We start from the raw sequence: 113,907 nt of genomic DNA on the forward strand, positions 1-113,907 counted from the left end.
GTGCTGTCCTCGGCGGGCACTCGGGTTTTGTGAATGCTGTCGCGTGCACGGTGATCGACAGCAGGCCTCACGCAATCACCGGAGGCAGCGACGGGGCGGTCCGCGTGTGGGATCTGTCGGACGGAACGGTCCGTGACGTCCTCGGCGGGCACTCGGGTTTTGTGAATGCTGTCGCGTGCACGGTGATCGACAGCAGGCCTCACGCAATCACCGGAGGCAGCGACGAGGCGGTCCGTGTGTGGGACCTGTCCGACGGAACGGTCCGTGACGTCCTCGGCGGGCACTCGGGTTCCGTGAATGCTATCGCGTGCACGGTGATCGACAGCAGGCCTCACGCAATCACCGGAGGCTTCGACGGGGCACTCCGTGTGTGGGATCTGTCGGACGGAACGGTCCGTGACGTCCTCGACGGGCACTCCGACTCCGTGAAGGCTGTCGCGTGCACGGTGATCGACGGCAGGCCTCACGCGATCACCGGGGGCTTTTACGGAGCGGTCCGTGTGTGGGATCTGTCGGACGGAACGGTCCGTGACGTCCTCGACGGGCACTCGGGTTCCGTGAATGCTATCGCGTGCACGGTGATCGACAGCAGGCCTCACGCAATCACCGGAGGCAGCGACGGGGCACTCCGTGTGTGGGACCTGTCGGACGGAACGGTCCGTGCTGTCCTCGGCGGGCACTCAGGTTCCGTGAATGCTGTCGCGTGCACGGTGATCGACAGCAGGCCTCACGCAATCACCGGAGGCTTCGACGAGGCGGTCCGAGTGTGGGACCTTACGTTCGACCGTCTTGTGGACACGATCGCGACCCCTCTAAACAGCAATGCTCTGGCTGTGAGTGGCAACGACATCGTGATCGGTATGTGGAAAGAAGTGGCAGTTATCACTCGAATGGGTCAGGGAAACCTGTAGAAACGATTACGCGACTGGACTGCCTACAGAAAGAGCCAGATACGCGAACTCCGGTGTGCTCGACGTGGGGACCTATGGGACGGTGAGGTGACGTCAGGTATGAAAGGACGGATGAGGGCCCGATCGCTGCGCGGTCTGTAAATCTGCCGACTCGCGATCTGGCGCTGTCGCACAGGCGATGCCCATCGCGAAGTTGGGCCGTCTGTGGGCCGTCCGACAGGGACCAGCAACAGCTACCAACGACCAACAGCGACCCCAAACCTCCAGCTCACCGGCGAGGCGCGCGGTGACGTCGCACCTCGCCGGACCGGGCATCCAATACCGCGGGTACTGACACCCCCGAACCGGATTGTCGGTGCCCCCTGGCACCATGGCGATCATGGGGAACGCGGTACTGCACTCGATCCACGTCCATCCGGTCAAGGCTTTTCGGAGCACAACGCTCCAGGAGTCCGAGGTCGAGCCCTGGGGGCTGGCCGGAGACCGACGCTGGGTCCTGATCGACGACGGGGGAAAGGTCGTCACGCAACGCGAGCAGCCGCGTCTGGCGCCGGCCGCCGCCGAGACACTCTCCGGCGGCGGCCTTCGTCTCTCCGCGGACGGCCACGAGTCCGTGACGGTTCCCGTGCCCGAACCCGTCGGTACGACCACGGTCGAGATCTTCGGCGAGAAGGTGGAAGCCGTGCTCGCCGACACGGCCGCGCACGCCTGGGCCAGCGCCTATCTGGGCACCGATGTGCGCCTGGTCCACCTGGACGACCCGGCCGTCCGCCGGCCCCTCGACCCCGACTTCGCGCTGCCCGGCGAGACCGTCAGCTTCGCCGACGGCTTTCCGCTGCTCCTCACCACGCTCGGATCTCTGGACGCGCTCAACTCCTTGATCGCGCAGGGCGACCGGGCCGAGGAGGGACCGCTGCCGATGAACCGTTTCCGGCCGAACCTCGTCCTGTCCGGGACCGGCGCCTGGGCCGAGGACGCATGGTCGCGGATCGCGATCGGCGAGGTCACCTTCCGGGTCGCCGGACCGTGCGGCCGCTGTGTCGTCACCACGACCGACCAGGACACCGCGCGGCACGGCAAGGAACCCCTCCGCACGCTCGCCCGGCACCGGCGCTTCGGCGGAAAGCTGATGTTCGGACAGAACCTGGTGCCCGAGAACCGCGGCTCGCTGCGCGTCGGCGACCCGGTCACGGTCCTCGCGTAGGGTCCGGCCGGCCCGTATGACTCCTCCCTGTCCACGCTCCCTGTCCACCCCTCCCGTCAGCCTTCCCGTCCGTCCGAGGACACGCGTCGGCTGACGGGACCTGCCCCGCCGGCGACATTCCGCCGGAACCCGGATCGCCGGGAACCCTGCGGCCGGGCGGGATCGTTGAGTGTGTGTGAGATGTTCATGAAAGGCCCTGGGGGACGGTGACGTCGGCCGCTCTCCCCCGGTCCTGCGCGTGAACGGCTCCGCTGCTGGTAATGACGGAGGCGGAAGGGGGTGGGGGACGGTGCGCGCGATCACCGGTCTCTGGCGCTGGCGGCGCAATCCGCTGCGCCGTACGACGGACCTCGTGGAGGCCTGGCTGGCCCTGGCCGTGCTTCTGCTCGTCCTGCTGGCGGCCCCCCTCGCCGGAGCCGCTGCGGGCACCTCCGTGCACGGGACGCTCCAGAAGGCCGTGCGCGACCAGCGAAGGGACCGGCACCACGTGGTGGCCGTCGTCGTCAGGAAGCTGTCGCGGGGCCCGCTGGCCCCCGACCCCGAGACCCCGTCGGGACGGGACGCGCACAGTCGGGTCACGGCCGAGTGGACAGCGCCGGACGGCACCCCGCGGCGCGGCACGGCGGTCGCCGACCTCAAGTCCCCGCTCCCGGGAGACCGGTTCCCGATCTGGACCGACCGGCACGGGCGAATAACGAGCCGCCCCCTGGACGGTGGCACCGCGGACACGCAGGCCGCTCTGGCCGGTTTCGGCGCCGCGGTCCTGACGGCCGGACTCCTCGACAGCGGCAGACGGCTGATCCTCTGGCACATGATCCGCCGGCGTCACGCCCGCTGGGACCGGGCCTGGGCCGAGGCGGGGCCCGACTGGGGCAAGGCGGACACCGGCAGCTGACCGGCCTTTCCGTCCGGTCAACCGGGCACGCCCGCGCACGCTACGGTGGACCGGCCGAACTGTTCGGCACCGTCGTGAGAGGCTGTCCGGCAGGGACCGGGCACCCGACCGACGGGGCATCAGCACGGCCTCGCAGGACCCGCGTACGACGAGGTGGGGGCACAACAGCGCCATGGCACAGGGCACGGTCCAGGTGACACACACCGGAACCTCGCGGTGGCGGCGCCGCACGGGTGAGTACGCATCGCTGGCCGCCGCCCTGGAGGCCGCGGCCGAGGGCGATGTGCTGACCGTCGCCGCCGGAACGTACCGGGAGAACCTGGTGGTGGAACGCGCGGTGACCCTGCGCGGCCCCGAGGGCTCCCCCGGCTCCGTGCGCATCGCTCCGATCGACGGCGTGGCGCTGACGATACGCTCGGCGGCCGTGGTCCAGGACCTGCACCTCGAGGGACAGGACTCGGCCTCGCCGGCGCTGCTCGTCGAGGACGGCACGCCGGAACTGCTGGATCTGCGGATCGTCACGCGCTCCGCGGCCGGCATCGAGGTCCGCGGGGCCGCCCGACCGACCGTGCGCCGCTGCACCGTCGACAACCCCGCGGGGGTCGGCATCGCCGTACTGGACGGCGGGGGCGGGGTGTTCGAGGAGTGCGAGGTCCTGGCGGCCGGTCAGTCGGGGGTCGTGGTCCGCGGGGGCGCACGTCCCAGACTCGAGCGCTGCCGGGTGCACCACACCTCCGGTCCGGGGCTGTCCGCGACCGGCGACAACTCCTCGCTGGAAGCGGTGGGTTGCGAGGTGTACGAGGTCAAGGGCTCCGGGGTGCAGATCACCGCCCGGGCCACGGCCCACCTCACCGACTGCGACGTGCACCGCACGACCGCCGACGGCGTCACGCTCGACACGGACGCGGTGCTCACCCTCGCCGACTGCCGAATCCACGACATCCCGGAGAACGCGGTCGACCTGCGCTCCCGTTCGGTCCTGACCCTGACCCGCACGAGCGTGCGGCAGTTCGGGCGCAACGGCCTGTCCGTCTGGGATCCCGGCACCCGCGTGGACGCCAACCAGTGCGAGATCTTCGACAGCACGGGCGACTACCCGGCGGTGTGGGTGAGCGACGGCGCGACCGCCGTACTGGACTCTTGCCGCGTCCACGACGTGCCGGACGCGCTGTTCGTCCTCGACCGCGGTTCCCGCGCGGACGTCGTGGACTGCGACATCTCCCAGGTGCGCAACACCGGGGTGTCGGTGAGCGACGGCGCGACCGCTCAGCTCGACGACTGCCGTATCAAGGACGCCGCCACGGGAGCCTGGTTCCGCGACCACGGCAGCGGCGGCAATCTCTCCGGCTGCATCATCAGCGGCACCCAGACCGGAGTGATCGTCACCAAGGGCGCCGATCCGACCTTCGAGCGCTGCACGGTCTCCTCGCCCGCGGAGGCCGGCTTCTACGTGTCGGCGGACGGCCGGGGCAGCTTCCTGAACTGCCGGGTGTCGGACAGCGGGGGCTACGGCTTCCACGTGATCGACGGCTGCCGGGCGACCCTGCGCAAGTGCCGCACGGAGCGGTGCGCGCGCGGAGGCTACGAATTCGCCGACGCGGGCTCGGCCCCCGGCTCGGGTCCCGTGGTCGAGGACTGCGCGAGCGACGAGAGCGGCTCGCTGCGCACTCCCGCCCACGCGACGGCGACCGAGACCTCGGCCTCCACGGCCGGGCTGCTGGGGACGATCCCCGGTCAGCGCAGCACCGAGCGGGAACCGATCGTCACCGGCACCGAGCCCGCGCAGCCGGCCCGGGGGTCGCGGATCGTCCTCGGGGAACTCGACACCCTGGTGGGCCTCGACAACGTCAAGCGCGAGGTGCGCGCCCTCACCGACATGATCGAGGTGGGCCGCCGCCGTCAGGAGGCGGGCCTCAAGGCCGCGTCCGCGCGGCGCCATCTCGTCTTCACCGGTTCCCCCGGCACCGGCAAGACGACCGTGGCCCGGCTGTACGGCGAGATCCTCGCCTCGCTCGGCGTGCTGGAGAAGGGGCATCTCGTCGAGGTGTCCCGGGTGGACCTGGTCGGCGAGCACATCGGCTCGACCGCGATCCGCACGCAGGAGGCGTTCGACCGGGCGCGCGGCGGTGTGCTGTTCATCGACGAGGCGTACGCGCTGTCGCCGGAGGACTCGGGCCGCGACTTCGGGCGCGAGGCCATCGACACACTGGTGAAGCTGATGGAGGACCACCGGGAGGCGGTGGTCGTGATCGTCGCGGGGTACACCGCCGAGATGGAGCGGTTCCTGTCGGTCAACCCCGGGGTGGCGTCCCGCTTCTCACGGACGATCACCTTCAACGACTACCTCCCCACCGAGCTGCTGCGGATCGTGGAGCAGCAGGCCGAGGAGCACGAGTACCGGCTGGGTCCCGGCGCGCCCGAGGCGGTCCTCAAGTACTTCACCATGATCCCCAGAGGGCCCGCGTTCGGCAACGGCCGCACCGCGCGGCAGACCTTCGAGGCCATGGTGGAGCGGCACGCGGGCCGGGTCGCCAAGCTGGAGGAGCCGGACACGGACGACCTGACCCTGCTCTACCCGGAGGACCTGCCGGACGTTCCCTGAGCGTCCCCGCCGGGTCGCGGCCCCGGTACCCCGGGCAGGAGCCGCTCCAGCAGGAGCCGGCGCTCGTCGGCGAAGACCGGGTCAGCCTGGTAGTCGGAGTGGCCGAGAACCGGGGCGGGCAGCGGCTGCCGTTCGGTGCGCCCGTAGGCGAGCGGGTCCTTCAGGGGCTCGTGGTCGACCTCGGGACCGCAGTCGCCCGGAACCCTGACGGGGCCGCCGATCGGGTCGGTACGACGATACAGATTGCGCCAGCAGGCCACGTCGCGGTGCAGCGAGGCCAGGGCGGCGGGCCCGAAATGGGCCGGGAACCAGCGTCCGTACAGGCGCTCCAGCGGTGAACCGTAGGTGAGCAGCGCGACCCTCGCGCGGGCCGGGGGTTCGAGCTGCCAGGCCGCGGCGGCCGCCAGGACACTGCCCTGGGAGTGTCCGGAGAGCACGAGGCGTCCGCCGGTCGCGCGGGTCCAGGTGGCCATGCGCCAGGTGAGGTCCGGCACCGCGCGCTCGGCGTAGCAGGGCGGTGCGAAGGGGTGGGCGGCCCGCGGCCAGAAGGTGCCGACGTCCCACAGGATGCCGATCGTGCGGCGGGCGGCCGCGTCCTTGTAGGCGCGCCTGCCCCAGGTGACGAAGAGGATGAAGCCGAGGCCGATCAGCCAGGAGCCCAGGGCCTGCGAGGTCTCGGCGGCGCCGTGGACGAAGCCGTTCGTCCCGCGCGCCGCCTCGCTCGGGGTGTCACCGGTGGCGAGGGCGCCGGCCAGGGCGCAGGCGCCGAGCAGCAGGGTCGCGGAGGCGAGGACGCCCGTCATGAGGGGCGCCCGGTCGGTGAGCGCGGCCATCGCACGGGTGCTCGCGATGCGGCGAGTGCGGGCGGAGTCCCTGACCTCGCCCTGGTAGTCGCGTTCGACGGCGGTCATCTCGCGGCGGCGCAGCCGCCAGGTGCGCCGGGCGAGCCAGCCGATGAGGGCGAGCAGGACGACGAGGAGGGGCGGGATCACGGAGGCCTGCCAGGTCAGCAGGACGGGCGGGCCGGGGATCGAGTGGCGGGTGCCGTCGAGCCAGTCGGCGACCCGCTGGGACACTCCCCCGGACATCACGCCGCCGAGCGCGCAGGCCAGCATGGCGACGGCGGGCCCCGCGAACCCGCGCATCGCGGTGCGCCCACCGGGGCCGTCGTCCGCATCGGGGCCGGCGTCCACGGCCGGGCCGCCGTCCACCGCCCGGCGGCCGTCCGCAACCGACCGGCTGTCCACGGGGCCCACGGTCGGGTGGGTGTCCACGCTCGGGCCGCCGTCCGCGGTCTCGGGAGTCGCGCGGTACAGGGCGCGGGCGACCACGCACAGGGCGATCACGAGCAGTCCCTGGGCGAGGGTGAGACCGCCGAACACGGTGTCGCCGGGCAGGCGCCCCGACGCGTGCCAGTGGGGCCGCGACCAGCCCGCGTACACCAGGGTCAGGGCGAGTAGCGCGACCGAGCCGAGCGGCAGCCGGCGCACGAGCGTGCGGTCGCGCCCGTGGTCGATCCTGTTCTCGCTGCGCCCGCGGCGGCAGACCACCCACAGCACAACGGCTCCGCCCGCCAGCAGTGTTGCGCTCAGGAGATCACCCAGGATCTCCAGGAGGACCGGTCCGCCCGGGGCGCGGTCGTGGCGGGCCGCCGGGGCGCCGACGGCCGCGGCGACGGTCAGGTACCCCGCGGCGGTGTGCGCGGCGCGCAGCCGGGCCACCAGCCGGCGCCCGTACCAGAAGCCGGGGCGGCCGAGGCCGGTGCCCTCGGTCTCGTCGTCGTGCTCGGCGGCGCGCGCGATGGGCCGCTGCGACTCGTACGCGCTCCAGGTGCGGTGGGACAGGTACCACAGGAGTGTGGTGAGCGCCGCGGGCACCAGCGCGGCCAGGGCGAGACGGCGGCCCGGCAGACTCCACCAGCCGGCGTCGGGCCGGTCCGGGGAGAGGAAGCCGAGCCAGGAGTGGTTGCGTACACACAGGCGGGTGCCCGCGCACTGCCAGGCGGCCAGGTCGAGGGCGACCTCGCATGCGGCGGCGACCAGCAGCACGGTGAGGGTGAGGCCGGCGAGACGGACGAGCAGTCCGTACAGGCGCACCGTCCGTCCGTGACGCCGCGAGGCGGGGCGCATCCAGTGCGCGAGGTTGACGACCATGAAGGGCAGTAAGAGGAGCCACAGGGCGCGGGCGCCGTTGCCGGAGGTGAGGTTGCACCACACGTACGCCTCGCGCACCGGTCCGCCCCCGTGGTCACCGGGCCGTTCCTCCGCGTCGACGTCGTCGGCACGCCGGAAGACGGCCGCGGTCGCGTCGCCGGTGATCCGGACCGTCCGGGGATCGTTCAGCATCTCCTCGGGCGTGGTGCCGCCGACCCCGTGGACCAGGAGTTCCAGGGCGGTACCGGCCGCTTCGAGTGGTGTCACGGGGCTGCCGGGCGCCCCGTCGACGGTGTGTTCCCCTGCACGTTCCACTGTTCCGCACTTCCCCCGTGCCACGCGTGTCTCAGGTGTCATGTGCAGGCACAAGGTTCTCGCGTCGGGTCCTCGTGCGCACCCCACGGCACGGAATCTCCCCGATACGTGTGAATCCGGTTGCACAGCAGGGGCACAACGGGCGTACGGGCAGTGGCGCGTCCAAGGGTGTCCCGTGCGAGGATGGGTCGTCCTCCAGACCTCGGGCAAGGAGAATGTCCACGTGGGAGTGGGTTCGGGCGGAGTGTCGGGCAGGCAGCGACGAAAGGACCGGAGCGGTCGTGAGTGAGAATCAGAACCTCCTCGCGGAGCAGCGCCGCGCTCTGATCCTCGACGAGGTGCGCCGCCGGGGCGGCGTCCGCGTGAACGAGCTGACGCGAAGACTTGGTGTCTCCGACATGACGGTCCGCCGCGATCTCGACGCGCTGGCCCGGCAGGGTGTCGTCGAGAAGGTGCACGGCGGTGCGGTGCCGGTGGTCGAGGCGAGCACGCACGAACCGGGGTTCGAGGCCAAGTCGGGGCTGGAGCTGACCGCCAAGGAGGACATCGCGCGGGCCGCCGCCGAGTTGGTCGCGCCGGGTTCGGCGATCGCGCTGTCCGGAGGGACGACGACGTACGCGCTGGCCCATCATCTGGTGGACGTCCCCGACCTGACCGTGGTCACCAACTCGGTACGTGTGGCAGACGTTTTCCACTCGGCGCAGCGCACCTCCGGCCAGCGCCAGGGCGCCGCGACCGTCGTCCTGACCGGCGGGGTGCGCACGCCGTCCGACTCGCTCGTGGGACCGGTGGCCGACCAGGCCATCGCGGCCCTGCACTTCGACGTCCTCTTCCTGGGCGTGCACGGCATATCGGCCGAGGCGGGGCTGTCGACGCCGAACCTCGCGGAGGCGGAGACCAACCGGCGTCTCGTGCAGTCCGCGCGGCGCGTGATCGTGATCGCGGACCACACCAAGTGGGGCACGGTGGGCCTCAGTTCGTTCGCGGCGCTGGACCAGGTCGACACGCTCGTGACGGACGGCGGGATGCCCGCCGACGCCCGTGCCGAGATCTCGGAGCATCTGCGGCGCCTGGTGGTGGCCGGTGAGCCCGAGGACGATACAGACATCTGACGGTCCGCCAGCTAAGGTGACGCTGCCCGTGCCGCCGGTCGCGCCGTAGGCGCCGTCGCGGCGCGGGTGCGCCCGGCCGCCGCTCGCGGCCTACCGGCGAGGGGGTTGGCTCATGGCACGTCGACTGCGGCCGGTGGGGCCCGACTTCGTCGAGAGGGCTCCGCTGCGTCTGGTGTTCGCGCGGGAGGTCTCCGCGCCGCCCGAGGCCGTCTTCCGCGCGCTCGCCGAGGACGTGTCCGGCTGGAGCGAGTGGTTCTCCGCGGTGACGCTCGCCCGGCCCGCCGACGGCGGGGGCGGGCGCGAGGTGCGGCTGCGCGGCGGGACGCGTTTCGAGGAGACCGTCCTGGTCAGCGAGGCTCCCGAGGTGTACTCGTACCGGGCGGACGTCACGAACGCGCCGGGGCTCCGCGCCCTGGTCGAGGAGTGGCGGCTGACGCCCGCGGCCAAGGGGACGCGGGTGCAGTGGACCTTCGCCGCCGACGGAACGGCCGTGTTCCGGGCGGCGCTCACACTGGGGCGCAGCGGTCTGGGCCGCGCGTTCCGTGACGCGGTGAAGGCCCTGGACCGCCGACTCGCGTCCACGTCGACCTGATCACCAACAGGACTGCCGCGGACGGGGGTTGACCAACGGCCCCGGTACGGCGGTACGTGCGAGACACCGGCCCCGTACCCCCCGTACGGCCGCCCCCGGTCAGGCCGGCCAGACCCCCGTCTCCAGCATGGTGTCGATGGCCGTCGTGTACGGAGCGATGTCCAGGCCCTGTTCGGCCAGCCACCCGTCCGAGTAGTACTTGTCGAGATAGCGGTCCCCGGGGTCGCACAGCAGCGTCACCACGCTTCCCCTGCGGCCCTCGGACACCATCTCGGCGACGATCTTCAGGGCGCTCCACAGGCCGGTGCCGGTCGAGCCGCCCGCCTTGCGCCCCATGGCCCGCTCCAGGGCCCGCACGGCCGCCACGCTCGCCGCGTCCGGCACCTTCATCATGCGGTCGATGGCCCCGGGCACGAAGCTCGGCTCGACGCGCGGCCTGCCGATGCCCTCGATGCGCGAGCCGCGGTCACAGGTGACGTCCGCGTCCCCGGTGATCCACCCCTCGAAGAAACAGGAGTTGTCCGGGTCGGCGACACAGATGCGGGTGTCCGCCTGCATGTAGTGGACGTAGCGGGCGAGGGTCGCGGAGGTGCCGCCCGTGCCGGCCGTGGCGACGATCCACGTGGGTTCGGGGAAGCGCTCCAGGGCGAGTTGGCGGAAAATGGATTCGGCGATGTTGTTGTTCCCGCGCCAGTCCGTCGCCCTTTCCGCGTAGGTGAACTGATCCATGTAATGGCCGCCGGTTTCCGCCGCGAGGGCGACGGACTCCTCGTAGATCTTGCGCGAGTCGTCCACGAAATGGCACTGCCCGCCGTGGAATTCGATCAGCCGGCATTTCTCGGCGCTCGTGGTGCGGGGCATCACCGCGATGAACGGCACACCGACGAGCCCCGCGAAATAGGCCTCGGACACGGCCGTCGAGCCGCTGGACGCCTCGATCACCGGGCGGCCGGGCCGGATCCAGCCGTTGCACAGGCCGTACAGGAACAGCGAGCGGGCCAGGCGGTGTTTGAGGCTGCCCGTGGGATGGGTCGACTCGTCCTTCAGATACAGATCGACCCCCCACTCCTCGGGGAGCGGGAAGCGCAGCAGATGGGTGTCCGCGGAGCGGTTCGCGTCCGCCTGGACCTTGCGGACGGCCTCTTTGAGCCAGGTCCTGTACCGCGCGTCACTGCGGTCGACATCGAGGGTCTCACCGGTCCGGATCGGCTGGGTAGTGCTCACGGGAAGGCTCCTAACGCGTGGCGCCGACACCGCTTCGACTGGTCGGACCTCTCGATCATAAGCACCTTCCGCAAGCTTCTCACCTGCATAAATACACCTTTGGGCGGCCCAAAGGCGCTCCTGGGGGGACGCGCGGGATCCGGTTGCGCGGAGCGGCGGGCCCGCGTCCCGGGGGGCGCATCCCGGCCTTTGCTCCCGTCACCTCCACCACCTCGGCATACGTACTGGTGCTCGGCGTCACCTGCGGGCAGACTGCACCGCGCGGGGCGTTCGCCCCCGACGCGGATGCACACTGGGTCACGACGGAACACAGCCGGAGCGCACAAGGGGGCGGAGCATCATGGCGGAGCCGGAGTTCACTGCCACGGGCGTGCGGATCGGGAAGAGGCTGCGTTCGCTCACCCGGGCCGGTCAGGTCCGGATCAGCGACGGCAGGCTGGAACTGCTCACCAGCTACGGCAGCGAGATCGACAGCGCGCCGGTGCAGGCGGTGCGCGCCTCGAAACCCTGGTTCGCCCACGAGGACCGGGCGTTGGCGGACGTCAACGGCACGCGGTACTCGCTCACCCTCGGTGAGCACGATCCGGCGCCCGGCCGGCCAGGCCCCCCGTCGGCACGCCGCTTCATCGAGGCGGTCCGCAAGGCGGCAGGCCGCAGCGGCTGAACCGCACGGGCGGCACCCTCCGCACGTCCTCAAGCACCGCGAGTTGCGGGACCGTGCCCCCTGGGTCACTCTGATGTGACATCACTCTGGGTTTACCGGCGATAACGCTGCGAACCAGCCCGCCGGCCATCGCAGCAGGCGGCCGTTCCACGCAGCCGCCCTGCTGGATCCGATCTCCGTCTTCTTCCGGACCTCAATTCGGGGAGTCGCAGCCGTGATCAGCCAGCCAAGCAGGCATTGCACGGTGGAGCTCCAAGCCCTGCCGTCGCGGATCGGCCAGGTCCGCAGAATCGTCTCTGCGCAGTTGCGCTACTGGCATCTGGACCCCTTGATAGACCGGGCCGCGCTCGGGGTCACCGAGCTGCTGTCGAATGTCCACCGGCACGCCCAGCCGGACAAGATCTGCACCGTGGAGATCGAGCTGCTGCTCGACCGGCTCACCGTCTCGGTGCACGACCACGACCCCCGGCTTCCCGTGATACGCGAGGCCGGCCCCGGCTCCACCTGCGGACGCGGCCTCGCGATGGTCGCGGCGGTCAGCGAGAGCTGGGGCGTGCGGCCCGAAGGCGAGTCCGGGAAGGCCGTGTGGTTCACGCTTCCGGCGTCCACCCCCGTGGTGGCGGCCTCGCTGCGTCCGCCGTACGAGACCGCGACAGAGGTCACGCTGCGGCAGACCGTCGACGTCCTCAGGCCGGAACACGCTCCCGCCCGGTCGGCCGTTGCCGGCTGACCGGGCGGCGACACCCCTCTCGTACGCCGCTCGCACATGGAGGTCGTACGACACCGGGGCACTCACTCCTTGGCGACGGCCCGCGGCACGTCCGGGCGGCGGTCGACGGCCCGCGGCACGTCCGGGCGGCAGTCGCGCCGGGCCGCCCGGCCCGAGCGGGCAGTCGCGCCCGTCAGACCGGGCCGCCCTTGCCCACGCGTCCGAACTGCTCGTCGAGGACCGAGAGCCGGCGCCAGTACTCGTCCTCGTCGATCTCTCCTGAGGCGAAGCGCCGGCCGAGCACGGCGATCGGCGAGTCGCCGGCCGGCAGGGAGCCGCCGGGACCGAAGCCTCCCGTCGCCCGCCAGGGGCCACGGCGCCCTCGCCACGCGGTGCGCCGCAGCACGGTCACGACGCCGATCACGACGGCCGCCCAGATCAGCGGGAAGAACAGGATCCACGGGCCGGGGCCGCCGTCCCAGTTCGCCAGGGTCTGCATCTCGGGTCATCTCCTCGGTGGAACCGCGCGTCCGCGCGGGGTCCCGGCCATGCGTCGGCGCGGGATCAGTCGGTGCACTACGAGACTCGCCCCGAGAGGGGGTCCGAGTCGTCGTACGGCCAGCGGCCGTGCGCGTACCTCCCGGGGAGTACGTCGGAGACCCCGGACTGCTTCCCCGCCGCCCGCCCGGGCGATCGAACGGCCCCCTTCTGTACCTACTGGTATGTACAGTGACCGCATGAGCACATCAGACCGGTTGATCGAGTCCACCCGCGAGCTGCTGTGGGAGCGCGGGTACGGGGGAACCAGCCCCAAGGCGATCCTGGAGCACGCGGGCGCCGGGCAGGGCAGCATGTACCACCACTTCCGGGGCAAGCCCGGTCTGGCCCTCGCCGCGATCCGCCGCACCGCCGAGGAGATGCGGGCCACCACGGAGGACGTCCTCGGCCGGCCCGGATCCCCGTACGAGCGGGTGGAGGCCTATCTGCGCCGTGAGCGCGACGTCCTGCGCGGCTGCCCCGTCGGGCGGCTCACCATGGACGCGGACGTGATCGCGAGCGACGAACTGCGTGCGCCGGTCGACGAGTTCCTGACGTGGCTGCGCGGGCGGCTGGCCTCGGTCGTCGAAGAGGGCAGGGAGCAGGGCCAGTTCGCGCCCGGTGCCGACGCCGAGGAGATCGCGTCGGTGATCGTCGCGACCGTCCAGGGCGGCTACGTCCTGGCGCGGGCCTCGGGTTCGCCGGCCGCGTTCGACACGGCGGTACGGGGACTGCTCACGCTCCTGGCACCGGGCGACCGGCAGCTCCGGGGCGGGCGGCGATGAGCCCGGTGGCCCTGGTCCGTACGGTCCTCGGCGACGTGCCGCCCGAGGACCTCGGGGTGTGCGACGCGCACGACCACCTCTTCTTCGCCAGCCCCCAGCTCCCCGGTCAGGAACTGTGGGACACGTCCGCCGCGCGGGCCGAACTGGCCGCGTTCCGCGCTCAGGGCGGCGGCACCGTGGTCCAGTGGACTCCGTACGGGCTCGGCAGACGGGCGGCCGACCTGCCGCCGCTGTCCCGCGACGCCGGGGTCCATGTGGTCGCGGCGACGGGACTGCATCAAGCGGCCCACTACAAGGAGCGGTTGCCGGGCGAGCTGCGCGGGAGGCTGGCCGGGGTCTTCGTCGCCGAACTCACGACGGGCATCGGGACGACCGGGGTCCGGGCCGGGCTGATCAAGGTGGCCGGCGGCTTCCACGCCCTGGACGCGCACGCCCGCTGGACGATGGCCGCCGCGGCCGAGGCCCACCATGCCACGGGCGCGCCGATCGCCGTCCACCTGGAGCTGGGTACCGGGGCGCTGGACGTACTCGACCTGCTGTGCGGGGAGTTGGGTGTTCCGCCGCACCGGGTGGTCCTGGGACATCTCAACCGTTCCCCGGACCTCGTGGTCCAGCGCGAGGCGGCCGCCTCGGGCGCCTACCTCGCGTTCGACGGCCCCTCCCGCGCCCACCACGGCACCGACTGGCGCATGCCGGACGCCGTACGGGCCCTGGCCGACGCCGGGTTCGGCGACCGGCTGCTGCTCGGCGGCGACACGACGACCGCGGCGGCCCGCTCGGTCGACGGCGGGCCGGGGATGCCGTATCTCCTGCGCCGCGTCCGGCCCCGGCTCGAACTCGCCCTGGGGAAGGAGCTGGTGGACCGGATCCTCACCGAGAACGCGGGCCGCGCCTTCGCGGTCGCCTGGCCCTCCTGAGCACCGGATGGGCCGGGCCTCCGAGGCTCGGGACGTCGGACGCTCAGGGCGCCGGGCGGGCGGAGCCGCGGACGAGCGGACGCCGGGCGGGGCGCCACGCGGGCAGGGCGCCGGGCGGGACATCCGGCGGACAGGGCGTCACGCGGGCAGGGCTCCGGACGGGCGGGGTGTCAGACGGGCGAGTGTCAGTCGGGCGCGGCACCCGACTGGCGGAGCGTCAGACGGGCCGGGTGTCAGACGGGCAGCGCCTTCAGGGGGTCGTCGAGCACCGGCTGCCAGGCCAACTCGGCCGCCCCGACAAGACTGTTGTGGTCCAGGGTGCAGGCGAGGATCGGCACCCCGCCGCTGCGCCCCCACAGACTGCGGTCGGCGACGACGGCGCGCAGCCGGTCCGGGTCGGCGTCCAGCAGGGCCCGGTGCAGTCCGCCGAGGATGATGCGGTCCGGGTTGAGGATGTTGACGAGCCCGGCCAGACCGAGGCCGAGCCGGTCGATCAGCGCCTCGATGGCCGTGCGGACGGCCGGATCGGAACTCTCGTCGCGGATCAGCTCGTTGGACTGCTGCAGCAGTGAGACCTCGGGCCCCGGGGTCCGGCCGGCCGCGGTGAGGAAGGCCAGCGGGTCGGCCTCGACGTCGAGACAGCCCCGGCTTCCGCAGTGACAGGGTCGGCCCTCGGGGTTGACGGTGAGATGACCGACCTCCAGGGCGAGCCCCGAACTGCCGGTGTGCAGGCGCCCGTCGAGCACGAGGGCGCCGCCGACCCCACGGTGTCCGGTCGCCACGCAGAGCAGGTCCCGGGCGCCGCGCCCGGCTCCGTGCCGGTGCTCGGCGAGGGCCGCGAGGTTCACGTCGTTGGCGGCGAACGCGGGCCCCTCGATCCCGGCGGCGCGCACCCGTTCGGCGAAGATCTCCCGGACGGGCGAGCCGGCGGGCCAGGCCAGATGCAGCGGGTTGAGCGCGAGGCCCTCGGGTTCGGCGACGGCCGAGGGTACGGCGAGCCCGGCGCCCACGCACCGGCGCCCGGTGGCCCGCAGCAGTTCGGCGCCCGCGTCGACGACCGAGCCGAGCACCTTCGCCGGGTCGGCGTCGACGGTCTCGCAGCCGGGCGCGGTCGCGACGATCCGGCCGCCCAGCCCGACCAGCGCAGCACGGAAACCGTCGGCGTGGACCTGCGCGGCCAGCGCGACGGGCCCGTCGTCGGCGAGCTCCAGCCGGTGCGAGGGCCGGCCCTGCGAACCTGCGGCCGCACCTGGCCGCGCGTCGACCCGGATCAGGCCGAGGGCTTCGAGCTCCGCGGCCACCGCGCCCGCGGTCGCCCGGGTGACGCCCAGCTCGGCGGTCAGCACGGCACGCGTCGGCGCCCGCCCGGTGTGCACCAGTTCCAGCGCCGGTCCGAGCGCTCCGCGCCCCCGGTCGAGCCGTGTCCGTGTGCTGCCATCCCCCGCCGTCCGGGGGCCCGCCTTGCCGTTCATGAGGGCGAGTCTCCCATGATCCGCTCCCGCACGGCCCGCCCGGTCACGGCCGGCTGGACCCGGCCGGGGCAGTCCCCCGGGCTACCCGGCGGGTTCCGGCGGGAAGCCACTGGCGCGGAGCGTGAGGTTCAGCCGGCCCCTCAGCCCCAACTCCGGTGGCGCCGTGCCCGCGTACACCTTCGGCACCCCGTGGAACGCGAGCCGTGACGGGCCGCCGAACACGAAGAGGTCTCCGCTGCGCAGCTCGATGTCGGTGTACGGCCGTGCGCGGGACTCCGTGTTCCCGAACCGGAAGACGCAGGTGTCGCCCAGGCTCAGCGACACGACCGGGGCGCCGCACGATTCGTCGCTGTCACGGTGCATGCCCATACGGGCCTCGGCGTCGTAGAAGTTGATCAGCGCGACGTCGTAGGCGGCGGACGGATCCGCGTCGAGCACGTCGGCGCCGAGGGCGTCCGTGACCGCTTCACGGGCCAGCCTGCCGAGCCGCTCGGGGAAGGGTTTCACCGGCGCTCCGTCGCCGTCGACCACGGTCCGCGCGTAGCCGTACGGGTACCAGTGCCAGCCCAGACACACCTGCCGGGCGGTCATCGTGCCGCCGCCGGGGGTGCGGACGGTGCGCAGGCCCGCGGGCGGGCGGGCCCAGTCGCGGCACTCCTCCAGGAGCCGCCGCTGACCTGCCGCGTCGAGCCGGTCCGGGAGGTGCACGGCGCCGGGGGCGATCTCCGTCCTGCCGCGCGGGAACAGCTCCGCGTCCATCGACATGCCCCCATCCTCGCGCATCCAGGGCGTCCCGGTCCCTTAGCCTTGACCCACGATGAACGACCGGATGACGACACCCTGGGGCGAGTACGAACTCGCCCGCTTCCCCGAGGACCCCCGCGAGCGGCTGCGCGCCTGGGACGCCGCCGACACGTATCTGCTGCGGCACCTCGCGGAGAGCGGCACCCCGCTGACGGGCTCGGTCGTGATCGTCGGTGACCGGTGGGGCGCCCTGACGACGGCACTGTGGGAGCGGCGGCCCACGCAGATCACCGACTCCCACCTGGCGCGGGAGGCGACCCGGGCCAATCTGGCGCGGGCAGGCGCCGAGGAGTCCGGGGTGCGGCTCCTGACGACCCAGGACCCGCCGCCCGAGCGGGTCGACGTGCTGCTCGTGCGGGTGCCGAAGAGCCTCGCCCTGCTGGAGGACCAGCTGCACCGGCTGGCGCCCGGCGTCCACGAGGGGACCGTCGTCGTCGGCACGGGGATGGTCAAGGAGATCCACACCTCGACGCTGCACCTCTTCGAGCGGATCCTCGGTCCGACCCGCACCTCGCTCGCGGAGAAGAAGGCCCGGCTGATCTTCTGCACCCCGCTCCAGGGGATCGCCCGCAAGGCGAACCCCTGGCCGTACAGCTATCAGCTGCCCGAGGACGTGGGCCCGGTCTCCGGACGCACGGTCGTCAACCACGCGGGCGTCTTCTGCGCCGACCGCCTCGACATCGGCACCCGTTTCTTCCTGGCGCATCTGCCGCGCAGCCGGGGCGCCGAGCGGGTCGTGGACCTGGGCTGCGGCAACGGCGTGCTCGGTACGGCCATCGCGCTGGCCAATCCGGAGGCCGAGGTGCTGTTCGCCGACGAGTCGTTCCAGGCGGTGGCCTCGGCGGAGGCGACCTACGGGGCGAACGCCGGCGGAAGCGCGGAGTTCCGGGTCGCCGACGGGCTGGAGGGGGTCCCGTCCGGGAGCGTCGACCTGGTCCTGAACAATCCGCCGTTCCACTCCCACCAGGCGACGACGGACACGACCGCGTGGCGCATGTTCTCGGACGCCCGGCGCGCGCTGCGGCCGGGCGGCGAGCTGTGGGTGATCGGCAACCGGCACCTCGGCTACCACCTGAAACTGCGCCGTCTCTTCGGCAACAGCGAGGTGGTCGCGGGCGACGCCAAGTTCGTGATCCTGCGGGCCGTGAAGAAGGACGCGGGGCGCTAGTCCGGCTGTCGCAGAAGGGGCTGTCTCCTCACCGGGGACAGATTCCATACACTTTTTGATCACCCCTGGACACCTGCGTATACGTCCGTAGAGTGATGTCGATCACCAATGACAACTGGGGGACTCATGTCGCGCCGCGCTGTGGTCATCGGCGGGAGCGTGGCCGGCATGCTCGCCGCCGCTGCCCTGTTCCGCTCCATGGACGAGGTCATCGTCCTGGAGCGCGACGAACTGCCCGACAGACCGGCGCCGCGCAAGCGGCTCCCCCAGGCACGGCACGCCCACATCCTGCTGCCCAGCGGACGCGACGCGATCCGGGAGCTGCTCCCGGTGGCGAACGTGCACGGACGCCTGCTCGCCTCCGGGGCCCACGAGCAGTCCATGACCGACATGCTGGGTTTCGGGCCGCAGGGCTGGTACCGGCGCTGGCCAACCGTGACCGACGATCTGACGGTCACCTGCTGCACCCGTGACCTGTTCGACTGGACCCTGCGGGAGGCGGTGCTGGGCACCACCCCCGTGGTGGTCCGCCGCGCCGAGGCGCTGGGCCTGCTGGGCACCGACGCGCGCGTGACCGGTGTACGTGTCCTCGCCGAGGGCCTGGAGGAGGACCTGCGGGCCGATCTCGTCGTCGACGCGAGCGGACGCGGATCCCGGGTCGAGCACTGGCTCGAAGGGCTCGGCGTCACGGACGTCCCCACCGACGAGGTCGACTCGGGGCTCGTCTGCGCCAGCCGGATCTTCCAGGTCCCGCGGGGCGCGGAGGACTTCCCGCTGACCCAGATCGAGGCGGACCCGACGGCTTCCCGTCCGGGGCGTTCCGGGACCCTCGTCCCGATCGAGGGCGGCCGCTGGCTGGTCACGCTTGCGGGCACCCGCGGCGCCGAGCCCACGACCCACCCCGACGCGTTCACCGACTTCGCCTTCCGGCTGCGCCACCCGCTCATCGGCCAGCTCGTCTCGGCCGCCGAACCGCTCGGCGAGGTGTCCGTCTCCCACAGCACCCGCAACAGGCGCCGCGACTTCGAGAAGGCGGCGATGCCCGAGGGCCTGGTCGTGCTCGGTGACGCCGTCGCCGTCTTCAATCCCGTCCACGGCCAGGGCATGTCCGTCGCGGCCCTGGGCGCCCTGGCCCTCAGCCGGCAGCTGCGGCAGACCGACGTCACCGCCCCGGGATTCGCCCGCGCCGTACAGCGCGCGGCCGCCAGATCCGTGTCCGCCGCCTACGCGATCAGCACGTCCCAGGACCAGTGGTTCCCGGAGGTCGTCGGCAGGGCTCCGACGCTCGTGGACCGGGTTCTCAGCCACTACATGGGCCGACTGGCGCGCGTGGCCACGACCTCGTACTCCGTGTCCGCGGCCAGGTCGAAGGTCGCGACCCTCCAGGCCGAGCCGAGCCGCCTCCTGAACACCGAACTGCTGGTGGCGGCCCTGAAGGGGCCCGTCATGGAGCCACTGGCGGGGCCGCCGCTGACCTTCGAGGAGAGCGCGTTCGTCGACTCCATGGGGCCGCTCGCGGTGTGAGCCGAGGGCTGCCCTGCTCGCCGTGCGGGCGGCGAGCCCGACCCTGGTGGGACGCCGTGCGGTGGCCGGTCAGGACAGCTGTCGTACCGCGGTCCTCCTGGACTGGATCGCGGCATCGACGATCGGGGTGCGCACCGCCTTGGACAGGCTCAGCAACGACGGCTGGCCGGTGTCCAGCGACCGCGAACCGCCGGCCGGTCTGCGCGCGCGGGCGCTGACCGAGACGACCACGTCGACGTCCCCGACCGTGATGCCGATGGTGCCGGTCTCCGCCACGGGAGTGGGCGTCTCGGCGAGAGCGGCCACGGCGACCATCGCGGCCAGCCCGATCACCTCGGCGTCGGCGGCCGAGGACCCGGCCGCCAGCGCCTCCCGGTACGCGCGGCTGCGGACCTGGTCGTCCAGCTGCCCGGAGAGCCGCTTGAGACCGTCCCTGATGGCGGTCTCCCGTGTGGTGAGCCGCAGTTCGACGTCGCCGATCATCCGCCACGAGAGCGCCGTGACACAGCGCCGGCGGCTGGAGGGCCCGGCGAGCAGACGGAACAGCGGCCGCAGCCGCACGAACGTGACGGCCGAGTCGACGCGCGGGCCGACGAGCGGAAGGATGTACCCGGCCGAGGCCAGACACGAGCCGACGGCCACCAGCGGTGCGACGCTGGTGCTGAGGCTGTCCCAGCGATGTCCGAGCCAATGGGCGGTCAGCGCCACGCACTTGACGATGCCGTAGGCGCTGGTGAACAGCCAGCCCAGCACGAGCAGGGCAAGCGAGCCCCGGGTCCAGCTCCTGACCTTCGGGATCCAGCTCCAGCACAGCAGGGTCGTCGTCACCGCGGCCACCATGTGCGCCATCAGGTACAGCACGATCATCTCGCGGATGAACGGCGTCGAGGCGTAGTAGGTGTCGAAGTCGGCCCGGCGTTCGACCGGCGCGTGCCCCAGCGAGAACAGCACGCCCTCGGCGGCGATCACTCCGAGGTAGCTGAACAGCCAGGCCCGGGAGGTGCGCCGCACCTGGACGGGGTCGCTGCCCCGCCAGTGGACGATGAGGATGAGCGAGGCCGCGCCGAACGCGGTCACCGCTCCGTAGGTCAGCGGCGCCGCCATGTTGGGGATGCCCGTCAGTCTGTTGACGAGAATCACGGTGGGCGGGGCGCCGAGGACGAAGCAGAGTCCCGACAGCAGGATCACGGCGCAGAACGACCGCTTGAGCGGGTCCTTCCGGTTGCGGCGCAGGTCGGGCAGCTGCGCGGCGAGTCCCATCCAGAGGACCGCCGCGGCCAGATAGTAGATCAGCCCGTTCACATCGGGCCCAGGGGTGTACGGGGGCGCGGTGCCCGGTGCGCACCGGGGCGCGAACCGCTTCCGGACGCCGCCCCGTGCACCGGGGCGTACACGCCCTCGTCAGGCGCCGGCCTATGGATACCAGCCAGAAGTTGACCGCTCAAGGCCTTCTCCGTCTCGCGCCCGGTCCGGCGTCGGCCCTGCCCCGAAAACACCGCAAACCCCTGCTCCCCGCGTTCATGAGGCATCCGGACGCGTGCCCGAGTGGCCTCCGGGGCGGAAGGTTCGTCCGCGAGCCCGCCGTTCCCTTTCGGCCTCCTCATAGGTGTTCACCCTAGCCACCTTCGCGCCCGCTCGAACTGTCGTCGGTGCAAAAGCACATACGTGGAAAAGGAGTTCCGGACAGCGGCCGTGCTCTGCGCGCGGTCGCTTGGGGCGCATATCCGGCCGTAGCGGTATCTGGAAGGCGACGCGGAACGGACCGCCGTCACCCCCGCAGGACGCCGATGAGCCTCTCCACGGTCCGTGCCATCGCCTCCCGCCCCACGCCCAGATACTTCCGCGAGTCCACGGCTTCGGGGCTGGCGGTGAGGAACTCCCGGATGGCGCCGGTCATCGCGAGGTTGAGCGCGGTGCCGATGTTGACCTTGGCGATACCGCCCCGGACGGCGGCCCGCAGTTCTTCGTCGGGCACCCCGGAGGAGCCGTGCAGGACGAGGGGGACCCCGAGCGAGGCGGACAGGCGCTTGAGCAGGTCGTGGTCGAGGGCCGCGGTCCGGGTCGTCATCGCGTGCGAGCTGCCGATCGCCACGGCGAGCGCGTCCACACCGGAGTCGGCCACGAATCCGCGGGCCTCCATGGGGTCGGTACGGGCGCCGGGAGCGTGCGCGTCCCTCGGCGGCTCGCCGTTCTTGCCGCCGATCTCCCCCAACTCGGCCTCGATCCAGAGACCTTGGGCGTGGGCCCAGTCCGCGGCGGCGCGCGTCGCGGCGAGGTTCTCCTCGTACGGCAGGTGCGAGGCGTCGTACATGACGGAACTGAACCCGGCACCGGGCGCCTGGCGCAGCAGGCCGTCGCTCTGTACGTGGTCCAGGTGCAACGCGACGGGCACCGAGGCCCGTTCGGCGGCCGCCGTCGCCGCGCGGGCCAGCGGAAGCAGCCGGCCGTGGCGGAACTTGACCGCGTTCTCGCTGACTTGGAGCACGACGGGCGCCCCGGCGGACTCCGCCCCCGCTATGACGGCCTCGATGTGTTCCAGGGTGATGACGTTGAACGCGGCGACGGCGGTACGGGGGTGAGGGGGCCGGGCGTCCGTGGTCCCGGCCTGCGCGGTCCGGGCGACCAGCTCACCGGTTGCTGCGAGGGGCACAACTCCTCCTGCTCCATGAGGGATCGGGCCGGCTGTACGGCTCCGGCGGCTCGGCGACGGGCGGTCCGGCGGCTTCAGTGGCCGAGGATCACCGAGCGGGTGAGGTGGCGGGGCCGGTCGGGATCCAGGCCCCGGGCCGCGGCGACGGCGACGGCCAGGCGCTGGGCGCGGACGAGTTCGGCGAGCGGGTCGAGGCCGCCGTCCACCCACAGCCCGCCGGTCCCCCGGACCTGTTCGGCCAGCCCTTCGGGTGCCTCGCCGAGCATCCAGGTGGCGGTGCCGGCGGTCGTGATGCTGATGGGGCCGTGCCGGTACTCCATCGCCGGGTAGGCCTCGGTCCAGGCGAGGGACGCCTCCCGCATCTTGAGGCCGGCCTCGTTGGCGAGACCGACGGTCCAGCCGCGGCCCAGGAAGGTGAACTGCGAGCAGTCGACGAGCCCTTCGGGCAGCGGGGTGTCCAGCGCGGTGCGCGCGTCGGCGACCACGCCGTCGTCGTGCAGGCCGAGGTGGGCACGGAGCAGGGTGAGCGCGGTCGTCGCGAACCGGGTCTGCACGACGGAGCGTTCGTCGGCGAAGCCGAGCACGACGACCTCGTCCGCCGACTTCATGACGGGTGTGTCCGGATCGGCGGTGACGGCGGTCGTACGGGTGCGTCCGCGCAGCCGTCCCAGCAGCGCGAGCACCTCGGTGGTCGTCCCTGACCGCGTGAGGGCGACCACGCGATCGTAGGAACGGCCGGCGGGGAACTCCGATGCGGCGAAGGCGTCGGTCTCCCCCTGTCCGGACTCCTCGCGGAGCACGGCCGCGGCCTGGGCCATGAAGAACGAGGTGCCGCACCCCACGATCGCGACGCGCTCCCCGGCCGCCGGCAGCGCGGCCGCGTGGGCCGCCGCCTCGTCCGCGGCCCGGATCCAGCACTCGGGCTGGCTGCTCAGCTCTTCCTCGACATACGTCACGCCGTACCCCTCCCACGGATGCTCGTTTCTGCAAGATATAGCGAGCTTTCGAGCAGAATCAAGCATTCCAGCTGAGGCGGGGTGCGTTAAGGTCGCGGTGGGACGAGGAACGGAGGGCGCTGATGTCGCGGGACGCCCGATGGAAGGCGCTGCTGGAACTGCTCCTGGAGCAGGGCCGGCTCGACGTCGAGGAAGCCGCGGCGCGGCTGGAGGTCTCGGCGGCGACGATCCGGCGCGACTTCGACCAGCTCGCCGAGCAGCAGATGCTCGTACGCACCCGGGGCGGAGCCGTGGTGCACGGCGTCTCCTACGAACTCCCCCTGCGCTACAAGACCGCCCGGCACGCCACGGAGAAGCAGCGCGTCGCGAAGGCGGTGGCCGGCCTGATCACCCCCGGGGAGGCGGTGGGCCTCACCGGCGGCACCACGACGACCGAGGTCGCCCGCGCTCTCGCCGTGCGCCCCGACCTGACCTCGGGCTCCCCCGCGCTGACCGTGGTCACGAACGCGCTGAACATCGCGAACGAGCTCGCCGTGCGCCCCCAGTTCAAGATCGTGCTGACCGGCGGGGTCGCCCGGCCGCAGTCGTACGAGCTGATCGGACCGCTGGCCGACGGCGTGCTCAAGCAGGTCACCCTGGACGTCGCGGTGCTCGGCGTGGTCGCGTTCGACGCGGCGCACGGGGCCGCCGCCCACGACGAGGCCGAGGCGGCGGTCAACCGCCTGCTCTGCGAGCGGGCCGAGCGCGTGATCGTCGCGGCCGACTCCAGCAAACTGGGACAGCGCGCGTTCGCCCGCATCTGCGCGGCCGAGTCGGTGGACACGCTCGTCACGGACACGGCGGCGGCACCCGAGACGATCGAGCGGTTCGAGGAGGCGGGGGTCGCGGTCATCACCGTATGACCACGCCTACCGGCACCCCCACACCCCTGCCCGCCACCACACGCGACGCCCGCACCCCTCATCGACTCCGGCACCCCTCACCGAGTCACGCGGCCTCACCGAGTCGCGCCGTGTGGGACATCCGCACCCGCACCGACCTGCACCGCCCGCGCACGCCGCTCCGTCCGCGCCGGCGCACGACCGCACGCTCACGCGCGTACGCCGACGCTCGCACGCCCCCGTACGGGCGCCCGCGGAGACCCGCCCGCCGACGCGGCGAAGCCCCTCCCCGCGCACAAATGGACACCGCATGAACGATCAGAATCCGGGTCCGGTTACCATATGAGCGCCACCTAGCTCGAAAGATGGATTCTGTGACTGTCAACGACGACGCGTTCACCAACTGGAAGACCCGCGAAGAGATCGCGGAGTCGATGATCCCCATCATCGGGAGGCTGCACCGGGAGCAGGACGTCACCGTCCTCCTGCACAGCCGCTCCCTCGTGAACAAGTCGGTGGTGAGCATCCTCAAGACCCACCGCTTCGCCCGGCAGATCGCCGGCGAGGAGCTGTCGGTCACGGACACGCTGCCGTTCCTCCAGGCGCTCACCACGCTCGACCTCGGCCCGTCCCAGATCGACATCGGCATGCTCGCCGCGACCTACCAGGCCGACGACCGCGGACTGTCCGTCGAGGAGTTCACCGCCGAGGCCGTTTCCGGCGCCACCGGCGAGAACAAGATCGAGCGCCGCGAGGGCCGCGACGTCGTCCTCTACGGCTTCGGCCGCATCGGCCGCCTGCTGGCCCGGCTGCTCATCGAGAAGACCGGCTCCGGCAACGGCCTGCGCCTGCGCGCCATCGTCGTGCGCCAGGGCGGCGACCAGGACATCGTCAAGCGCGCCTCGCTGCTGCGCCGCGACTCCATCCACGGTCAGTTCCAGGGCACGATCACGGTCGACGAGGCGAACAGCACGATCGTCGCCAATGGCAACGAGATCAAGGTCATCTACGCCAACGACCCCTCCGAGATCGACTACACGGCGTACGGCATCAAGGACGCCATCCTCGTCGACAACACCGGCAAGTGGCGCGACCGCGAGGGCCTCTCGAAGCACCTGCGCCCCGGGATCGACAAGGTCGTCCTCACGGCGCCGGGCAAGGGCGACGTCCCGAACATCGTGCACGGCGTCAACCACGACACGATCAAGCCGGACGAGCAGATCCTGTCCTGCGCCTCCTGCACGACGAACGCGATCGTGCCGCCGCTCAAGGCGATGGCCGAGGAGTACGGCGTTCTGCGCGGCCACGTGGAGACCGTCCACTCGTTCACCAACGACCAGAACCTGCTGGACAACTACCACAGCTCCGACCGCCGCGGCCGCTCCGCGCCGCTCAACATGGTCATCACCGAGACGGGTGCCGCCTCCGCGGTCGCCAAGGCGCTGCCGGACCTCAAGGCTCCCATCACCGGCAGCTCGATCCGTGTCCCCGTGCCGGACGTCTCGATCGCGATCCTCAGCCTGCGTCTGGGCCGCGCGACCACCCGCGAGGAAGTCCTCGACTACCTCCGCAACGTCTCGCTGACCTCGCCGCTCAAGCGCCAGATCGACTTCATCAGCGCCCCCGACGCGGTGTCCAGCGACTTCATCGGCTCGCGCCACGCCTCGATCGTCGACGCCGGTGCCACCAAGGTCGAGGACGACAACGCGATCCTCTACCTCTGGTACGACAACGAGTTCGGCTACTCCTGCCAGGTCATCCGTGTCGTCCAGCACGTCTCCGGGGTGGAGTACCCGACCTACCCGGCTCCGGCGGTCTGAGCCGACCAGTACAGCCGCGGCCACCGCCGCACGCAGCCGTATCCGCTCACCGTTCGCCGCCCGGGCAGCCGGGACGGCGGGCGGTGACCGGCCGGGGGGCGACATGGGATCCCGCAGTACGGGGACTCCGGTCGCCCCTTGTCCGTGTGCCCTCCACCCGCTCCCACCAGCGCGTTCGTGCGGCCGCGCCTCGCGGATCCGGGCCCGCCGCCTCCCTTGCCCCGATCGTGGGAGCCGTCTAACGTGAGTTTGTGCCACTGATAAACAAAACGGCTCCGCACAACGTCGTGACGGACCGCTCCCTGACCCGACTCCGTATCGTCCTCACCGCCTTCTTCGCCCTCGACGGCTTCGTCTTCGCCGGCTGGGTCGTCCGGATCCCCGCCATCAAGCACCAGACCGGTGCCTCCTCCGGCGCCCTCGGCCTCGCGCTGCTCGGTGTCTCCGCCGGAGCCGTGATCACCATGATGCTGACGGGACGGCTGTGCCGCCGCTTCGGCAGTCACCCGGTGACCGTGGCCTGCGCCGTACTGATGTCCCTGAGCGTCGTCCTGCCCCCGCACGCCCACTCGGTGCCTGTCCTCGGACTGGTCCTGCTGCTCTTCGGGGCGGCGTACGGCGGCGCCAACGTCGCCATGAACAGCGCGGCCGTCGATCTGGTGGCCGCGCTGCGACGCCCGGTCATGCCGAGCTTCCACGCCGCCTACAGCCTCGGCGGCATGCTCGGTGCGGGTCTCGGTGGCCTGATCGCCGGACACCTGTCACCCGCGCGCCATCTGTTCGCGATCGCCGTCATCGGACTGCTCGTGGCCGGTGTCGCCGGACGCGCCCTGCTCCGCGAGGAGGTCCCCCCGTCGCCGGACCGGTCCCGGCGCGAAGGACCCGCCAGGAAGCCGGTCGTGGAGGCTCGCGCCGTCCGCGGCCTGGTGGTGGTCTTCGGGCTGATCGCGCTGTGCACCGCCTACGGCGAGGGCGCGCTCGCGGACTGGGGCGCGCTGCATCTGGAGCAGGACCTGTCCGCGCACCCGGGCACGGCGGCCGCCGGGTACTCCTGCTTCGCCCTCGCCATGACGATCGGCCGCCTGAGCGGGACGACACTGCTCGAACGGCTGGGCCGGACCCGCACGTTGGTCGTGGGCGGCACGACGGCCTCGCTCGGGATGCTCCTCGGTTCACTCGCGCCCTCCGTCTGGGCGGCGCTCCTCGGATTCGCCGTCACCGGACTCGGCCTCGCCAACATCTTCCCCGTGGCGATCGAGCGCGCCGGGGCGCTCGCCGGAGCGAGCGGGGTCGCCATCGCCTCCACCCTCGGGTACGGCGGCCTGCTCCTCGGGCCGCCCGCGATCGGGTTCATGGCCGACTGGTACTCCCTGCCGACAGCCCTCACCAGCGTGGCCGTACTGGCCGCCACGGCCGCCCTGATCGGCTTCGCGACGCGACGCGCCGCCGTGGGATGACAGGCCATCAGGCACACTCGGCGGCATGGAGATTCGGGAATTCGTGGAAGTGCTGGACAGAGAGGGCCGTTCGCTGGCCTCGGCCGCGGAGAAGGCGGGCGTGGACGCCGACGTCGCGACCTGCCCCGGCTGGCAGGTGAGGGACCTGGTCCGGCACACGGGCATGGTCCACCGCTGGGCCACGGCGTTCGTCGCCGAGGGACACACCTCGTACCACCCCGACGGCGGCCTGCCGGACCTGGACCACGACGCCTTGCTGACCTGGTTCCGCGACGGGCACCGGCGGCTCGTGGACACGCTGGCCGGGGCCTCGCCGGACGTCGCGTGCTGGAGTTTCCTGCCGGCGCCCTCTCCCCTCGCCTTCTGGGCGCGCAGGCAGGCGCACGAGACCACCGTGCACCGGGTGGACGCCGAGTCCGCGCTCGGCGGTGAACCCGGCGTCGTCCCGCCGGACTTCGCGGCCGACGGGATCGACGAGCTGCTGCTCGGATTCCACGGGCGCGACAGGAGCAGGGTCCGCACCGAGGAACCCCGGGTCCTGCGCGTGCGTGCCACGGACCGCCCGGACGCGGTGTGGACCGTACGACTGTCCTCGGCACCCCCGCTTGGCCGTCGCGGCGGGGACGCCCACGCGGACTCGACGGGTGAACCCGAGTCCATGGACTGCGAGTTGGCGGGATCCGCCGAGCAGCTGTACCTGGCCCTGTGGAACCGGGCGCCGTTCCCGGACGTGACGGGGGACACCTCGCTCGCCGCCCTGTGGCGGGAGAAGTCCGCGATCAGCTGGAGCTGAGCCTCGTTCGGACAGGGGGCCTCCGGGACGGCCGAACAGGCCCGACCGGAGGCCCGGTCAGCCCTCGGGCGTCCGCGGACCGCCCGACAGCATCCGGGCCAGGACCGCGCGCTGTAACGGCAGTACCTCACTGTGCAGTTCACGCCCCGCCGGCGTGACACACACACGAACACCCCGCCGGTCCTCGGTACACATCCCCCGCGTGACGAGGCCGTCCTTCTCCAGCCGTCCGATCAGCCGGGACAGGGCGCTCTGGCTGAGGTGGACCCGCTCGGAGATCTCCTGGACCCGGAAGCTCGGACCGCCGTCTCCCGCGCCGCCCGCCGCCAGCACGTCGAGGACCTCGAAGTCACTGGCCCCCAAACCATGCGGATGCAGCTCGCGGTCCAGCTCGCAGAGAGTGCGGGCATGCACGGTCAGAATGTCGCGCCACCGATCCACGAGCCCACGCTCGACATGCTCCCCCACCATCCCCGCACCGTAGCAAAGAGACAACTTCGCTGCATCGGCATGAAATGCGCCGGGATCGAAGGGGCCCCGCGACGCGCGCTCGCAGCGGGGTTCTTGCTCTGCAGGGAGGGCGACTGTTGACTCGGACCATGAACAACAACGGGGAAACCACGACGAGTTACCACAGCCCGGGGACGGGGGCATCAGACATGGGCCGCGCCCAGGCGCGGCGGGACGCCGTCACCGTCGAGATCGGATACGCACTGGCCAGCGCGGCGTTCGTCGCGGCGGTCGCCTTCGGTGTCGTCACCGGGCCCGCCCTCGTCCTGCACCTGCCCGCCGCAGTCGTGCACGCGCTCGTGGCCGTGGGGGCCGCCCTGGCCACCGCACTGTTCGCGCTCCGAGTGGCCACCGTCCTGTACCGCTTCCACCAGGGGCCCGTAGGGCCTCAGCCCAGCCAGCCCGGGCGGACCAGGCCCGACTCGTAGGCGAGCACGACCAGTTGGGCGCGGTCGCGGGCTCCGAGTTTCACCATGGTCCGGCTGACGTGGGTCTTGGCCGTGAGGGGGCTGACGACGAGACGGCGGGCGATCTCGTCGTTGGAGAGCCCGATGCCGACGAGTGCCATCACCTCCCTTTCCCGGTCGGTGAGTTCGCTCAGCGACGCCGCCGACTCGGGCACCTTGGAGCGGGCCGCGAACTCGGAGATGAGCCGGCGCGTCACTCCTGGCGACAGGAGGGCGTCGCCCTCGACCACCGCTCTCACCGCGCGCAGCAGTTCGTCGGGCTCGGTGTCCTTGACCAGGAAGCCCGAAGCGCCGGAGCGGATGGCCTCGAAGACGTACTCGTCCAGCTCGAACGTGGTCAGCATGACCACCTTCACGCCCCCGAGTTCCGTGTCGCCGGTGATCCGGCGGGTGGCGGCGAGTCCGTCCAGCACGGGCATCCGGATGTCCATCAGGACGACGTCCGGGCGCAGTTCACGGACCGCGCGCACCGCGTCCTCACCGTCGACGGCCTCCCCGGCCACCTCGATGTCCGGCTGCGCGTCGAGCAGTGCCTTGAATCCGGCCCGGACCAACGCCTGGTCGTCGGCGAGCAGTACGCGGATCACCGGTTGTCCTCCTTGGCCTTCCAGGGCAGTACGGCCAGCACCCGGAACCCTCCGTCCTCACGCGGACCCGCCTCGATCGTGCCACCCAGCGCGGCGGCCCGCTCCCGCATCCCGGCGAGCCCGTTGCCGCTTCCGCCGGCCTCGGCGCCGGTGGCCGGACCGTCGTCGTCGATCCGCAGCCTCAGTACGCCCCGCTCGTGCTCGAACCGCACCCGCGCCCGCCGCGAGCCCGAATGCCGTACGACGTTGGTGAGCGCCTCCTGGACGATCCGGAACGCGGCGAGGTCAGCGCCGGGGGCCGGCGCCGGAGCCTCGCCCTCGATCTCGACCGTGAGGCCGGCGCTCGCGGCCTGCTCGACCAGCTCGGGGAGCCGGTCGAGCCCGGGTGCGGGCGCGCGGGGCGCCTCCCCGGGTGCCCGCAGGGTGTCGAGGACCTGCCGGACCTCGCCGAGCGCCTCCTTGCTGGCCGCCTTGATGGTGGTGAGCGCCGTACGCGCCTGTTCGGGGTCGGAGTCCAGGAGCGCGAGACCCACACCGGCCTGGACGTTGATCACCGAGATGCTGTGCGCCAGTACGTCGTGCAGCTCGCGGGCGATCCGCAGCCGTTCCTCGTCGGCGCGCCGCCGGGCCGCCTGCGCGCGCTCGGCCCTCTCGCGCCCCCACTGCTCACGTCGAACGCGGATCAGCTCCGACAGGGCCACGACCGCCACGACCCATGCGGCGATGGCGATCTCCTGCGTCCAGGAAGGAGGGCGGTCGCCGGCCGGGGGCAGCCTGCGGTACAGCCAGTGGGCGACCAGGAGATGTCCCGCCCACAACAGCCCGACCGCCGTCCAGGCCGCCCGGCGGTGACCGGCGAGCACGGCGCTGATGCAGGCCACGGCCACGGGAAGGAAGACGGGCCCGTAGGGATATCCGGCGGCCACGTAGACCAGGGTCACGGCGGCCGTGCCGAACACGACGAACACGGGATACCGCTGCCGCCAGAGCAGCAGGCCGGAGCCCACCAGGAGCAGCGCCCGGGAGAAGGGGTCCAGGGCGAGCCGGTCACCGTGCTGGGCGTGGGCGGCGAAGCCGGAGCCGACGAGCACGAAGACGGTGAGCAGCAGCGTGGAACGCCACGGCCAGCGCGCGCGGTGCCCGTCCTCGTTCCAGCGGTCCCAGCCGGGCGGCCCGTGCCGCCACCGCGACGGACCGCCGTCCCACGCGGGCGCCGCGGGTCTGTGCTGCTCTTCCATGGCCGTCACGCTAGACGTCCGGCCGCGGCGGCGGCGTCCGCCGGGCGAGGTGATCACCCGTACTCCCCACGGAGTACGACACCGCGGACCGTGCATCGCGCAGCGCCGACGCCGATCACCGCCGGACCACTCCGGCCCCTGGCGTACTACGCGGAGGTAGACCCCGTGTCGGGTCCGGCGGCGGGGCGGGCAACGCGTCCGGCGGCGGACCTGGCCGCTGCTGAGGCTGGGGCTGGGGCTGGGGCTCCAGCGGACCTCTCGCCCGGCGCCGGATAGACCAGCCCCACATCGTGTGCCAGCCGCGCCGCCGCATGCCGGAAGAACGGCTCACGGTCCTCGACCACCCGGTTGAACTGGCCGAACAGCTCGAACCCGATCAGCCCGTAGAGCTGTGCCCACGCGGCCACCAGCCCCACGACCACCTCGGGCGGCAGATCGGGTGCGAGATCGGCGGCCATGCGCAGCGCCTCGGGCTTCAGCGCGTCGGGCAGCGGCGTACGGGCCAGGCCCTTGCCCCGGTGGGCGTCCCGGACGATCCCGACCAGGAGCAGGGCGACCCGGGACGCGGCCGGAACGGTCTCCTGCGGCGCGACGTACCCGGGGACGGGCGAGCCATAGATGAGCGCGTACTCGTGCGGATGGTCCAGCGCCCAGCGCCGCGCCGCAGCGCACACGGTGATCCAACGCTCCCGGGGTCCGGCGGCGGCCACTTCGGCGTGCGCCGACTCGGCAGCCTCGCCGAGGGAGTCGTAGGCGTCGATGATGAGCGCGGTCAGCAGGTCGTCCCGGCTGGGGAAGTAGCGGTAGAGGGCGGAGGAGACCATCCCCAGCTCACGCGCCACGGCCCGCAGCGACAGTTTGGCCGCGCCTTCCGCGGCGAGCTGTCTGCGCGCCTCGTCCTTGATGGCCGCGGTGACCTCGATCCTGGCTCGGGCACGTGCCCCTCGCGCGGTAGTCATACGCAGCAGTGTCCCACGTTTTCAGAGCAGTGCACACAAACGAGAGCGGTGATCCGAAAGCGGATCGACGATCTGGAAGCAGATCGGTGCTCTGAAGTGGGATCGGCGGCGCCCCGGAGGGGGATCAGCGCTCTGGAGCGAGAGCGGCGACCCTGAGGAGCGGGAACGGTGACCTGGAGCAGGAGCGGCGACCCTGAGGAGCGGGAACGGTGACCTGGAGCAGGAGCGGCGACCTGGAGCAGGAGCAGTGATCCGAAGCGGAAGCGGCGACCCGGAAGAAGATCGGCGCTCCGGAGCGGAATCGGTGCTCCAGACGACATCGGCGCTCCGACAAGCGCTCGGCCCGCTGCCCCGACAGACACCTGACGGACACCCGACGAGCACAAATGAGAGCAGCGCACAAATTCGAGAGCACTGCTCTTGCATTGGATCACCGATCCGGTGCAGACTCTTCTCAAGCGAGAGCAGTGCTCACGAAACGGATCGCCGCTCTCCCAGCAAGCTTCACGACTCGCACGCCCCACGCACCGAACGCACCACGCACCTCACCCATCGAACGCCCCGCGCGTCTCACGCATCCCGAGAGGTAACCGTGTCCACTCACGTCCAGAAGCCCGGCTGGTTCACCATCAACGTCTTCAACCGCGCCGTCGCCTGGATGACCAGGCGCGGTCTGAGCGTCTGGGGCTCGCGGGTCCTGGCCGTCCGCGGCCGCAAGAGCGGCGAATGGCGGACGACGCCGGTCAATCTGCTCACCGTGGACGGCGAGCAGTACCTGCTCGCGCCCCGTGGCCATGTCCAGTGGACGCACAACATGCGGGCGGCCGGCGGGGGCGAGCTGCGCCTCGGCAAGAAGGTCGACACCTTCACGGCCGTGGAGGTCGCCGACGACGACAAGGTCCCGCTGCTGCGTGCCTACCTCAAGCGCTGGAAGGCGGAGGTCGGCGTGTTCTTCGGCGGCGTCGGCCCCGACTCGCCCGACGAGGAACTGCGCCGCATCGCTCCCGACCACCCGGTCTTCCGGATCACGGTCGAGAGCTGACACCGGCGACACCCTCCCGGACCCCCGGACCGGCCAGTCCCCCGCCACGTCACACGCCTTGGCCCCCCAGCCCCAGCCCCAGCCCCAGCCCCAGCCCCCACGGGCGTCGGCCCGCAGGCTCAGTCCTCCGCCACCTCGGCAGCCTGGGGCCGGCGGTCGAGGGCGGTCAGGGCGCGTCCGACCGTCGGGTGGTTCCGGATGATCTCCCCGAGCGTGGTGGAACCGCGGGTGATCCCGGTGAAGGCCTTCCACACGGGGCGCAGGCCGGTGAGGCCGGCGTGGAACATGCCGGGACGCCGTTCGAAGGCCCCGAGCAGGCGCTTGCCGACGCTCATCTCGACGCCGAGCCCCGCCTTGATGGCGAAGGCGTAGTTCAGTGCCTGCCGCCGGGCGTCCACCGCGTCGTGCGCCTCGGCGATGCGGACCGCCCACTCGCCCGCGAGCCGACCGGAACGCAGCGCGAAGGAGATGCCCTCACGGGTCCAGGGTTCCAGCAGTCCCGCCGCGTCGCCGCAGACGAGGACCCGGCCACGGGACAGCGGCGAGTCGTCGGCGCGGCAGCGCGTCAAGTGGCCCGAGGAAATGGCCGGTTCGAAGCCCGCGAGGCCGAGCCGGGCGATGAAGTCCTCCAAGTACCGCTTGGTGGCCGCGCCTTCGCCGCGCGCGGAGATCACACCGACGGTGAGCGTGTCCCCCTTGGGGAACACCCATCCGTAACTGCCGGGCATGGGGCCCCAGTCGATGAGGACACGGCCGCGCCAGTCCTCGGCGACCGTCTCCGGCACCGGGATCTCGGCCTCCAGGCCGAGATCGACCTGGTCGAGCTTCACCCCGACGTGCGCTCCTATCCGGCTGGCGCTGCCGTCGGCGCCGACCACCGCCCGCGCCAGGACGGTCTCGCCGCCCTGGAGGACCACGGCGACCGTGCGCCGGTCCGGTACCGCCGAACCGTGCTGCTCGACGCGGGAGACCATGGCGCCCGTACGCAGTTCGGCGCCCGCCTTCTGCGCGAACTCGACCAGCTGCTGGTCGAACTCGGGACGGTTGATCAGCCCGAACAGCATGTGCCGGGACCGCCGCGTACGGGCGAACCTGCCGTCCATCGAGAAGGTGACCGCGTTCACCCGATCCTTGAACGGCAGTTCGAAGCCCGGAGGCAGGGCGTCGCGGGAGGGGCCGATGATGCCGCCGCCGCACGTTTTGTAGCGGGGCAGTTCGGCTTTCTCCAGCAGCAGGACGCTGCGTCCCGCGACCGCTGCCGCGTAGGCGGCCGAGGCGCCCGCCGGCCCCGCGCCGACGACCACGACGTCCCACACCTGCTGTTCGTCGTCCGCCGCACGTCGCTCGTCGTCCGCCGAAGAGTTCTCGCTGCTCACGTTGGTCTACTGCTCCCAGTCCAGCCGTCTGCCGCACCTGTCCCCAGCATCCTACGGCGGGCGTCACCGCAGGCCGCTGTGGGAGGATCTGCAACGGATGCGTCCTGTACACCAGTCCGCATCACTCGATCATCTGTACACAGAAGTACAACGTCGCACCTACAAGGAGCGTGCCCATGTCGTCGAATCCGGTCGCCGAGACCGTCGCCTCGCTCATGCCCCGCGCGAAGGCGGAACTCGCCGAGCTGGTGGCCTTCAAGTCGGTGGCGGACTTCGACCAGTATCCGAGGAGCGAGAGCGAGGGCGCCGCGAACTGGATCGCGGACGCGCTGCGCTCCGAGGGATTCCAGGACGTGGCACTGCTCGACACCCCGGACGGCACGCAGTCGGTGTACGGCTACCTGCCGGGCCCCGAGGGCGCGAAGACGGTCCTGCTGTACGCGCACTACGACGTGCAGCCGCCCCTGGACGAAGCCGCCTGGACGACACCGCCGTTCGAGCTGGTGGAGCGCGACGGGCGCTGGTACGGACGCGGCAGCGCCGACTGCAAGGGCGGTGTCGTCATGCATCTGCTCGCGCTGCGTGCCCTGAAGGCGAACGGCGGCGTCCCGGTGCACGTCAAGGTCATCGTCGAGGGCTCCGAGGAGCAGGGCACCGGCGGTCTGGAGCGGTACGCCGAGGCGCACCCCGAGCTGCTGACCGCCGACACCATCGTCATCGGCGACGCCGGCAACTTCCGCGCGGGTCTGCCGACGGTCACCGCGACCCTGCGCGGCATGACCCTCGTACGGGTGCAAGTGAACACCCTCGAAGGGAACCTGCACTCCGGGCAGTTCGGCGGTGCCGCGCCCGACGCGCTGGCCGCGCTGATCCGCGTCCTGGACTCGCTGCGGGCCAAGGACGGTTCGACGACCGTGGACGGTCTGTCGGGCGAGGCCGCTTGGGACGGGCTCCAGTACGAGGAGCAGGCGTTCCGTGAGGACGCCAAGGTGCTCGACGGGGTGGAGCTGATCGGTTCCGGCACGGTCGCCGACCGGGTCTGGGCGCGGCCGGCCGTCACGGTGCTCGGGATCGACTGTCCGCCGGTCGTCGGCGCCACGCCGTCGGTTCAGGCCGGCGCCCGTGCGCTGATCAGCCTGCGCGTGCCGCCGGGCGTCGACGCGGTCGAGGCGACGAAGCTGCTGGAGGCGCACATCGAGGCGCACACGCCGTGGGGTGCGCGGGTGAGCACCGAGCGCATCGGCCAGGGCCAGGCGTTCCGCGCGGACACCTCCAGCCCGGCGTACGCGTCGATGGCCGAGGCCATGGCGGTCGCCTACCCCGGCCAGGAGATGCAGTCGGCGGGCATGGGCGGCTCGATCCCGCTGTGCAACACGCTGGCCTCGCTGTACCCCGAGACGGAGATCCTGCTCATCGGCCTGAGCGAGCCGGAGGCGCAGATCCACGCGGTCAACGAGAGCGTCTCGCCGGACGAGCTGGAGCGGCTGTCGGTCGCGGAGGCACTGTTCCTGCGGAACTACGCCGCGAGCTGATCGCCCCCTGACGCGGCAAGGGCCCTCACCTGACAGGCGAGGGCCCTTGCCAGTTCCATGGGCGTGGCCAGTCGTTCCCCGGGCATGCCGGTCGTTCATGGGCATGGCCGGTGGTTGTCCCGTGGCCCGTGGTTCAGGGGCGGCGGGAATCCCCCGCCGTCATCGAGCCACGGGGGCCGTACAGAGCGGCCGACGGGGTCCCTACGGGCACGCGACGGGGTCCGTACGGGCACGGCGCGCGGGTCCGCACCGGGCAGCCGCCGCAGGTCCGTACCGGGCGGCCGAACAAAGTACGCGCAGGGGCGGTGTCAGCCGAGCGGCACTCCGGCCTCCAGGTACAGCGCCGCCCCGCGCTCGCGGGCCCGCAAGGCCCAGCGGAGCCGTTCGTAGCGCACGGGCGGGAGCAGGTCCGCCGCCTCCTGCTCGGTGACGAAGCGCCAGCCGCGCAGTTCCGGCCCCGGGAGCAGGAGCCCGCTGACGGCCTGTTCGTCGAGGCGGCCGCCGTCGAAGAGGAGCCGCAGTCCGCCGTATCCGGGCGGTGCGGGCGTCTCCCAGTCGACGACGAGGAGCGAGGGAACCTCGTCGAGGGTGATGCCGGTCTCCTCGGTGACCTCGCGCATCCCGGCGCGGGCGGGGGCCTCGCCGGCCTCCACGACCCCGCCGGGGAACTCCCAGCCCGCCTTGTACGTGGGGTCGACGAGCAGGACCCGGTCGTTCTCGTCGAAGAGGAGCACTCCGGAGGCGACGGTCTCCGCGGTGGGTTCGGGAGTCTGCACGATGTCGCACACGGGCGCCTCCCCCGTGCGTACGGCCTCGGCGACGCGCAGTGCGGCTTCGTACGGTGTGAGCGCGCCGGTGTCCACGGGGTGGGCGTCCGAGACCAGCCAGGGGAGCGCGGCGCGGTACGGCTCGATGTGGTCGTAGGACCACTGGCGCACCCGCATCTCGCCGTCGGGCAGGTCCGGGGGCACCTCCCGTCTGGCTATTCGCTCCCGCAGGATCGTTTCCGCCGGGGCGAGGAGGACATGGCGTACGGGGATCCGGCGCGCCGCGAGCCCGCCGAAGATCTCGTCGCGGTACTCCTGCCGCAGCAGGGTCATGGGGACGACGAGGACCCCGCCGAGCTCGGCGAGCATGGCGGCCGCGGTGTCGACCACGAGCCGGCGCCAGATCGGCAGATCCTGGAAGTCGCCGACCTCGGCGAGGTGCTTGGCCGGCAGCAGTTGCGTGAGTGTGCCCCCGATGATCTCGGGGTCGAAGAGCGTGCTGTTCGGGATCAGGTCGATCAGTTCCCGTGCGGTGGTGGTCTTCCCCGCACCGAACGCACCGTTGATCCAGAGGATCACGATTCCCCCTCTTCTGTTGGCCCCCTGAGGCTTGCCCGCTCCACCCTGCCACGGAAACCAGCCGCTGATGAGGGCGCGGTCCCGGCGGCCACGAGGGTCCGGACACGGCGGCGCCGGTGTCCCGGGGCGGGGACACCGGCGCGGCGCGGCGGTCCTTCAGCTGTTCTGGCCGCCGAGGGCGCCCTCGTCGACCGCCAGGTTGTCGGTGCCGACGGTGTGATCGACCTTGCTGAGCGTGTCGTTGACGTTCAGGTCGTTCAGGGTGTCCCCGCTCAGGGCGTGGGACGGGGTGATCGCCGCGACGACGAACCCGGTGGCGAGGGAGGCGATGGCGAGCATGCTGCGCTTCTTCATGCCCGGTTCAACTACGAAGCCCGGACGGGGTCACGGGTGCGGCGGACACGTTCATCCCGATATCGCCGCCCGGTGTCCCCGCTCCGTCAGACGTCTCCGTCCGACGCCCCCAACCGACATCTCCGACCGATGGCTCCGTCCGGCAAAGTGAAGGACGCCCCGCACCGGACGTCACGCGGCCGCGCAGGCGCCCCACGTTCGGCATCCGACACCAGGCGTCAGATCTCCGACCTCGAACGCCCAGCCGCCGACCCGCAGCCCCAGCCCTCAGCCCTCAACCCGCAGTCCTCAGCCTCAGCCCTCAGCCCCCAACACTTCACGCTCAGACCCGAGCCCCAGCCGCCTGCGACCTCCGGGTCAGTGCGGCCGCGGCCGCGCCCACCAGCCCGGCGTCGGTGCCCATCAGGGCCGGCGTCACGGTCAGCCGCTGGACGAAGGAGAGCGTGGCGTAGTCGGCCAGCGCCCGGCGCAGCGGCGCGAAGAGGACGTCGCCCGCCTTGGCCACTCCCCCGCCGATCACGGCGATGTCGATCTCGACCAGGGTCGCGGTCGCGGCGATGCCCGCCGCGAGGGCCTGCGCGGCTCGCTCGAAGGAGGCGACGGCGACCGGGTCACCGGCGCGGGCGGCCTCGGCGACCGCCGCGGCGGAGGTGTCGCCGTCGGGGCCGGGGAGCCAGCCCGCCTCCAGCGCGCGGCGGGCGATGTTCGGTCCGCTGGCGATGCGCTCGACACAGCCGCGGGAGCCGCAGGGGCAGAGGTCGCCGTCCAGGTCGACGCTGATGTGCCCGATGTGGCCGGCGTTTCCGGTGGGGCCCGCGTGCAGCTGTCCGTTCAGGACGAGTCCGCCGCCGACGCCGGTGGACACCACCATGCAGAGCGCGTTGTCGTGGCCGCGGGCGGCGCCCTGCCAGTGTTCGGCGGCGGTGATGGCCACGCCGTCGCCGATCAGCTCGACGGGCAGACCACCGGCGGCGGCGGAGACCCGCTCGACCAGCGGGTAGCCCCGCCAGCCGGGGACGTTCACCGGGCTCACCGTGCCGGCGGAGGCGTCCACCGGACCTGCGCTGCCGATCCCCAGGGCTCCGGCCCTGCTCCACAGCGGGGAGACAGTGAGCTCACCGATGACGTCCTCGACGGCGCGCATCACGGTGCCGCCGTCCTCCTGGGCGGGCGTCGGACGCTGCGCGCGCAGGAGAATCCGGCCGTGGCCGTCCACCAGCGCTCCGGCGATCTTGGTGCCGCCGATGTCGAGCGCGGCCACTAGGTCGGTGTGCATCAGAGTCAGGTCTCCCATGGGGTGTCGTGACGGGCCGGCAGCGCCGCGGGTCCGGCTCCTCCGGCCGGGAACGGGCAGGAGCGGGCCCCGTCGTACGCCGCGCGGAGTACGCCGACGGACCACCGGGACCGTGCGCCCTGGGGAAGGCGCAGGCCGGAGATTGCGGTGGACAGTGTCTCCCGCATCTGACAACGTTGTCCAGGCTCTATGCTCGACGCCACATCCTCATACAACCCCATGGACCTACGCATCACCGTGGACGACAGGACAGGACAGCACATCGTGGCCGAGACCGCCCGCCGATCCGACAACCGCTACGGAAACCGTCCGACCATGAAGGACGTCGCGGCGCGTGCGGGAGTCGGTCTCAAGACGGTCTCCCGTGTGGTCAACAGCGAGCCGGGGGTCACTCCCGACACCGAGCGGCGGGTCCAGGAGGCCATCGAGGCGCTGGGCTTCCGCCGCAACGACAGTGCCCGGGTGCTGCGCAAGGGCCGTACCGCGAGCATCGGGCTGGTCCTGGAGGATCTCGCGGACCCGTTCTACGGGCCGCTGAGCCGCGCGGTCGAGGAAGTGGCGCGGGCGCACGGGGCGCTGCTGATCAACGGTTCCAGCGCGGAGGACCCGGACCGCGAGCAGGAACTGGTCCTCGCTCTGTGCGCGCGCCGCGTGGACGGGCTGGTCGTGATCCCGGCGGGCGACGACCACCGCTATCTGGAGCCGGAGATCAAGGCGGGCGTCGCCACCGTGTTCGTGGACCGTCCGGCCGGGCGGATCGACGCCGACGTCGTCCTGTCGGACAGTTTCGGCGGCGCCCGGGACGGTGTGGCCCATCTGATCGCCCACGGCCACCGCCGGATCGGTTTCATCGGCGACATGCCGCGCATCCACACCTCGGCCGAGCGGCTGCGCGGTTACCGGGCCGCCATGGAGGACGCGGGGATACCGGTCGAGGACGGCTGGATGTCCCTCGGGGTCACCGATCCGCAGCGGGTGCGCAAGGCGGCCGAGGCGATGCTCTCCGGGCCCTCGCCCGTGACGGCGGTGTTCGCGGGCAACAACCGCGTCACCGTGACCGTCGTCCGCGTGATCGCCGAGTGCGGCCGCGCCGTCGCCCTGGTCGGCTTCGACGACTTCGAGCTGGCCGACCTGCTGGAGCCGGGAGTCACCGTGGTCGCCCAGGACGCCGCCGCCCTGGGCCGCACCGCCGCGGAACGCCTCTTCAACCAGCTCGACGGCAACCTCATCGCCCCCGAACGCATCGAACTCCCGACCCGCCTGATCACCCGGGGCTCCGGAGAACTGCCGCCGGCGGAGTGAGCCACGGCCGCACCGGCCCGCGTCGGCTCGGGACGCCCGGCCGCCCCGCCAGGGCCTCGGCGCCTCCGAGACCCCGAAGGCGCACAGGCGTCACCAGGATGTGAAGGGCCGCGGCCCGGACCGCGTGCTACCGCCCCGACCCCGTCAGATCCCCCCGGCGCGGTCTCGCGAAGGTTTCCAGTTCGTGGCGGGTCAGGCCCGAGGTGCGGGAGACCTCCGCGGTGTCCAGGGCGCCGCAGTCCAGGCCGCGCAGGAGGTAGCCGCTGAGGGCCTTGGCCGTGGCGGGTTCGTCCAGGACGTCGCCGGGGGCGTGGCCCGCGTAGCGGGAGAGGCGGGCCGCGGCCTGTTCGTAGCCCTCGCGGTAGAAGGCGAAGACGGCGGCGTAGCGGGTGGGGATGTGGGCGGGGTGCATGTCCCAGCCCTGGTAGTAGGCGCGGGCCAGGGCGCGGCGGGTGAGGCCGTAGTGCAGGCGCCAGGCGTCGTGGACCTTCTCGGTGGGGCCGACGGGGAGGACGTTGGTGGAGCCGTCGGACAGGCGGACGCCGGTGCCGGCGGCGGCGACCTGCATGACGGCCTTGGCGTGGTCGGCGGCCGGGTGGTCGCTGGACTGGTGGGCGGCGGAGACGCCGAGGCAGGCGCTGTAGTCGAAGGTGCCGTAGTGCAGTCCGGTGGCGCGGCCCTCGGCGGCCTGGATCATCCGGGCGACGGTGGCCGTGCCGTCGGCGGCGAGGACGGCCTGGCTGGTCTCGATCTGGATCTCGAAGCCGAGGCGGCCGGGCTCCAGGCCGCGGGCCTTCTCGAACTCCTCCAGGAGGCGGACCATCGCGGTGACCTGTTCGGCGTAGGTGACCTTGGGCAGGGTGAGGACGAGGCCGTCCGGCAGGCCGCCCGCCTCCATCAGGCCGGTCAGGAAGACGTCGAGGGTGCGGATGCCCCGGTCGCGGACCGGTGCCTCCAGGCATTTCATGCGGATGCCCATGTACGGGGCCGCGGTGCCGTCGGCGTACGCCTCGGCGATCAGGCGGGCCGCGCGGGCCGCCGCCTCGTCCTCCTCGGCGTCGGGGCGCGGGCCGTAGCCGTCCTCGAAGTCGACGCGCAGGTCCTCGACGGGTTCGCGTTCCAGCTTGGCGCGGACGCGGTCGTACACGGGCCCGGCGAGGTCGTCGGCCAGGCCGAGGACGGCGGCGAAGGAGGCGGCGTCGGGGGCGTGTTCGTCGAGGGCGGCGAGGGCGCGGTCGCCCCAGGCGCGGACGGTTCCGGCGGCGAACGTGTCCGCGGGGACGTACACGGTGTGGACGGGCTGGCGGGTCCCGGGGTCTCCTGGGTAGCGGCGCTCCAGTTCGGCGTCGACGGGGGCGAGGAAGGCGCCGACCGTTTCGGTGACGGCGCCCGGCAGGCTCGTCGCCACCTTCTCCTGCTGACCCTGACCCATTCTGCATCCTCCGGTTTTCCGCAGTACGGAATCAACAATCTGTTGAATGAAGTTATCCGGCGAGCTTCCCACGGGTCAACACCCCGTGGACCACGGGACACTGCGCGCCCGGGCCGGGTGTCGAGGTGCACCGGGCGTCGGTCGACACGCTCCCGCTGCACGGCCGGTTCCCGGGCGACCGTCCGCCCGTACGGCGTCACCGACCCTGGGACGAACGAAGGCCCCCGCGACCTGTTCCGGTCGCGGGGGCCTCGTACGGCACTGGGGTGATCAGCCCTTGCGGGCCTTGATCTCCTCGGTGAGCTGCGGGACCACGTCGAAGAGGTCGCCGACCACTCCGTAGTCGACCAGGTCGAAGATGGGCGCCTCGGCGTCCTTGTTGATCGCGACGATCGTCTTCGAGGTCTGCATTCCGGCGCGGTGCTGGATGGCACCGGAGATGCCGGAGGCGATGTAGAGCTGCGGCGAGACCGACTTGCCGGTCTGGCCGACCTGGTTGGTGTGCGGGTACCAGCCGGCGTCGACCGCGGCGCGCGAGGCGCCCACGGCGGCACCGAGCGAGTCGGCGAGGTTCTCGATGATCGAGAAGTTCTCGGCGCCGTTGACGCCACGGCCGCCGGAGACCACGATCGCGGCCTCGGTCAGCTCCGGGCGGCCGGTCGACTCGCGCGGGGTGCGCGCGGTGACCTTGGTGCCGGTGGCCTTGTCGGAGAAGGTGACCGCGAGGGCCTCGACGGCGCCGGCGGCCGGGGCGGCCTCCACGGCGGCCGAGTTCGGCTTGACCGTGATGACCGGGGTGCCCTTGGCGACACGGGACTTGGTGGTGAAGGAGGCGGCGAACGCGGACTGCGTGGCCACCGGACCCTCGTCACCGGCCTCCAGGTCGGTGGCGTCGGTGATGATGCCCGAGCCGATGCGGACCGCGAGGCGGGCCGCGATCTCCTTGCCCTCGGCGGAGGACGGGACGAGCACGGCGGCCGGGGAGACGGCCTCGTACGCGGCCTGGAGCGCGTCCACCTTCGGCACGACCAGGTAGTCGGCGTACTCGGCGGCGTCGTGCGTGAGGACCTTGACCGCGCCGTGCTCGGCGAGCGCGGCGGCGGTGTTCTCGGCACCGGAGCCGAGGGCGACGGCGACGGGCTCGCCGATGCGGCGGGCCAGCGTCAGCAGTTCGAGGGTGGGCTTGCGGACGGCACCGTCCACGTGGTCGACGTAGACGAGAACTTCAGCCATGGGAATGCTCTCCTGCGGATTGCGAAGTCTGAGGGGCGGTAAGCGGGGTGGACCTTGGCCGCGGAGACGGTCCGGGGGCGCGCCCCGGACCCTCGGCGACTAGATGAACTTCTGGCCCGCGAGGAACTCGGCGAGCTGCTTGCCGCCCTCGCCCTCGTCCTTGACGATCGTTCCGGCGGTGCGCGCCGGACGCTCGGTCGCGGCGTCGACCTTGGTCCAGGAACCCTCGAGACCGACCTCGTCCGCCTCGATGTCGAGGTCGGACAGGTCCCAGGACTGCACCGGCTTCTTCTTGGCCGCCATGATGCCCTTGAAGGAGGGGTAACGCGCCTCGCCCGACTGGTCGGTCACGGACACGACCGCGGGGAGGGAGGCCTCCAGCTGCTCGGAGGCGCTGTCGCCGTCGCGGCGGCCCTTGACCACGCCGTCCTCGACGGAGACCTCGGAGAGCAGGGTGACCTGCGGGACACCGAGGCGCTCGGCCAGCAGCGCCGGGACGATGCCCGCGGTGCCGTCGGTGGAGGCCATGCCGGAGACGACCAGGTCGAAGCCGGCCTTCTCGATCGCCTTGGCCAGCACCAGCGAGGTGCCGATGGCGTCGGTGCCGTGCAGGTCGTCGTCCTCGACGTGGATGGCCTTGTCGGCACCCATGGACAGCGCCTTGCGCAGCGCGTCCTTGGCGTCCTCGGGACCGACGGTCAGCACGGTGATCTCGGCGTCGTCCGCGTCCTCGGCGATCTGCAGCGCCTGCTCGACGGCGTACTCGTCGAGCTCGGACAGCAGGCCGTCCACGTCGTCACGGTCGACGGTCAGGTCATCGGCGAAGTGCCGGTCGCCAGTGGCGTCGGGCACGTACTTCACAGTGACAACGATCCTCAAGCTCACGCCGGCTCTCCTACTGCATCGTCATTTCTGGGCTGCCTTCTTTCAGGCAGCATAGGCGCCTGAAGCGGCCGATCCCGGTCGGGGCGGCCCGCGCTCCGAACGAAATATTACTCACCAGTACACCCAGTCGACGCACACTAAGCAAGCGCTTTGGACTGTGACCTTCGCAACGCTGTGTAACCGGTGGGTAGAACCGGCGAGTAGCAATCCTGTTGCCCCCGGCCTGCGGGTTCAGTCGCGCAGAGCGTTGAACCGGCCCTGGTGGTACAGGAGGGGGCCGCCCGCGCCCGAGTGGTCGCCCTGCACGACCTCCGCCAGGACGATGCGGTGGTCGCCCGCGGGCACCCGCGCCACGACACGGCACACCAGCCAGGCGAGGACGTCGTCGAGCACGGGAACTTCCTCGGGGCCCTTACGCCAACGGGTGGGCGCCCCGAACCGGTCGGCGCCGCTGCGGGCGAAGGTGGCGGCCAGCTCCCGCTGGTGCTCGCCGAGCACATGGACGCCGACATGGCCGGCCTCGGATATCGCGGGCCAGCTGGAGCCGCCGGTGCCGATGCCGAACGAGACGACGGGGGGCTCGGCGGAGACCGAGGTGAGCGAGGTGGCCGTGAAGCCGACGGGGCCGCGGTCGCCCGAGGCGGTGATCACGGCCACACCGGCCGCGTGCCGCCTGAACACGGAACGCAGCAGATCGGGTGAGGCGGGGCGCGGGGTGCCGAGGCCGGGTGTGGCCGTCATGGAGCTGTCCTTCTGCGAGAGCCGGCAGGGGGTTCCGGCCGCGCGGGCGGAACCGGGGGCGTGAGACGGTCCTTGGCCGGTCAACAGCCCGGACCACGCGCGCCCGCGGTGCGGGGCGGGTCCGTGTCGGCGAGCTCGGGGAGAAGGCGGTGCGATGACATACGGTCAGGCTGACGAGAGGCGACGGGCGCAGTCAAGGGCGTACGGGCATGTGGGAGATGCCTCACCATGATCGCCACCGGCCGGACGGCCTCGCCGGCCGACGGGCGGGAAGCTTCCGGGCCGCCGGGCGGGCGATCTCCCGAGCACGGACCCGGCGGGCGGTCCCCCACGCACACACGCCCGGCAGGTCGTCCCCCGAGCACACGCGCCCGGCGGGCGGCCCCCCGGACACAGACACCCGACAGGCCGTCCCCCCGAGCACACACCCGACGACTCGCCGGCCACCGGCCGGGCGGCAGGCGGCCTCCCGTGCACGCCGGACCACTTCGCCGCCGCGCGTCAGACCGCTTCGCCGAGCGCCGCGATGACGTCCGCCTTGCGCGGCTGGCCCGTCGCGCGCCGCACGATCCGCCCGCCGGCGTCGAGCACCAGCACCGTGGGCGTCTTGAGGATGCCGAGATCGCGTACGAGGTCCAGGTGGTCCTCGGCGTCGATCTCCACGTGGGACACGCCCGGGACCATGCCCGCCACCTCGCCCAGTACCCGCCGGGTGGCCCGGCAGGGGGCGCAGAAGGCGCTGGAGAACTGCACGAGCGTCGCCCGCTGCCCGAGGGCTTCCCCCAGCTCCGCCGCGCCGAGCCGTTTCCCGCCGTCGCGCCCGCTCACCCGCACCCTTCCGTTCCGCCACCGGTGCAGCACTCCGTAGACACTCGCCACCGCGAGCACCGCCACGCACACCAAAAGACCGTTCATCACCTGCACAAGCATTCATGAGACCGCAAAGATTCCCGGGGCCGGGCGGTGCCCGGCGTAGGCGATGCTTGAACCATGGACATCGACACAAGAGGCCCGCGGTTCGGCGCGGCGGTGACGGCCGTCGTCCTGGCGGTCGCGCTGATCACCGGGAGCGTGTGGCTGCTGGCGTGGCAGACCCTGGCGTTCGCGCTGGGCGCCGCGGGCGGCGTGACGCACTCGCCGTACGGCTGGATCTTCAGGAAGGCCGTGCGTCCGCGGCTCGGCCCGCCTACGGAGTTCGAGGCGCCGGAGCCCCCACGGTTCGCGCAGACGGTCGGACTCGCCTTCGCGCTGGTGGGCCTGATCGGCTGGACCGCGGGTCCGCACTGGCTGGGGACGGTGTCGGTCGCGTGTGCCCTGGCGGCGGCGTTTCTCAATGCGGCGTTCGGGTACTGCCTCGGGTGTGAGATGTACCTGGTTGTGCGGCGTGCAACGGTACGAGCAAAGTAAAGGCGAGTTAAAACTCCGAGGTGGATCAAGTGGGCGACGTGACGAGGATCTCGCCGTTCCACGGCACCAGGGCTGGCCACCCGTCCGTTCTTCGGGCACGATCTGCGCATTGCCGTAAACCTACGGCAGCGTAACTTTCCCGCCGGGAGACCCCTTCCCAGGCAGAGAGAAGGGTCCACCCCGTCCATGGCAGAGCTTGTCTACCGTCCCGTCGTCGGCCTCGCCCAGACGCTCTTCAAGGCGTGGGACCTCAAGATCGACTGCAAGGGGTCGGAGAACATTCCGCGCTCGGGCGGCGCCGTGCTGGTCAGCAATCACATCAGCTACCTGGACTTCATCTTCGACGGTCTGGCCGCCCTGCCGCAGAAGCGCCTGGTGCGCTTCATGGCGAAGGAGTCGGTCTTCCGGCACAAGATCTCCGGTCCGCTGATGCGGGGCATGAAGCACATCCCGGTGGACCGCGCCCAGGGCGAGACGGCCTACCAGCACGCGCTCGAGTCGCTGCGTGCCGGTGAGATCGTCGGCGTCTTCCCCGAGGCGACCATCTCGCAGTCCTTCACGCTGAAGAGCTTCAAGTCCGGTGCCGCGCGCATGGCCCAGGAGGCCGGCGTCCCGCTGATCCCGATGGCGCTGTGGGGAACCCAGCGCCTGTGGACCAAGGGCCACCCGCGCAACTTCAAGCGCAGCCACACCCCGATCACCATCCGGGTCGGCGAGCCGGTGGAGGCCCCTAAGGACCAGTACGCGGGCGCCATCACCCGGCGGCTGCGCGAGCGGGTCCAGGAGCTGCTCGAATCGGCCCAGCGCTCCTATCCCGTACGCCCCAAGGGGCCGGACGACACCTGGTGGATGCCCGCCCACCTCGGCGGCACCGCACCGACCCCCGAAGAGGTGCGCGCGGCCGAGGCCCGCTGACCCCTTCCCGCCCCGCGGCGCCCGTCGCTTCCCCTCGCCGTCACAGCGTGAGGGGAAGCGTCCGGAGCAGGGACGCGCAGCCGGGGGCCGCCTTCATGGCGCCGACGACGGCCGGGTTCGGTTCGGCGTACAGCCAGGGGTGATCCAGCTCGCCGAGCTCAGGATCGGGCACGAAGGCCAGCCGTTCGCCGTCCAGGGAGAAACGGGCGTCCACCCCCGGCTTGTTGCCCCGGGGGTCCTGCCGGTGCCAGGCGCCGTCGAGGCGTACGGCGACGAGACCGTGCAGCACCTCGAACGTCTGGTAGCAGAACGCGGTGGGGATGTCCTCGGCCCGCAGGAGCGCGGCCAGCGCGTGCGCCTTGGCGTGGCAGATGCCGGTGCGCTGCTCCAGTACGTCGGAGGCGCGCCAGGTGACCCGGGGATCGCCGGAGTCGACCGAGTGGGGGATGGTGTCCCGCACGAACTCGAACGCCGAACGTGCATAGGCATACGAGTCACTGGAATCCCTGGCGAGCCGTGCCGCCGTCTCGCGGACGAGGGGATGATGATGGTCGACCACGTCGTCGGCGGCCAGATAGGCGGACAGGTCGCTGGTTTCCTGGATCAGCTCCATGCCCGTAGAGCATAGGAATGCGACCGCCCGAGAGTCAATGACTTTTCGAGCGGTCGCATATCTATGCACTGCGTGCTACTGCTGGGCCATCTCTTCCTTGAGCGCCGCGACGAACCCGTCGACGTCGTCCTCGGTCGTGTCGAAGGCGCACATCCAGCGGACGTCGCCCGCGGCCTCGTCCCAGAAGTAGAAGCGGTAGCGCTTCTGGAGCCTCAGGGTGACCTCGTGCGGGAGCCGGGCGAAGACCGCGTTGGCCTGGACCGGGTGGAGGATCTCCACCCCGTGCACGGCGCGGACGCCCTCGGCGAGGCGCTGGGCCATCTCGTTGGCGTGCCGGGCGTTGCGCAGCCACAGGTCCTTGGCGAGCAGCGCCTCCAGCTGCACGGACACGAAGCGCATCTTGGAGGCGAGCTGCATGGACAGCTTGCGCAGGTGCTTCATGTGGCTGACGGCGTCCCTGTTGAGGACGACGACGGCCTCGCCGAACAGGGCGCCGTTCTTCGTGCCGCCCAGCGACAGGATGTCGACGCCGACCGCGTCGGTGAACGTCCGCATCGGGACGTCCAGGGAGGCGGCCGCGTTGGATATCCGGGACCCGTCCAGGTGCACCTTCATACCGTGCGCGTGGGCGTGGTCGCAGATCGCGCGGATCTCGGCGGGCGTGTAGAGCGTGCCGAGCTCGGTGCTCTGGGTGATCGAGACGACCTGCGGCATGGCCCGGTGCTCGTCGTCCCAGCCGTACGCCTGCCGGTCGATCAGCTCGGGCGTGAGCTTGCCGTCGGGCGTGGGCACCGTGAGCAGCTTGAGGCCGCCCATGCGCTCGGGGGCGCCGCCCTCGTCGACGTTGATGTGCGCGCTCTCGGCGCAGATCACCGCGCCCCAGCGGTCGGTGACCGCCTGGAGCGCGACCACGTTCGCCCCGGTGCCGTTGAAGACCGGGAAGGCCTCCGCGCCGGCACCGAAATGACTGCGGATGATCAGCTGGAGGTGGTCCGTGTAGTCGTCCCCGCCGTACGCGACCTGGTGCCCGCCGTTGGCCAGGGCCAGGGCGGCGAGCACCTCGGGGTGGGCCCCCGCGTAGTTGTCGCTGGCGAAACCGCGGACGGCCGGGTCGTGGCGACGCCGGGCGTCGGTCTTCGGAGGGTTCACGGCTTCTCGGTCAGCCACAGGCGCTTTCCGTTCACTTCGGCGGCGGGCTGGTCCCAGACGCCGACGATGGACTCGGCGAGTTCCGTGACGTCCGTGAAGCCCGCGAACTTCGCGTTCGGCCGCTCGGCGCGCATCGCGTCGTGCACCAACGCCTTCACCACCAGGATGGCAGCGGCGGAGGTCGCGCCGTCGGCGCCCTCGGCGATCCCGGCCTTGCGGAAGAAGTCCGCCATGGCCAGGGTCCACGCCTCGGCGGCGGCCTTGGCCGCGGAGTAGGCGGCGTTGCCGGCGGTGGGGTTGCTCGCGCCCGCCGCGCTGATCAGGACGTACCGGCCGCGGTCGCTGGCCTGGAGCGCCTCGTGGAAGGCGAGCGTGGTGTGCTGCACCGTCCGGATCAGCAGGAGTTCGAGCAGGTCCCAGTCGTCGAGGACCGTCTTGGTGAAGGTCTCGCTGCCGCGCCAGCCCCCGACGAGGTGGACGAGTCCGTCCACCCGGCCGAAGTCCTTCTGGATGCGCGCGGCCCAGTCCCGGGTGGACTGGAGGTCGAGCAGATCGACGGTGTCGCCGACGACAGTGGAGCCGCCGTGCGCGTAGCGGGCCGCGTCGACGGCCTCCGCCAGGCGCTCCGGGTCGTTGTCCGCGCCGATCACGGTCGCGCCCGCCTCGGCGAGCCGGAGCAGTGCCGCACGGCCGGCGGGTCCACCCGCACCCGCCACCGCGATCACCGCACCGCTGAGAGCCCCGTTCCCCATGGTCTTCGCCTCCTGAGCAATGTTCTCGCTACCGCGGTCGGTCACGCGGCGACCCGCTCGGAGCCGGCCGCGGTGATGCCCTTGGTGGAGGCGATCACGTTCTTCAGCTTCTTGGAGAGCGCCTCATAGAACATGCTCAGGGGAAACTCGTCCGGAAGCACGTCGTCCACGAGCTTGCGCGGCGGCTGCGACAGGTCCAGGGCGTCGGGACCCTTGGCCCAGCGGGAGCCCGGGTGCGGGGCGAGGTAGGTGGAGACCAGCTCGTAGGCCTTGAACCAGTGGACCAGCTTGGGGCGGTCGATACCGGCGCGGTAGAGCTCCTCGATCTCGGAGCACAGCTGGTTGGTGACCTGCGGGGCGCGCTGCCAGTCGATGTGCAGCTTGTTGTCGGTCCAGCGGACGACGTCGTGCTTGTGCAGGTAGGCGAAGAGCAGCTGGCCGCCGAGACCGTCGTAGTTGCGCACGCGGTCGCCGGAGAGCGGGAAGCGGAACATCCGGTCGAACAGGACGGCGTACTGGACGTCGCGCCCGTGCACGTTGCCCTCGGCCTCCAGCTTCACGGCCTCCTTGAAGGCGGTGAGGTCGCAGCGCAGCTCCTCCAGGCCGTACATCCAGAACGGCTGGCGCTGCTTGATCATGAAGGGGTCGAACGGCAGGTCGCCGTGGCTGTGGGTGCGGTCGTGGACCATGTCCCAGAGCACGAAGGCCTTCTCGCAGCGCTCCTGGTCGTGGACCATGGCGGCGATGTCCTCGGGCAGTTCGAGGCCCAGGGTGTCCACGGCGGCCTCGGTGACGGCGCGGAAGCGGGCGGCCTCGCGGTCACAGAAGATGCCACCCCAGGAGAATCGTTCCGGCGCCTCGCGCACGGCGATGGTCTCCGGGAAGAGCACGGCCGAGTTGGTGTCGTACCCGGCGGTGAAGTCCTCGAAGGTGATGCCGCAGAACAGCGGGTTGTCGTAGCGGGTGCGCTCCAGCTCGGCCAGCCACTCGGGCCACACCATGCGCAGCACGACCGCCTCGAAGTTGCGGTCCAGGTTGCCGTTCTGGGTGTACATCGGGAAGACGACCAGGTGCTGGAGGCCGTCCTCGCGGTTCGCGGCGGGCTGGAAGGCCAGCAGCGAGTCGAGGAAGTCGGGCACCTCGAAGCCGCCGTCGGCCCAGCGGCGCAGGTCCTTGACGAGCGCCTCGTGGTACGCGGCGTCGTGGGGCACCAGCGGGGAGAGCGCGTCTATCGCCTCGGCCACCCGGCGCACGACCGCCTCGACGTCGGCGGCCACGGGGGCGCCGTCCGCGGCGAAGTCGATGGAGCCGTCCTTGGACTGCCAGGGACGGATCTCCTCCACGGCAGCCTTGAGGACAGGCCATGCCGGGTGATCCACCACCCTGGCCACGGGAGGAACCCGCTCCTCCGAACCCACCTTCTCAAGAACTTCCGTCATGTCCCATCCTCCACAGGAAAACCTCGCGTATGGACACCGTATGTATGCGAGGTTCCGTTACGCAAGAGGGAACCCGGGAGATTATCCTGCGCACCCCCCACCTTCACCGCTCTTTTTCCTGTCGGACACCGTCCATGCGATGACATGCACCACAGGCCTTCCTCACGGCCCGGGCGTCCGCGCGAGGCCCCGGGGGCACGGACCCCATGGATCCCGGGGACCGCGCGGGGCGGACCGGGGCCGCGGATCCCGGCGGCCCCGCCCTGCGGCTTCCCTCGGTCCGGCGGTATACGCATGGCCCACGTCACACTGGAGATGATGCGGCCTCTCCCCGGGTGCGCGCACGCGGGTGCCGCGCGCGGGTCCCGCACCCGCGCCGCGCCGTGTGAATCCGACACTCCCATTGCACGGCGTAGGAACGGGTACACAGCACAGCCAGGCCATTAGGCTGCGGCCTGCCGCGTGGGCACCCCCTCGGATCCACGCGGGAGCCGAGCCGCCGTCGACGGAAGCGAGTCGAATCTTGAACTTCCTCACCATCGGTCACCGCGGAGTGATGGGTGTCGAACCGGAGAACACCCTTCGTTCCTTCATCGCCGCCCAGAACGCGGGCCTCGACCTCATCGAACTCGATCTGCATCTGAGCAAGGACGGCGCGCTCGTCGTCATGCACGACGCCGACGTGGACCGTACGACCGACGGCACGGGGCAGATCGCCGACAAGACGCTCGCGGAGCTGCGCACGCTCGACGCGGGGCGCGGCGAGCGCGTGCCCGTCTTCGAGGAGGTCCTGGAGGCGGTCAGGACGCCGTTGCAGGCCGAGATCAAGGATGTCGCCGCGGCCAGGGCGCTGGCCGAGGTGATCCACCGCAAGGACCTGGTCGGGCGGGTCGAGGTGTCCTCGTTCCACGACGAGGCGGTCGCCGAGATCGCCCGGCTGGTGCCGGGGGTCCGTACGGCTCTGATCGCCAGCCGCTACGGCACCGACGTGGTGGACCGCGCCGTCGAGGCCGGCGCCGCGACGGTGTGCCTCAACATCCGCAGGCTGAGCCTGGAGGTCGTGGAACGGGCCCGCAAGGCCGACCTGAGGATCATCGGCTGGGTGGTCAACACCCAGGACCAGCTCCGGCTGGTGCGCGCGCTGGAGCTGGACGGCGCCACGACCGACTACCCCGAGATCAAGCGCACGGGCCGCTTCACGGCGTGACCGGTGTTACCGGCGCGACCGGCGGGGCCGGTGAGGCCGTACGACCGGTGGGATCGGCGGGGCCGGTGAGGCCGGCACGACCGGCGTGACCGGTGGGGCCAATGAGGCCCGCATGACCGGTGGGGTCGGCGTGACCGGTGAAGTCCGTACGACCGGCGTGACCGGTGGGGCGGCGCCCGGACAGGCCCGGAGGGCCGTCCGGGACGCCCCTGCCTCTAGAGGCTGTCCGCGAGGTCCTGGACCAGCGGCTTGACCAGCAGTTCGAAGCGCAGGTCGTCGCGCTGCGGGATGCCGAAGCGCTCATCGCCGTACGGGAACGGCGTCATCCGTCCCGTACGGCGGTAGCCGCGCCGCTCGTACCAGGCGATGAGGTCCTCGCGTACGGAGATCACCGTCATGTGCATCTCCGTGACGCCCCACGCCTCGCGCACGGTCCGCTCCGCCTCGGCGATGATCACCTTGCCGAGCCCGCCGCCCTGGAGCGTGGGGCTGACCGCGAACATGCCGAAGTACGCGTGGTCCCCGCGGTGCTCCAGCTGGCAGCAGGCCACCAGCACGCCGTCCCGCTCGACGGCCAGGAGCCGGCTGTCGGGTGCCTCGACGACCGCGCGGACCCCCTCGGGGTCGGTCCGCCGGCCCTGGAGGATGTCCGCCTCCGTGGTCCAGCCGGCCCGGCTCGACTCGCCTCGGTACGCCGACTCGATCAGCGCGACCAGGGCGTCCACGTCGGTGTCGACGGCGTCGCGGAAGGTCAGTCCGGTGGCGGCTGCGGTTTCCATGGGAGCGGTTCTCCGATCGGTGGCACGACTGGGCACGCCCGAGCGTAACGCCCTCCCCGGACCGGGAGCGCCGGCCGGGCTAGGCTCCGGGTGCATGGTGCATGTACTGAGCGGCCGGACCCTGCTGCGTCCCACCGACCCGGAGCGCTCGCGCGTCTTCTACGGCGAACAGCTCGGCCTCGCCGTCTACCGCGAGTTCGGTACGGGGCCCGAGCGCGGGACGGTCTACTTCCTCGGCGGCGGATTCCTTGAGGTCGCCGGACGGTCCGAGGTCCCGCCGTCCCCGGCGCTGAAGCTGTGGCTCCAGGTCGCGGACGTCGCCGCCGCCCACGCGGAGCTGGTGGCCGCCGGGGTCGAGGTGGTGCGCGGGCCGGTGCGGGAGCCGTGGGGACTGATCGAGATGTGGATCGCGGACCCGGACGGGACCGAGATCGTGATCGTCGAGATCCCCGAGGACCATCCGCTGCGCTACCGGCCCTGACGGCCGGGCGGCCGGACGTGCCGTCCGTGACCGGCGTCCGGAGCCGCGCCCGGATGGCCGGTGATCCTCCGCAGGCTTAGCGTGCTCGGGGGGACCGCTGCGGAAGGAGCGTCATGAAGCTCGACAGGCCGGTGACCGGCGGACCCTGCTGGACGGAGCTCGGGACCGACGACCTGGAGGGTGCGAAGGGCTTCTACGCCGATCTGTTCGGCTGGCGCCCGGAGACGGACCCGCGCCCGGAGGCGGGCGGGTACACCGTCGCGCATCTGGGGGACGTGGCCGTCGCGGGGATCTCCCCCGTGTACCAGGAGTCGCAGCCCGTCGCGTGGAACGTGTCGTTCGCCGTCACCGACGCGGACGCGACCGCGGCGGCCGTGGAGGCCGCCGGGGGGACCATCGCGCTCGCCCCCATGGACGTGCTCGACGTGGGCCGCTTCGCGGTCGCCTTCGACCCGGGCGGTGCAGCCTTCCAGATGTGGGAGGCGCGGGCCTTCTCCGGGGCGGGGCTGTTCAACGCGCCGGGCTCGCTCGGCTGGGTGGAGCTGCTGACCAGGGCCCCGGACCGGGTGACCGAGTTCTACACGACGGTGTTCGGCTGGACGGTGACGCCCTCGCCGCACTATCCGCAATGGGGCGTGGACGGCGCCGACTTCGGCGGCATGATCACGATGGGCGATGACTTCGCCCACGAGGTCCCCTCCCACTGGCTGCCCTACTTCGCCGTCGAGGACGTCGACGAGACGGCGAACGCGGTCCTCATGGCGGACGGCCATCTGCTGATGGAGCCCGTCTCGCAGCCGAACGGCCGGCGGCTGGCCGTCGCCCGGGACCGGCAGGGCGCGGCCTTCGGCATCTACGCGGAGGGCGAGAAGCGGTGATCCGGGCGGACGGCCCGCTCCCCGGCCGGTGTCAGGGGCGCGGAAGTCCCAGCCTGCCTTCCAGCTGACCGAGCAACTCGCCGAGGAGTGCGGCCAGTTCACGCTGGCGTTCGCGGTCGACGCCGGACAGGACGCCCGTCTCGTAGGCGAGTTGATCGGGGAGGACGGAGTCGACCAGTTCGCGTCCGGCGTCGGTCAGCCGGACGTGCGCGACCCGGCGGTCCCGGGTGTCCCCGCGCCGCTCGACCAGCCCGCGTTCGCTCAGCTGCTTGAGCCGCTTGGTGACGGCGGCGCCTGAGGAGAAGGTCTCGCGGGCGATCTCGCTCGGCGTCAGCTCGTGCCCGGTGCGGCGCAGCGTTCCGAGGACGTCGAACTCGGGGCGGGTGAGGCCGGCGCGGCGCAGCGGCGCGTCCTCGGCCTGCTGGAGGAGCGCGGCGCAGCGGTTGACCCGGCCGATGACCTCCATCGGGTGGGTGTCGAGATCGGGCCGCACGGCTTCCCACTGCCGCACGACACCCGCCACGGTGTCGGCCACGACGGCGTCCCGAGGGGCTCCCGCGGCCGGGGACGCCCCCGCGGCCGGAGCCGGCCGGTCCGGGGCCGTTGCGGAGGCCGGCCCGTCCGGGGTCGTCGCGGAGACCGGCCCGTCCGGGGGCGCTGCGGAGGCCGCCCGGTCCGGGGCTGTGGCGGAGGCCGGGGTCGATCCCGGCGAGGGTGGGGCGTCTGATGGGGGCGGGGCGTCGGGTGGGGGCGGGGCGTCTCGTGAGGGCGGGGCGTCTCGTGAGGGCGGGTCGTTCGCCGTTCTGCTCCCGTCCGCTGTCGTCATGCCTGTGCGCCCTCCCAGCAGTGCAGTCCCTGGCGTCGTACCGTCGCCGCGAGCGTACGGTGTCCGGCCTGTTCGGCCCGCATCACCCGCTCCTCCGGCAGGGCGCGCCGCCACCATTCGCCGGACGCGGCGTCCGCGGTGGAGCGCAGGTGCACCACGGCGCCGGACAGACGGCGGCGCGCCGATTCCAGTTCGCCGGGCAGGGGCCGCTCCTCGGCGAGCAGTCCCGCGGCCTGTTCCCGGGCCCGGCCGACCGCGGCGAGCGCCTCCTCGACCCGGTCGCCGGCCCGCCGGTCGGTCACGGCGACGGCGGCGACGAAGCCGACCAGGGCGCCCACCAGGGTGTCCAGGATCCGGTCGGTCATCAGCTCCCCGGGCCGCTGGGCGTGCGCGAACTCGGTGATCAGCAGGGCCATGGGGGTCACGCAGACGCTGCCGAGCCAGTAGTTGCGGCCGATGAGCGCCTCTGCGCCGAAGTTCAGGGCGAGGCAGCACAGGACGAGGGCCGCGGGCCCGGCGTGGGCGAGCGGGAGGAGGGCGGCGAAGGCGGCCACGCCGAGGAGGTTGCCGGTGACCCGCTGGACGCCCCGGCTCCAGGTCAGGGTGACGTTGGCCTGGTAGAGGGAGGCGGCGGTGACCAGCGCCCAGGAGGGGCGGCCGACGCCGAGCGCGAGCGAGACGTAGCCGGCGAGGGCGCAGCCCAGGGCGGTGCGCAGGGCGACGGGGGCGAGCGGTCGGAGCCTGCGGAGCAGGGGAGGTTCCCCGAAGGCGAGCGCCGCCTCGACGCCGAGGAGTTCGTCGGCGGCGTCGCCGAGACCGTCCGGGTGCGGGACGGGTCCGGTGCCGGACAGTTCAGCGGCCCAGGCGCGCAGCCGGTCGGGGTCGGTGCCGGCGGGGGCGGCGAGGGCGACCTCGGCGCGTACGACGAGCCGTTCGAGGGCGCGCCGGGGTGCGGAACGGGCTCCCGCGGACAGCAGCGACTGCCAGGCGGTGTGCACGGCGGCGGCCGCGGCGGCGCGGGCACGGGCGTCCTGCGGTGCGCCGGCGGAGACCGCGGCGGCGTTGAGCGCGTGGGCGGTGGCACGCCGCTCCGGGCCGTGCGGGCGGACGACCCCGGGGGCCATGCCGACGATCCAGGCCCAGGCTCCCGCGGCGGCGCCGAGCGCGAGGTGGCCCGGCACCTGCCCGAGGCTCTGCGGCACGAACAGGGACGCCGAGGAGATGAAGGCGAGGACGACGTGCCCGGGCGGGCCGATCCGCGTGGCGTCGCACAAGGTCTTCTGGGCGGCGGCCAGCAGGGCGCCGACCGTGACCAGGACGACGGCGTTCGTGGTGAGCGAGGCCGTGACGAGTGCGATGCCGAGTCCGCCGAGCATCCCGGCCACCACCCAGGCGAGGGCCCGGGCGCGTGCGGCGTAGGGACGGCTGTGGGCGTAGAGGGCGCAGAGCGATCCGGCCATGGTGTACATCGCCAGATCCAGCCGCCCGAGCGCGAGCAGGGTGAGATTCGGCGGGGCGACGGCGGCGACGACGCTCAGGGCGGGCTTGAACCAGATGTCGGAGGGCCTGCCGAGGCGGAGCGCTTCGGCCAGCGGAAGCCGGCGTGGGGACGGGGGGCCAGGGCGGTTCGCGCTGCTCATGGCAAAACCTTAGCAGGTGTTTTACCTGTAAATCAGTTTTCCCGGGCTGCTCCGACCTGCGGTGCACCCCCGCACGCTCCCCGTGTACATCCCTGCGCTCGTATGCGCCCCGGCCGCCCGGGGCATGCCCTGACCGACTGTGCGACGTCCGGCACCGCTGCCCCGCACCTCCTGCCCGGCACCGCGTGTCCCGCGTCGTGTGTCCGACGTCGTCGAACGGGGAGGTACGCGGTGCACGGACCGGCTTCACCCGGCTGGCTGCTCGTCGCGCTGTGCGCGGCGACCGGGGCCTACTGCCTGCTGCGGATGCGCAGCCCGGTCGAGGAACAGCGCCGCACCGCGGGCGGCGAGGCGCTGATGGGGTTCGGAATGGCCGCGATGGCCGTGCCGACGGCCGTGGTCACCCCTCCGCGCTGGGCCTGGTTCGCCTGCACGGCCGTCTTCGGCGTCGCCGCGCTGCGTGCGCTGTGGGCGGCCCGCGGGGGCGGTCACCATCTGCACCATCTGATGGGCACGCTCGCCATGGTCTACATGGCGGCGGTGATGACGGCCGCCCCGGCCCACCACGTCCACGGCGGCACCGGCGTCCCCGTCCTCACCGGAACGCTGCTGCTGTACTTCACCGGCTACGTCCTTCGGTCGGGCGCCCGTCTGCTGCCCGTGGCCGTCACACCGGGTCCGGCCGCGGGCACCGTCGGCTGGGGCGACCGTCCGGAGCTCTCCCGGGCCTGCCGCCTGTCGATGGGGATAGCGATGCTCGCGATGCTGGTCACGCTCTGACGCCCTGCACGCCGTGCGCGCCGTGCGGGCCGGAGGCGGCGGCCGCGCTCAGGACAGCGCGTCACGCTCCGAAGTCGGCTGCGCCGCAAGGGAGTCGGGGTGCGGCGGGATTCCGTGGCGTACGTCACTTGGGGTCGTTGACCGTATCCAGCGGCGGGCCCCGCTCATAGGCTTCGGCCATGATGGTCCCCGCGGCACTGTTGCTGCTCGGCGCGCTGGCGTCCGTGGTCGCTCCACGACTGCTCGCACGGGCGGACTGGCCGGACCGGGAACCCGTGGTCGCCCTGTGGGTGTGGCAGTGCGTGGTGGCGGCCGTCCTGCTGTGCTGCGTGCTGTCGATGACCCTGAGTGCCTCCGCCGCCTGGGTGGCGGTGCGCGGTCATGTCTTCGACGGGGCGCCGGCGCCGGTCGTCGACGCCTACGCGTCGACCGCGGGAGACCGCTGGGCCGCCGCCACGGCCGTGCTGCTCGCGTGCGGTGGCGCCTGGACCGCGGCGATGCTGGCGCGCGAGATCGTCCGGGCGCGGCTGCGTCATCGGCAGAGCCGGTCCGAACTCCTGTCGCGGGCACCGCTGTTGCCCGGCGAGAAACCCGGATCGGGTCGTCTCGTCGTCCTGGAGGGGGAGCGCCCCGACGCCTGGTGGCTGCCCGGCGCCGCTCCCCGGCTGGTGGTCACCACGGCCGCGTTGAGCCGGCTCGAAGGACGGCAGCTGGACGCCGTGCTCGCCCATGAGCAGGGGCACGCGCGGGCCCGGCACGACTGGCTGCTGCACTGTTCGGGCGCGCTGGCCAACGGGTTTCCGCAGGTGCCCGTGTTCGCCGCCTTCCGTGACGAGATGCACCGGCTGGTCGAACTGGCCGCCGACGACGTGGCGTCGCGCCGGTTCGGCCGGCTCACGGTGGCCCTCGCCCTGGTCGAACTCAACGAGGACCGGGGCGTGTTCGGCCCCGGCCAGGCTCCCGGCGCGCATGTCCCGCAGCGCGTGGACCGCCTCCTCGCTCCCCGGGACCGGCTCACGGCGGCCCGTCGTCTCCAGCTCACGGCGGCCGCAGCGCTGGTGCCGGTGGTGCCGGTCCTCGTCGCGTTCGTACCGGGTCTGCGCGCGCTCGGATAGTCCCGGTGACGCGGGGCCGTCGGCCGGTCCGCGCAGGTCGGCGGCTCCGTGCGGGTGCATCGGGCCAGGGGGCCTTGACCGGTGGCGACCCGGCCGCGAAGGATCTCCCGTATGACCTTCAAGGGTGTGCTGTTCGACTTCTCCGGGACCCTCTTCCGCGTCGAGGACACGGAGTCGTGGCTGCGCGCGGTGCTCGCGGAGAGCGGTCACACGCTCCCGGAGCCGGAGTTGGTGCGGAAGGCGCGGGCCCTGGGCGCGGTGGGCGCGCTCGCGGGCGGAGCCCGGCCGGTGCGGCCGGTGCCCGATCACCTCCTCGCCGCGTGGGAGGCCCGCGACACCAGCGCCGAGCAGCACCGGGCCGCGTTCACCGGCCTCTCCCGGCAGGTGTCACTGCCCGACCCCGCCCTGCACGACGCGCTCTACGACCGCCAGATGCGGCCCGCCGCCTGGACGCCGTACCCCGACGCCGCCGAGGTGCTGGGCGCGCTGCGCGAGCGGGGGCTCGCGGTCGGGGTGGTCAGCAACATCGGCTGGGACCTGCGGCCCGTCTTCCGCGCACACGGCCTCGACCCGTACGTCGGAACGTACGTCCTGTCCTACGAGCACGGCGTCCGGAAGCCGGATCGGCGGCTCTTCGCGACCGCCTGCGCCGAACTCGGCATCGCGCCCGGGGACACCCTGATGGTCGGCGACGACCGCGGGGCGGACGGCGGTGCCGCGGCCCTGGGTTGCGCGGTCCACTTCGTCGACCATCTGCCGGCGGCCGACCGCCCGGACGGACTGCGGCCGGTGCTCGGTCTGGTGGACACGGACTGACGTAACCGGAAACGGCCGTTCGACTCCCCGGGACCGCCCCGCCCACGGAATTCCGGTACGGAAAGGGTGACTTCCGGTCCGGGCCGGGCCCCCATGGTCAAGTTTTGGCCAACAGAGGTCAAACGCCTCGCAATTCGGGATCCGTGGCTACGTTGGCGCCCCCGCCCCACACTCCCGAGGTCCCTCATGAAGACAGCGCTCTTGATCCTCCTGGCCGGCCTGCTCACGTACGTCACCGCGACCGCCCTCCACAACACGGTGCGCAGCGACGACCGGGAGACGCTCGTCGGCAACGTGCTGCTGAGTCTGTCGGTCGGCTGGTACATGGTGACCAACTGGCGGCGCGCCTACCTGGCCGCGCAGCGACACCCCCGACAGGGCGAGACGTGTGAGGTGCGGATCGACGTCCGGTGAACACACCGACGGCCGCCGCGCGGCCGGCGCTCCCCCGGCGCCCGCCGCCGCGCGTCCGACCTGAGGCGATCCCCCGCGTCGCCCCAGGTCGGGGCAGCCCAGAAGCGGCCCGCGGAGGGCCTGGATCCGGACGCGTTGAGTATAGTTGGCTGGCAGCCAGTCAACGCAGGAGTTACAGCATGTCCCCGAGAAGCGCCTCGGTCAATGAAGAGTTGCGGCGACGTTCCCGGGAACGTCTGCTGCAAGCCGCGGTCGAGCTGGTCAGCGAGCGCGGTTACGACGCCACGACGCTCGGGGACATCGCGGATCGCGCCGGTTCGGCGCGCGGACTGGTCTCGTACTACTTCCCCGGCAAGCGCCAACTCCTCCAGTCCGCGGTCCACCGGCTGATGCACCGCACCCTGGAGGAGGCCCTCGACCGCGAACCGCGCAGCGAGGACGGCCAGGAGCGGATGGCGCGGGCCATCGACGCGATCTTGGGCCTCACCCAGGACCAGCCGGTGCTGATGCGGCAGCACATGGCCGGACTGCTCCAGGCCGAGGGCTTCGTCCAGTGTCCCGAACAGGTGCGGCTCTCCGAGCTGCTCGGGGACACCGTCGCCCGGTACGGATCGCAGCAGGTCTCGGCCGACTACCCGATGCTGCGCGCCCTGTTGATGGGCGCGGTCTACTCGGCGCTGGTTCCGGGCGTGCCGATGACGGTCCCGGTGCTGCGGGCCGAACTCTTCAAGCGCTACCGGCTGGACTGGGAGCTGGGAGTGCCGCCGGGCACCGAGGCGCCGGCCGGACCCGGCGGGACGGATCTGTCCCGCTTCTTCGCGACCGGTCCCGAGCCCGAGGAAGGGCAGCCCAAGTAGCCCGCCCCGCAGAGACGTCGGGGCGGAGATCCGCCGGACCGTTCGCCGTGCTGCGCGCGCCGTGCTCGCGCGCCAGGGGCTCTGGGCACCCGCCCGGACCCCGTCAGCGGCGGATGTGGCGCGGCGCCAGGAGCCCCGCGTCGCGCGCCCCGGCGATCAACCTCAGGGCTTCGCGGCGGCTGTGGCCGGTGGCGTCCATGACGGCGAGCACGGGGTCCACCCCTTCCTGCTGCGCCGCCCGGTACTCCTGCGCCGCCAGCAGCCGGCCCTCGGCGCCGCGCGGCCAGGCGGGACGGGCGCGCCGCGCCGGACCGTCCCGCCCCGTCCCGCCGCCGGCGCCAAGACGGTTCCCGCACACCTCGGACAGCGGTTCCTCGATCCACTCGGCGACCACCGCGAGGTCGTCCAGCGAGAGCGGCGGCTCGGCCCGTACGTCCTCGATCGACAGGGCCGTGTCCGACAGCACCGCGAGCAGGTCGACCCGGGCACCGTCCGTGAAGCTCAGCCGGACGTCGAACCAGGACGTGACACCCGCCCCGGACTCCCGCATCTCCCAGGCGGGCCGCACGGACACCTCGCCGTCCGTGCGGCAGCGGTCGGACAGATTGAGAAACGATGCGTCCAGCACATACGGAACGTAACCGCATCATCACATTCCATACGAACGGACACGCGCGCGACCGGGTCGCACCGCACCCTGTCGGCCGAGCACCCGTGGTGCGATGCTGAAAGGACCAGCGATGTCCTGTCAGCGATCTTCCTGATCCCTCGGGTGAGGAGTTCCGCGGTGCTGCGTGTCGCCGTCGTCGGTTCGGGGCCCAGCGGGGTCTACAGCGCACAGGGCCTGGTCCGGCGGAGCGGGCCTCCCGACGTCCGGGTCGACGTCCTGGACCGGCTGCCCTGCCCGTTCGGCCTGGTGCGCTACGGCGTCGCGCCCGACCACGAGAAGATCAAGTCGCTCCAGAACAATCTGCGGACCGTCCTGGAGGACGAGCGCGTCCGCTTCCTCGGCGGTGTCGAGGTGGGGCCCGGCGGAGTGCCCGTGCAGCGGCTCCGGGAGATGTACCACGCGGTCGTGTACTGCGTCGGCGCGGCCGCCGACCGCCGTCTCGGCATACCCGGCGAGGATCTGCCCGGCAGCCGGCCGGCGACGGAGTTCGTGTCCTGGTACAGCGCGCATCCGGACTCCGCGGCCGGCGCGTTCCTGTCCGGGGTGCGCTCGGCCGTCGTCATCGGTGCCGGGAACGTCGCCGTCGACGTCACCCGGATCCTCGCCCGCAGCGGGCCCGAGCTGAGCCCCACCGACATGCCGCAGGCGGCGCTCGGCGCGCTGGCCGCCAGCGAGATCACGACGATCAGCATGGTCGGGCGGCGCGGACCGTCCCAGGCCCGCTTCACCACGAAGGAACTGCGCGAGCTGGGCGTCCTGCCGGAGGCCGGCATCGAGGTGGACGAGGCGGAGCTGGCGCTGGATCCCGCCTACCTCGACCCGTCGGGGCTGCCCGCCGCCCAGCGGCGCAACGTGGAGGTCCTGAGGGGCTGGGCGTCGGCCTCGCCGGCGGGCCGGCCGCGTCTCATCCGCCCGCGCTTCTTCCTGCGGCCCGTCGAACTCCTCGCCGACGGCGGCCGGGTGGGCGCGGTGCGGTTCGAGCGGACGGCGCCGGACGGGTCGGGCGGGGTGAGGGGGACCGGCCGGTTCGAGGAGATCGAGGCCCAGTTGGTGCTGCGTTCGGTGGGGTATCGCGGGGTCCGGCTGGACGGGCTGCCCTTCGACCCCGTCCACGGCACGGTGCCGCAGCGGGCCGGACGCGTCCTGCGGGACGGGGTGGTCTCGCCGGGCGAGTACGTCGCGGGCTGGATCAAGCGGGGTCCGACCGGGGTCATCGGGACCAACCGTCCGTGCGCGAAGGAGACGGTGGCCTCCCTGCTGGAGGACGCCCCCGCCCTCGTACGGCGAGGGGCCCTCGAAGATCCGCTCGCGGCGCTGCGGGCCGAGGGGATCCGGCCGGTGGAATGGGCCGGCTGGCTGGCGATCGAACGGGCCGAGGCACAACTGGGGGCGGAACTGGGCCGCGAGGTGGTCAAGTTGCCCGACTGGACCGCGCTCTGGGAGGCGGCACGGTCGGCCGGGGCCTGACGAGGGGGAGGCCCTGACGGCGACGCGGTCGACCCTGGTGGCCCTGGAAGACATGGGCTTGAGCGGCGGGCGGCGCCGATCGTCAGGGTGTCAGGCGGTCGGCCTGGCGGGCGGCGGCCTCCAGTACGCGGCCGAGGAGCCCGGGGAACAGGTCGTCGAGGTCGTCCGCGCGCAGGCCGTTCAGCTTCGCCGTGCCCCGGTAGACCTGACGGACGACCCCGCTCTCGCGGAGCACCCGGAAATGGTGGGTCGATGTCGACTTGGTGACCGGCAGCACGAAGTCCGAGCAGGAGAGTTCACGGCCCTCGGCGGCGAGTTCGCGGACGATCCGCAGCCGCATGGGGTCGGACAGCGCGTGCAGCACCGACTCCAGCCGGATCTCCTCACGCGCGGGATGCGGCAGATCACGGCCACTGGCGGCGGTGGCGGCGGTCGTCACGGCGGCTCCACTCTCATCCGGGGACCTCGAACCTCGTCCCGTCCCTCTCGACGGCGTCCGGCGGCTTCACACGACCCCGTCATTGTACGAGAGACGTCGTAGTTTGACACTCGCCGTACTACGAGGTTTATCGTACGAGACGTACCCCGGTCCCGCGACGAATGGAGTCGGCCGTGAGCGCTCTCTTCGAGCCCTGCGTCCTGCGCGAAGTCACCATCCCCAACCGGGTGTGGATGCCCCCGATGTGCCAGTACTCGGCCGCACCCGACGGCCCCGCGGTGGGCGCCCCGAACGACTGGCACTTCGCCCACTACGCGGCCCGCGCCACCGGAGGGACGGGGCTGGTGATCGTGGAGGCGACCGCCGTCTCGCCCGAGGGCCGGATCTCGCCGTACGACCTGGGCATCTGGAACGACACTCAGGTCGAGGCCTTCCGCCGCATCACGCGCTTCCTCTCGGCGCAGGGCACGGTGCCGGCCGTGCAGCTCGGCCACGCCGGGCGCAAGGCCTCGACCGACCGCCCCTGGACCGGCGGCGCCCCCGTCGGACCCGACGCCCACGGCTGGCGGGCGCTGGCTCCGAGCGCGCTCGCGTTCGACGTGAACCACCCGGTTCCCGACGAGCTGACGGTCGAGGGGATCCAGGAGATCGTGGGCCGGTTCGCGGACGCGGCCCGCCGCGCCCTGGACGCCGGCTTCGAGATCGTCGAGATCCACGGCGCCCACGGCTACCTCGTCAACGAGTTCCTGTCGCCCCACTCCAACCACCGCACCGACGCGTACGGCGGCTCGTACGAGAACCGCACCCGCTTCGCCCTCGAAGTCGTCGACGCCGTACGGGAGATCTGGCCGCGGGAGAAGCCGCTGTTCTTCCGCATCTCGGCCACCGACTGGCTGGAGGACGCGGGCTGGAGCGCGGACGACACCGTCCGCTTCGCCGCGGACCTGTACGAGCACGGTGTGGACCTGCTCGACGTCTCCACCGGCGGGAACGCTCCCGGCGTCCGCATCCCCGTCGGGCCCGGCTATCAAGTCCCCTTCGCCGCACGGGTGAAGAAGGAGACCCCGATGGCCGTAGCCGCGGTCGGTCTGATCACCGACCCGGAGCAGGCGGAGAAGATCGTGGCCAACGGGGAGGCCGACGCGGTGCTGCTGGGACGGGAGTTGCTGCGCAACCCGTCCTTCGCCCGGCTCGCGGCACGCGAACTCGGCGCCGAGGTCCACGTACCCCGGCAGTACCACCGGTCGGTGTAGACACCGGACCGCGACGGCGGTGAAGCGGGGCCCGGCAGCGGGCGGTCGGCGCGTCTCGCCTCCGACCGCCCCGCCACCGGGCCCCCACCCGTACGGTCAGGCCGCGCTCGGCGTGGCGCTCCTGCCCCCGGTCTCCGCTTCGGCGAGCAGGACGAGCAGGGTCGCGCGGGCGCGCGCCACACGGGAGCGGACCGTTCCGACCGGGCAGCCGCTGACCTGGGCGGCATCCGCGTACGGCAGGCCCATCAGCTGGGTCAGGACGAACGCCTCGCGCCGTTCGGCGGGGAGCACGTCCAGGAGCTCGCGCAGGGCGACACCGTCGTCGAAGCCGGGCAGACCGAGGGGCTGGGCGCGTTCCACCGCCGTCCGCCAGTCGGCTGCGCCCGCGGAACGGGGCCGGACGGCGGCGTACCGCAGGCTGTCGATCACCGCACGGCGGGCGATGGACAGCAGCCAGGTGCGCGCCGAGGAGCGCCCCTCGAACCGGTGCAGACTGCCCAGCGCGCGCAGGAACGTGTCCTGGGCGAGGTCTTCGGCGGCCTGCGGATCGGCGGACAGATGGGCGACGTAGCGCACGACATCGCGGTGCAGCGCGCGGACGAAGCGTTCGACGGCGGCCGGGTCACCGGCGCGCGCGGCCAGCGCCCAGGCGGTCGCCGACTCGTCGGCCGACACCGCCCGGCCGTCTTCGCGCGACTCCCCGTGCTCATGACAGGGCAGGGAAGGGGCGGACAGGGCAGGAGTGATCACCAGGTGTCCTTCTCGGGTCATCCGTGATCCGGACCGGCGCGAGGCCATGGGTCCGGTGGTGGGGGTGCGGCCGTACGGGAGGTACGGCCGATGCCCGAAGCGCGCGGGAGGCCCTTCGGGGAACCGGCTGTCTCAGGCGACAGCGGTCCCCACGGGCGGACCCCGGGAAGTGATCGCGTGAACGAGGAGGAGAAGGCGCGGGGCACGGTCCGAGGAACGTCGGCGCACCCGCGGGGCAGCCCGGTACGGCGGAACCGGAAGGGCGAGCAGCAGCCGCAGCGGCGCGGCCAGCCAGGTGGCGACCGCCCGCAGGAGCCGGAAGACGGCGCGCTCGCCGTGCGCGAGCCAGAGGCCGCAGATCAGTGCCGCGAGCAGATGGGCGGCGAGCATGCCGAGCGCGGCGAGCGAGCCCGCCCCGGCTCCCCCGGGGAACAGATGTGCCATGGTCGCGGAATCCATGGACCCCATGCCCATGGAACCGGAGTCCATGGAACCGGAGTCCATGGAACCGGAGTCCATGGATGCTGAGCCCATGGAGCCCGGGGCCATTCCTGCCATGGAGGCCATATTCGTCGACCCCATGGCGTCCATCACCATGCCGTCGAAGTCGTCCCTGCCCGGGCGGCCCGGACCGACGGCCGTCAGGGACTGTGCGGCCGAGAAGACGGTGTGGAGCGCACCCTGGGCGAGCACCACGACGGAGACGACGAACGGCAGCCCGCGTTCACGGCCGGCGAGACTCCAGCCGGCCCCGGCCGTGACCGCACCCGCGCCCGCCAGCGCCCACCAGGCCACCGGAGAGCCGGACATCATCACGTGCCCCAGGGCGGCGAGCACCACGCAGACGGCCGCGAACATCGCGGCCCGCAGCGTGCGCGTGCACCACCCGGCAGTCATCGGCCCTCATCCTCGCATCCGGGGTCCGGACGTCGTGGTGAGGTACGAAAACGGGCGGGCGCCCAACGGGTGACGCACCCGTGATCCGGATCACGCGGCCGCTCGCCCGGGCCCCGCGTGGCGCGGGCGAACCGGGGTAGCCGCCGGAACACGATGGAGGGACGACCAGGACAGGGCGACCCTACGTGCTGTAGGGTCCCGGCGGTGAGCGTCGTACATCAGGGGGATCCCGTGAAGGAACGTGCCGCCGAACGCGCGGCGCGCGGACCGGCGTCCGTGCTGGCACTGCTCGTGCCGAGCCTCGGGATCGCCGCGCTCGGCGTGTACCACCTGTGCGGGTTCGACCTGCACGCCCTGCACGGGCGCCCGCACCTCGGGGACGGGCTCACCATGGCCGGCGTGATCACGGCCCTGGTCCTGGCGGGCGCGGCGCTCGGCGACCTCCTGTGGTGGGCGACCACCCGCGACCGCGCACTCGGCGACGGCGGAAAATCGTGCCCCGGCGGACATTTCGGCAACCCCGCCCGCGACCGGGGGACTTCACCCCGCCGCTGAGACATCCGGGACGGAGACCGCACCCACGGGACGGGTGCGCTCCGGCCACGCGGGACAGGTGTGCTCCGGCCCCACGGTCCGTATTCTCAACACCTCCTTACCTCTTCACGCCACCCCTGTCTGGCCATAACCGCACTCTTCCTTACAAGATGTAGTGTTCCGGCCTCTGTCCCCACCGGTTTTGCCGGCCTCTCCTCAAGGTGATGCTCCACGGTGTCCGTACAACAGTCAGCGCTCATCCCGGAACAGCGGAACGCGAGCTCGCGCCGCGGGGCCCGGTCCGGAGGAGCGGGCGACGGGATCCGGCCGCGAGCCGCCGCGTTCACGGTCTGGTATCTGCGGCTGCTCGCCCTCATCAACATCGTCGCGGTGATCTCGCTGCCGTTCCGCGAGGAGGTGCACGAGCACAACGGGGGTGAGTTCTTCACCCCGTACCTGGCCACCGCCGGACTGGTCTCGGCGGCCCTGGCGCTGTTCCTCGCGCTCGTGATGCGGCGGCGCAAACGAGCCGCCTGGATCTTCAACCTGCTGCTCGCCGGACCGCTCCTCGCGCTCTACGGGGTCGCGCTGACCCAGGACCGCTACCAGCGGCACGTCTTCAACTGGGTCTCGGCCCTGCTCACGGCCCTCTTCGTCGTCGCCCTGCTCCTGGGACGCAAGGAGTTCCACGCCGTCGGCGACCGCTCGAATCCCCGGCTCGCGCTGGCCGTCGGAGCTGGCGGCCTGCTGGTCAGCGCCACCCTCGGCACCCTGCTGGTCAGCGCCACCAACCGGGTGTCCGGAACACCGCTCGGTGACCGGATCGCGTACACCCTGCTGCGCGGAATCAGTGTCGGCCCGCTCGCCGACCGGTTCGACACCGTCGTCGCGCCCCGCTGGGTCGACATCCTCGTCAACATCCTGATGGCCGCCACCTTCCTGCTGGTGCTCTACGCCTGCTTCCGCTCGCCGCGCGGTCTCGAACTCCTCGGCGAGGAGGACGAGACCCGGCTGCGTGCGCTGCTGGCCCGGCACGGGGAACGCGACTCGCTCGGCTACTTCGCCCTGCGTCGCGACAAGTCGGTCATCTGGTCCCCGAGCGGCAAGGCGGCGATCGCCTACGGTGTGCGCGGCGGCGTGACCCTCGCCTCCGGCGACCCCATCGGCGACCCGGAGGCCTGGCCCGGCGCGATCGAGGCGTGGCTGCGGGAGGCCAGGCGGCACGCGTGGACGCCCGCGGTGATGGGCGCGAGCGAGGAGGCCGGGACCGTCTACGCCCGGCACGGTCTGGACGCCCTGGAGCTCGGTGACGAAGCCATAGTGGACCGGTCCGACTTCACCCTGGAGGGACGCGCCATGCGGGGCGTCCGGCAGGCCCACAAGCGCGTCCGGCGCGCCGGTTACACGGTCCGGGTACGGCGCCACGAGGACATCCCCGAGCCCGAGATGGCCGCCCTGACCGACAAGGCGGACCAGTGGCGCGACGGTGAGACCGAGCGCGGCTTCTCCATGGCGCTCGGCCGGCTGGGGGACCCCGCCGACGGTCGCTGCGTGATGCTGGAGTGCCATGACAGCGAAGGGGAACCCCGGGCCGTCCTGAGCTTCGTGCCGTGGGGTGAGCGGGGGCTCTCGCTCGACCTGATGCGCCGCGACCGGAACTCCGACAACGGGCTCATGGAGTTCATGGTGATCGAGCTGCTGCTGAACGCCGAGGAGTTCGGCGTCGAGCGGGTCTCCCTGAACTTCGCGATGTTCCGGTCCGTCTTCGAGCGCGGCACCCGGCTGGGCGCGGGGCCCGTGCTGCGGCTGTGGTGTTCGGTGCTGACGTTCCTCTCGCGCTGGTGGCAGCTCGAATCCCTGTACCGGGCCAACGCCAAGTACCGGCCGGTCTGGGAGCCTCGCTACCTCCTCTTCGAGAAGAGCGCCGACCTTCCCCGGATCGGTATCGCGGCGGCCCGCGCGGAGGGCTTCCTCGCCCCGCCGGCCCTGCCCCGGTTCGCCTCCCGGCGCCCGGCGCAGTCGGACACCCGGACCGCGGCGGAGCCCCCGGCCCGGACCGACGGTCCGGCACCGTCCGCGCCGTCCGCGGCGGCCGACCGGCCCGCGTCCCGCTGATCCACGAAGCCGGCGGCCACCGCGCCTCCTGGCTCACAGCCGGGCACCCGCACAGGGTGCCCGGCTGCGTCGTTTCCCCCGCGTCCCGGTTCCCCCTCCCCGTGCCCCTCCCACTCCCCCGGCCGGGCCGTCCCGTCGGCGGTCCCGGCCCGGCCGACCGTCGGAAAACGGCCGTTCGCCCGGGGGTTGGCCGGACCGACGCCGTCGACGGGACGGTTCACGGGCGTCACTGTCAGTGCCGTGGTGCACACTCACGATCAATGGCCGTACGCCCGTACGCAGGGGGAGGACACCGTGTTCAGGGGGATCGACGAGGTCGACTGGGCCTCGATGGAGCATGCCTACGGAAGCGCCGCGGACGTGCCGGAGCTGCTGCGGGGGCTCGCCTCGCCACTCCCCCAGGAGCGGGAGACCGCGCTCGACGGGATGTACGGAGCGGTGCACCACCAGGGCGATGTGTACGACTCGACCCTCGCGGCCATCCCCTTCCTGTTCACGCTCGCCGGACACCCCGGGCTCCCCGACCGGGGCGGAATCGTCGAACTGCTCGCGAGCATCGGCGCACCGGAGGACGCCGACGGCCTCGCGCACGGCGCGGGCGACACCACGGACGGCGAGGACGGCGAGAACCACGAGGGCGACGAGGACGACGAGGACAGGGACGGCCTCGGGGACGACAACCGCGCGATGGCGCGCGCGGCCGTCCGCGCGGGTGCCGGGCTCTTCCTGGAACTCGTCACGGACGCGGACCCGGAGGTGCGCCGCGCCGCGCCGTCGGCACTCGTGCGCTTCCACGGCGAACCGCCGCGTGTCCTGGCCCTGCTGAGCGACCGGCTCCGGGACGAACCGGAGGACGGCGTACGGCTCGCGCTGGTCGAGGGCCTCGGACTCCTCGCGCGCCTGTACGGCGGCTCGGCGGCCCCCGCCGTGGAGCGTCTGGTGTCCCTGTGCGGCCCGGAACACGATCCGGGACTGCGGCTCGCGGCGCTCGGACAGCTCGCCTCGTGCGCCGCCGACCGGCTTCCCGCCGACCTCGTGCCCACGGTCGTCGGCCTGCTCCACACGAGGTCACAGCGGATCCGGCCGGCCGGTGAACCCGTCCGGACGTCCTCCGACACCCTCATCGGCAGCCTGCGCGGGATGCGGCCCGCGGACGAGGAGGGGGCGCGGCTGCTCCGGACGCTCCACCAGGCGCTCGGCGCCCGCACCGAGGACCGGATCGCCCTGCTGAAGGGCCAGTTGAGCAGCCGGAACACGGCCGACCGGTGCAACGCCGTGTGGATGTCGGCGGGGCTGTTCCGTGAGTGGCGGGGCGCGTACGAGGAGCCGGTCGCGCTGATCGGTGAGCAACTCGGCTCGGACGAGGAGCGGTTGCGCTCCGCCGCGGTGTCGGTGCTGGAGTTCCTGTTCACCCTGGCGACTCCGGCGGCCGACCGGCTCGCCGTTCTCGTGGAGGCGGGCCCCGAGTCCGGTGGGCCCGGTACGGCGACGCTGGACCGTCCCCTGAAGGCCCTGGCCAGGTGCGGGGACGCGCGGGCGGTGCCGGCCCTCGCCGAGGTACTCCGGGGTCCGGCCGTGCCGAACGACACCGGGTACGTGGTCGGACACCTGGGACCCGCGGCGGCGCCGCTCGCTTCGCTGCTGCGGAGACGGCTGGCCGAGGTCCCGCTCGACTCCCCGGACACCTACCACCACGCGGCTCCCCTGCTGTCCGCCCTCGGCACGCTCCGGTACCCCGCCGCCGTACCGGAAGTGCTCCGGCTGCTGCACGGCGCACCGCGCGAACTGCGCCTGCGGGACGCGCTGGTGAAGGCGCTGGCCAGGACGCTCGGCGCGTTCGGGCCGGGGGCACGTGCGGCCGTACCGACACTGCGGGAGCTGCTGACGGGCGAGAACGCCGTGGCGGCGGCCGACGCGCTGTGGGCCGTGGAGGGCGACGTGGAGGCGGTCCTCCCGGTGCTGCTCGGGGCGCTGGCCCCGGAGCGGGACGCGGGCCGTCGGCGGGCGGCCGCCGAGGCCGTGGGCCGCATCGGGGCCGCCGCCGCACCCGCGCTCCCCGCGCTGCGTCACCTGGCGGGCTCTCCCGAGGTGTGGGAGCGCACGACCGCCGCTTGCGCCCTGTGGGACGTCGCCGGGGACCCGGACCCCGTCCTGCCGGTGTTCCGCGAGGCCTGGCGGCGGAACGTGTACACGCGCGGCACCGTCACCGCCTGCCTCGTCCGGATGGGCGGCGCGGGCGCACCCGTCCACGACCTGCTCCGCGCGGAACTGGCCTCGCCCAGACGACACCGGGCCCGCTCCGGCGGCCACGGCAGCCACGACGTACTCGAGGACGAACTACTGCTCCGGTCCTGCCGGACGGCCCTGGAGACGGATTGACGGTACCGGGGCCGGGAGGAGTGGCCCCGGTACCGGGCTGGGAGGGGGGCGCGGGTACCGGGCTGGGAGGGGGTGGCGCGGGGTCTGGTCCGGGATCGGGAGGAGTAGCGCGGGGGCGGGGGCGGGCCGGGTGGAGTGACACGGAGTCGGGTCCGGGGCGGGCGGGGTGGCGCGAGTCGGGGGAGCTGGTCCGGGCGGGATGACCACGGAGCCTGATCCCCGGGCCGGGCGGGGTGGCACGGAGTCGGGTCCGAGGCCGGGCGGGGTGGCGCGAGCCGGGGGCCGAGGCGGGCGGAATGACACGGAGCCGGATCCCGGGCCGTGAGCGATGACGCAGAGTCGGATCCGGGACCGGGCGGGGTGGCGCGGAGTCGGGTCCCGGGCCGGGCTGGGTGGCGGGGGCTGTCGAGGGGCTCTGGTCAGCTTGTCATCCGGCCCCACTGGGGGCCGATCCGCTCCCACTCCTCGTCCCACCGGTCCACGCGCCGCCGTTCCAGGCGGTCCCGGAGGTGGCGGCCGACGGCGAACGGCACCGCCGCGACACCCCCGGCCGCGAAGACCCCGATCAGACAGGCACGCAGCCGGGCCACGGCGAGGGAGGGCGGCCGGGTCACGAGGCGGCCGTCGGGGTCCGTCCACACCAGGACCGGAGTGTCCGCCGAGGTGCCCGCCGAGACCCGGACCTGGCCGGAGCGGGGAGTGCCGTCCGGCGCCGTCCAGCGGACCGCCGTCCACACGACGCGGCCGGCGGGCTCGCCGGCTCCCGCGTCCGGCGCGTCCTCGACCAGTTGGGCGGGCACGGCACGCGACTCCGCGCGCTCCCGGGCGAGGCTGTCCTCCACGGCGCGGACGGTCACCAGGCCCGAGACCGCGCCGCCCAGCACCGTGAACACCCAGGCCGCGAGCATGATCCAGGCCTCCAGGACGTCACTCCGCCGTCGCAGCGGGTTGCGCCGCCACCGCCACAGCCGGACCTTCGGACCACGGAACGCCGCCATCAAGGGCATCCTCCTCACGACCGCACGGACATGTCACGTCCCCCTCCCTTACGGGCGCGCACCGCGCGATGCTCACGCCCGCCCCGCCGGGCTCGTCCGACGCGGCCGGCCGGGGACCGCGGACACGTCCCCGTGAGCGGCACCGCGGACACCTCCGGTCCGGCGACACGACCCGTCCGACCTGCGCGGACGCCCGGCCGGAGGGTGACTGTCGGTGCCGGGGTGCAGACTGGCCCATAGCGCAGACAACGACGTCGCGGAGGTGGCCGGTCATGTCCGAGGTACTGCTCGCTGTGGGCACCCGCAAAGGTCTCTTCATCGGGCGACGGCACGGCGGCGCCTGGGAGTTCGACGAGAGCCCGTACTTCAACGCGCAGGCCGTGTACTCGGTCGCGATCGATTCCCGGGGCGAGCGGCCGCGGCTGCTGGCCGGCGGGGACAGCGCGCACTGGGGCCCTTCGGTGTTCCACTCCGACGACCTGGGCCGCACGTGGACCGAACCCGCGCGGCCCGCGGTCAAGTTCCCCAAGGAGACGGGGGCCTCGCTGGAGCGGGTGTGGCAGTTGCACCCCGCGGCCGCCGAACCGGACGTGGTGTACGCGGGGACGGAGCCGGCCGCGCTGTACCGCTCGGAGGACCGGGGCGAGTCCTTCGAGCTCGTCCGCCCTCTGTGGGAACACCCCACCCGCTCGAAGTGGGTGCCCGGAGGAGGAGGCGAGGGGCTGCACACCATCCTCACCGACGAGCGCGACCCCGAGGCCGTGACGGTCGCCGTGTCCACGGCCGGGGTCTTCCGCACCGCCGACGGCGGCGCGAGCTGGGAGCCCGCCAACTCCGGTGTCTCCGCGGTGTTCCTGCCGGATCCGAACCCGGAGTTCGGCCAGTGCGTGCACAAGGTCGCGCGCGACGCGGCCAACCCGGACCGGCTCTATCTCCAGAACCACTGGGGCGTGTACCGCAGCGACGACGGGGCCGGGCGGTGGACCGACATCGGCGCGGACCTGCCGTCCACGTTCGGATTCACGGTGGCGGCACATCCGCACCGCGGCGACACGGCCTACGTCTTCCCGATCAACGCCGACGCGGACCGGGTCCCGGCCGACCGGCGCTGCCGGGTCTTCCGCACGGAGGACGCGGGCACGACGTGGGAACCGCTGACGGCGGGCCTGCCCTCCGAGGACCACTACGGCACGGTGCTGCGCGACGCGCTGTGCACGGACGGCGCGGACCCGGCGGGCGTGTACTTCGGCAACCGCAACGGCGAGGTGTACGCGTCGGCGGACGACGGCGACAGCTGGCGGCAGCTCGCCTCGCACCTGCCGGACGTCCTGTGTGTCCGGGCGGCGGTGCTGGCCTGAGCACGGCCGGTCGGACAACCCCCGCCCCCGGTCGGGTCACCGTGTTCGGTCCCGGCGGCCTCAACAGCCGTCGCCGACAGGCATCTTGTGCCCGTATCCGTCCGATTCGGCGACGAATCGGTCATCCCCGGTCGCGGGACGGCCACCAGTTTGATCTCGGCCATGTGCACGGCAGTAGGGTGACGCCCGTGGCACCACGACCGTTGCATGAGATCGTCGAACCGGGCTGGGCGAAAGCCCTCGAACCCGTGGCCGGACAGATCGCCCGGATGGGTGACTTCCTGCGCGCGGAGATCGCCGCGGGACGCACCTACCTGCCGAGCGGGGCGAACGTCCTGCGGGCCTTCCAGCAGCCCTTCGACGAGGTCCGCGTCCTCATCGTCGGACAGGACCCCTACCCGACCCCGGGCCACGCGGTGGGCCTCTCCTTCTCGGTGGCGCCGGACGTGAATCCGCTGCCGCCCAGCCTGGACAACATCTACCGCGAGCTGAACTCCGACCTCGGAGCGCCCCGGCCGTCCAGCGGTGACCTCACCCCCTGGACGAAACAGGGCGTGCTGTTGCTCAACAAGACGCTGACCACGGCACCCCGCAGGTCGGGCGCGCACCAGGGCAAGGGCTGGGAAGAGGTCACGGAGCAGGCGATACGGGCGCTGGCCGCCCGCGGCCGCCCGCTGGTGTCCATCCTGTGGGGCCGCCCCGCACGCAATCTGCGCCCCCTGCTCGGCGGCCTTCCGGCGGTCGAGTCGGCGCACCCCTCCCCCAGGTCGGCGGACGGCGGCTTCTTCGGCTCGCGTCCCTTCAGCCGCGCCAACGACCTGCTGACCAGGCAGGGAGCCGAGCCGGTGGACTGGCGCCTGCCGTGACGCCCGACGGGGTGGGCGGCGGGCCGCGGGACGGGCGAAGCCCGACCGTGGTGCTGGCCGTGGACTCCGGAGGCTCCGGGCTGCGCGTGGCCCTCGCCGCGCACCCGAGGCCGGACGCTCCGGGCGGTCCCGTACGCGAGGAGGCCCAGGCGTCCGCCGCCCCGGTCCCGCTCGGTGCCCCGCTGACCTCGCGGGAGCCGGTCCGCACCGGCACGCGCGGGATCTCCGCCGGCCATCTGCTGGATCAACTGCTGCCGATGGCACGCCGGTTGATGGCCGAGGTCGGCGCCGAACGGCTCGGGGCCGTCGCCGTCGGCGCGGCCGGTCTGGCCACGCTCGGCGACGCACTGCGGGACGAACTTCCGGCCGCGCTGGAGCGTGAGCTGGGCGTACGGCGGCTCGCCCTGGCGGCCGACGCGGTGACCGCGTACGCGGGCGCCCTGGGCGCGCGGTCGGGTGCGGTGATCGCGGCGGGCACCGGCATGATCGCGATCGGCACCGACCTGACGTCGTGGCGCAGGGCCGACGGATGGGGCCATCTCCTCGGGGACTGCGGCGGCGGAGCCTGGATCGGCCGCGCGGGACTGGAGGCGGCCCTGCGCGCGTTCGACGGCCGTCCCGGCGGCTCGGCCGCGCTGCTGGCCCGCGCGCGGGAGGTGTTCGGGCCGATGCCGGAACTCCCCGGCCTGCTGTACCCCCGTACCGACCGGGCCGCGGTACTCGCCTCCTTCGCGCCCGAGGTCGCCGACCGTGCCGGCAGCGATCCCGTGGCCGGGGACATCCTGCGGTCCGCCGCCCGGCAGATGGCCGAGTCGGCCGCCGCGGTGTGCCCGGCCGGCGGCGAACCCCGTCTCGCCCTCACCGGCGGCCTGTTCAACCTCGGCGCCGCGCTCCTCGGGCCCCTGGACGAGGAGTTGGCCGGGCGGCTGCCGCACGCCCGGCGGGTTCCGGCCGCGGGCGACCCGCTCGACGGCGCCCTCCGGATCGCGGCCGACCTGGCGGGCGGGCGGCTCACGCTGCCCCCGGACGGCCGGATGCTGTCCGTGGTGACCGAAAAAGCCGTACGGGGCGGCCTATGACCCGATTCCGCCGCAGGGCCGACAAGTCGGCGGTTACTGATCACTTCTGATCCGTACGTAACTCATCAGACAAAAGCGGACGGATACCGCTCACCTGCACCCTCCCCGAACAGGGGAACCCGGGAAACCAGTAACATGCGGCGCCATGAGCTCCCCCACTGGGCCCGCGTCCGGCCTGCCAGTACGAATGCCGCGACCCCGCCAAGCCGGGCGGCACCGCCGTCCGGAACCCCTGGCGGCTCCCGAGGGCGCGCCCGCGCTCGTCCTCGCGGTGCCGGGCACCCCCAGCGCCGCCACGCGCAGCCTCGCCGAAGAGGTCGTGAGCATCGCCCGCTCCGAGCTCCCCGGCCTCGACGCCCGCATCGGTTACCTGGACGGGGACGACGAGTTCCCCACGCTGCAGTCCGTGCTGAGCCACGCCGCCGAGGAGCGCACCGCCCGCTTCGAGCAGGCCCGCGCCGCCGGTTCCGACGTCTCCGAGCCCGACGGTCCCGTCGGCATCGTCGTCCCGCTGCTCGCCGGCCCGGACAACGCCCTGCTGCGCCGGATCCGCCAGGCGGTCATGGAAAGCCGTGTCGCGGCCGAGCTGACCGATGTCCTCGGTCCGCACCCGCTGCTCGCCGAGGCGCTGCACGTGCGCCTCTCCGAGGCCGGTCTGGCCCGCGCCGACCGTGCCCGGCTGTTCACCGTGGCGACCGCCGCGGACGGCATCGTCCTCGCCACCGTCGGCGGCGAGGACGCGGTGCAGGCGGCCGGCATCACCGGCATGCTGCTCGCCGCGCGTCTCGCCGTGCCGGTCATGGCGGCCGCTCTCGACGAGGAGGGCTCCATCGCGGCCATCGCCGAGCAGCTCCGCGACTCCGGTTCGCAGCAGCTCGCGCTCGCCCCGTACCTGATCGGTCCGGAGCTGGACGCCGGTCTGCTCGACGCGGCTGCCAAGGAGGCCGGCTGCAGCGCGGCCGAGGCGCTCGGCCCGTACCCGGCGATCGGCAAGCTCGCGCTCTCCCAGTACACGTCGGCGCTGGGCATCGCCCCGCCGCAGTCCCAGGGAGCGCCGGCCTTCTAGTCGGCCGCCGCACCCGTACCACCCGTACCGCCCGCACACCGAAAGGGCCCGCTCCTGAACCAGGAGGGGCCCTTTCTCATGGGCGCGGGCTCGTCCCGCGTGCCCTTGGGGCGCGCCGGGCCCGCCGGGTCAGCCGAGGACCACGCAGGACGCGGCGGGCGCCTCGACCGAGCCGCCGCGGCGCGGGACGCCGGTGCCGGGATCTACGTCGAACCAGGTCACGTCGCCGGAGCGCTCGTTGGCCACGTACAGGAAGCGCCCCGAGGGGTCGAGGGCCAGCGCACGGGGCCAGACGCCGCCGCAGGGCACCTCGGCGACGAGCGTGAGCCCCTCGCCCGACGCGTCGAGGCCGAGCACCGAGACGGTGTCCCGGCCCCGGACGGCGGTCCACACGAAGCGGCCGTCGGGCGAGACGACGATGCCGGAGGGGTACGCGTCGCCTTCCGGGACGCCGGAGAGGACCGGCGTCTCACCGACGGGCAGGAGCGAGCCGTCAGCGGCGTCCCAGCGGCAGACGGTGACGGTCGGGGCGAGTTCGTTGAGGACGTAGGCCTGCCCGCCCCGCGGATGGAAGGCGAGGTGGCGCGGCCCGGAGCCGGGGCGCAGGGCGGTCTCGCGGTGCAGGGTGAGGGTTCCGCCGTCGAGGGCGCAGACCCGGACCGAGTCCGTGCCGAGGTCGACGCTGACGGCCCAGCGGCCGGTGGGGTCGGGCTGCACCTGGTGGGCGTGCGGGCCCCGCTGGCGCTGCGCGTCCGGCCCCGAGCCGGTGTGCCGCAGCACGCTGGAGGCGGCGGGTGCCAGTCCCGCGCCGGGGCGGACGGGGACGGCGCTGACGCTGCCCGAGCCGTAGTCGGCGGTGAGGACGTGTCCGTCGAGGACGCTGAGGTGGGTGGGGCCGCTGCCGCCGGTCGGGGTGGGCGGACCGGTCAGTTCCGGCTTGTCGCCGTGGACGCGGTAGGCGGCCACCGCGCCCTCGTCGGTCTCGCTGACCGCGTAGAGGACGTCGTGCTCGGGCGCGAGGGCCAGATACGAGGGGTCGGGCACGTCGTCGACCGTGCTCAGCACGGTCAGTGCGCCGCTGTCCGGGTCCACGGCCGCGGTGAGCACACCGAGGCCTCCCGCCGCCGTGAACGAGCCGATGAAGGCCCGCTGTCGCCGCCCGTCGCCCTGCGCCACTTTTCGTCCCCTCTCGATCCCGCTCCGTCGGGGCGACGGTAGCAGTCACGGGGCTGCGGTCTAGACCAAAGCGTGGCCGGCTCTCGGGCCGGCTCTCGGGGCCCGCACAGCGGCCGTCACGGGCCTCGCGGGCGCGCGCCGGGGCAGGGGCCGCCGGAGCGGCCCCGAGGCCTCCCAGCGGGCGCCCAGGCCCCGTATTGGATCTTGCTGGACGGAGCCGCGGCCCGGCGGACGAGAACGGCCCCCTGACGTGCCGGAACAGCACACCAGGGGGCCGGGTGTCGGTGAGGCGTCGGGGGTCAGACGCCGACGAGCCGCGGGTCGCGCACCGGTCGGCGCAGCGGTGTCGCCATGTCGACGAGCGCCCGCTCCAGGCCGTGCAGATGCGCCAGGGCCCGCTCGGCACCGGGGTGGTGGCCGGGGACGCCGTGGTGGGCCGCCGGAGCGCCGCCCGGTACGGCGCCGACCAGGGACTCCATCGCCGACTCGACCCGTCGGCAGGCGGCCGTGAGGCGCACGTCGTGCGAGGCGTCCGGGTCGGCCGCGACGGCGGCGAGACCGCGTACCTCGCGGGCGCAGTCGTCCAGCAGCGCGAGGATCGCGCGGGCCCGCTCCTTGCGCTGCCGCATCGGGTTGAGCGGGTGCACCAGGGGCGCGAGAGCCATCCGTACCCGCCCCAGAAGCGCTTCGAGCTCCCCCGCGAGCGGGGCGGGGTCGGCCTGGACGTCGCCCGCGAGCCGCCGGGCCGCCGCCGAGGTGCAGCCGTGCACGGCGTGCAGGGCGCGCTCGACCCAGCGGTCGGTGACCGTGTGCGTGGTGATCGGCAGGACGAGCGCGACGGCGAGCGCGGCACCGAGCGCGCCCACGCCGGTCTCGGCGAGCCGGAGCACCAGCAGCCCCGGGTGCAGGACGCCGAGGAGCCCGTAGAGCAGGCCCGCCATCACGGTGACGAAGAACATCATCCAGCTGTACGAGGGCGCGGCCGTGTAGAAGATCCCGAAGACGGAGACGGCGACCAGGACGGCGGTCGGCGCCGGTGCGCCGTGCAGCGGTACGGCGACCAGCAGCCCGGCGACGATCCCGACGAGCGTCCCGACCACCCGGCGGAAGCCGCGGACCAGCGTCTCGCCGCGCGAGGCCGTGTTGACGAAGATCCACCACGCGGTGCCGACGGCCCAGTACCAGCGGTCGTGCGAGATCAGCTGGCCCGCCGCGAGCGCGAAGGCGCAGGCCGCGGCCGCCTGGAAGGCCTGACGGGTGGCGGGGCGTGCCAGTCCGCGCCCCTCCAGCGGGAGCGGCGCCGCGGGCAGGGGGCTGCGCCGCTCGATGCACCAGGCGCCGAACCGTACGGCCGAGGAGGCCGTGAGCGACAGGGCGAGAGCCACGTACAGCTGTGGGAGCTGGGACGGCACGGCGTGCAGGAACTGGGTCGTGAAGAACATCATGAACGCGAAAATGCCGAGCGCGTGCCCGCGCGGGCCGTAGCGGCGGGCGTACACCCCGGCGAAGACGACGGCGAGCCAGGTCGCGTCCCGAAGCAGGGGAGCCCCGTGCAGGGAGGTCGCCGCCGCGAGGACCGGGAAACCCACCACCGGCAGCAGCGCGGTGGTACCGGCCTGGCCGCGCACGGTCGCGTCGCCGACCGTGAACAGCGCGAGGAGCGCGGCGAGCCCGCCGGCGATCGAGGCGGGGAGCGAGAGCCCGGCCAGCCGGCACACGGTGACCGCCAGGCCGATGCCGAGAACGGCCCGGAGCGAGACCCGCAGCCGGAACAGTCCCGGATCCGGCGCCATGAACATCTTCTTCACCGTCGGCAGCCCGCCCCCACTTCGCGTTCAACACGGAATTCGGCATGCGCAGCGCACATGCGAAAGGCGCCGCGGGTCCGGTACGGCGTCCTTGCCGTCCGGCGCTGCGCAGCGCCATCGATACGGACAAGGTACGCGACTGCTCTGAAGTGGCTCAACTCGTCCGGTTTCGACTGAGCCATTGGTACAGTCAGAGGTGATCGTCGTCAGCCACAAGGAGACCAACGGACCATGCCCGTGGACGAGCTCGACACCCGCATCCTTCGGCTGCTGCTGGAGCAGCCGCGCACCAGCGTCCGCGAGTACGCCCGGGTGCTCGGTGTCGCCCGCGGCACGCTCCAGGCGCGGCTCGACCGGCTTGAGCGGGACGGGGTGATCACCGGGACGGGTCCGTCCCTGTCCCCCGCCGCCCTCGGCCATCCCGTGCTCGCCTTCGTGCACATCGAGGTCACCCAGGGCCATCTGGACGACGTGGGCGACGCGCTCGCCGCCGTACCGGAGATCATCGAGGCGTTCTCGATCACCGGCGGCGGCGATCTCATCACCCGGGTCGCGGCGCGCGACAACGCGCATCTGGAGGACGTGATCCAGGCCCTGATCAGCCTGCCCGGCGTGGTCCGCACGCGGACCGAGGTGGCACTGCGCGAACGCGTCCCGCACCGGCTGCTGCCGCTGGTGGAGTCGATCGGACGGGCGGCGAGGCGCTGAGCCCCGTCCCGGGTGGATTGCTTCCGGGGCTGCCGCGGGGCGGCCCGCGGCGGGTGGATCATTCCCGGGCATGCTTGGCCGTATGAGCACCCTCGACGGCACCTCGGTCATCTTCGATCTCGACGGAACGCTCGTGGACAGCGAACCGAACTACTTCGAGGCCGCGCGCCGGACGCTCGCCGGGCAGGGCGTCGACGGTTTCACCTGGGCCGACCACGAGACGTACGTCGGCATCAGCACCCAGGAGACGGTCGCGCTCTGGAAGGAGCGCTACGGACTGACGGCCCCGCTCGAAGCCCTGCTCGCCGAGACGAACCGCAGTTATCTGGAACTGGCCCGCGCCTCCACACGGGTGTACCCGGAGATGCGGGCGTTCGTGCACCTGCTGGCCGCGGCGGGCGTCCCGATGGCGGTGGCCTCCGGTTCCTCGCGCGAGGCCATCGAGGCGATCCTGTCCGGGACGGGCCTGGCCTCGCAGCTCACGACCGTCGTGTCGGCCGACGAGGTGGCGCACGGCAAACCCTCCCCCGACGTGTTCCTGGAGGCGGCCCGCAGGCTCGGCGCCGACCCGGCCGACTGCGTGGTCCTGGAGGACGCCGTGCCGGGCGCCGCCGCCGCGCACGCGGCCGGGATGCGCTGCCTCGCCGTCCCCTATCTGCCCGATCAGGCCGACGACCCCGCCTTCTCCCGGGCCGAGCTGCTGGTACGCGGCGGCCAGGACGAGTTCACGGCGCGGGCGGCCTACGACTGGCTGGCGGGCGGGGCCGCGCGTCCCTGAGGCGGCGGACGCCCGCCGCACCCCTGACGCCCGCCGCACCCCTACGACGGCGGGCCGTCAGCAGCGGAGCGCCCGGGCGACGGCGGATCCTCAGCGGCGGACCAGCCGGGCGTGGGTCACGGCCGGCGAGCCGACCAGCTCGGCCACCCGGTAGCCCTCGATGCCGTCCCCGAGGTTGTCGAACAGGCGCTCTCCGCGCCCCACCAGCCGCGGGACGAGGGCCAGGTGCAGTTCGTCGAGGAGCCCCGCGCGCAGATACTGCTGGACGGTGGACGCTCCGCCGCCGAGCCGGACGTCCTTGCCGCCCGCCGCCTCGAAGGCGCGGGCGAGGACCGTCCCGACCGGGTCGCCGGTGAAGTGGAAGGTGGTTCCGCCCTCCATGACGACCGAGGGGCGCGGGTGGTGCGTGTGCACGAACACATCGTTGTGGTACGGGGGATTGGGCCCCCACCAGCCCGTCCACGACTCGTCGTCCCAGGGGCCGCGCAGCGGCCCGAACATGTTGCGGCCCATGATGGTGGCGCCGATGTTCTCCTCGCTCCGCCGTACGTACTCGACGTCGGTTCCCTCCTTGCCGTCGGCGAGATCGCGCATCGCGGCGAACATCCACTCGTGCATGCCGTCGAAGCCCTCGCCGAGCGGGTGTTCCAGGCACTGGCCGGGGCCGGCGGCGTATCCGTCCAGCGAGACGGTGATGTTGTGTGCGCGCAGTCGGGGCATGTCCGTACTCCTGAGGTCCGTGGTCTCCCGCTTCCACCCGTACGTCGAACGGGACGCGCCCGGATCGACAGCTTCCGCGAAATCTTCTCGTCCCGCACCGTGCTCATCGGGCCGCGGAGGGAGGCGGCAGACGCTGTCCGGCGAGGTCCGGGGGGACGGGGTTGTCGGGGCGGAAGAACGGGGCGGGTTCGGCGTCGGCCGCCGTGGCAGGTGCGTCGGTGAGCCGGAAGCGGTCGCGCAGCCGGCCGTAGAAGTCGGTGGGGCGCAGACGGATGAGACGCATCCGCCGCGGGGCCCGGAAGACACCGATCCAGTCGCCGGGGCCGATGACCCCGCGCAGCTGGCCGTCGATGCTGACGGCGGCCTCGCCCGAGTGGGGCAGCACCCGCAGGGCGACGGATTCGTCCGGCGCGGCGACGACGCTGCGGTTGAAGGTCATGTGCGGGGCGATCGGGGTGAACACGACGGCGTCCATGTGCGGTGAGAGCACGGGACCGCCTGCGGCGAAGCTGTAGGCGGTCGATCCGGTGGGGGTGGCGACGGCGAAGGCGTCCGCCGAGTAGGAGGCGAGCCGGCGCCCCGCGAAGTAGACGCCGACGCTGACCTGGTGGTCGCGGGCCAGCTTCTCCAGGACGACATCGTTCAGGGCCGTGACGTCCAGGGCCACCCCCCAGCCGTCACCCTCCCCCGTCTCGGCCCTGACCTGCGGCGGAGGCAGGGCGGGCACCCGCCCGTAGCAGAGCACCGCCTCGATTCCCCCGGGGACCTCCAGCGCGCGGGAGGCGCGCATGGTCAGCGTCATCCGTTCCTCGACGGTGGCCCTCCCCTCGTGGACCTCCTGGAGCGCGCGGGTGACGTCGGCGGCCGGCACCTCGGTGAGGAACCCGACCTTGCCGAGGTCGACGCCCAGCACGGCCGCGCCGCTCTTGACGGCGATCCGGGCGCCGCGCAGGAAGGTGCCGTCCCCGCCGAGCGTCACGACGAGGTCGGGGTTGCCGGCCGCCTCCGCCTCCTCGCGTCCGCCGCGACGCCGCTGGTCCTTGGCCCAGACGTCGATCTCGGTGCACCGGATCCCGCGCTCCTCGCACCAGCGGTGCACGGCGCGGGCGACATCGTCGGCCGCCGCCCTTCCCTGGTGCACGACCAGACCGACGCGGTGCACGGACACGGCAACCTCCACCCATGTAGGGCCCGGGACACGACTCGATCCTTCCATGAATACGACATTCCGGTACGGAGGGCACGGACCGGACCGCCGCCGCGGGTCCGGAGGAGCCGCCGGACCGGGGCACTCCACCGCCCGGACGGCCCTCCGCGAGCCGACTCCCGGAGGGCAGGCGTCCGGACCGGATCCACGTCTCCGACTACCTTCGATCCAGGCTCACTTGGCCATCTCCGTTGTTGCCGCTCCCAGTTGCCCTCACACCGCGCGTCCGCGGGCCGTTTCCGGCGGACGGATTCCAGCCGTGTCGGCACCACACGGGCAAGGCAACACGCTTCCGTTCGAGACGAGTTCGCCCGCCGTCAGCAGCCGCGCGGCCCGGGCGGGAGCCGTTCCGCCGGCCGAACAATTTCGGACACTTGGGCATCCCGCCGAACACTGAACGACTATCGTCTCGAATTGACGTCTCCTGAGCGACCGACAAGGCTCGGAGATCCCGTCACGTCCTTTTTCGTCCGCATTGTGGACTGCTTCGACCACCCCCAGGAAAGGTTCCTTTCGTGATCAACAGCAATCACGGGGCCGATTACGAGAGCGTCCTGCGAGACCGCAAGGGCCAGGCCGAAGCCTTCGACGCCATCGGCGACCGCTACGACGAAGCCTTTCCGCACAAGGAAGGCCAGGTCACCGCGGGCGACTGGCTGATCGGATCGCTGCGCGAGGGGGCGCGGGTCCTGGATCTCGGCTGCGGCACGGGGGTGCCGACCGCGCGCCAGCTGGCGGACGCCGGATTCGAGGTCGTGGGGGCCGACCTCTCCGCCCGGATGGTGGAGCTCGCGAGCGGCTACGTACCCGGCGCCACGTTCCACCAGCTGGACCTCGCCGACCTGCGCCCGGGCGGTCCGCGCGACCTCGGCCGCTTCGACGCCGTCGCCGCCTTCTTCTCCCTGCTGATGCTGCCGCGCGCGGAGATTCCCCTCGCCCTGCGGACCGTCCGTCATCTGCTGGTGCCCGGCGGCCTGTTCGTCCTGTCGATGGTCGAGGCCGACGTGGACGACTTCGCCATCCCCTTCCTCGGGAACACGATCCGGGTCTCCGGCTATCTGAAGGAGGACCTGCACAAGGTCATCGCGGAGGCCGGTTTCGAGATCGTCAAGGAGACCTCGTACACGTACGCCCCCGCGGTGACCGACGTACCGCCCGAGGAGCAGGTGTTCCTGTGCTGCCGGCGGTGCGACTGAGGAGGCGGAGTCCGAGCCGCGGACCGCGCCACCCACCGACGGGACAGAACGCGTGACCGAGCACCTCATCCCCCGCGAGGGCAGCGCCCCGCCACAGGGCCTCCCGCCGTCCGCCGCCGTGGCGGACGGCGGTGCGCCCCAGACCGACCGCCTGCGCTATCTCGACGTGGCGACGCGGCGGATCGCCCGCGGAATGGATCTGGACGGGACGCTCCGGGAACTGCGCCGGGCGGCCGTCCCGGCGTTCGCCGACGCGGTCTTCATCCACCTCGACGACCCGCTGCCGGTCGGCGCCGAGCGGTCGACGGGGCCCGTCGTGCTGCGACTGCACAGCTCGGAAAGGGCCGCGCCCGCACCGGAACCCGCCGGCACGCTCCTGTGCACCGACCCCGGCACCGCCCGCCCCGCTCCGCCGCTCCCCGAGGTCGCCGAACGCGTGGAACCGGCGGGCGGCGGCCGGCTCGCGGAACTGCTGCGGGACGGGCGTCCGGCGTTCGGTGACGCGCCGGGCAACGCGCCGGCCGTCGCCGAACTGCTCGCGCCGGGAACCGAACCACCGGGCACACCGCCCCCGGGTCACCGCCTGATCATCGCGCCGCTGCACGGCAGCCACCACGCCATGGGCACGGTCCTCCTGCTGCGGAGCGCGGGCCGGCCCGCCTTCGGCGGCGACGATCTGCTCGTCGCCTCACAGCTCGCCACGCACACCGCGCTCGGGGTCCAGAAGGCGGTGATGTACGGGCACGAGGCCGCCGTGGCGGACACCCTCCAGCACACGATGCTCCCGTCGTCGCTGCCCGAGACCACCGGCGTCCGGCTGGCCAGCCGCTATCTGCCCGCCTCGAAGACCGCGCAGGTCGGCGGCGACTGGTACGACGCGATCCCCCTTCCCGGCAACCGCGTCGCCCTGATCGTCGGCGACGTCATGGGTCACTCCATGACCTCGGCCGCGATCATGGGCCAGCTGCGCACCATCGTGCAGACCCTCGCCGGGCTCGACCTGCCGCCCAACGAGGTCCTGCACCATCTCGACGAGCAGGCCCAGCGGCTGGGCAACGACCACATCGCGACCTGCCTCTACGCGATCTACGACCCGATCGCGCACCGGCTGCTGATGGCCAACGCCGGTCATCCGCCCGCCGTACTGCTGTACGAGGACGGCCGGGCCGAGGTGCTGGGGGTCCCGCCCGGCGCCCCGATCGGCGTGGGGGGTGTCGTCTTCGAGTCGGTCGAGATGGCCGCGCCCACCGGGGCGACCCTGGTCCTGTACACCGACGGGCTCGTCGAGTCCCGCGACACGGACATCGGGAGCGGCGTCGAGGCGCTGCGCACGCGCCTCCAGGGCACCGCCCGCGGGCTCACCTCGCTGGAGGTGCTCTGCGACGACGTCCTCGGCACCCTGGGCCCGGGGAACCGGGACGACGACATCGCCCTGCTCACCGCCCGGTTCGAGGGCTTCCCGCCGGACAGCGTCGGCTACTGGTTCCTGGCGCCGCATCCGATGACCGCGGGCCAGGCGCGCCGGCTGACCCGCAGGGCGCTGCGCCGCTGGGGGCTCGACTCCCTGATCGATCCGACGGAACTCATGATCAGCGAGATCGTGACGAACGCCGTGCGGTTCGCCTCGCGGCCCCTTTCGCTGCGGCTGCTGCGCACCGACGTGCTCCGCTGCGAGGTGACCGACGACTCTCCCCAGGTCCCCCGGATGCGGCAGGCCGGCCCGGGCGACGAGAGCGGCCGCGGTCTGTGTCTGGTCAATCAACTCGCCCTGCGCTGGGGTGCGACACGGGTGAGCAGCGGCAAGGTCGTCTGGTTCGAGCAGAAGATCCCGCCCAAGTAGGGGCCGCCCGGTCCGCATCCGGCCGATTCCCGATCGACGCCTCCGGGGCTCGCATACCCGTGAAGGGTATGGTGGCGGTCCTAGCTCGCAGGAAGTCAGGAAGTGCGGACGCCCCTGATGACGGTACGAGAGTTGCCCCGGGACCGGTTCGAGGGCGCCGCCCGCCGGGTTCACGGTCTGCCCGTCACACCGTGCCCCGCGGCCACCGCACCTCTCCGTCACGCGCTCCCCCGTACGGCGGGAGCGGCGGCTGCCGAGGCCGGCCCGCGCACCGTGTCCGGGCCCCTCACCCCAGCGGGCGTTCCTCTCCTCACCGCGCACATAGGCCGCTTCCCCACGGCTCGCCGCGTCCTCTGACGCCGCCCGGCCGTGTGGGGACCCCGTCCTGGAACGCGTGTCGCGCATCGAGAAGAGGACTCTTCGTGAACAGCATCAACCGTCGCACCGTCCTCGCCGGACTGGGAGCGGCAGGTACCGCCGGCCTGCTCACCGCCTGCGGCAAGGACGCCCCGAACGCTCCCGCACTCCTCAGCCCCAACGGTTCCCAGGTCGACCGCGCGGACAGGAGGCGCAGCTCAACGGGCCGGGTCCGGAACCTGAACGTGACCGCCGCGCCCGCCACCCTCGACCTGGGCGGCGGGGTCCGGGCCAAGTCCTGGGCCTTCAACGCCCAGGTCCCGGGCAAGGAGGTCCGTGTCTCGGCGGGCGACACGCTCGCCGCGGAGCTGACGAACCAGTTGCCCAACTCGACCACGACGTCGATCCACTGGCACGGCATCTCGCTGCGCAGCGACATGGACGGAGTCCCGCCGGTCACGCAGAGCCCGGTCCGGGCCGGTTCCAGCTTCACGTACCGCTTCGTCGCCGACAAACCCGGCACGTACTTCTTCCACCCGCACGTGGGCATCCAGGTCGACCGGGCCATGTACACGCCGCTGATCGTCGAGGACCCCAAGGAGCCGCTGTCCTACGACGACGAGTGGGTCGTCGTCCTCGACGACTGGCTCGACGGTGTGACCGGCACGCCCGACGACGTCCTCGCCGAACTCACCCACCACATGGCCGGCATGGGCATGAAGAGCACGGGACCGGCGTCCTCGCGGCGTCCGTCGGCGCCGTCCGGGTCCTCCGGCGGGCGGGCGTCGTCCCGGTTCCGGCTGAGCGGCGCGGCCAGCCCTCTGCTGGGCCGCGACGCGGGGGACGTGAACTACCCGTACCACCTGGTCAACGGGCGGGTCGCGACCGATCCCGCCGTCTACTCGGGCAAGCCCGGGAACCGTGTCCGGCTGAGGATCATCAACGCGGGGGCCGACACCGCGTACCGGGTGGCGCTCGGCGGCCACAAGCTGACGATCACCCACACCGACGGCTTCCCCGTCGACCACGAGGAGGTCGACGCCGTGCTGGTCGCCATGGGCGAGCGGTACGACGTCCTGGTCACCCTCGACGACGGCGTCTTCCCGCTCGTCGCGCTGGCCGAGGGCAAGGACGTCTCCGGCATGGCCCTCGTGCGGACCGGGTCGGGAGGCCTGCCGGATCCGACGGTGCGGCCCGGCGAACTGGACGGGCGGACGGTGAGCGCCGACGAGCTGCGCGCGAGCGACGGCGTACGGCTGGCGGCGAAGGATCCCGATCAGGTCGTCCGCGTCAAACTGACCGGCAGCATGGGCCAGTACGACTGGGCCATCAACGGCAGGCGGTTCGACATGGCCGACCCGACCGCGAACCCGATGCTCGTCCAGGAGGGCCAGCGGGTCCAGCTGGACTTCCTCAACAACACGAACATGTGGCACCCGATGCATCTGCACGGCCACACGTACCAGCTCGGCGACTCCGGTCCCCGCAAGGACACGACCATCGTGCTGCCCCGGTCGAAGGTGTCCGTCGTCTTCGACGCCGACAACCCCGGGCAGTGGATGCTGCACTGCCACAACGCCTACCACAGCGAGGCCGGGATGATGGCGCTCCTGGCGTACGGGGCCTGAGCACCGGGCGCGTCAGCCGAGGAAGCTCAAGCGGACCTGGCGGTCGGGGTTGTCCCGGTTCGTGTCCACGAGGCACACCGACTGCCAGGTACCGAGTTCCAGACGCCCGTCCACCACCGGCAGGGTCGCGTGCGGCGGGACGATGGCGGGCAGGACGTGGTCGCGGCCGTGCCCAGGACTGCCGTGACGGTGCTGCCAGCGGTCGTCCGCGGGAAGCAGCGAGTGCAGCGCGGCCAGCAGGTCGTCGTCGCTGCCGGCGCCCGTCTCGATGACGGCGATCCCGGCGGTGGCGTGGGGCACGAACACGTTCAGCAGGCCGTCGCGGCCCGCAGCGACCTCGCGCAGGAAGGCCTCGCAGTCGCGCGTGAGGTCGACGACGGTCTCCGACGAGCCGGAGGAGATGTTCAGGACCCGCGTGGTGAAGGCATCGGACATGCCTCAATCCTCTCCCATGCGCGGGTTCCCGGCCTGTGGCGACGGCACGTCACGCACGGGCGGACGGTCTGCGGCGCCCGGGCGGACGACCGGCCGCGCGCCGGTCCGTCGGGTGGCTCACAGTTGAGGTGCCGACGGGAAGATCCAAGGACCCGCTCGGGTTCACAGAGGCGTGAACGACACCGGGATGAGCGCGCGCGAGGTCGATGTGGTCGTCGTGGGAGCCGGCCAGGCCGGTCTCTCGGCCGCCTACCATCTGCGGCGCACGGGCTTCGAGCCCGAGCGGGACTTCGTGGTGCTGGACCACGCGCCGCGTCCGGGCGGCGCCTGGCAGTTCCGCTGGCCGTCGCTGACGTACGGCAAGGTCCACGGCATGCACTCCCTGCCCGGCATGGACCTCACGGACGCCGATCCGGACCGCCCGTCCTCCGAGGTCGTCGGGGAGTACTTCGACAGGTACGAGCACGCCTTCGGCCTGCGGGTCCACAGGCCCGTCGACGTGCGGGCCGTCCGGGAGGGCACCGGCGGACGGCTGCTCGTGGAGACCGGCTCCGGCGACTGGTCGACGCGGGCGCTGATCAACGCGACGGGCACCTGGGACCGCCCGTTCTGGCCCCGCTATCCGGGCCAGGAGACCTTCCGCGGGCGGCAGTTGCACACGGCGCAGTACCCGGGCCCCGAGTGGTTCGCCGGACGGCGTGTGATCGTCGTGGGTGGTGGCGCCTCCGGCACCCAGCATCTGATGGAGCTCGCCCCCCTCGCCGCCGAAACCACCTGGGTCACCCGGCGTCCTCCGGTCTTCCGCGAGGGGCCGTTCAGCGAGGAGTTCGGGCGGGCCGCCGTCGCGCTCGTCGAGGAACGGGTCCGGCAGGGGCTGCCGCCGCGCAGCGTCGTCTCGGTCACCGGGCTGCCGCTGAACGACGCGATCCGGCGGGCGCTGGCCGAGGGCGTGCTGGACCGGCGGCCGATGTTCGACCGGGTCACCCCGGACGGCGTGGAGTGGGAGGACGGGACGCGCGTGGACGCCGACGTGATCCTGTGGGCGACGGGCTTCCGGGCCGCGATCGACCATCTGGCGCCGCTGCGGCTGCGCGAGCGGGGCGGCGGCATCCGCGTCGAGGGGACGCGCGTGGTCGCGGATCCGCGGATCCATCTGGTCGGCTACGGGCCCTCCGCGAGCACGATCGGCGCGAACCGGGCCGGCCGTGCGGCCGTACGGGACATCAGGCGGTTGACGGCCGGGGAACCGGTCGCCGTGTGACGCCGCGCGCGTCCGTCAGTTCGTGGGAATGGTCGTGGGGGTCGCCACGGGCGGTACGGAGTCCGAGGCCACGGGCGCAACCGTGGGCGACGCGACGGGCGGGACGGTGGGCGTCGCGACGGGGGCGGCCGTGCGGGGAGCCGCGGACGTGAAGGCGGGAGCGGCCGGCTGGGCGACCGCGGGGGACGCCGCCAGGGAGACCGAGGGCGAGGCCGTCGGAAGAACCGTGGGCGAGCCCGCGGGGGACGTGTTCTTGTGGTGGAGGCGGTTGAACTCGGCCACGTTGCGCTGGTGTTCCGCGTAGCTGGCTGTGAAGCGGGTGTCGCCCGGCTTGACCGTGACGAAGTACAGCCAGTCGCCCGCGGGCGGGTTGACGGCCACGCGCATCGCCGCCTCGCCCGGGTTGGCGATCGGGGTGGGCGGCAGGCCCATGCGCCGATAGGAGTTGTAGGGGCTGTCGAGCCTGGTGTCCGCCTCGCTGGTGCTCAGCGTGGAGCGGTTCAGCGCGTAGTTGATGGTCGAGTCCATCTGGAGCGGCATCCCGCGCTCCAGACGGTTGTAGATCACTCGGGCCACCTTGCCCATGTCCGCGTCGGTCGCCGCCTCGGCCTGCACGATGCTGGCGACGGTGACCGCCTGATAGACGTTCATCGCGTTGCGCTGCGCGCCCGCCGCGATCGGCGCCCCGCTGAACTTCTTCTCGGCGGTGTCGACCATGAACGTGAGCAGGGACTCCGGAGTGGCTTTCGCGCCGATCGGATAGGTCGCCGGGAAGAGATAGCCCTCGGGGTTCCCCCCGGCGTCGTTCGGGAGCTTGAGACGGGCCTTCGCCAAGGACTTCTTGGTGGTGCCCGCGGGAAGTCGGAGGGCCTTGTCGACGGCGGCGTAGACCTGTCCGGACCGCCAGCCCTCCGGGACGACGAGCGATGTCGGCCGCCCGTCGCCGTCATCCATGGTCAGCAGCGGCACCGCCACGGCGGTGGCCGCCACGACGGCGCCGGTCGCGATGAGGGCGACTCGGCCCCGGCGCGTCAGTCGGATCGTGCTCCGTGGCGGAGTGTTCGTCTGCATAACGGGCACGGTAACGCGCCATTGCCCTCAAACCCGGCATATCGTCATCTTGTCGGCTCCAGTTCGGCGTCCCGGTGGACGAGCGCGGCATAGCGCCCCTCCGCGGCGAGCAACTCCTCGTGCGTGCCCCGCTCGACCGCGTGACCCGAGTCGAGGACGACGATCTGGTCGGCGCCGCGGATCGTGGACAGCCGGTGCGCGATGGTGAGCGTGGTGCGGTTGGCCGACAGGGAGTCGATCGCCTCCTGGACGGCAGCCTCCGTGCGGGTGTCCAGGGCGCTGGTCGCCTCGTCGAGGATGAGCACGGGCGGGTCGCGCAGGATGGTGCGGGCGATGGCGAGGCGCTGCTTCTCGCCGCCGGAGAACCGGTGCCCGCGTTCGCCGACCACCGTGTCGTACCCGTCGGGCAGCGACGCTATGTGGTCGTGGATCTGGGCAGCTCGCGCCGCCGCGTGCAGTTCCTCGTCGGTGGCGTCCGGCTTGGCGAAGCGCAGGTTCTCGGCGACCGAGGCGTGGAAGAGGTACGTCTCCTGGGAGACGACGCCGACCGCGCGCGCGAGGGTGTCGAAGTCGAGGTCCCGGACGTCGACCCCGTCGAGGGTCACCCGCCCGCCCGTGACGTCGTACAGCCGGGGCACCAGATAGCTGAGCGTCGACTTGCCGGAGCCGGTCGGGCCGACGACGGCGAGGCTGCCGCCCGCGGGGACGGTGATGTCGATGCCTTCGAGGATCGGGGTGCCCTTGTCGTCGTAGCGGAACTCGACGTCCTCGAAGCGGATCTCGCCCTTGACCTGGTCCAGGTGGACGGGGTTCTCGGGCTCGGTGATGTCGATGGGCAGGTCGAGGTACTCGAAGATGCGCTGGAACAGCGCGAGCGAGGTCTGGATCTGCACGCCGGTGGACAGCAGACTGACCGTCGGCCGGAACAGGCCCTGCTGGAGCGAGACGAACGCGACGAGCGTGCCGATCGATATCGAGGGACCGCCGAGCTGGAGGGCCACGCCCGCGGCCCAGTAGATGACGGCGGGCATGCCGGCCATGACGATGCCGATGACGGACATGCGCCAGCGCCCCGCCATGTTCGACCTCACCTCGAGGTCGACGAGGCCCTCGGACTCCTCGGCGAAGGACTTCGTCAGCGAGTCGGCCCGGCCCATGGTGCGCCCGAGCAGGATGCCGCTGACGGAGAGCGACTCGGTGACGGTCGCGGCCATCGCCGCCATCTGCTTCTGGCGCTGGGTGGTGATCTTCTTGCGTTCGTTGCCGACCCGGCGACTGATCCACACGAAGACCGGCAGCAGGAGCAGGGAGACGACGGTCAGGCGCCAGTCGAGGGCCACCATCGCGACGATCGTCGCGACGACGCTGGTGAGGTTGGAGACCAGCGAGGTGGCGGTGGAGGTGACGGTCGCCTGCATCCCGCCGATGTCGTTGGCGATGCGGGACTGGACCTCGCCCGTGCGCGTCCTGGTGAAGAACGCGAGCGACATGCGCTGGAGACGGCCGTACACGGCGGTGCGCAGGTCGTGCATCACGCGCTGGCCGACGGTCGTGGAGATCAGCGTCTGGAGGACGCCGAAGACGCCGCTGAGGACGGCGCTCGCGATCATGCCGAGCGCGAGCAGGGTCAGCAGGCCCGTACGCCCCTCGGGGATCGCGGTGTCGAGGATCGCCTTCAGCAGGAAGGGGGTGGCCACGCCGACGAGGGACGCGGCGCCCACCAGCACGCCGACGATCGCGAGGCGGCCGCGGTAGGGCCGGAACAGGCCGAGGATGCGGCGCACCTGCCGAGGCTGGTCCTTGTCGGCGGGTGGTGGGCTCCAGGTGGAGAGTTCGGGACGCAATGGACTCCTAGGAAACTGGGACGACCGGAACATCGACGACGAAACCGCCGGCGACGGGAACGTCGACGACGGAGGCATCGATCGGGATCCGACGGCTGACGGATCCCAGCTCATTGTTACCTATACTCACAATGAACGGCATCCTGATATTGTTCCCGCATGACCACCCCCGATGCCGACGGCCTGCTCGCCGAGCAGCTGCTGCGTCTGACACGCCGCGTGCACCGCATCCAGAAGCGCCATCTGGAGCAGCGCGAGCTGGGCATCACCCCCGCTCAGTCACGGCTGCTGCGCACCCTCGCGCACTACGCCTCACCGCCCCGTATGGCCGATCTCGCGGAACGCCTCGAAGTGGTGCCGCGTGCGGTGACCACGCTGGTCGACGGCCTGGAGGCGAGCGGCAAGGTGCGCCGGGTCCCCGATCCCACCAACCGCCGCGTGATCCGCATCGAGGTCACGGACGAGGGGCGCAAGGCACTGCGTGAGCTGCGCGCCGCGCGCAGGAGCGCCGCGGACGAGATCCTGGCTCCATTGACGGACGAGCAGCGCGAGGTGCTCGGCGGGCTGCTGGACACCTTGGTCGACGGCATGCCGAGGGCAGAGCACCGCTGCTGAGGACGGTCCGGGTCGCGCCGCTCGACGAGCGTGTGAGGAGTGGTCCGATGCCTCTGCTGGAGCCCGATCCCGGCAAGCTGCGCCCCCGGGCGCGCCGCGGAACCCCGGCGGCCGACCGGGTCCCCGAGGACCGGGCCGGGGGCACTCCCGAGCCACTGCGCGGCGACCTGACCGCCCTGCTCGGCGCCGGAAAGGTGCTGACCCGGATCTCCGACCTCGTGCGCTACGCCTCGGACGCCAGCCCCTACCGTTTCGTGCCGCGGGTCGTGGTGGTTCCCGAGGACCTCGACGACGTCTCGGCCGTGCTCTCGTACGCCCACGGCAGGGGCCGCGAGGTGGTGTTCCGGGCGGCCGGCACCTCGCTCAACGGCCAGGCGCAGGGCGAGGACATCCTCGTCGACGTCCGCCGTCACTGGACGGGCGTCGAGGTCCTCGACGGCGGCGCTCGGGTCCGGATCGCTCCGGGCACGACCGTCGCCCGCGTCAACGCCGCCCTCGTGCGGCACGGGCGCGTGCTCGGCCCCGATCCGGCCAGTGCGATCGCCTGCACGGTCGGCGGCGTGGTCGCGAACAACGCCTCCGGCATGACGGCCGGCACCACCCGCAACGCGTACGTCACCCTCGCCTCGCTCACCCTCGTGCTGCCGTCCGGCACGGTCGTGGACACGGCCGAACCGGACGCGGACGAGCGGCTGGCGCACGCGGAACCGGCCCTGTGCGCCGGTCTCCTGGCGCTCAAGGCGGAGATCGAGGCGGACACCCGACTCGTCCGCCGCATCCGGGCCAAGTACGCGATCAAGAACACGAACGGCTACCGCCTGGACGCCTTCCTGGACGGCTCGACGCCCGTCGAGATCCTGCGCGGGCTCATGGTGGGCTCGCAGGGCACCTTCGGATTCATCGCGGAGGTCGTGTTCGACACCCTGCCGCTGGACCGACGGGTCTCCGCCGCGCTGCTCTTCTTCGACTCGCTGCCGGCCGCGGCCGCCGCCGTGCCGCGGCTCACCGCGGCGGGAGCCTCGGCCGTCGAGCTGATGGACGGCAACACCCTGCGCGCGTCGGTGGCCGTCGAGGGCGTGCCCGGGGACTGGGCCGGTCTGCCGGGCCCGACGGCCGCGCTGCTCGTGGAGTTCCGCGCCCCGGACGAGGGCGCGCTCGATGCCTGCGAGGAGCGGGCCCGGTCGGTGCTGGCGGGGCTCCCCCTGGTGTCGCCCGTGCCCTCCGTGACGAACTCCCTCACCCGCGACCCGCGGACCGTCGCCGGCTACTGGAAGGCCCGCAAGGCGTTCGTCACGGCGGTCGGCGGAGCGCGCCCGCCCGGCACGACCCTCATCACGGAGGACTTCGCGGTGCCGCCCGGGCGGCTCGCGGAGGCCTGCGAGGCGCTGCTGGACCTCCAGGACCGGCACGGCTTCGACGCGGCCGTCGCGGGCCACGCCGCCCACGGCAACCTGCACTTCCTGCTGGCCTTCGACGCGTCCGTACCGGCCGACGTGGAACGGTACGCCGCCTTCATGGACGCGTTCTGCCGGCTCACCGTCGAGCGTTTCGACGGCTCCCTGAAGGCCGAACACGCCACCGGGCGCAACATCGCCCCCTTCCTGGAACTCGAATGGGGTCCCAGGGCCACCGAGTTGATGTGGCGCACGAAACGGCTGATCGACCCGCAGGGCGTGCTCGCGCCACGCGTCGTGCTCGACCGTGATCCGCGTGCGCATCTGCGGGGCCTGAAGACGATCCCGTCCGTCGAGGCGATCGCCGACCCCTGCATCGAGTGCGGCTTCTGCGAACCGACCTGCCCCAGCCAGGACGTGACGACCACCCCGCGCCAACGGATCGTGCTGCGCCGCGAGATGACACGCCAGCCCGACGGCTCCCCGGTCCAGGACAGGCTCCTGGAGGCGTACGGGTACGACGCCGTGGACACCTGCGCGGGCGACTCGACCTGCGGACTGGCCTGCCCCGTCGGCATCGACACGGGTGCCCTGATGAGGACGTTCCGGCACGCCCGGCACGCACCGCGCGAGGAGAGGGCCGCCGCGTTCGCCGCGCGGCACTTCCACGCGTTCGAAGTCTCCGCGCGCCTTGCCGTCGCCGCCGCGGACCGGATCGGCGACCGGCCGGTGAACGCCGTGACACGCGCGGTCCGCAAGGTCGTACGACCCGATCTGGTGCCCGAATGGCTGCCGCGGATGCCCGGGGCCGCCGCCTCCGCCCTGCCCCGCACCGCGCGCGTGGGGGCCGTCGCCGTCTACTACCCGGCCTGCGTCAACCGCGTCTTCGGCGGTCCCGGAGACGTGTCGCTCGCGCGGGCCGTCGTCGCGCTCTCCGCCCGCGCCGGGAGGCCGGTGTGGATTCCGGACGACGTGCGGGGAACGTGCTGCGCGACGATCTGGCACTCCAAGGGGTACGAGGCGGGCGACGCCGTGATGGCCAACCGCGTCGTCGAGGCGGCCTGGGGCTGGACCGCCGGCGGCCGGCTGCCCCTCGTCGTGGACGCCTCGTCGTGCACCCTCGGCCTCGCGCGCGAGGTCGTGCCGTATCTGACCGCCGACAACCGGGAGTTGCACGCCGGGCTGCGGGTCGTCGACTCACTGGTGTGGGCCGCCGAGGAGCTCCTCCCCCACCTCACCGTGCACCGCACGCTGGGCTCCGCCGTCCTGCATCCGACGTGCTCCATGCGGCACTTGGGGGACGAGGAACAGCTGCGTACGGTGGCCGAGGCCTGCGCGGACGAGGTGGTGGTGCCCGACGACGCCGGGTGCTGCGCCTTCGCGGGCGACCGGGGCATGCTCCACAGGGAGCTCACAGAGTCGGCCACCCGCCGGGAGGCGGAGTTCGTGACCTCCCGGGACTTCGACGCCCATCTGTCGGCCAACCGCATGTGCGAGGTGGGCATGGACCACGCGACGGGCCGCACCTACCGCTCCGCCCTCCTGGCCCTGGAACAGGCGACCCGCCCCGACGCACCGGCGTCCCGGGACACCTAGGCCTTGAGGTCCGCCTTGTCTCCCATCAGCACGACGGGGTGCTGTTCCGGGTCCAGGTTGCGCAGGAGGTACTCCATCGCCGGCTTCGGCAGGCTCACGCACGCGGACGTGCCGCTGCCGTGGTCCATGTGCAGCCAGATGCCGCCACCCTTGTCGTCGCCCCAGGGCCGGGTCGGATCGTCCGGCGGATTGCCCTTGAGCCGGTTGTAGTCGATGGCGATCACGTAGTCGAAGTCGTGCCAGTGCGACTTCGCCCAGTAGTGCGGGGCCTGGAACGTCTCCGACTGCGTGTACGGCATCCTGGCGCCCGGATCGGCGAGCACCCCGCCGGCGTCGCTGAGCGTGTACACACCGACCGGACTGCGCTTGTCACCCTCGTGGTGGTCGGTGGTCCAGCCCTTCTTGCCGTTGTGCGCGGCCCAGCTGCGCGTCTTCTCCCAGGTGGTGCCGGACTTCGTGTACAGCACGGCCGTGGAGTCCGCGGAGTCCTTGCCCTCGCCGTACACCGCCAGGACCTGCCGGGAGTCGGACGGGATCTTCCCCTGGAGCCGGTCGCCCACGTCAGGGATCCGCGTCGGGTCCACGGCGGGCGCACTCGTCCGGGCGGCCCCGCCCCGGGCTCCCGCGTGGCCCTTCACCTCGCCGCCACCTCCGCCCTGCGGGCCGCCGCAGGCCGAGAGGGTGACCGCGACCGCCCCGCAGACCATGGCCACGAGCCCCGTACGCATCGCACCGTTCTTTCGCATGCCGCCCATCCTCGCACCAGGTATCGGGTGAATCGCCCTCACCACCCGTCGCGGCCCGTCGCGGTGACGCCGGGCCGGTTCCTTCCGGCGGAGCGGAAAACAGTTTGCTTTCGACCACGCCGCGACGCGAACCTTTCACGGTTTGCTGCCGGCCCCCGCCCAGGCCGCCGGAATCCCCCGCACCCTCCATCGCCTGACACGAGCCACTGGGACGTCATGCAGATCCAAGACCTTCCGTATCCCGATCCGGGCGTGCCCGACGCACGCTCAGGTCCCCGATTCCTGTGGTGGCTCGGGCGCAATCAGCTCGGCGGACAGCTCAAGGCCCTGGCCTGGGGCCTGCTGCACTTCCTGGCCGTGTCCGCGCTGCCGTTCTGCGTAGGCCTCGCCGTCCAGTCCGTCGTCGACCGCTCCGGCACCCGGCTGGCCCTGACGGGGGCGCTGATGGTGGCGTGCGGCGTGTGCATCGCCCTGGGCGAACTCATGCTGCACCGCACCGCGGTCACCAACTGGATCACCGCGGCCGCGCGCGTCCAGCAGCTGCTGGCCCGCAGGACCGCTCTGCTGGGCTCCGCGCTGACCCGACGCGTCGCGGCCGGCGAGGTGGTCGCGGTCTCCACCGGCGACGTCGAGAAGATCGGCTGGTTCGTCGAGGCCGTGTCCCGCTTCACGGCGGCCGCGGTGACGGTCGTGGTGGTCTGTGTGGCGCTGGCCGTCTACCAGCCGGCCCTGGGGGTGATCGTCGCCGTCGGCGTACCGGTGCTGGCGGTCGCCGTCCTGCCGCTGCTGCCCCGTGCCACCCGCCGCGCCGACTTCCAGCGGGAGAAGGCGGGCCGGGCCACCGAGCTGGCCTCCGACACCGTGGCCGGCCTGCGGGTGCTGCGCGGGATCGGGGGCGAGGAGCTCTTCCTCGACCGCTACCGCCGTGCCTCCCAGGAGGTCCGCCGGGCCGCCGTGCGCAGCGCGCGCATGTGGTCGCTGATCTCGGCAATCCAGGTGCTGCTGCCCGGTCTGCTGATGATCGCCGTCGTCTGGCGCGGTGTGCAGCTGGCCAGGGACGGCCGCATCGAGGTCGGTGAACTCGTCACCGTGTACAGCGCCGTCATGCTCCTCACGTATCCGTTGCGGCATTTCGAGGAGATCGCCATGGCGTACTCCTTCTCGCGCCCGTCGGCACGGCGGGCCGCCCGCGTGCTGTCCCTCGAACGGGCCATGGACAGCGGCGGTTCCCTCGCCGCGCAGGCACCGCGCGGCGATCTGTACGACCCGGTGACCGGCCTGCTCGCTCCCTCGGGCCGATTCACCGCCGTGGTGTGCGGCGACCCGGACGCGGCGGGCCTGCTGGCCGAGCGGCTCGGCGGCCACGCCGCCGGACCGGGCGAGGAGAAGCCGGACGCGGGGCCGAGGAGCGCGTCGGTGGTCCTCGGGGGCGTGCCGCTGGACGAGCTGCCGCTGGAGTGCGCCCGCACCGCCGTCCTCGTGCAGGACAAGGACCCGGTGCTGCTGTCCGGCTCCCTGAGCGAACTGCTCGACGTGCCCGCCTCGGGGCTCGTGAGCGCCGGGGCGGCCCTGTCCGCCGCGCAGTGCGGAGACGTGCTGGAGGCGCTCGCCCAGGGCTCGCTCGGCACCGGTGATCCGATGGACGCGCGCGTCACCGAGCGCGGGCGCTCCCTGTCCGGGGGCCAGCGCCAGCGTCTCGCGCTGGCCAGGTCCCTGATCACGGACCCCGAGGTGCTGGTCCTGGACGAACCCACGTCCGCGGTCGACTCGCACACCGAGGCCCGGATCGCCGACGGGCTGCGCTCCCTGCGCGCCGGGCGCACCACCGTGGTCCTCACCTCGTCACCGCTGCTCCTGGACGCCGCGGACCGGGTCGTCCTCGTCCACGAGGGGACGGTCGTCGCGGTCGGCGAGCACCGCGAACTGGTGCGCAGCGAGCCGCGGTACCGGGCCGTGGTGAGCCGGGAGACCGAGGAGGAGGCCGCCGGGGGACGCGAGGAGGCGGCCGCGCTCGGCGAGGTGACCGTGGACGACGAGGCCGTCCTTGACGGCGTACTGGAAGAGATCGAGGAGAAGGCATGATCGGCGTGGCGCCACCGGCGTACGACCCGGCCGCCCCGACGACGGCGAACACCCTGCCCGTCGGCGCGCCCGCGACCGTACGCGCCTACGTCACCGAGCTGTTCCGACGGCACCGCAGGGCCTTCCTGCTCCTGGTCGCCGTCAACACCGTGGCGGTCGTGGCCTCGATGGCCGGGCCCTATCTGCTGGGCTCGGTCGTCGAACGTGTCTCGGACCACGCGCGCGACCTCCATCTGGGCGCCACCGCCGCCCTCTTCGTCGTCGCGCTCCTCGTCCAGGCCGTGTTCGTCCGGCAGGTGCGGCTTCGGGGCGCGATGCTCGGCGAGCGGATGCTGGCCGACCTGCGCGAGGACTTCCTCGTACGGTCCGTCGGGCTGCCGCCCGGTGTCCTGGAACGGGCCGGGACGGGCGACCTGCTGTCCCGCATCACCACGGACATCGACCGGCTCGGCAACGCGATGCGCGAGGCCGTCCCCCAGCTGGCCATCGGTGTCGTGTGGGCGGCGCTCCTGCTCGCCGGTCTCGCCGTGACCGCCCCGGTGCTGGCTCCCGCCGTCCTGGTCGCCGTTCCGGTGCTGGTGATGGGCTGCCGCTGGTACTTCAAGCGGGCTCCCGCCGCCTACCGCTCGGAGGCGGCCGGCTACGCCGCCGTCGCCGCCGTTCTCGCCGAGACCGTCGACGCCGGCCGCACCGTCGAGGCACACCGTCTGGGCGGGAGCCGCATCGAGCTGTCGGACCGCCGGGTCCGGGAGTGGACGGCGTGGGAGCGCTACACGCTGTGGCTGCGGTCGGTGCTCTTCCCGGTCGTGAACATCACGCATGTGACGGTGCTCTGCTCGGTGCTGATGATCGGCGGGTGGCTGGCTCTCCAGGGCTGGATCGGGGTGGGCCAGCTGACGACGGGCGCCCTGATCGCCCAGATGCTGGTGGACCCGGTCGGGCTGATCCTGCGCTGGTACGACGAGCTCCAGGTGGCTCAGGTCTCGCTGGCCCGGCTGGTCGGCGTGCGGGACATCGAGCCGGACGCGGGCGATCCGTCCGTGGCCCCGGAGGGGCGCGACGTCCACGCCGACCGGGTGCACTTCGGCTACCGGGAGGGCGTGGACGTGCTGCGGGAGGTGTCCCTCGCGGTCGCTCCCGGCACCCGGCTCGCCCTGGTCGGCCCGTCCGGCGCGGGCAAGTCCACGCTGGGCAGGCTGCTCGCCGGCATCTACGCGCCCCGGGACGGCCGGATCACGCTCGGCGGCGCCGAGCTGTCCCGCATGCCCGCGGAGGAGGTCCGGGCGCATGTGGCCCTGGTGAACCAGGAGCACCACGTGTTCGTGGGTTCCCTGCGCGACAACCTGCTGCTCGCCGTTCCCCGCTCCCGGCAGCAGCACGAGAAGCAGCAGGACGAGAAGCAGGAGGGGGCTTCGGCTCCCGGTCCGGCGCGGGAACGGGGCGAGGACGCCACCGACTCCGTCGACGCCCGCCTGTGGGCCGCTCTCGGCGCGGTCGACGCGGCCGGCTGGGTACGGGCGCTGGAGGGCGGGCTGGACACCGAGGTCGGCTCGGGCGGGTTCGCGCTCACCCCGGCCCAGGCCCAGCAGATCGCACTGGCCCGGCTGGTCCTGGCCGACCCTCACACCCTGGTCCTCGACGAGGCGACCTCGCTCCTGGACCCACGGGCCGCCCGCCATCTGGAACGCTCGCTGGCCCGCGTGCTGGACGGCCGCACCGTGGTCGCCATCGCCCACCGTCTCCACACGGCCCATGACGCGGACGTCATCGCGGTCGTCGAGAACGGCCGCATCAGCGAGCTCGGCAGCCACGATCAGCTGGTCGCCGCGGACGGGGCGTACGCGGCCCTGTGGAGGTCCTGGCACGGGTGAGCGCGCGGGCCCGCCGGGGGCACCGGCCACCACGCGTGGACCTGGTGCCCGGCGGGCCCGCAAGCCCGTCCCGTGCCCGGCCGGCCGCCCCCGCGTGGACCGTGCGGGCCGGACGCCGGGCCCGGTGGCACTGCTGGTCGGCCCCTGTGGCGTTGCGCGGTGCCGAAGGGGGGTGGAAGGCTGGTTGTGGGCACCCGCTCGGGGGACTCCCGGGAACCAACCGGTTCGCGGGGAGCGACACCCGTGTCCTCGGGCCCGTGCGCCCGCCGTCGAACACGGCGGTCGCGGTCCCGTCCGCACCCCCTGGAGGTACCCGTGGACAGCGCCGACGGATGGGGAGACGACGTCTACCAGCCCGACGGATCCGAGGTACAGGACGACGCGGGGCTGCTCGACGCCGAGGACACACTGGTCACGGACGGCGTGAGTGACCCCCTGGACCGCGGCTGGTCCCCGCCGGAGCGGCCCTGGGCGGTGGAACACCGCGGTGTGACCGCCTCGGAGCGCCGGGCGGGCGAGACCCTGGACCAGCGCCTGGCCGATGAGCTGCCCGACGTCGCCGGCTCCGACGGGGACGGCATCGGCGACTGCGAGGGCACCGACGGAGAGCCCCTCGACAACGAGGTGGGCGCCGTGCGCTCCGGCCGTCTGGTGGCCCCGAACGAAGGCGCCCACGAGGACGAGGAGAGCGGGCTCATCGCCACGGACATCGGCATCGACGGCGCCGCTGCCTCGGCGGAGGAAGCCGCGATGCACATCGTCGACGAGGACGCCGTGTCCGGCTGACCGGCCCTCGTCCCACGTCTGCCCCGAGGAGTTGCCATGCAGCAGGACAAGCAGCCCGACTACCGCCCCGTGGTGTTCCGGGACCGCGCCGCCGGCTACGCCTTCCTCACGCGCTCCACCGCGACGAGCGACCGGACCATCGACTGGGACGACGGCGAGACCTACCCGGTCGTGGACGTAGAGATCTCCTCGGAGAGCCACCCGTTCTACACGGGCAAGGCCCGCACGGTGGACTCGGAAGGCCGCATCGCCCAGTTCGAGCGGCGGTTCGGAGGCGGCGAGCAGGGGTCCGGCGCCGGACAGGACGGCTGAGCGCGGCGGCCGCCCCGCGTCGGGCGCCGGGCGCCCCGCCGTCCGGGCCGGGCCCCTGGGGGCCGCCGGGCTCAGATGAAGTTCAGCGCGGCCGCGCAGCCCACGGCGCCCAGCAGCATGAACACCGGCGTCAGCACCTTGATCTCGACCCAGCTGCCGGCGCGGAAGCGCATCACCTTCGGCGGACCTATCGGGTACCAGCGCTTGCGGCCGATCGGGATGGGCCACAGGATCGGGCAGCCCGACACGGTGAGCGCGTCCCCGATGTCGTGCACCAGGGCTCCGAGGATGACCGGCAGACCGAGCCACAGGTACTCCTGGCCCGGCGCGGTGAACAGCCAGTCCGAGCCGTTGCCCGGCTTGTCCAGGGTCTGCGCGAGGATCCAGGAGGTCGTCGCGGCGAGCAGCCAGACCAGGACGTTGCTGCTGGAGCCGCGGGCGGCCCGCCACAGCAGGCCCTCGATGGCGAGCACCATGTGCACGAAGAGGATGCCGAGGACCGCCCAGCGACCGCAGGTGATCGCCAGGACCGCCGTGCCCGATCCCACCGCCACCGCCCACACCCAGGTGTGCGTGAGCGTGCGGTGTCCGCCGTTGCGCCGGGGGTCGCCCGGCTTCCTGGTGCTCTTGTAGGCGGCGTAGGAGAGCTTGTCGACGATCTCGCACAGCCGTCGCGACACCGGTCCGAAGGCGTTCGAGATGGTGGCGGCGTGGTGGTCCAGATCCGGGGCGAGAGCGGCGCCCGCGCAGATCAGGGCGCCGACGAGTAGGACCGGCCAGGGCATGGGGTGGCCGGTCGCGGCGGCCGCCGCTCCGACGCCCAGCCAGGCCGTGGCCCCCGAAAGTGAGTGTGCTGGTCCCATCATGGCCGTTCCCCGCCCCATTTCTCTTGTAACGCTGTCCAGTTGCCCGTGCACGCCGACGCGTCACCGGCGCCACAGCGTAGCGGTCGTGATCTTTTCCCGAACATCCGATTCCCCCATCACGTGTATCGACAGGCAAGATGGGGGCGTGACCCTCATCGATCAGCTGCCGCAGACCACAGACCCCGACGCCCTCTACGAAGCCTTCGAGTCGTGGACCGGGGAGCGCGGTATCACGCTGTACCCCCATCAGGAGGAGGCGCTGATCGAGGTGGTCTCGGGGGCGAACGTGATCGTCTCCACGCCCACCGGCTCGGGCAAGAGCATGATCGCCGCGGCTGCGCACTTCGCCGCGCTCGCCCGGGACGAGGTCACCTTCTACACGGCGCCGATCAAGGCGCTGGTGTCGGAGAAGTTCTTCGAGCTGTGCAAGATGTTCGGCACCGAGAACGTCGGCATGCTCACCGGCGACGCCTCCGTGAACGCCGACGCCCCGGTGATCTGCTGCACCGCCGAGGTCCTCGCGTCCATCGCGCTGCGGGACGGCAAGCACGCCGACGTGGGCCAGGTCGTCATGGACGAGTTCCACTTCTACGCCGAGGGCGACCGCGGCTGGGCCTGGCAGATCCCGATCCTGGAACTCCCGCAGGCACAGTTCATCCTGATGTCGGCGACGCTCGGTGACGTCGCGATGTTCGAGAAGGACCTCACGCGCCGCACCGGCCGTCCCACGGCGGTGGTCCGTTCGGCAACCCGGCCCGTCCCGCTCTCCTACGAGTACGTGCTCACCCCGCTCACGGAGACGCTCACCGAGCTGCTCGCCACGAAGCAGGCCCCGGTCTACATCGTGCACTTCACCCAGGCGCAGGCCGTGGAGCGGGCCCAGGCGCTGATGAGCATCAACATGTGCACGCGCGAGGAGAAGGACCAGATCGCCGAGCTCATCGGCAACTTCCGGTTCACCACCAAGTTCGGCCGCAACCTGTCCCGTTACGTGCGCCACGGGATCGGTGTGCACCACGCCGGCATGCTGCCCAAGTACCGGCGGCTCGTGGAGAAGCTGGCCCAGGCCGGCCTGCTGAAGGTCATCTGCGGCACGGACACCCTCGGTGTCGGCGTCAACGTCCCCATCCGCACGGTGCTGTTCACCGCGCTCACGAAGTACGACGGGACCCGGGTGCGCACGCTGCGCGCCCGCGAGTTCCACCAGATCGCCGGCCGGGCCGGGCGCGCGGGCTTCGACACGGCGGGCTACGTCGTCGCCCAGGCGCCGGAGCACGTGATCGAGAACGAGAAGTCGCTCGCCAAGGCGGGCGACGACCCCAAGAAGCGCCGCAAGGTCGTGCGCAAGAAGGCTCCCGAGGGCTTCGTCGGCTGGACGGACAGCACTTTCGAGAAGCTGATCGCCTCCGATCCCGAACCGCTGACCTCGCGCTTCCGCGTGACGCACACGATGCTGCTCTCGGTGATCGCGCGGCCGGGCAACGCCTTCGACGCGATGCGGCATCTGCTGGAGGACAACCACGAGCCGCGCAAGCAGCAGTTGCGGCACATCCGCCGGGCCATCGCCATCTACCGTTCGCTCCTCGACGGCGGCATCGTGGAGAAGCTCGACGAGCCCGACGCGACCGGCCGCATCGTCCGGCTGACCGTCGACCTTCAGCAGGACTTCGCGCTCAACCAGCCCCTGTCGACGTTCGCGCTCGCCGCCTTCGACCTGCTGGACCCCGAGTCGCCCTCGTACGCCCTGGACATGGTGTCCGTCGTGGAGTCCACGCTGGACGAACCGCGGCAGATCCTCGCGGCCCAGCAGAACAAGGCCCGTGGCGAGGCCGTGGCCGCGATGAAGTCCGACGGCGTCGAGTACGAGGAGCGCATGGAGCGGCTCCAGGAGGTGTCGTACCCCAAGCCGCTGGAGGAGCTCCTCTTCCACGCGTACAACACCTACCGCAAGAGCCACCCGTGGGTCGGCGACCACCCGCTGTCGCCGAAGTCCGTCATCCGTGACATGTACGAACGGGCCATGTCCTTCACCGAGTTCGTCTCCTTCTACGAGCTCGCCCGCACCGAGGGCATCGTCCTGCGCTACCTGGCCAGTGCCTACAAGGCTCTGGAGCACACCGTCCCCGACGACCTCAAGTCCGAGGACCTGGAGGACCTGATCGCCTGGCTGGGCGAGATGGTGCGCCAGGTCGACTCCAGCCTGCTCGACGAGTGGGAGCAGCTCGCCAACCCCGAGGTGATGACGGCCGAGGAGGCCCAGGAGAAGGCCGACCAGGTCAAGCCCGTCACCTCGAACGCCCGCGCCTTCCGTGTCCTGGTCCGCAACGCGATGTTCCGCAGGGTCGAACTGGCCGCGCTGGACAACGTCGACGAACTCGGCGAGATGGACGGCGAGTCCGGCTGGGACGCCGACGCGTGGGGCGAGGCGATGGACAAGTACTGGGACGAGTACGAGGATCTCGGCACCGGTCCCGACGCCCGTGGCCCCAAGCTGCTCTCGATCGTGGAGGAGCCGCAGAACGGTCTGTGGCGCGTGCGCCAGACCTTCGCGGACCCCAACGGCGATCACGACTGGGGCATCAGCGCGGAGGTCGACCTCACGGCCTCGGACGCCGAGGGCCGTGCGATCGTCAAGGTCACCGACGTCGGACAGCTGTGAGCACAGGAGAATCCCACCGATGACGAACCCGGCCGAGAGGCTCGTCGATCTGCTCGACCTGGAGCAGATCGAGGTCAACATCTTCCGCGGGCGCAGCCCGCAGGAGTCGCTCCAGCGCGTCTTCGGCGGCCAGGTGGCCGGCCAGGCGCTGGTCGCCGCGGGCCGCACCACGGAGCGCGACCGGCCGGTGCACTCGCTGCACGCGTACTTCCTGCGTCCCGGCCGGCCGGGGGTGCCGATCGTGTACCAGGTCGAACGGGTGCGGGACGGGCGGTCGTTCACCACACGCCGGGTCACCGCCGTGCAGCAGGGCCGCACGATCTTCAATCTGACCGCCTCCTTTCACCAGCCCGAACAAGGGAGCTTCGAGCACCAGTTGCCGCCGGCCCGCGAGGTGCCGGACCCCGAGTCTCTGCCGACGGTGACGGAGGAGATCAAGGAGCATCTGGGGGCTCTGCCGGAAACGCTGGAGCGCATGGCGCGGCGGCAGCCGTTCGACATTCGCTATGTGGACCGGCTGCGCTGGACGCCCGAGGAGACCAAGGACGCCGAGCCGCGCAGCGCCGTGTGGATGCGTGCGGTGGGACCGCTGGGCGACGACCCGCTCGTGCACACCTGCGCTCTCACGTACGCGAGTGACATGACGCTCCTGGACGCCGTCCGCATCCCGGTGGAGCCGCTGTGGGGGCCGCGCGGCTTCGACATGGCGTCGCTGGACCACGCCATGTGGTTCCACCGGCCGTTCCGTGCGGACGAGTGGTTCCTGTACGACCAGGAATCGCCGATCGCGACGGGCGGGCGCGGACTGGCCCGCGGGCGCATCTACGACCTCGAAGGGCGCCTTCTGGTCTCGGTCGTGCAGGAGGGACTGTTCCGGGCGCTGTAGGCGTCGGTGTCCGGGGTCCTTCCCCGCAGCCAGGTGAGCAGCCTGCTGGCCCTCGCTGCCTCTCGCCGTGTGATCGGCAGGTCAGCGGCGGAGGGGTGTCCTCGCACGGCGTGCGCGGCAGTGGCGGGTGACGTCCCGGCCGGTGACGTCTCGGCGAGTGACGTCTCGGCCGGTGACATCTCCGCCTGTGACGTCCGGGCCGCTGCCGGTGGCGCACCGGACGAGGGTCCCGCCGACGCCGTAGGCGCGGGGAGGGGCACGGGCACAGGAAGAGCCGCCGATGCGGGGGCGGGTCCGGCGTTCTTCGCCGGGCGGGGCGCCGGACGGTGCTGCCTGGCCTCCAGAACGCTCTGCCCCAGGTCCGCCCTCAGCCAGCCGATCTCGTCCGGGTCGTCCGCCGTCGTGATGCGTTCGACGACGCGGGCTCCGGGCGAGTCCGGCGCGGCCGATGAGACGGGCGCGGGCCGAAGACGGTCGAGGTGGGCGCGCTCGTAAGGGTCCTCGACGATCTCGGCCACCTGGACGGGGTCGAGCAGCGACGCCACCACGGCGGCGCGGGCCCAGGGGTCCTCGGTCTGCCGCAGCAGGTACCCCATGTGCCGGCCGCGCCAGTTGCGCGGACGCAGGTCCATGCCATCGCGCAGCCGGTCCCTGAGGTCTTCCGGTGTCCGGCCGCTCAGCAACGGGGCGTTCTGCCGGTCGGAGGCGAACTGCCGCAGTTCCTCGGCCAGATAGAGCCAGACGATCGCCCGGTAGCGGTTGAGGTATACCTTGACCGGCACCACCAGACCCAGGCGAGCGAGTCGGGTGAACCGGGTCTTGGTGACGCCCAGAAGAGCGGCGCCCTCCGTCGTGCCGACGGCCTTCACCCGCTCGCGCAGCGCCTCCGGAAAGCCTGCTTCGGCTCGGACCCGATCGATCTCCGCGCGGGTGACCCGGCGTCCCCCGCCTCCCTCGTCGGGAACGGAGCGGACACAACCGAGGTGCAGAGCGAGGTCGAACTCGCCTCGCCTGAGCTCCAGTTCCCGTGCGGCCCGGCTGAGCGAGACGGTGACGGACTGCGTGATGGTGGTCCCGGACATGACGGTCTCCCCTGTGGTGCGGAAGGCTCGCGCCGGTGTGCGCTCGCCTCGGGAAAAACCGTATCCGGCATGCCGGACATCGTGGCGAGCCTGTGGAAAACCTCGGCCGCAGCGACGTATCAGCAGGTCAGAACTCTGAGACGGGTTTGCTTTCGGGCTGTCGCGCGTCCACGCGAAGGTGTTCGCCGACGCGGTTCACCAGCAGCGTCATCTCGTAGGCGACCTGGCCTATGTCCGCCTCCGCCCCGCTGAGGACGGACAGACAGCTCCCCGATCCGGCCGCGGTGACGAAGAGCACCGCCTCGTCGAACTCGACCATCGTCTGCCGTACCTGCCCGGCGCCGAAATGGCGGCCCGAGCCCTTGGCCAGGCTGTGCAGTCCCGACGACACCGCGGCGAGATGTTCCGCGTCCTCGCGCCGCAGTCCTGCGCTCGCGCCCGTCACCAGCCCGTCGTTGGACAGCACCAGCGCGTGGCGAACGTGCTCGACGCGCTCGGTGAGGTCGTCCAGCAACCAGCCGAGTCCCGTGTTCTGCTCCATGATCCGGTCTCCCCGTGTGCCGTTCCCCCTGGCCGGAGGTTTCGACCAGCAAGCCTTCCCCACTGCCGCTCTCCCGGCAAGGCACTCGGATGGCATGGCAGAGAAGATGGCCGACGAGCAGGTGCGATCGGCCGTGCCGAGAGGACGCCGGCCGGTGCCGACCCGACGGGCGGTGTCAGCTCACCGATTCGAGCATCCTGGCGGTGTACACCCTGCCCGCGTACTCGACGAGCCGGATCAGCACTTCCTTCCCCGAGTCGCGTTCGCGGGCGTCGCAGAGGACGACCGGTGTGCCCCGGTCGAGGTCGAGTGCGAGTGCCACGTCCTCGGCACCGTACGCGCGGGCGTCCGGGAAGCGGTTGACGGCCACCACGAACGGGATGCGGCGGTTCTCGAAGTAGTCCACCGCCGGGAAGCAGTCCTCCAGCCGTCGCGTGTCGGCGAGGACGACGGCCCCCAGAGCGCCCGTCGACAGCTCGTCCCACAGGAACCAGAAGCGGTCCTGGCCTGGCGTTCCGAAGAGATAGAGCGAGAGGCCGGACCGGATGGTGATGCGCCCGAAGTCCATGGCCACGGTCGTGGTGGTCTTCTGTCCCACCCCGTCGGTGTCGTCGACGGGCCGGCCGGCCTCGCTCAGCAGTTCCTCGGTGCGCAGCGGCCGGATCTCGCTGACCGCGCCCACCAGGGTGGTCTTGCCGACGCCGAACCCGCCGGCGACCAGTATCTTCAGCGCCATGGCGGTCGGGTCGCCACCCGTGGCGTCGGAGTTCTCGGAGACCATCGATCACTTCTCTCGGGAGTGCCGGCGGCGGCCGGCATCGGTACGTCGGCTCGGATGCGGAAAGCCAGCATCATGACAACTGAGCTGTCGGCGGGCGGAGTTGGACCGCATGTGCCCTCTTGCGACCGGAACGCGCGCGTTCCGTACCGGTGATGAACGCCAGGAGCCGTGATGCCGATCGTCGTGGACCGTCGGCAGCCGCCTACAGCGCCCTCAGCCCCTCGATCACCTCGCGGAGGATGCGCTCGTCGGGCAGCTCCGCGGGCGGTACGGGCCGGCTGACGGTGACACAGCCGCGTTCCACGAGGTCCCCCAGGAGCACCCTGACCACGCCGACGGGGAGGCCGGTGCCCGAGGCCAGTTCGGCGACCGACAGCGTCTCGGTCCGGCACAGTTCGATCAGCGTCCGGTGCTCAGGACCGAGCGAGGTGTCCTCGTCCGCTCGCGACGCTCCCACGCCGAGCGAGACCAGGGCGATCAGGTCCAGCCGGGTCCCGGCCGGACCCGCCTTGGTCCGGCCGCCCGTCACGGCGTAGGGGCGGACGAGCGGCCCCGCCTCCTGGTCGTACCACTGACTGTCCGGCCATGGAGGGGTGTCCGGCATGTCCTCGGTCATCCGCACGGGCCCGTCCCCGGTCATCCCGCCGCGGGCGGCTGCGCGGCGACCCTGGGCGGGGCGTGGAGATGCTCGCCGACGCGCTTGACCAGGCGCGCCATCTCGTAGGCCACCAGACCGATGTCGGCGGTGACGGCCGTGAGCACGGCAAGACAGGAACCGTCCCCCGCCGCCGCCACGAATAGGAAGCCCTCGTCCATCTCCACCATCGTCTGGCGCACCCCGCCCGCGCCGAAGTGGCGGCCCGTGCCCTTGGCCAGACTGTGGAACCCGGAGGCGACGGCCGCGAGGTGTTCGGCGTCCTCGCGCAGCAGGCCGGTGGACGCGCCCACCGCCAGTCCGTCGTTCGACAGGACCACGGCGTGCCGTACTTGGGTCACGCGCAGCACCATGTCGTCCAGCAGCCAGTCGAGTTCGCCGGACCGCCGGGCACCGGCGTCGCTCGTGTCGTGGATCATGAGAGGTCTCCTTCGCTGCTGTCGCCGCCCGCTTCGCGGCCGGTGGTGGCGCCGGTGCCGGGTGGCCTGCCGCCGCCGCGGGCCCAGCCGGCCCGGTAGGCGGTCATGCGGGCCCGTACGAGTTCGGGTGTGCGCTCGTCGTCCGCCGCGGACACCTCGGGCTCCTCGGGCTCCTCGGAGCGCTGTCCGCGCAGTTGGGGGACGAGATTCGTCTGACGGACCCGGCGGGGAAGCCCGCCGGAGCTCTCGCCGTCCTCCTCGGGCGGGTGCGGACGCGGAGGCGCGGCGCTCGAAGGCACGGTCGCCGGCGTGCCGTTCACCCGAAGCGGCGTGCGTCGCGATCCGTTCGTCCGCTCCTCGGAGGCCTTCGGCCGCGGCGGGACCAGTGCGGGCCGTTGTCCGACCGACCGGACGGCGTCGTTCTCCGGGGTCACCGGCACGCGCGCGTACCCCCTTTCCAGCGGCACGTCCGTGTCGGCCTCGGGGAGGGAACGTTCCACCGGACCCTCGTGCAGCAGTCCGGTGGGCAGCAGCACGACCGCGGTCGTGCCCCCGTAGGGCGAGGTCTGGAGGTGCACCTTGATGCCGTGCCGGGCCGACAGTCTGCTGACCACGAAGAGGCCCAGCCGGTCGCTGTCGTATAGGTCGAGCGCCTCGGAGCGCTCGATGCGGAGGTTGGCCTCCTCGATCCGGTCCTTCCCCATGCCAAGACCCCGGTCCTCGACCTCGATCGCGTAGCCGTTCGCCACCGGCTCCCCCGTGATGCGTACTCGGGTGTGCGGGGGCGAGAACTGGGCGGCGTTCTCGACGAGCTCCGCCAGGAGATGGGTGACGTCGGCGACCGCCGCGCCGGACACGGCCGCCTCGGGGAGTTGGCGTACCTCCACGCGCGCGTAGTCCTCGACCTCGGAGACCGCCGCCCGGACCACGTTCATGAGCGAGACGGGACTTCGCCAGGCCCGTCCCGGCGCGGCTCCGGAGAGGATGATGAGGCTCTCCGCGTGCCGTCGCATCCGGGTGGTGAGGTGGTCGAGCCGGAACAGGTCGCCCAGCTCGTCCGGGTCCTCGGACCTGCGCTCCATGGCGTCCAGGAGATTCAGCTGGCGGTGGACGAGTACCTGGCTGCGGCGGGCGAGGTTCACGAAGACCCCGGAGATGCCGCCGGCCAGCTCCGCGCGTTCCACCGCGGCGCGCAGGGCGGCCCTGTGGACGGTGTTCAGCGCGTGGGCGACCTGTCCGGTCTCGTCCTCCGAGGGCCGTGCCCGAGGTGCCTCGTCGTCCACGTCGACCGCCTCGCCCGCACGAAGTCTGCGCATGGCCTCGGGGAGTTTGCGGCGGGCGACGTCCAGGGCTCCGTCGCGCAGTGCCACGAGTTCGACGACGAGGTCGCGTCCGATGCGTACGGAGATGATCAGTGAGGCGACGACGGCGGCCAGGCCGAAGAGGACCGCGGCGCCGGCCGGGGTGAGCAGGGCGTGCCCGAGCGGGTCGGCCGCGTCCGCCGCGCCCCGGCTCGCGTCGGCCTCGGCCGTCCGCATGCCGTCGCTCACCCGCTCGTGAGCGATGCTCCAATCGGCCTCCGGGGCGGCGTCGAGCGCCTTGGCGCCGGGGCGCGAGGCCAGCACCCTGTCCTCGATGGCGCGTACGTCGTCGTACGCGCTCCCCTCCGCGAGGGCGTTCCAGGCGCTCAGCTGGAGCCCGCTGAGGTCCGGCGTCGAGGCGTCCGTCAGGGTGCGGCGGGTGTCGACGGCCCCCGTGAAGAGCCTCAGCCGTTCGCCGTCGAGCGTGCCGGCGAGCCGGGCACCGCCGAGCAGGGCGTCTTCCTGGGCGAGTGCCTCACCGGCCCGGGAGAACTCGAGCAGAACGCGGGCGTCGGAACCCATGGCCGCGCCGGAGACCCCGGTGAGTGCCCCGTCGACCCCGAACGCGGTCGAAATGGTCCTGGTGTACTCGCCGTACGCCACCTCCCATCCGGTGCGGCGCTCCAGCACGCCGGTGCGCAGCGACCGCAGTCGGCCCGCGTCGGCGACGAAGGCGGAGAGTCGTTCGGCGACCCCGGGGGGCAGGTCGGCGCCGTCGGCGACGGTGTTGTGGTCTCCCAGGCGGAGCTTCGCCACGGCGCTGTCGGTGAGGCGTGAGAGGTCCTTGAAGTCGCCCGGCGACGCCGCGGCGGGGTCGGTCGCGTAGCGGACGGCTTCGGTCCGTTCGGCCTGGAGCGCGGCCACCGCGGCGTCGACGGGGGCGCGGACCGTCGAGTCGACGCGTTGTGACTCCCGCAGCCGCGCGACGTCCTGCGCGGTGCTCACCGTGGCGTAGGCCCACAGGGCGAGCAGGGAGACGATGGGCACCATCAGCAGGCTCACGATCTTGGCCCGGACGGTACGGGGCCGGACCCGCCACCGTCCCACGCGCGCGGGTGCCTGGGACGGTGGCCCGGCGACGAGGTCCCCCATGTCCGCGCCCTCGTCGGCCGGCGGGCCCGCGTGCGCGCGACGGCCGCGACGCGGGGGCGGCGGCTGGGGGCCGTCCGTGGTGGTTCTGCGGGGTGTACGCATGGTGTCCTCGGTCGGAGGGGTTCGGTGGCGGCCGTCCTGGCCGCGCGGCATACGGGACCGGCGTCAGCGGACGACGCTCTCGGCCGGGCGCCGGGCGGACGCGGAGGCCTCGGTTCTGCCGGACATCGGGGACAGCGCGACGAAGGCCGCGGTCAGGAAGAGGTAGGACCCGAGTCCGACGGCGAGCGGGAAGATGAACTGCATCGCCGTGGCGCCGGACAGCGCGTCGCGCGAGGGGGTGACCTTCACGCCCACGGCCATCATTCCGGTGTAGTGCATGCTGCTCACGGCGCCCCCCATGACGAGCGAGGCGACCGCGACCGCCACCGGGGACCTGATGGAGAGCGCTGCCCACAGCGCCGCGGTCGCCGCGATCACGCCGATCACGACGGAGAGGCCGACGAGTGCCGGGTCGTAGCGCACCCGGCCGTGCAGCCGCAGCGCCGCCATGCCGAGGTAGTGCATGCTCGCGATGCCGAACCCGGCGGTGAGGCCGCCGAGGGCGAGTGAGCGGTGCCGGTCGCGGCCGTAGCCGACGGCGAACATGCCCGCGCCGACGACGGTCATGGCGACCAGCAGACTGAGGATCGTCAGAGGCACGTCGTAGCGGATCTCGGTACCGGTGACACCGAAGCCGAGCATCGCCACGAAGTGCATCGTCCAGATGCCCGTGCCCATGGCCGAGGCCGCGGTGAGCAGCCAGTTGCGGCGCGACCGTCCGGAGGCGTCGAGTCCGCGGACCGTGCAGCGCAGCCCCAAGGCGGAGCCGGTGCAGGCCATGACGTACGACAGTACGGGGGTCAGCCAGCCGAAAGCGGCGTGGTCCAGATGTCCCATGGCCCCGGGACGCTAGTGCGCGCTGGGGCGCACAACTGGGGCGCGTTTCGAAAGCTGTTGCAAAGTGACGAAGAGGTGCACCCGTGCGATCGCGTCGGGCTCGAACGTGTGCACCGCGTCATCCTTCGTGTCGGTGAGAGATCATGCGGCACATGAGCGACGACCACACACACGTCCAGGAGTTCTTCGGTGCGCGCGCCGCCGGCTGGGACAGCCGTTTCCCCGACGACGGCCCCGCGTACGCGGCCGCGGTGGCACGGATGCGGCTGCGCGCGGGTGACCGGGTGCTCGACGCGGGCTGCGGCACGGGGCGCGCCCTGCCCCCGCTGCGCGCGGCCGTGGGCGGCACCGGGGTGGTGGTCGGGGCCGATCTGACCCCGGCCATGCTGGAGGCGGCGGTCCGGGCCGGACGGGACCACGAGGGGCGGCTGCTGCTGGCCGATGTCACGGCGCTGCCGCTGCGTACGGAGTCCCTGGACGCCGTGTTCGCGGCCGGGCTCGTCGCACACCTGCCGAACCCCGCGAAGAATCTGGTGGAGTTGGGACGCGTGGTGCGGCCCGGCGGCACCCTTGCCCTCTTCCACCCGATCGGCCGGGCGGCGCTCGCGGCCCGCCAGGGACGGCGGATCACTCCGGAGGACCTGCGCGCCGAGCACAACCTTGGCCCTCTGCTGGCCGGTTCGGGCTGGGACCTGACCTCGTACGTGGACGAGGACTCCCGCTTCCTCGCCCTGGCCACCCGCCGGGGCTGACCGCCGCCGCGAACCCGTGGCCGCCCAGCGAACCCATTCACCGCCCCGCGAACCCGTGGCC

General features: G+C 72.5%; 101 protein-coding genes and 2 pseudogenes. 54 read left to right on the plus strand and 49 right to left on the minus strand.

The window, feature by feature from the left end; translation table 11 throughout:
• The 4 genes from ACFWI4_RS00005 to ACFWI4_RS00020 all read left to right on the plus strand — a co-directional run.
• A partial coding sequence (locus ACFWI4_RS00005) for a WD40 repeat domain-containing protein (protein ID WP_387189260.1) occupies positions 1-911 on the plus strand: 911 nt, incomplete at its 5' end.
• 379 nt (positions 912-1,290) lie between these two features.
• On the plus strand, positions 1,291-2,115 hold the full coding sequence (locus ACFWI4_RS00010; protein WP_387189262.1) for an MOSC domain-containing protein: 825 nt from the start codon (positions 1,291-1,293) through the stop codon (positions 2,113-2,115).
• A 289-nt stretch (positions 2,116-2,404) separates the two neighbouring features.
• Positions 2,405-3,010 (plus strand): hypothetical protein, encoded by a 606-nt coding sequence (locus ACFWI4_RS00015; protein ID WP_387189264.1) that lies wholly within the window; start codon positions 2,405-2,407, stop codon positions 3,008-3,010.
• A gap of 172 nt (positions 3,011-3,182) precedes the next feature.
• Positions 3,183-5,612, plus strand: coding sequence for a right-handed parallel beta-helix repeat-containing protein (locus tag ACFWI4_RS00020; protein ID WP_387189265.1), 2,430 nt, complete (start codon positions 3,183-3,185; stop codon positions 5,610-5,612).
• Here ACFWI4_RS00020 and ACFWI4_RS00025 read toward each other — a convergent pair.
• Complete coding sequence (locus ACFWI4_RS00025) at positions 5,582-8,080, minus strand: hypothetical protein (RefSeq protein ID WP_387189266.1); 2,499 nt, start codon at positions 8,078-8,080, stop codon at positions 5,582-5,584. The genes ACFWI4_RS00020 and ACFWI4_RS00025 overlap by 31 nt on opposite strands.
• A 281-nt stretch (positions 8,081-8,361) precedes the next feature.
• On the opposite strand from ACFWI4_RS00025, the gene ACFWI4_RS00030 reads away from it, so the two are divergent.
• The gene (locus ACFWI4_RS00030) at positions 8,362-9,192 is read left to right on the plus strand and encodes a DeoR/GlpR family DNA-binding transcription regulator (protein ID WP_385399015.1); all 831 of its coding nucleotides are present in this window, start codon (positions 8,362-8,364) and stop codon (positions 9,190-9,192) included.
• Positions 9,193-9,304: 112 nt separating this feature from the next.
• Positions 9,305-9,784: an SRPBCC family protein gene (locus tag ACFWI4_RS00035; RefSeq protein WP_387189267.1), complete on the plus strand. Its 480-nt coding sequence runs from the start codon at positions 9,305-9,307 to the stop codon at positions 9,782-9,784.
• A 99-nt stretch (positions 9,785-9,883) separates the two neighbouring features.
• Here the strand turns inward: ACFWI4_RS00035 and ACFWI4_RS00040 are convergent, their stop codons facing one another.
• A complete protein-coding gene (locus ACFWI4_RS00040; RefSeq protein WP_385399011.1) occupies positions 9,884-11,008 on the minus strand; it encodes a PLP-dependent cysteine synthase family protein in 1,125 nt (374 codons plus the stop codon).
• 340 nt (positions 11,009-11,348) lie between these two features.
• Between ACFWI4_RS00040 and ACFWI4_RS00045 the strand changes: the two genes are divergently transcribed.
• Both ACFWI4_RS00045 and ACFWI4_RS00050 read left to right on the plus strand, forming a co-directional pair.
• On the plus strand, positions 11,349-11,672 hold the full coding sequence (locus tag ACFWI4_RS00045) for a hypothetical protein (protein ID WP_151468980.1): 324 nt from the start codon (positions 11,349-11,351) through the stop codon (positions 11,670-11,672).
• Positions 11,673-11,886: 214 nt separating this feature from the next.
• Positions 11,887-12,402, plus strand: a complete 516-nt coding sequence (locus tag ACFWI4_RS00050) for an ATP-binding protein (RefSeq protein ID WP_385399009.1) — start codon at positions 11,887-11,889, stop codon at positions 12,400-12,402.
• Positions 12,403-12,574: 172 nt separating this feature from the next.
• On the opposite strand, the gene ACFWI4_RS00055 is transcribed toward ACFWI4_RS00050, so the two are convergent.
• Entirely contained in the window at positions 12,575-12,880 is a 306-nt protein-coding gene (locus ACFWI4_RS00055) for an SHOCT domain-containing protein (RefSeq protein WP_385399007.1), read from the minus strand.
• A 223-nt stretch (positions 12,881-13,103) separates the two neighbouring features.
• Between ACFWI4_RS00055 and ACFWI4_RS00060 the strand changes: the two genes are divergently transcribed.
• Positions 13,104-13,703 (plus strand): TetR/AcrR family transcriptional regulator, encoded by a 600-nt coding sequence (locus ACFWI4_RS00060; protein WP_387189269.1) that lies wholly within the window; start codon positions 13,104-13,106, stop codon positions 13,701-13,703.
• Positions 13,704-13,708: 5 nt separating this feature from the next.
• Positions 13,709-14,620, plus strand: a complete 912-nt coding sequence (locus ACFWI4_RS00065; protein ID WP_387189569.1) for a phosphotriesterase — start codon at positions 13,709-13,711, stop codon at positions 14,618-14,620.
• Between the two features lie 233 nt (positions 14,621-14,853).
• On the opposite strand, the gene ACFWI4_RS00070 is transcribed toward ACFWI4_RS00065, so the two are convergent.
• Together ACFWI4_RS00070 and ACFWI4_RS00075 are read right to left on the minus strand one after the other, a co-directional pair.
• A complete protein-coding gene (locus ACFWI4_RS00070) occupies positions 14,854-16,092 on the minus strand; it encodes an ROK family protein (protein WP_387189270.1) in 1,239 nt (412 codons plus the stop codon).
• An 81-nt stretch (positions 16,093-16,173) separates the two neighbouring features.
• Positions 16,174-16,851 (minus strand): alpha-ketoglutarate-dependent dioxygenase AlkB family protein, encoded by a 678-nt coding sequence (locus ACFWI4_RS00075; RefSeq protein ID WP_387189571.1) that lies wholly within the window; start codon positions 16,849-16,851, stop codon positions 16,174-16,176.
• Between the two features lie 58 nt (positions 16,852-16,909).
• Here ACFWI4_RS00075 and ACFWI4_RS00080 point away from each other — a divergent pair, with 58 nt between their 5' ends.
• Both ACFWI4_RS00080 and ACFWI4_RS00085 read left to right on the plus strand, forming a co-directional pair.
• A complete protein-coding gene (locus ACFWI4_RS00080) occupies positions 16,910-18,064 on the plus strand; it encodes a methyltransferase (RefSeq protein ID WP_387189271.1) in 1,155 nt (384 codons plus the stop codon).
• 126 nt (positions 18,065-18,190) lie between these two features.
• On the plus strand, positions 18,191-19,588 hold the full coding sequence (locus ACFWI4_RS00085; RefSeq protein WP_387189272.1) for an FAD-dependent oxidoreductase: 1,398 nt from the start codon (positions 18,191-18,193) through the stop codon (positions 19,586-19,588).
• Between the two features lie 69 nt (positions 19,589-19,657).
• On the opposite strand, the gene ACFWI4_RS00090 is transcribed toward ACFWI4_RS00085, so the two are convergent.
• The 3 genes from ACFWI4_RS00090 to ACFWI4_RS00100 all read right to left on the minus strand — a co-directional run bounded on the left by ACFWI4_RS00090 (position 19,658) and on the right by ACFWI4_RS00100 (position 23,194).
• Positions 19,658-20,890 (minus strand): DUF6545 domain-containing protein, encoded by a 1,233-nt coding sequence (locus ACFWI4_RS00090; protein ID WP_387189273.1) that lies wholly within the window; start codon positions 20,888-20,890, stop codon positions 19,658-19,660.
• Between the two features lie 466 nt (positions 20,891-21,356).
• Positions 21,357-22,238, minus strand: coding sequence for a ketose-bisphosphate aldolase (locus ACFWI4_RS00095; RefSeq protein ID WP_387189274.1), 882 nt, complete (start codon positions 22,236-22,238; stop codon positions 21,357-21,359).
• A gap of 74 nt (positions 22,239-22,312) precedes the next feature.
• Positions 22,313-23,194, minus strand: coding sequence for an SIS domain-containing protein (locus tag ACFWI4_RS00100; protein ID WP_387189275.1), 882 nt, complete (start codon positions 23,192-23,194; stop codon positions 22,313-22,315).
• A 122-nt stretch (positions 23,195-23,316) separates the two neighbouring features.
• Between ACFWI4_RS00100 and ACFWI4_RS00105 the strand changes: the two genes are divergently transcribed.
• The 4 genes from ACFWI4_RS00105 to ACFWI4_RS00120 all read left to right on the plus strand — a co-directional run bounded on the left by ACFWI4_RS00105 (position 23,317) and on the right by ACFWI4_RS00120 (position 28,145).
• On the plus strand, positions 23,317-24,096 hold the full coding sequence (locus tag ACFWI4_RS00105) for a DeoR/GlpR family DNA-binding transcription regulator (RefSeq protein ID WP_387189276.1): 780 nt from the start codon (positions 23,317-23,319) through the stop codon (positions 24,094-24,096).
• A gap of 353 nt (positions 24,097-24,449) precedes the next feature.
• Positions 24,450-25,895 (plus strand): glyceraldehyde-3-phosphate dehydrogenase, encoded by a 1,446-nt coding sequence (locus tag ACFWI4_RS00110; RefSeq protein WP_385399147.1) that lies wholly within the window; start codon positions 24,450-24,452, stop codon positions 25,893-25,895.
• Between the two features lie 287 nt (positions 25,896-26,182).
• Positions 26,183-27,352 carry an MFS transporter gene (locus tag ACFWI4_RS00115; protein WP_387189574.1) on the plus strand — a complete coding sequence of 390 codons (1,170 nt, stop codon included), beginning with the start codon at positions 26,183-26,185 and terminating at the stop codon, positions 27,350-27,352.
• Positions 27,353-27,377: 25 nt separating this feature from the next.
• Positions 27,378-28,145, plus strand: a complete 768-nt coding sequence (locus tag ACFWI4_RS00120) for a maleylpyruvate isomerase family mycothiol-dependent enzyme (RefSeq protein ID WP_387189277.1) — start codon at positions 27,378-27,380, stop codon at positions 28,143-28,145.
• A 57-nt stretch (positions 28,146-28,202) separates the two neighbouring features.
• Here the strand turns inward: ACFWI4_RS00120 and ACFWI4_RS00125 are convergent, their stop codons facing one another.
• Positions 28,203-28,616, minus strand: coding sequence for a MarR family winged helix-turn-helix transcriptional regulator (locus ACFWI4_RS00125; RefSeq protein ID WP_387189278.1), 414 nt, complete (start codon positions 28,614-28,616; stop codon positions 28,203-28,205).
• Positions 28,617-28,804: 188 nt separating this feature from the next.
• Between ACFWI4_RS00125 and ACFWI4_RS00130 the strand changes: the two genes are divergently transcribed.
• Positions 28,805-29,083, plus strand: a complete 279-nt coding sequence (locus tag ACFWI4_RS00130; protein ID WP_387189576.1) for a DUF6332 family protein — start codon at positions 28,805-28,807, stop codon at positions 29,081-29,083.
• Here ACFWI4_RS00130 and ACFWI4_RS00135 read toward each other — a convergent pair.
• From ACFWI4_RS00135 to ACFWI4_RS00145, 3 genes are all read right to left on the minus strand, one after another.
• On the minus strand, positions 29,044-29,709 hold the full coding sequence (locus ACFWI4_RS00135; RefSeq protein ID WP_387189280.1) for a response regulator: 666 nt from the start codon (positions 29,707-29,709) through the stop codon (positions 29,044-29,046). The genes ACFWI4_RS00130 and ACFWI4_RS00135 overlap by 40 nt on opposite strands.
• Positions 29,706-30,947, minus strand: coding sequence for a sensor histidine kinase (locus ACFWI4_RS00140; RefSeq protein ID WP_387189282.1), 1,242 nt, complete (start codon positions 30,945-30,947; stop codon positions 29,706-29,708). Before ACFWI4_RS00140 ends, ACFWI4_RS00135 begins: the two co-directional genes overlap by 4 nt.
• Before the next feature lie 146 nt (positions 30,948-31,093).
• Positions 31,094-31,906: a TetR/AcrR family transcriptional regulator gene (locus ACFWI4_RS00145; protein ID WP_387189284.1), complete on the minus strand. Its 813-nt coding sequence runs from the start codon at positions 31,904-31,906 to the stop codon at positions 31,094-31,096.
• A 592-nt stretch (positions 31,907-32,498) separates the two neighbouring features.
• On the opposite strand from ACFWI4_RS00145, the gene ACFWI4_RS00150 reads away from it, so the two are divergent.
• Positions 32,499-32,948 carry a nitroreductase family deazaflavin-dependent oxidoreductase gene (locus ACFWI4_RS00150; protein WP_387189286.1) on the plus strand — a complete coding sequence of 150 codons (450 nt, stop codon included), beginning with the start codon at positions 32,499-32,501 and terminating at the stop codon, positions 32,946-32,948.
• A 119-nt stretch (positions 32,949-33,067) separates the two neighbouring features.
• Here ACFWI4_RS00150 and ACFWI4_RS00155 read toward each other — a convergent pair whose 3' ends face one another.
• The gene (locus ACFWI4_RS00155) at positions 33,068-34,324 is read right to left on the minus strand and encodes a geranylgeranyl reductase family protein (RefSeq protein WP_387189288.1); all 1,257 of its coding nucleotides are present in this window, start codon (positions 34,322-34,324) and stop codon (positions 33,068-33,070) included.
• Positions 34,325-34,500: 176 nt separating this feature from the next.
• On the opposite strand from ACFWI4_RS00155, the gene ACFWI4_RS00160 reads away from it, so the two are divergent.
• Positions 34,501-35,856 carry a dipeptidase gene (locus ACFWI4_RS00160; RefSeq protein WP_387189290.1) on the plus strand — a complete coding sequence of 452 codons (1,356 nt, stop codon included), beginning with the start codon at positions 34,501-34,503 and terminating at the stop codon, positions 35,854-35,856.
• Between the two features lie 308 nt (positions 35,857-36,164).
• Here the strand turns inward: ACFWI4_RS00160 and ACFWI4_RS00165 are convergent, their stop codons facing one another.
• The 3 genes from ACFWI4_RS00165 to ACFWI4_RS00175 all read right to left on the minus strand — a co-directional run bounded on the left by ACFWI4_RS00165 (position 36,165) and on the right by ACFWI4_RS00175 (position 38,832).
• On the minus strand, positions 36,165-37,205 hold the full coding sequence (locus ACFWI4_RS00165) for an NUDIX domain-containing protein (protein ID WP_387189578.1): 1,041 nt from the start codon (positions 37,203-37,205) through the stop codon (positions 36,165-36,167).
• 153 nt (positions 37,206-37,358) lie between these two features.
• Positions 37,359-37,556, minus strand: coding sequence for a hypothetical protein (locus ACFWI4_RS00170; protein WP_385395680.1), 198 nt, complete (start codon positions 37,554-37,556; stop codon positions 37,359-37,361).
• Positions 37,557-37,878: 322 nt separating this feature from the next.
• A complete protein-coding gene (locus ACFWI4_RS00175; protein WP_387189580.1) occupies positions 37,879-38,832 on the minus strand; it encodes an ROK family protein in 954 nt (317 codons plus the stop codon).
• Positions 38,833-39,069: 237 nt separating this feature from the next.
• Here ACFWI4_RS00175 and ACFWI4_RS00180 point away from each other — a divergent pair, with 237 nt between their 5' ends.
• On the plus strand, positions 39,070-40,152 hold the full coding sequence (locus ACFWI4_RS00180; protein ID WP_385395683.1) for a LacI family DNA-binding transcriptional regulator: 1,083 nt from the start codon (positions 39,070-39,072) through the stop codon (positions 40,150-40,152).
• 127 nt (positions 40,153-40,279) lie between these two features.
• Here ACFWI4_RS00180 and ACFWI4_RS00185 read toward each other — a convergent pair whose 3' ends face one another.
• The 5 genes from ACFWI4_RS00185 to ACFWI4_RS00205 form a co-directional block, all read right to left on the minus strand.
• Positions 40,280-41,584 (minus strand): DUF6986 family protein, encoded by a 1,305-nt coding sequence (locus ACFWI4_RS00185; protein ID WP_387189291.1) that lies wholly within the window; start codon positions 41,582-41,584, stop codon positions 40,280-40,282.
• Between the two features lie 270 nt (positions 41,585-41,854).
• Positions 41,855-42,817 (minus strand): electron transfer flavoprotein subunit alpha/FixB family protein, encoded by a 963-nt coding sequence (locus ACFWI4_RS00190; protein ID WP_385395691.1) that lies wholly within the window; start codon positions 42,815-42,817, stop codon positions 41,855-41,857.
• Positions 42,818-42,916: 99 nt separating this feature from the next.
• Positions 42,917-43,702: an electron transfer flavoprotein subunit beta/FixA family protein gene (locus ACFWI4_RS00195; RefSeq protein ID WP_385395693.1), complete on the minus strand. Its 786-nt coding sequence runs from the start codon at positions 43,700-43,702 to the stop codon at positions 42,917-42,919.
• 231 nt (positions 43,703-43,933) lie between these two features.
• Positions 43,934-44,443 carry a flavin reductase family protein gene (locus ACFWI4_RS00200; protein ID WP_385395695.1) on the minus strand — a complete coding sequence of 170 codons (510 nt, stop codon included), beginning with the start codon at positions 44,441-44,443 and terminating at the stop codon, positions 43,934-43,936.
• A 501-nt stretch (positions 44,444-44,944) separates the two neighbouring features.
• Positions 44,945-45,358: a TlpA family protein disulfide reductase gene (locus ACFWI4_RS00205; protein ID WP_387189582.1), complete on the minus strand. Its 414-nt coding sequence runs from the start codon at positions 45,356-45,358 to the stop codon at positions 44,945-44,947.
• 75 nt (positions 45,359-45,433) lie between these two features.
• Here ACFWI4_RS00205 and ACFWI4_RS00210 point away from each other — a divergent pair, with 75 nt between their 5' ends.
• Positions 45,434-45,850, plus strand: coding sequence for a DUF4395 domain-containing protein (locus ACFWI4_RS00210; protein WP_387189292.1), 417 nt, complete (start codon positions 45,434-45,436; stop codon positions 45,848-45,850).
• A gap of 186 nt (positions 45,851-46,036) precedes the next feature.
• Positions 46,037-46,765: a lysophospholipid acyltransferase family protein gene (locus tag ACFWI4_RS00215; RefSeq protein WP_385395699.1), complete on the plus strand. Its 729-nt coding sequence runs from the start codon at positions 46,037-46,039 to the stop codon at positions 46,763-46,765.
• A 40-nt stretch (positions 46,766-46,805) separates the two neighbouring features.
• Here the strand turns inward: ACFWI4_RS00215 and ACFWI4_RS00220 are convergent, their stop codons facing one another.
• The 4 genes from ACFWI4_RS00220 to ACFWI4_RS00235 all read right to left on the minus strand — a co-directional run bounded on the left by ACFWI4_RS00220 (position 46,806) and on the right by ACFWI4_RS00235 (position 50,718).
• Complete coding sequence (locus ACFWI4_RS00220) at positions 46,806-47,378, minus strand: transglutaminase domain-containing protein (protein WP_387189293.1); 573 nt, start codon at positions 47,376-47,378, stop codon at positions 46,806-46,808.
• A 75-nt stretch (positions 47,379-47,453) separates the two neighbouring features.
• Positions 47,454-48,527 carry a threonine aldolase family protein gene (locus ACFWI4_RS00225; RefSeq protein WP_387189294.1) on the minus strand — a complete coding sequence of 358 codons (1,074 nt, stop codon included), beginning with the start codon at positions 48,525-48,527 and terminating at the stop codon, positions 47,454-47,456.
• Positions 48,524-49,279 (minus strand): SDR family NAD(P)-dependent oxidoreductase, encoded by a 756-nt coding sequence (locus ACFWI4_RS00230; protein WP_387189295.1) that lies wholly within the window; start codon positions 49,277-49,279, stop codon positions 48,524-48,526. The genes ACFWI4_RS00225 and ACFWI4_RS00230 overlap by 4 nt, the downstream gene beginning before the upstream one ends.
• A gap of 41 nt (positions 49,280-49,320) precedes the next feature.
• Positions 49,321-50,718, minus strand: coding sequence for a DUF6421 family protein (locus ACFWI4_RS00235; protein ID WP_385395708.1), 1,398 nt, complete (start codon positions 50,716-50,718; stop codon positions 49,321-49,323).
• 523 nt (positions 50,719-51,241) lie between these two features.
• Here ACFWI4_RS00235 and ACFWI4_RS00240 point away from each other — a divergent pair.
• Positions 51,242-51,925 carry a glycerophosphodiester phosphodiesterase gene (locus tag ACFWI4_RS00240; protein WP_387189296.1) on the plus strand — a complete coding sequence of 228 codons (684 nt, stop codon included), beginning with the start codon at positions 51,242-51,244 and terminating at the stop codon, positions 51,923-51,925.
• A gap of 215 nt (positions 51,926-52,140) precedes the next feature.
• On the opposite strand, the gene ACFWI4_RS00245 is transcribed toward ACFWI4_RS00240, so the two are convergent.
• Positions 52,141-52,704: a GNAT family N-acetyltransferase gene (locus ACFWI4_RS00245; protein WP_387189298.1), complete on the minus strand. Its 564-nt coding sequence runs from the start codon at positions 52,702-52,704 to the stop codon at positions 52,141-52,143.
• A 94-nt stretch (positions 52,705-52,798) separates the two neighbouring features.
• Between ACFWI4_RS00245 and ACFWI4_RS00250 the strand changes: the two genes are divergently transcribed.
• Positions 52,799-53,185 carry a VOC family protein gene (locus ACFWI4_RS00250; protein WP_387189299.1) on the plus strand — a complete coding sequence of 129 codons (387 nt, stop codon included), beginning with the start codon at positions 52,799-52,801 and terminating at the stop codon, positions 53,183-53,185.
• Between the two features lie 113 nt (positions 53,186-53,298).
• Entirely contained in the window at positions 53,299-54,063 is a 765-nt protein-coding gene (locus ACFWI4_RS00255) for a VOC family protein (protein WP_387189301.1), read from the plus strand.
• A 31-nt stretch (positions 54,064-54,094) separates the two neighbouring features.
• Here ACFWI4_RS00255 and ACFWI4_RS00260 read toward each other — a convergent pair whose 3' ends face one another.
• A complete protein-coding gene (locus tag ACFWI4_RS00260) occupies positions 54,095-54,598 on the minus strand; it encodes a MarR family winged helix-turn-helix transcriptional regulator (protein WP_387189303.1) in 504 nt (167 codons plus the stop codon).
• Between the two features lie 287 nt (positions 54,599-54,885).
• Positions 54,886-56,529, minus strand: a complete 1,644-nt coding sequence (locus ACFWI4_RS00265) for an FUSC family protein (protein WP_387189305.1) — start codon at positions 56,527-56,529, stop codon at positions 54,886-54,888.
• A 231-nt stretch (positions 56,530-56,760) separates the two neighbouring features.
• On the opposite strand from ACFWI4_RS00265, the gene ACFWI4_RS00270 reads away from it, so the two are divergent.
• The 5 genes from ACFWI4_RS00270 (at position 56,761) to ACFWI4_RS00290 (ending at position 60,511) form a co-directional block, all read left to right on the plus strand.
• On the plus strand, positions 56,761-57,309 hold the full coding sequence (locus ACFWI4_RS00270) for a DUF5134 domain-containing protein (RefSeq protein ID WP_387189306.1): 549 nt from the start codon (positions 56,761-56,763) through the stop codon (positions 57,307-57,309).
• Positions 57,310-57,488: 179 nt separating this feature from the next.
• On the plus strand, positions 57,489-58,424 hold the full coding sequence (locus ACFWI4_RS00275) for a M56 family metallopeptidase (protein WP_387189307.1): 936 nt from the start codon (positions 57,489-57,491) through the stop codon (positions 58,422-58,424).
• A 111-nt stretch (positions 58,425-58,535) separates the two neighbouring features.
• Positions 58,536-59,240, plus strand: a complete 705-nt coding sequence (locus ACFWI4_RS00280) for an HAD family hydrolase (RefSeq protein ID WP_387189308.1) — start codon at positions 58,536-58,538, stop codon at positions 59,238-59,240.
• 186 nt (positions 59,241-59,426) lie between these two features.
• On the plus strand, positions 59,427-59,654 hold the full coding sequence (locus ACFWI4_RS00285) for a hypothetical protein (protein WP_387189309.1): 228 nt from the start codon (positions 59,427-59,429) through the stop codon (positions 59,652-59,654).
• A 179-nt stretch (positions 59,655-59,833) separates the two neighbouring features.
• On the plus strand, positions 59,834-60,511 hold the full coding sequence (locus ACFWI4_RS00290; RefSeq protein WP_387189310.1) for a TetR/AcrR family transcriptional regulator: 678 nt from the start codon (positions 59,834-59,836) through the stop codon (positions 60,509-60,511).
• Positions 60,512-60,614: 103 nt separating this feature from the next.
• Here the strand turns inward: ACFWI4_RS00290 and ACFWI4_RS00295 are convergent, their stop codons facing one another.
• Positions 60,615-61,085, minus strand: coding sequence for a DUF6214 family protein (locus tag ACFWI4_RS00295; protein WP_387189585.1), 471 nt, complete (start codon positions 61,083-61,085; stop codon positions 60,615-60,617).
• Between the two features lie 213 nt (positions 61,086-61,298).
• Between ACFWI4_RS00295 and ACFWI4_RS00300 the strand changes: the two genes are divergently transcribed.
• Positions 61,299-62,648, plus strand: a complete 1,350-nt coding sequence (locus ACFWI4_RS00300) for an FAD-dependent oxidoreductase (protein WP_387189311.1) — start codon at positions 61,299-61,301, stop codon at positions 62,646-62,648.
• Between the two features lie 82 nt (positions 62,649-62,730).
• Here ACFWI4_RS00300 and ACFWI4_RS00305 read toward each other — a convergent pair whose 3' ends face one another.
• Positions 62,731-63,087, minus strand: coding sequence for an ArsR/SmtB family transcription factor (locus ACFWI4_RS00305; RefSeq protein ID WP_385395738.1), 357 nt, complete (start codon positions 63,085-63,087; stop codon positions 62,731-62,733).
• Between the two features lie 173 nt (positions 63,088-63,260).
• Here ACFWI4_RS00305 and ACFWI4_RS00310 point away from each other — a divergent pair, with 173 nt between their 5' ends.
• Positions 63,261-64,340 carry an NADH:flavin oxidoreductase/NADH oxidase gene (locus tag ACFWI4_RS00310; RefSeq protein WP_387189312.1) on the plus strand — a complete coding sequence of 360 codons (1,080 nt, stop codon included), beginning with the start codon at positions 63,261-63,263 and terminating at the stop codon, positions 64,338-64,340.
• A gap of 96 nt (positions 64,341-64,436) precedes the next feature.
• Here the strand turns inward: ACFWI4_RS00310 and ACFWI4_RS00315 are convergent, their stop codons facing one another.
• Positions 64,437-65,090, minus strand: a complete 654-nt coding sequence (locus ACFWI4_RS00315; protein ID WP_387189313.1) for a sigma-70 family RNA polymerase sigma factor — start codon at positions 65,088-65,090, stop codon at positions 64,437-64,439.
• Between the two features lie 132 nt (positions 65,091-65,222).
• Positions 65,223-65,987, minus strand: a complete 765-nt coding sequence (locus ACFWI4_RS00320; RefSeq protein ID WP_387189314.1) for a hypothetical protein — start codon at positions 65,985-65,987, stop codon at positions 65,223-65,225.
• A 204-nt stretch (positions 65,988-66,191) separates the two neighbouring features.
• On the opposite strand from ACFWI4_RS00320, the gene ACFWI4_RS00325 reads away from it, so the two are divergent.
• From ACFWI4_RS00325 to ACFWI4_RS00335, 3 genes are all read left to right on the plus strand, one after another.
• Positions 66,192-66,542, plus strand: a complete 351-nt coding sequence (locus ACFWI4_RS00325; RefSeq protein WP_387189315.1) for a hypothetical protein — start codon at positions 66,192-66,194, stop codon at positions 66,540-66,542.
• Positions 66,543-66,755: 213 nt separating this feature from the next.
• Entirely contained in the window at positions 66,756-68,636 is a 1,881-nt protein-coding gene (locus ACFWI4_RS00330; RefSeq protein WP_387189316.1) for a phosphatidylglycerol lysyltransferase domain-containing protein, read from the plus strand.
• Positions 68,637-68,930: 294 nt separating this feature from the next.
• Positions 68,931-71,015: a HEAT repeat domain-containing protein gene (locus ACFWI4_RS00335; RefSeq protein ID WP_387189588.1), complete on the plus strand. Its 2,085-nt coding sequence runs from the start codon at positions 68,931-68,933 to the stop codon at positions 71,013-71,015.
• A gap of 419 nt (positions 71,016-71,434) precedes the next feature.
• On the opposite strand, the gene ACFWI4_RS00340 is transcribed toward ACFWI4_RS00335, so the two are convergent.
• Positions 71,435-72,013: a hypothetical protein gene (locus ACFWI4_RS00340; RefSeq protein WP_387189317.1), complete on the minus strand. Its 579-nt coding sequence runs from the start codon at positions 72,011-72,013 to the stop codon at positions 71,435-71,437.
• A 272-nt stretch (positions 72,014-72,285) separates the two neighbouring features.
• On the opposite strand from ACFWI4_RS00340, the gene ACFWI4_RS00345 reads away from it, so the two are divergent.
• The 4 genes from ACFWI4_RS00345 to ACFWI4_RS00360 all read left to right on the plus strand — a co-directional run bounded on the left by ACFWI4_RS00345 (position 72,286) and on the right by ACFWI4_RS00360 (position 76,382).
• Entirely contained in the window at positions 72,286-73,371 is a 1,086-nt protein-coding gene (locus tag ACFWI4_RS00345) for a WD40/YVTN/BNR-like repeat-containing protein (protein ID WP_387189318.1), read from the plus strand.
• Between the two features lie 188 nt (positions 73,372-73,559).
• Positions 73,560-74,237: a uracil-DNA glycosylase gene (locus ACFWI4_RS00350; protein WP_387189319.1), complete on the plus strand. Its 678-nt coding sequence runs from the start codon at positions 73,560-73,562 to the stop codon at positions 74,235-74,237.
• Positions 74,234-75,316 carry an N-acetylglucosamine kinase gene (locus ACFWI4_RS00355; RefSeq protein ID WP_387189320.1) on the plus strand — a complete coding sequence of 361 codons (1,083 nt, stop codon included), beginning with the start codon at positions 74,234-74,236 and terminating at the stop codon, positions 75,314-75,316. Before ACFWI4_RS00350 ends, ACFWI4_RS00355 begins: the two co-directional genes overlap by 4 nt.
• A gap of 145 nt (positions 75,317-75,461) precedes the next feature.
• Positions 75,462-76,382 (plus strand): sirohydrochlorin chelatase, encoded by a 921-nt coding sequence (locus tag ACFWI4_RS00360; RefSeq protein ID WP_385395764.1) that lies wholly within the window; start codon positions 75,462-75,464, stop codon positions 76,380-76,382.
• Positions 76,383-76,511: 129 nt separating this feature from the next.
• Here the strand turns inward: ACFWI4_RS00360 and ACFWI4_RS00365 are convergent, their stop codons facing one another.
• Together ACFWI4_RS00365 and ACFWI4_RS00370 are read right to left on the minus strand one after the other, a co-directional pair.
• Positions 76,512-77,558, minus strand: coding sequence for a lactonase family protein (locus tag ACFWI4_RS00365; protein WP_387189321.1), 1,047 nt, complete (start codon positions 77,556-77,558; stop codon positions 76,512-76,514).
• A gap of 299 nt (positions 77,559-77,857) precedes the next feature.
• Complete coding sequence (locus tag ACFWI4_RS00370) at positions 77,858-79,357, minus strand: FUSC family protein (protein WP_387189322.1); 1,500 nt, start codon at positions 79,355-79,357, stop codon at positions 77,858-77,860.
• Between the two features lie 240 nt (positions 79,358-79,597).
• Here ACFWI4_RS00370 and ACFWI4_RS00375 point away from each other — a divergent pair, with 240 nt between their 5' ends.
• Together ACFWI4_RS00375 and ACFWI4_RS00380 are read left to right on the plus strand one after the other, a co-directional pair.
• Positions 79,598-80,074, plus strand: a complete 477-nt coding sequence (locus ACFWI4_RS00375) for an Lrp/AsnC family transcriptional regulator (RefSeq protein ID WP_387189323.1) — start codon at positions 79,598-79,600, stop codon at positions 80,072-80,074.
• Between the two features lie 82 nt (positions 80,075-80,156).
• Positions 80,157-80,852 carry an HAD family hydrolase gene (locus ACFWI4_RS00380; RefSeq protein WP_387189324.1) on the plus strand — a complete coding sequence of 232 codons (696 nt, stop codon included), beginning with the start codon at positions 80,157-80,159 and terminating at the stop codon, positions 80,850-80,852.
• A gap of 90 nt (positions 80,853-80,942) precedes the next feature.
• Here ACFWI4_RS00380 and ACFWI4_RS00385 read toward each other — a convergent pair whose 3' ends face one another.
• Both ACFWI4_RS00385 and ACFWI4_RS00390 read right to left on the minus strand, forming a co-directional pair.
• Entirely contained in the window at positions 80,943-81,572 is a 630-nt protein-coding gene (locus tag ACFWI4_RS00385) for a dihydrofolate reductase family protein (protein ID WP_385395777.1), read from the minus strand.
• A gap of 103 nt (positions 81,573-81,675) precedes the next feature.
• Positions 81,676-82,740: an NAD(+)/NADH kinase gene (locus ACFWI4_RS00390; protein ID WP_387189325.1), complete on the minus strand. Its 1,065-nt coding sequence runs from the start codon at positions 82,738-82,740 to the stop codon at positions 81,676-81,678.
• A 554-nt stretch (positions 82,741-83,294) separates the two neighbouring features.
• On the opposite strand from ACFWI4_RS00390, the gene ACFWI4_RS00395 reads away from it, so the two are divergent.
• From ACFWI4_RS00395 to ACFWI4_RS00405, 3 genes are all read left to right on the plus strand, one after another.
• Positions 83,295-83,975, plus strand: coding sequence for a class I SAM-dependent DNA methyltransferase (locus ACFWI4_RS00395; protein ID WP_387189326.1), 681 nt, complete (start codon positions 83,295-83,297; stop codon positions 83,973-83,975).
• Positions 83,976-84,168: 193 nt separating this feature from the next.
• Complete coding sequence (locus tag ACFWI4_RS00400; protein ID WP_387189590.1) at positions 84,169-85,815, plus strand: SpoIIE family protein phosphatase; 1,647 nt, start codon at positions 84,169-84,171, stop codon at positions 85,813-85,815.
• A 422-nt stretch (positions 85,816-86,237) separates the two neighbouring features.
• Positions 86,238-87,800, plus strand: coding sequence for a multicopper oxidase family protein (locus tag ACFWI4_RS00405; protein WP_387189327.1), 1,563 nt, complete (start codon positions 86,238-86,240; stop codon positions 87,798-87,800).
• A gap of 12 nt (positions 87,801-87,812) precedes the next feature.
• Here the strand turns inward: ACFWI4_RS00405 and ACFWI4_RS00410 are convergent, their stop codons facing one another.
• Complete coding sequence (locus ACFWI4_RS00410) at positions 87,813-88,235, minus strand: secondary thiamine-phosphate synthase enzyme YjbQ (RefSeq protein WP_387189328.1); 423 nt, start codon at positions 88,233-88,235, stop codon at positions 87,813-87,815.
• 187 nt (positions 88,236-88,422) lie between these two features.
• On the opposite strand from ACFWI4_RS00410, the gene ACFWI4_RS00415 reads away from it, so the two are divergent.
• Complete coding sequence (locus tag ACFWI4_RS00415; RefSeq protein WP_387189592.1) at positions 88,423-89,496, plus strand: NAD(P)-binding domain-containing protein; 1,074 nt, start codon at positions 88,423-88,425, stop codon at positions 89,494-89,496.
• 234 nt (positions 89,497-89,730) lie between these two features.
• Here ACFWI4_RS00415 and mltG read toward each other — a convergent pair.
• Both mltG and ACFWI4_RS00425 read right to left on the minus strand, forming a co-directional pair.
• Positions 89,731-90,567: pseudogene (mltG, locus tag ACFWI4_RS00420) on the minus strand (endolytic transglycosylase MltG); the annotation flags it as partial.
• Positions 90,568-90,611: 44 nt separating this feature from the next.
• Positions 90,612-92,411: an ABC transporter ATP-binding protein gene (locus ACFWI4_RS00425; protein WP_387189329.1), complete on the minus strand. Its 1,800-nt coding sequence runs from the start codon at positions 92,409-92,411 to the stop codon at positions 90,612-90,614.
• Between the two features lie 159 nt (positions 92,412-92,570).
• On the opposite strand from ACFWI4_RS00425, the gene ACFWI4_RS00430 reads away from it, so the two are divergent.
• Entirely contained in the window at positions 92,571-93,026 is a 456-nt protein-coding gene (locus ACFWI4_RS00430) for a MarR family winged helix-turn-helix transcriptional regulator (protein ID WP_385395791.1), read from the plus strand.
• A gap of 47 nt (positions 93,027-93,073) precedes the next feature.
• Positions 93,074-96,016, plus strand: a complete 2,943-nt coding sequence (locus tag ACFWI4_RS00435; RefSeq protein WP_387189330.1) for an FAD-binding and (Fe-S)-binding domain-containing protein — start codon at positions 93,074-93,076, stop codon at positions 96,014-96,016.
• Here the strand turns inward: ACFWI4_RS00435 and ACFWI4_RS00440 are convergent.
• Entirely contained in the window at positions 96,013-96,762 is a 750-nt protein-coding gene (locus tag ACFWI4_RS00440) for a L,D-transpeptidase family protein (RefSeq protein ID WP_387189331.1), read from the minus strand. The genes ACFWI4_RS00435 and ACFWI4_RS00440 overlap by 4 nt on opposite strands.
• A gap of 216 nt (positions 96,763-96,978) precedes the next feature.
• Here ACFWI4_RS00440 and ACFWI4_RS00445 point away from each other — a divergent pair, with 216 nt between their 5' ends.
• The 4 genes from ACFWI4_RS00445 (at position 96,979) to ACFWI4_RS00460 (ending at position 101,813) form a co-directional block, all read left to right on the plus strand.
• Entirely contained in the window at positions 96,979-98,844 is a 1,866-nt protein-coding gene (locus ACFWI4_RS00445; protein WP_387189332.1) for an ABC transporter transmembrane domain-containing protein, read from the plus strand.
• Complete coding sequence (locus ACFWI4_RS00450; protein WP_387189333.1) at positions 98,841-100,715, plus strand: ABC transporter ATP-binding protein; 1,875 nt, start codon at positions 98,841-98,843, stop codon at positions 100,713-100,715. Before ACFWI4_RS00445 ends, ACFWI4_RS00450 begins: the two co-directional genes overlap by 4 nt.
• Before the next feature lie 315 nt (positions 100,716-101,030).
• On the plus strand, positions 101,031-101,501 hold the full coding sequence (locus ACFWI4_RS00455; RefSeq protein WP_387189334.1) for a DUF5709 domain-containing protein: 471 nt from the start codon (positions 101,031-101,033) through the stop codon (positions 101,499-101,501).
• A 36-nt stretch (positions 101,502-101,537) separates the two neighbouring features.
• A complete protein-coding gene (locus ACFWI4_RS00460) occupies positions 101,538-101,813 on the plus strand; it encodes a type B 50S ribosomal protein L31 (protein ID WP_385395805.1) in 276 nt (91 codons plus the stop codon).
• A gap of 71 nt (positions 101,814-101,884) precedes the next feature.
• Here the strand turns inward: ACFWI4_RS00460 and ACFWI4_RS00465 are convergent, their stop codons facing one another.
• A complete protein-coding gene (locus tag ACFWI4_RS00465) occupies positions 101,885-102,679 on the minus strand; it encodes a metal-dependent hydrolase (RefSeq protein WP_387189335.1) in 795 nt (264 codons plus the stop codon).
• 145 nt (positions 102,680-102,824) lie between these two features.
• Here ACFWI4_RS00465 and ACFWI4_RS00470 point away from each other — a divergent pair, with 145 nt between their 5' ends.
• Positions 102,825-105,338, plus strand: coding sequence for a DEAD/DEAH box helicase (locus ACFWI4_RS00470; RefSeq protein ID WP_387189336.1), 2,514 nt, complete (start codon positions 102,825-102,827; stop codon positions 105,336-105,338).
• 19 nt (positions 105,339-105,357) lie between these two features.
• On the plus strand, positions 105,358-106,224 hold the full coding sequence (locus ACFWI4_RS00475) for an acyl-CoA thioesterase (protein ID WP_385395812.1): 867 nt from the start codon (positions 105,358-105,360) through the stop codon (positions 106,222-106,224).
• Positions 106,225-106,418: 194 nt separating this feature from the next.
• Here ACFWI4_RS00475 and ACFWI4_RS00480 read toward each other — a convergent pair.
• The 7 genes and pseudogenes from ACFWI4_RS00480 to ACFWI4_RS00510 form a co-directional block, all read right to left on the minus strand.
• Positions 106,419-107,306: pseudogene (locus ACFWI4_RS00480) on the minus strand (DUF6397 family protein); the annotation flags it as partial.
• Between the two features lie 127 nt (positions 107,307-107,433).
• Entirely contained in the window at positions 107,434-107,847 is a 414-nt protein-coding gene (locus ACFWI4_RS00485; RefSeq protein ID WP_387189338.1) for a roadblock/LC7 domain-containing protein, read from the minus strand.
• 175 nt (positions 107,848-108,022) lie between these two features.
• Positions 108,023-108,628 carry an ATP/GTP-binding protein gene (locus ACFWI4_RS00490; protein ID WP_387189339.1) on the minus strand — a complete coding sequence of 202 codons (606 nt, stop codon included), beginning with the start codon at positions 108,626-108,628 and terminating at the stop codon, positions 108,023-108,025.
• A 202-nt stretch (positions 108,629-108,830) separates the two neighbouring features.
• Positions 108,831-109,244, minus strand: coding sequence for a DUF742 domain-containing protein (locus tag ACFWI4_RS00495; RefSeq protein WP_387189594.1), 414 nt, complete (start codon positions 109,242-109,244; stop codon positions 108,831-108,833).
• Positions 109,245-109,264: 20 nt separating this feature from the next.
• Complete coding sequence (locus ACFWI4_RS00500) at positions 109,265-109,702, minus strand: roadblock/LC7 domain-containing protein (RefSeq protein WP_385395822.1); 438 nt, start codon at positions 109,700-109,702, stop codon at positions 109,265-109,267.
• On the minus strand, positions 109,699-112,257 hold the full coding sequence (locus tag ACFWI4_RS00505) for a nitrate- and nitrite sensing domain-containing protein (protein WP_387189341.1): 2,559 nt from the start codon (positions 112,255-112,257) through the stop codon (positions 109,699-109,701). The genes ACFWI4_RS00500 and ACFWI4_RS00505 overlap by 4 nt, the downstream gene beginning before the upstream one ends.
• A 63-nt stretch (positions 112,258-112,320) precedes the next feature.
• Positions 112,321-113,094, minus strand: coding sequence for an MHYT domain-containing protein (locus ACFWI4_RS00510; protein WP_387189343.1), 774 nt, complete (start codon positions 113,092-113,094; stop codon positions 112,321-112,323).
• Positions 113,095-113,246: 152 nt separating this feature from the next.
• Between ACFWI4_RS00510 and ACFWI4_RS00515 the strand changes: the two genes are divergently transcribed.
• A complete protein-coding gene (locus ACFWI4_RS00515) occupies positions 113,247-113,846 on the plus strand; it encodes a class I SAM-dependent methyltransferase (protein ID WP_387189344.1) in 600 nt (199 codons plus the stop codon).
• Positions 113,847-113,907 lie beyond the last annotated feature (61 nt).

Source organism: Streptomyces sp. NPDC127038 (genome assembly GCF_042725875.1).
Classification (GTDB): Bacteria; Actinomycetota; Actinomycetes; order Streptomycetales; family Streptomycetaceae; genus Streptomyces.

Coding starts and splice junctions, on each gene's coding strand:
- ACFWI4_RS00415 (WP_387189592.1), top strand. CDS start 88,423: ATGAGCGCGCGCGAGGTCGATGTGGTCGTCGTGGGAGCCGGCCAGGCC.
- ACFWI4_RS00275 (WP_387189307.1), top strand. CDS start 57,489: ATGATGGTCCCCGCGGCACTGTTGCTGCTCGGCGCGCTGGCGTCCGTG.
- ACFWI4_RS00385 (WP_385395777.1), bottom strand. CDS start 81,572: ATGCCCCGACTGCGCGCACACAACATCACCGTCTCGCTGGACGGATAC.
- ACFWI4_RS00445 (WP_387189332.1), top strand. CDS start 96,979: ATGCAGATCCAAGACCTTCCGTATCCCGATCCGGGCGTGCCCGACGCA.
- ACFWI4_RS00035 (WP_387189267.1), top strand. CDS start 9,305: ATGGCACGTCGACTGCGGCCGGTGGGGCCCGACTTCGTCGAGAGGGCT.
- ACFWI4_RS00125 (WP_387189278.1), bottom strand. CDS start 28,616: ATGGTGGGGGAGCATGTCGAGCGTGGGCTCGTGGATCGGTGGCGCGAC.
- ACFWI4_RS00010 (WP_387189262.1), top strand. CDS start 1,291: ATGGGGAACGCGGTACTGCACTCGATCCACGTCCATCCGGTCAAGGCT.
- ACFWI4_RS00060 (WP_387189269.1), top strand. CDS start 13,104: ATGTACAGTGACCGCATGAGCACATCAGACCGGTTGATCGAGTCCACC.
- ACFWI4_RS00370 (WP_387189322.1), bottom strand. CDS start 79,357: ATGTTCATGGCGCCGGATCCGGGACTGTTCCGGCTGCGGGTCTCGCTC.
- ACFWI4_RS00140 (WP_387189282.1), bottom strand. CDS start 30,947: ATGGAAGAGCAGCACAGACCCGCGGCGCCCGCGTGGGACGGCGGTCCG.
- ACFWI4_RS00465 (WP_387189335.1), bottom strand. CDS start 102,679: ATGATGGGACCAGCACACTCACTTTCGGGGGCCACGGCCTGGCTGGGC.
- ACFWI4_RS00265 (WP_387189305.1), bottom strand. CDS start 56,529: ATGAGCAGCGCGAACCGCCCTGGCCCCCCGTCCCCACGCCGGCTTCCG.
- ACFWI4_RS00200 (WP_385395695.1), bottom strand. CDS start 44,443: ATGACGGCCACACCCGGCCTCGGCACCCCGCGCCCCGCCTCACCCGAT.
- ACFWI4_RS00410 (WP_387189328.1), bottom strand. CDS start 88,235: ATGTCCGATGCCTTCACCACGCGGGTCCTGAACATCTCCTCCGGCTCG.
- ACFWI4_RS00360 (WP_385395764.1), top strand. CDS start 75,462: ATGAGCTCCCCCACTGGGCCCGCGTCCGGCCTGCCAGTACGAATGCCG.
- ACFWI4_RS00500 (WP_385395822.1), bottom strand. CDS start 109,702: ATGATCCACGACACGAGCGACGCCGGTGCCCGGCGGTCCGGCGAACTC.
- ACFWI4_RS00105 (WP_387189276.1), top strand. CDS start 23,317: ATGTCGCGGGACGCCCGATGGAAGGCGCTGCTGGAACTGCTCCTGGAG.
- ACFWI4_RS00400 (WP_387189590.1), top strand. CDS start 84,169: ATGGATCTGGACGGGACGCTCCGGGAACTGCGCCGGGCGGCCGTCCCG.
- ACFWI4_RS00235 (WP_385395708.1), bottom strand. CDS start 50,718: ATGACGGAAGTTCTTGAGAAGGTGGGTTCGGAGGAGCGGGTTCCTCCC.
- ACFWI4_RS00045 (WP_151468980.1), top strand. CDS start 11,349: ATGGCGGAGCCGGAGTTCACTGCCACGGGCGTGCGGATCGGGAAGAGG.
- ACFWI4_RS00285 (WP_387189309.1), top strand. CDS start 59,427: ATGAAGACAGCGCTCTTGATCCTCCTGGCCGGCCTGCTCACGTACGTC.
- ACFWI4_RS00160 (WP_387189290.1), top strand. CDS start 34,501: ATGTCGTCGAATCCGGTCGCCGAGACCGTCGCCTCGCTCATGCCCCGC.
- ACFWI4_RS00190 (WP_385395691.1), bottom strand. CDS start 42,817: ATGGCTGAAGTTCTCGTCTACGTCGACCACGTGGACGGTGCCGTCCGC.
- ACFWI4_RS00120 (WP_387189277.1), top strand. CDS start 27,378: ATGGAGATTCGGGAATTCGTGGAAGTGCTGGACAGAGAGGGCCGTTCG.
- ACFWI4_RS00245 (WP_387189298.1), bottom strand. CDS start 52,704: ATGGAAACCGCAGCCGCCACCGGACTGACCTTCCGCGACGCCGTCGAC.
- ACFWI4_RS00320 (WP_387189314.1), bottom strand. CDS start 65,987: ATGACTGCCGGGTGGTGCACGCGCACGCTGCGGGCCGCGATGTTCGCG.
- ACFWI4_RS00220 (WP_387189293.1), bottom strand. CDS start 47,378: ATGGAGCTGATCCAGGAAACCAGCGACCTGTCCGCCTATCTGGCCGCC.
- ACFWI4_RS00475 (WP_385395812.1), top strand. CDS start 105,358: ATGACGAACCCGGCCGAGAGGCTCGTCGATCTGCTCGACCTGGAGCAG.
- ACFWI4_RS00020 (WP_387189265.1), top strand. CDS start 3,183: ATGGCACAGGGCACGGTCCAGGTGACACACACCGGAACCTCGCGGTGG.
- ACFWI4_RS00215 (WP_385395699.1), top strand. CDS start 46,037: ATGGCAGAGCTTGTCTACCGTCCCGTCGTCGGCCTCGCCCAGACGCTC.
- ACFWI4_RS00460 (WP_385395805.1), top strand. CDS start 101,538: ATGCAGCAGGACAAGCAGCCCGACTACCGCCCCGTGGTGTTCCGGGAC.
- ACFWI4_RS00250 (WP_387189299.1), top strand. CDS start 52,799: ATGGTGCATGTACTGAGCGGCCGGACCCTGCTGCGTCCCACCGACCCG.
- ACFWI4_RS00375 (WP_387189323.1), top strand. CDS start 79,598: ATGCCCGTGGACGAGCTCGACACCCGCATCCTTCGGCTGCTGCTGGAG.
- ACFWI4_RS00185 (WP_387189291.1), bottom strand. CDS start 41,584: ATGGGTCAGGGTCAGCAGGAGAAGGTGGCGACGAGCCTGCCGGGCGCC.
- ACFWI4_RS00055 (WP_385399007.1), bottom strand. CDS start 12,880: ATGCAGACCCTGGCGAACTGGGACGGCGGCCCCGGCCCGTGGATCCTG.
- ACFWI4_RS00210 (WP_387189292.1), top strand. CDS start 45,434: ATGGACATCGACACAAGAGGCCCGCGGTTCGGCGCGGCGGTGACGGCC.
- ACFWI4_RS00205 (WP_387189582.1), bottom strand. CDS start 45,358: ATGAACGGTCTTTTGGTGTGCGTGGCGGTGCTCGCGGTGGCGAGTGTC.
- ACFWI4_RS00170 (WP_385395680.1), bottom strand. CDS start 37,556: ATGAAGAAGCGCAGCATGCTCGCCATCGCCTCCCTCGCCACCGGGTTC.
- ACFWI4_RS00080 (WP_387189271.1), top strand. CDS start 16,910: ATGAACGACCGGATGACGACACCCTGGGGCGAGTACGAACTCGCCCGC.
- ACFWI4_RS00510 (WP_387189343.1), bottom strand. CDS start 113,094: ATGGGACATCTGGACCACGCCGCTTTCGGCTGGCTGACCCCCGTACTG.
- ACFWI4_RS00485 (WP_387189338.1), bottom strand. CDS start 107,847: ATGGAGCAGAACACGGGACTCGGCTGGTTGCTGGACGACCTCACCGAG.
- ACFWI4_RS00435 (WP_387189330.1), top strand. CDS start 93,074: ATGCCTCTGCTGGAGCCCGATCCCGGCAAGCTGCGCCCCCGGGCGCGC.
- ACFWI4_RS00255 (WP_387189301.1), top strand. CDS start 53,299: ATGAAGCTCGACAGGCCGGTGACCGGCGGACCCTGCTGGACGGAGCTC.
- ACFWI4_RS00085 (WP_387189272.1), top strand. CDS start 18,191: ATGTCGCGCCGCGCTGTGGTCATCGGCGGGAGCGTGGCCGGCATGCTC.
- ACFWI4_RS00505 (WP_387189341.1), bottom strand. CDS start 112,257: ATGCGTACACCCCGCAGAACCACCACGGACGGCCCCCAGCCGCCGCCC.
- ACFWI4_RS00145 (WP_387189284.1), bottom strand. CDS start 31,906: ATGACTACCGCGCGAGGGGCACGTGCCCGAGCCAGGATCGAGGTCACC.
- ACFWI4_RS00075 (WP_387189571.1), bottom strand. CDS start 16,851: ATGGACGCGGAGCTGTTCCCGCGCGGCAGGACGGAGATCGCCCCCGGC.
- ACFWI4_RS00175 (WP_387189580.1), bottom strand. CDS start 38,832: ATGCACACCGACCTAGTGGCCGCGCTCGACATCGGCGGCACCAAGATC.
- ACFWI4_RS00070 (WP_387189270.1), bottom strand. CDS start 16,092: ATGAACGGCAAGGCGGGCCCCCGGACGGCGGGGGATGGCAGCACACGG.
- ACFWI4_RS00230 (WP_387189295.1), bottom strand. CDS start 49,279: ATGGGGAACGGGGCTCTCAGCGGTGCGGTGATCGCGGTGGCGGGTGCG.
- ACFWI4_RS00490 (WP_387189339.1), bottom strand. CDS start 108,628: ATGGTCTCCGAGAACTCCGACGCCACGGGTGGCGACCCGACCGCCATG.
- ACFWI4_RS00340 (WP_387189317.1), bottom strand. CDS start 72,013: ATGGCGGCGTTCCGTGGTCCGAAGGTCCGGCTGTGGCGGTGGCGGCGC.
- ACFWI4_RS00450 (WP_387189333.1), top strand. CDS start 98,841: ATGATCGGCGTGGCGCCACCGGCGTACGACCCGGCCGCCCCGACGACG.
- ACFWI4_RS00345 (WP_387189318.1), top strand. CDS start 72,286: ATGTCCGAGGTACTGCTCGCTGTGGGCACCCGCAAAGGTCTCTTCATC.
- ACFWI4_RS00130 (WP_387189576.1), top strand. CDS start 28,805: ATGGGCCGCGCCCAGGCGCGGCGGGACGCCGTCACCGTCGAGATCGGA.
- ACFWI4_RS00440 (WP_387189331.1), bottom strand. CDS start 96,762: ATGCGAAAGAACGGTGCGATGCGTACGGGGCTCGTGGCCATGGTCTGC.
- ACFWI4_RS00180 (WP_385395683.1), top strand. CDS start 39,070: ATGGACCTACGCATCACCGTGGACGACAGGACAGGACAGCACATCGTG.
- ACFWI4_RS00380 (WP_387189324.1), top strand. CDS start 80,157: ATGAGCACCCTCGACGGCACCTCGGTCATCTTCGATCTCGACGGAACG.
- ACFWI4_RS00515 (WP_387189344.1), top strand. CDS start 113,247: ATGAGCGACGACCACACACACGTCCAGGAGTTCTTCGGTGCGCGCGCC.
- ACFWI4_RS00290 (WP_387189310.1), top strand. CDS start 59,834: ATGTCCCCGAGAAGCGCCTCGGTCAATGAAGAGTTGCGGCGACGTTCC.
- ACFWI4_RS00280 (WP_387189308.1), top strand. CDS start 58,536: ATGACCTTCAAGGGTGTGCTGTTCGACTTCTCCGGGACCCTCTTCCGC.
- ACFWI4_RS00430 (WP_385395791.1), top strand. CDS start 92,571: ATGACCACCCCCGATGCCGACGGCCTGCTCGCCGAGCAGCTGCTGCGT.
- ACFWI4_RS00495 (WP_387189594.1), bottom strand. CDS start 109,244: ATGACCGAGGACATGCCGGACACCCCTCCATGGCCGGACAGTCAGTGG.